Below are 111,507 nucleotides of genomic sequence, written 5' to 3' on the forward strand. Positions count from 1 at the left end.
GTGTGGAGTGGCATTACATCGCACCGGGAAGGCCAATGCAAAACGCTTACGTCGAGAGCTTTAATGGCCGCATGCGGGACGAACTGCTCAATGAGACTTTGTTCCTCAGCATGGCTCACGCCCGCGTCGAGATCGCTGCCTGGGTGGAGGACTACAACCGGGAGAGGCCGCATTCTTCCCTCGACTACGACACCCCGGCGGCGTTCGCCGCCAAACTGGATAAGCAATGGCCAGCTTCGCTACGCCCTACGGGCTCCGCTACGCAGCCCATTGCTTCAACCGCGCTCATGCGCAACAACGCGGTCCGGCTCTAATCCCAGCTGGGGGAAAGCTGGGGGTCACGTCACAACGTCCGGCCGCTTGTCGGTGAACCATGCCTGAGTCCTGCTTTGATCGCGAAGGTCGAGGGATCGGGGCGCCGTGAGGACGTCACACGGCTCAATCTCCAATCTGCGTAGCAACGCACCACCCACCATCCCATTGTGGCCGGCTACATAGACCCGCTTACCCTCAAGCGTGAAGCTTGCCGGGCTCATTGGCTGTTCGCGGCAAAATTCGTTTGTAGCAGGGCTAGATCGGCTGCGACCATTTCCCGCGCCAACTCCCGCGCATCGGTCCTGGCCGCCCAGCCGAACGCATCTCGCGCTTTGCTGGCATCACCCTTTAGAGCTTCAACCTCGGTCGGACGGAAATAGCGCTCGTCAATTTCGACCAGTACCCGGCCATCGGACTTGGCGATCGCTTTCTCGTCCAAGCCTTCCCCCACGAATTCGATAGGTATGCCGGCGTCCTCGAACGCCCAACGGACGAATTCGCGCACTTCGGTAGTCCTGCCGGTTGCCAGGACATAGTCGTCCGGTTCGTCCTGCTGCAGCATGAGCCACATCGCTTCGACGAATTCGCGGGCGTGGCCCCAGTCCCGGCGCGCATTCAGGTTTCCGAGAAACAGCTTTTCCTGTTTTCCCAAAGCTATGGCAGCCGCCGCGCGGGTGATTTTCCGGGTTACGAAAGTCTCGCCGCGCAAGGGGCTTTCGTGATTGAAGGCGATCGCGTTGGAGGCGTGGATTCCATAAGCTTCGCGATAGTTCACCGTTATCCAGTACGCGTAGAGTTTGGCTACAGCGTAGGGGCTACGAGGCCTGAATGGGGTATCTTCGTTTTGCGGGCAGTGAGGTGCGTCGCCATAGAGTTCGCTGGTCGAAGCCTGGAAGAACCGGCTTTTCTGTTCCAGCCCGAGGATCCGGATCGCCTCCAGCAGTCGCAGGGTGCCGGTCGCGTCCGCATTAGCGGTGTATTCCGGAGTTTCGAAACTGACACGAACGTGGCTCTGCGCTGCCAGATTATAGATCTCGTCCGGCTGGACTTCCTGCATCAACCGGATGAGGTTCGTCGCGTCCGTCATGTCTCCATAGTGGAGGAACAGGCTGGGATCGGGCGAGTGCGGGTCTTCGTAAATGTCCTCGATCCGCGCCGTGTTGAACGAGGATGATCTACGCTTCACTCCGTGGACTTAATATCCCTTCGAAAGAAGAAGCCGCGCCAGGTACGCGCCGTCCTGACCGGTAATGCCGGTTATGAGAGCCCGCTTGGTCAACACTCAATACCTCTGGTTTGCGACACCGATGGAAGTGTCCGGATTTTCTCCGGTACGCGCAACCCATGGGAAGCTATTGCCTTGAAGGCAACCTCCGTCGCCACAAGCGGGCGGGATTTCCAGATGTTTCTACAGGTCTGCGGGATGGACCGATCCGCAGGCGGCGTAAGCCCCGTTATCCTTGGAATGTGCGGGTCTCGGGAGGTTCGATGGTGGGCGTACCAAGGTTCGAACTTGGGACCCCTACGATGTCAACATAGTGCTCTACCACTGAGCTATACGCCCACGCTATCGAACGTGCCGGTTTAGTCGGCAGGCGCGCCCATTAGCGGGGCAGCACTTGCCGCGCAAGGGGCAAAACGGTCCCGCTTTACAAAAGTTGTGCGCTGACCTGGCTGCCCAGAACGCGTTCCACTTCAAGAACCAGATCGCGAAGGTGGAACGGTTTCGAAAGCACCTTGGCATTAGGTTGCTCGGCACTGGCCTTGAGCGTTACCGCGGCAAAGCCGGTGATGAACATGACTTTGGTGCCGGGGCTGATCTCATTGCACTTCTGGGCCAGCTCGATCCCGTCCATTTCAGGCATTACGATGTCCGAAAGGAGGAGGTCGTACTCCTTGCTTTCCAGCAGGGGCACTGCAGCCGTGCCCCGGTCCACCGAATCGACGACATACCCGGCGTTGTCGAGCGCACGCTCGAGATAGGTGCGCATGGCATCGTCATCTTCTGCAAGCAGGATTCGCTGGTGGTTCGGTTCACTCATGCTGATCTTCTTAACCGAAACCGCTTAACAAATCTTGATAGGATTTGATCGGTGTCCCTCTTTGGCGCAATCGATTTTGACTTGCCTAATCCGGTGCGCCATCACTGACGTCATGACTTCACCGAAAGACCAGGGAGGCGGGGGCGCTCCTCTCCAAGATATCGGCGATGGAACCCCTTTCGAGCTTATCCTCGAGGCGTCACAGTCGATACCGATCCTCATTGCCGCCCCCCATGGCGGAAGAAGTTACTCCGAAGCGGTCGAGCAGTCCTTTCGCGATCCGGCGTGCAAGACCCGTCTGGAGGACCGCTATGTCGATCTCCTTGCGGCGGAAGTGGCACGCGCAAGTGGTGCAGCACTCCTGGTCGCCAAGGCTCCCCGTGCGGAGATCGACCTGAACCGCGCGCCGGACGATGTGGACTGGGGCATGATCTCGGGCGAAGGCGAGGGCAGGACTTCACATTCGCTGGCAAATCGCCGCGCGCGCAGCGGTCTCGGGCTAGTTCCCCGCCGCCTTCCCGGGCTCGGCGAAATATGGCGGGGGCCGATAGAGAGAACGGAGCTGGATCGCCGCATCGAGACGATCCATCATCCCTATCATAGCGCGCTTGGCATGGCGCTGGAGACGCTGCGCGATCGCTGGGGGACGGTGTTGTTGGTGGACCTGCATTCCATGCCGCCGCTCAACCCTAAAACTTTCGGCGGCGCGCGGCCCGAATTCGTGATCGGGGATAGGTTCGGGACAAGTTGTAGCGGAACTCTTTCGGCCGGCGCACTGAGCTACCTTTCACTCAATGGACGGCTTGCGACGCATAACCGACCGTACTCGGGCGGCTATGTCCTCGACAGGCATGGAATGCCGAAACGAGGCCTCCATGCCATTCAGATCGAGGTGTGCCGTTCGCTCTACCTGGACCGCCATCTCGACCAGCCGAGCGCGCGATTGGGCGGCGTCGGCCGCCTCCTCGGTGGTCTGGTGAAGATGCTGGGAAGCGAAGTCGCGAATTTGAGATCGGGTGGTCAGTTTGCAGAGGCTGCCGAGTAGCGCGAGTAGCCTCAACCCTCTTCTTTAAGCATCGGGACGAAATGTATCTGCCAATCGGCCTTGCCGTCGGTGGCGACAGCTTCGATCCGAGGTAGTTCGGCCTCGATCAGGTCTACCCTTTCATCCCACCCGTCGTGCGTTCGTTTGCGAAGAATGCCGCCGCCATGTCTGGGGCCCCATTCGCGCATGAACTCGACGGCGGCCCGGGGGTCGTACCCCGCATTGTAGAGCAGCCAGGGCATTAGACGGTCGGCATCCCGTTCGCTCTTGCGCACCCGGCCACCACGACGACCGTATGTCTCGAAGTGATCGAGATGTCCGAGGAGGTTGTGCGCCATTTCATGGGCGAGGGCGGCAGCGAATTTCGGGGTCGAATAAGCGAATGCGGGAAAGGAGTCCCCGACCAGCACGCGCTCTCCGTCGGCAGCCGCCTTCGAGTTTCCGCTTTGCAGTTCGAACCGCGAGGCGCACAATTCGACCGGTTCTAGCTCGAATGATGTTGCGGGGCCTTGGTCGTCCGCGCGAGCAATGTGCACGAGACCTTCCGGGCCCGGTTCTTCCAGCATCCTATTGATGCGGGCTGCACGCTCCCAGGTCTTTTCGCCGGAGTTCGCAAGAGCTTCGACGTCGATCCCCATGACCGAGGCGAGTGTGTCGTTCTGCCGGATTCCGAGATTGTAGGCTGGCGACCCTGTTGCCACCGACTGTATCGCTACGTCACCGCGAAGCGAGAAATGGGCGCGGACCACGTCCGGTCGCCGGTAGGAAGCGGCATCGTGGATCAGGATCCCCACACCGTGGGTGCGGCGCTGGCAGAAAGGAGCATTCGCCAGGGCCAGACGGTAACCGGTCTGGAAGAGACGGTCTTCCTGTTGCTGGAAAACGTCCAGTGGGGACTGGGAAGGGGGCTGCTTCGTCTCTGCGAGGACCGAAACAGGAAAGCTCGCCGCCAAGGCGAGGGCAATGGCATGGCCGAGCGCGCCTAAGCGGCCCGGCCACGCCGGATGTCGATTAGACGTTTGCAGCACCGTTCTCTGCAATCGCTTCAGGTTTCCAGCCCTGCTGGACCTGCCGCGAGAATACGACACGCATGTTGTCGAGCGAGAACAGGTGAGCGTGGATCAGCATCATCAGACCGTTCTTGTTGAATTCCTCGACCTTGGCAGCCGGAAGTTCACGGACCTTGTCCTGATCGACCATCTTGAAGCCGCGATAGAGGAAAGGCTTGTCGTTGCCGTCAGCCTGGATCGAGACTTCACCGTCCATCAGCAGGTCGTTTTCGATAAGCTGGGCGATGAAAGCCTGCGTACGCTGGGCAGCGCCTTCGAAGTTCTGGCAGAAATCGAGGATCTGCTGGGTCGCTTCGGCCGCTTCACCATTTTCGAAGAGCGGACGGCCTTCGTCGAATTCGCCAACAGCATCGCTGGTCGGATCGAAGCAGAGCGAAAGCTGGTCGCTATCGCGCTGCAGCTTGGCGAGCATGAAGGGATAGCGGCGAATGTATGCCGGAATGTACACCGGGTCGGTGACCTTGCCGTTCTCGTCGACGAAGGTGTTCACGCCTTCGTTGAGGCCCATGAGCGCCAGCGGCAGCGGGGCTTCGCCGGTCGAGAAAACGATCGGGAAATTGCGCTGGGCCTGGACGAACTCTTCGACGGTCAGCGGGATCGCGTGGGCTTTCGACAGCCAGGGGGCCGAGTCCAGCGAACGCGACTTGTAGTTCGCGTGATCCTTGCTGTTCAGCGGCATGAGATCGTTAAAGAAAAGGGGCAGTTGAGGCTGCTGCGGCGCGCTCGCCATGAAATTTCTCCGAAGTCGTTATGATATGATTGGGATGAGACGCGGATCCATGGTGAACCCGCATGCGCCCTCGATTGGGGCTTTAGGCGTTCAAATCGCCTTTCGCAAGCGGGACCAACTTGCCCGGATTGAGCAATCCCCGGGGGTCTAATGCGTCCTTGATCGCCCTCATCACCGACAGCGAAACAGGATCGCCGAGCCGGCCCAATTCGTCCCGCTTCATCTGGCCGATCCCGTGCTCTGCACTGATCGAACCATCCCATTGGGTTACAAGGTCATGGACGAAGGCGCTTATCTCCTTGCCTTGTCCTTCTTCCCATTCTCCCTTGACCGCCTGCGGAGGGGCAAGAACGTGGAAGTGGACATTTCCGTCACCCAGGTGCCCGAAGGCGACGGCCCGTGTGCCCGGAAACCGCTCCTCGATGAGCGGGGACGCATGCTCCACGAATTGCGCCATCGTCGCCACGGGGACCGAGATGTCGTGCTGCATCGCCGGTCCGATCGCGCGCTCGGCTGGCGAGATCGAATCGCGGATTAGCCAGAATGCCTCCGCCTGCGTCTCATTCGCGGCAATGACCGCGTCTTCAAGGAGGCCCTGTTCCATGGCGGAGGAGAGCATGTCCTCGGCAAGCGGCTGGAGGGCGCCGACTTGTCCCGCTTCTGCGACGAGTTCGATCAATGCATGCCATGCGTGATACCCCGCCAGGGGATTGCGCGCATCGGGCAGGTGATCGAGGACAGCCTCCAGGCAATGCGATGGGATAACCTCGAACCCTTCGAGTTCTTCCGCCGCCATATCCTCGCAATGGAGCAACAGCTGGCGCGCTTGCGACAGGGATTCCAGCCCGGCCCAGATGACACATCGCCCCCCGATCTCAGGCAGCAACCGCAAGGTGGCGGCAGTCACGATCCCGAGCGTTCCCTCAGATCCGATCAGCAACTGTTTCAGATCGAAACCGCGATTGTCCTTTTTCAGCGGGGTAAGCGTGTCGAGGACCTGGCCGTTGGCCATTACGGCTTCGAGGCCAAGGACCTGGGCCCGCATCGTGCCGTGGCGGAGGACCTGCGTCCCGCCGGCATTGGTCGAGATGAGGCCGCCAATTGTTGCCGATCCCTTCCCGCCAAGGGTCAGAGGGAAACGTAGCCGGTGTCGTGCCGCCTCATCATGGACGGTTTGCAGGACTACGCCAGCTTCGCACGTAACCTGCTTTGCTTGCGCATCGATATGCCTGATTGCATTCATGCGCCTTAGCGAGAGGATAATCGAGTTCCCCGCTTTGTCCGGCGTAGCGCCCCCCGACATGCCGCTATTGCCGCCTTGTGGCACGATCGGCACTCCGTGCTCGGCGCACAGGGCCACCAGCCGGGCGACTTCGCGCGTATCGGCAGGCGATGCGAGGCCCAGTGCCTTGCCGGTGTAACGGCCGCGCCAATCGGTGAGCCAAGGTGTTACGAGATCGGAATCCTGAGTGAATCCGCGTGGACCAAGGATCTCTGCGGCCTGCTCAACGAATGATCGCGATGTCTCTGTCATTGATGCGCTCATGCCACACTGGATAGGCAAGTCACTACCTATTGCCATTGGTGACGATGTAATATTGCCATTGGTGACGATGTAATTAAGCCGTTATTCAAACGTCGAGGGGCAGGGCGTCCGGAACGCGCCGTAGCTCCCGCCGCGCGGACACGAGGATATTGATCGCCCCGATGCCCAGCTTGTTTTCCCTGACCGCGCCCCTGGCGTTGTTGCTCGCACCTGGTGCGGTGCAGGACGATGCGGGCGCGCGGGGAACGTGCGAAGCGCCTACTTGGCAGCAAGCGCGCGACGGGAATGGCCGGGCTTCACCGCTGCCGTTGTCTGCACGCACCGACGCGTGGAATTCCATTTTCGATGCACCCAAGCCACCCCAGGCCAACCAGGTCAGGATCGAGGGCAGGGTAATCCTGCGCATCTCGCCTGCCCGCGGCCCTGCTCGACAGAGCCTGATGGCCGAAAATGTCGAGCCGCAGCGCAGGCAACTCGTCGAGCGGCCATTCGGCAAATGCATCGATGCCAAGCGGATCGGCGGTGTGGCGGATCAGGGAAGCAGGCTGTTGCTGTTCCTTCGGGACCGCAGGACCCTGTCGGCGCAACTCGAGAAGGGCTGCAGTCCGCGCGAATTCTACCAGGGCTTCTACATGGAGCCATCCGATGACGGCCAGCTATGCGTAAACCGCGATCGCCTGATGAGTCGGTCCGGAGCCAAGTGCAAGGTTGCAAGCTTGCATCAGATGGTGCTGGAAACGGTCGAATAACCGCGCTTTTCCTTGACTGTTCAGGGTAAAACGTCAAAGGGCGCAATCGAAAGAAGCTGCATCTTGCGGCGCTTTCCTCTTTCCGCATCTCTGGGGCATCCGACACTCGCATGAATTTCGCCGATCTCGGCCTTTCACCTGACTTGCTCAAAGCCGTCTCCGACGCCGGCTATACCGAGCCGACGCCGATTCAGGCCCAGGCCATCCCGCCCGTCCTGATGATGAAGGACATCATCGGTATCGCGCAGACCGGAACCGGCAAGACGGCGAGCTTCGTCCTGCCCATGATCGATGTCATGGCCAGCGGTCGCCGCCGCGCCCTGATGCCGCGTTCGCTGATCCTCGCGCCGACACGCGAACTGGCCGCGCAGGTGGCCGAGAATTTCGAGAAGTACGGCAAGAACCATGACCTCAAGCTCGCGCTGCTGATCGGCGGCGTGCAGATGGGCGACCAGGTCAAGGCCTTGAACGAGGGCGTCGACGTGTTGATCGCCACGCCGGGACGCCTCATGGACCTGTTCGAGCGCGGAAAAATCCTGCTCAACGGCTGCGAACTGCTGGTCATCGACGAAGCGGACCGGATGCTCGACATGGGGTTCATCCCCGACATCGAATTCATCTGCGACAAGCTGCCCGAAAGCCGCCAGACGATGCTGTTCTCGGCGACGATGCCGCCGCCGATCGAAAAGCTTGCGAAGAAATTCCTCAAGAATCCCAAGCGTATCGAAGTCAGCCGTGCGGCGACGACGAACAAGGATATCACCGCTTTCAAGATCCCCGTGCAGCAGCGCCAGAAGCGCGAGACCCTGCGCTGGCTGCTCCGCCACGACCAGGTCGAAACGGCGATCATCTTCGCCAATCGCAAGACCACGGTGCGCGAGCTCAACAAGAGTTTGCAGAGCCATGGTTTCGCCAGCGGCGAAATTCACGGCGACATGGACCAGTCCAGCCGGATCAAGGAACTGGATCGCTTCAAGTCCGGCGACATCAACATCCTAGTGGCCAGTGACGTCGCGGCCCGCGGGCTCGACATCAAGGGCGTCAGCCACGTCTTCAACTTCGACACCCCCTGGCATCCGGACGATTACGTCCACCGTATCGGCCGCACCGGCCGCGCCGGAGCCAAGGGCCGCGCCTTTACTTTCGTGGCAGGCGATGATGCCGAGGCGATCGCCAATGTGGAGAAGTTGACCAAGTCGGAAATTCCGGTCTTCGGCAAGAAAGACGTCCGCGTGGAGCTGGTCGAACCGGCTGCGAAACCGGAAGCGAAGTCCAAGCGGGACGATTCCGGCGACAAGCCAGAGCCCAAGAAGCGCGCCGAGAAACCGAAAGCCAAGTCGGACAAGCAGGACAAGAAGGCCGATCGGTCTGAAAAACCTGCCAAATCCAAGGCGCCGAAGGCAAAGCCTGAAACTGCCGCAGAAGATGCCGGCGATTGGAACGGCCCGGTCCCGGGTTTCCTCGACGTTTCGACGAGTTGACTTAACGTCTCTCTAACTACAATCTTGTAGTGATGGGGACGTGATGGAAATCTTCGAAGAACACTTCCGGTATACGGTCAGCCTGCTCTTTTTGGCGGGCCTGTTCTTTGGCTCGCTCGCGCTGATCATGAAGCGTGGCGCTATCTTCGCCGCTATGAACCGTGGGCGCAAGGAATTCACCACCAACCTTGCGTTGACCTTCATAAATCTGGTCATCCTCGCGCCGTTTCTCGCTCTTCCCTCCGGGGCGGTGCGCGATTTCATCGGCATGTCGGAAAACTTCGCGGGCTTCTGGGACAGCATACCCGGCTGGCTGACTGTAGTGATCGCCTTTCTGGTGTTCGATTTCGTGATCTACTGGCGCCACAGGTTCGAACATTCGCCGCTCTTGTGGCGTATTCATGCCACCCACCATGCCGATACCGCCCTGTCGTGGCTGTCGGTGCAAAGGAAACATCCCTTCAGCAAGCTGCTGAGCGTGTGCGTCGACCTCAGCCTGTTGCTGCTTATGGGTATCCCTGAATGGGCGATCGGGACTGCCGGCCTTGCAATTACCTTCTGGGGCTTCCTGGTGCACTGCGACGTGAACTGGACATTCGGCCCGCTGCGCCACTGGCTTATCTCGCCCGCTGCGCACCGGCTGCATCATATCCGCGACGAACGCCTGATGGGCACGAACTTCGGCAATACGCTGACCGCCTGGGATCGGATGTTCGGCACGTTTTGCGATCCGACGCCCTATGTCGGGTGTGAAACCGGTATCGAGGAAGGGACACGCGGCATCGCAGGCGAACTCGCACGTCCGTTCGAGAAGCGGTACTGGCGTCGCAAGCCCGTGGCGGTCGAGGACGACAGCGAAGCTGTCGCCTAGTCGGAGACCGGCTTGACGAAGCTGTCGAGCACCCGCTTTTCGCCCGACGTTTCGAATTCGATGGTCAGCTTATTGCCTTCCTGATCCATCACATATCCATAGCCGAATTTGTCGTGGAACACGCGCGCTCCGACCGCGACATCGGTGCGCGGCTTGGCGGCGAAGCTCGCGGCACTCTTGCCGGGTTCGGCGAGCCGCTTGGGCGTGGTGTCGTAGCCCGAAGCAAGCGCGCGCTGCCAGCCGGGACCGCGCACTGAAGATCGCCCGGGGCGATTGCTGGATACATGGGCGAACGGATCCTCGTTCTCCGTCCAGTTCGCACGCCACAGCGAAGCACCGCCGCTCATCGTCGTTTCGCTCTCGACGTAGTCGTCGGGCAATTCCTCGATGAAGCGGCTCGGTATGGAACTCGTCCACTGCCCGTAAATGCGGCGGTTGGCCGCGTGGTAGATGGTGCAACGCCGTTTCGCGCGGGTGATCGCCACGTAGGCGAGACGCCGCTCTTCTTCGAGGCTGGCGAGGCCGCCTTCGTCGATTGCACGCTGGCTCGGGAAGACCCCTTCTTCCCAACCGGGCAGGAACACGTGGTCGAACTCGAGTCCCTTCGCGGCGTGCATCGTCATGATGGTGATCTTCTCGCCGTCATTGGCGCGGTCGTTGTCCATCACCAGCCCGACATGCTCCAGAAAATCGCCGAGCGTTTCGTAGTCTTCCATCGCGCGGGCAAGCTCGGTCAGGTTCTCCAACCGGCCGGCGCTTTCGGCACTACGGTCCTTCTGCAGCATTTCCTCATAGCCGCTTTCCGCCACGACAATGCGCAGGAGTTCGGATGGGGTGACCTTTTCGGATTGTTCGCGCCAGTGCACGAACTGCGAAAGCAATCCCACCAGCGTATTGCGCGCACGGGCGGGGAGCTCGTCCGTTTCGGCGAGGTCTAGCGATGCAGCGGCCAAGGGCGCCTGCGTCCGGCGCGCATGGCGCTGCATCACCTCCAGCGTCTTTGCGCCAAGTCCGCGCTTCGGCTGGTTGTAGATGCGTTCGAAAGCGAGATCGTCTGCAGGCTGCGAAATGACCCTGAGATATGCGAGCATATCGCGGATTTCGGCGCGTTCGTAGAAGCGGAAGCCGCCGACGATCCGGTAGTTCAACCCGATCTGGATGAAGCGATCTTCGAATTCGCGCGTCTGGTATTGGGCGCGCACGAGGATGGCGATTTCGTCGAGCGGGGCGCCTTCGGATTCGAGACGTTCGATCGCTTCGCCGACGCGGCGCGCTTCTTCCGGGCCATCCCATACGCCGACGACGCGGACTTTTTCTCCGGAAGGCAGTTCGGTCCACAGTGTCTTGCCGAGCCGTTCGCTATTGGCGTTGATGAGACCCGAAGCCGCAGCGAGGATTTGCGGCGTCGACCGGTAGTTCTGCTCCAGTTTCACAACCGCAGCGCCCGGGAAATCCTTTTCGAATTTCAGGATGTTGGCGACCTCTGCCCCGCGCCAGGAATAGATCGACTGGTCGTCATCCCCGACGACGCAGATGTTCTTGCGCTCCTGCGCCAGCAGGCGCAGCCACAGATACTGGACCTGGTTGGTGTCCTGGTACTCGTCCACGAGGATGTATTTGAAGCGCTTCTGGTACTGCGCGAGCACGTCGTGGTGCTGGCGAAATATGTTCAGCATATGCAGCAGAAGATCGCCGAAATCGCACGCGTTGAGCGCCTTCAGACGATCCTGGTACAATTTGTAGAACTGCGTTCCGCGCCCGTTGGCGTAGGCCTCGTTTTCGACCGCATCGAGATCGCCGGGATTGAGACCGCGGTTTTTCCAGCGATCGATAAGCGCGGCGAGCTGACGGGCAGGCCAGCGTTTCTCGTCCAGCTCCTGATCGCGGATCAATTGCTTGAGCAGGCGCAGCTGGTCGTCAGTGTCGAGAATGGTGTAGTTCGACTTCAATCCCACCAGCTCGGCATGGCGGCGCAGCATTTTCGCACCGATGGAATGGAAAGTGCCGAGCCATGGCATCCCTTCGACCGCGTCACCGATGTGACGGCCGACCCGTTCGCGCATTTCGCGGGCTGCCTTGTTGGTGAAGGTGACGCACAGGATTTCCGAAGGCCAGGCCCTGCGTGTGGCAATCAGGTGAGCCAGCCGGGCAGTGAGCGCGGCAGTCTTTCCCGTGCCCGCACCCGCAAGCATCAGCACTGGTCCTTCGGTGGTCAGGACGGCCTGGCGCTGCGGCTCGTTCAACATCGCGGCATAGGCCGGAACGTCGCGGTCTTCCGTCAAATCTTGCGGGGAAGGGGGCGTAGTCATCTGCCAGAACAGCTAGGGAACGCGGGGCTTCAGCACAAGGGGGCTGATGACTGTTTCGGAACCTTGCACACGGGCTTTGCGTAGTGTCGGCAATGATGACAAAAGGAGAAGCCCCTTGAAAAGGTTCATTTTTGCCAGCGCCGCAGCGCTCGCTTTTACCGCCACGCCCGCGATGGCCGACCATCACATGGAAGGCGAAGCCAAGGCCTATGTGCTGACTGCGGACCAGCAGTCGACCTATGACGGCTGGCCGGGCGACCGCCGCAGCATCTATGACGCATGGCCGGCAGGCGCTCAGGAATATTACTGGACCCTCGAACCGGAACAGGAAGCCGGTTGGTGGGTGCTGAATGACACGCAGCGCGTGCGCATCTATGAAATGAACACGGAACAGCGCGCACAGGCCTGGACTGCAATCGCAGCCCAGATGCAGAATGCGAACGCCACGTCGACTGCCGCCCGTACCGCCTCGAGCTCGGCAACGACGGGTCCCCGTTTCGTCCGCAGCGAAGTGGTACAGACCACGCCTGCCGATGCCGGTCCCCCGGACGGCGAACTGCCGATCTGCTCCAGCGATGCTCAGGACAACTGCATCAACGCCTGGGAAGCAGGCAAGCGCGGCCCGGGTGTAAACCGTCCGCTCGAATATTGGCCCGGACGTCCGGCCAGCGAGATCGATGAACCGCTTCCGGCCACGCGTGACGATTAGGTTACGGTGATTTCGTCCCTGCCGTTTTAACCGGCGGAGACGCTTGGAGGGGGCAAGGTTGCCATGGTGACCTTGCCCCTTTCCTATGCGCTCAATCAGCGAGACGCAGGATGGTAAGCTTGGCTTTGCCGACCACACGCTCGGCCTCGATCGCAAGCCCGCGCAGCTTTATCTCTTCGCGCTTGTGCGTTTCGAGAGCGATCCAAGTGGCAGGGCCTATCCAGCCCAGCCTCAGCATCCGGTCGAGCGCGACTTGTCCGGCACCTGTGTCGTACGGCGGATCGAGCAGGATGAGGTCATGGGTCGCCTTGGCGGGACCAAGGCTCATGACCGACCCGGCCTGCACGGTTGAACGCTTGCGGGCATCGAGAGCCGCGATGTTGGCCTTGATCGCCTTTACCGCGTCCGGGTCCTGTTCGACGAAAAGGCAGTGTTCCGCGCCGCGCGACAGGGCTTCTATGCCGAGCGCGCCGGATCCTGCGAAAAGATCAAGGACGGAGAGACCTTCGAAGCTTCCCAGCCGACTGGCCAGCATATTGAACAGCGTTTCGCGGGTCCGGTCGGCGGTCGGGCGCGTTCCTTCGCCCTTTGGTGCGACCAGTTTGCGGCCACGCCAGTCCCCGGCAATGATCCTCACTTGATGTCTCGCAGCAATTGCTTGCGGAATTGCTCGACCGCCTCGCGATTGATTTCGGCTGCTTGCCCGCGCGGGAGATCGGCCAGCTCGAACGGACCGTAGGAAATGCGCATCAGGCGGTTTACCTGCAGGCCGAGGTGTTCGAGCACGCGGCGGACTTCGCGGTTCTTGCCTTCGGTCAGCGTCATCTGGATCCAGCGGTTCATGCCGCTGCCTCGTTCGAGATCGGCCTCGATGCGCCCGTAGCGAATGCCGTCGATCTCGACGCCTTCTATCAGGTCATCGAGCATGGTCTGCGTGACATCCCCGAATGCACGCGCACGATAGCTGCGCGGCACGCCGGAAGACGGCAGTTCCATCGCCCGCTTCAGCTCGCCATCATTGGTTAGCAGCAACAGGCCTTCGGTGTTGAAGTCCAGCCTGCCCACCGGCATCACCCGTCCGGCCGACTTCGGCAGCGCATTGCGCAGCGCTGCATAGATTGTCGGCCTGCCTGCGGGATCGCGTTCCGCCGTGATCAGGCCAGAAGGCTTGTGGAAGGCGAACAGGCGGGTGGCTTCGGCCTTGCCGACCGGCTTGCCATCGACACTGACACCTTTCAGCGAGGTCAACTTGACTGCTGGCGTGTCGAGTACTTTCCCGTCGAGAGACACGCGGCCGTCCGCGATCATGCGTTCGACCTCGCGACGGCTGGCGACACCAGCCCGTGCGAGCAGCTTGGCGATACGGTCGCCTTCTTCCGGAAGTCGATTGTCGGACATAACCCGCGCGGTTAGGCGCTCAGTTGGCGGCGCGCAAGGCTTCCTCGACCGTCTCGTGATAGCGGCGTATCCCGCCCTCCATCGTGCCAAGCGTCAGTTCGGGGACCGCACCGGTCTCCAGCCCCTGCTGACCGAGCTCCGCAGCGCGGAAATCCTCGCTCGCGAAAACCCCTCCGTCGAGCAAGGCCCAGCTGCGCTCCCAGTGATCGCGCGCCTTGTCGGTGCTCGGATGTTCGGGGATCAGCATGAAGTCCTCGACGAGCGTGCGGTTATGCGCCTGCGGCATCATCACCATCACGTTGATATAGTCCGGACTGGGGATGACGAGGGCGCCCGGCAGCAACTGGTATGCGAAGGTGATCACGCGCCGCATCTGGTCCATGTCTTCCAGGTCAACGCCTTCCATCTCTTCCAGCCTGCCGACGGCGCTGCGGGCAAAGGGGCCGATCATGTCGCCGCTAGTGACTCCGTCCTTGAAGAAGGGGCCGATGGTCTGCGCATGTAGACGCGTGACGTGGTAGCTTTCGAGGAAAGCATCCATGATGAGCTTCCAATTGCCGGCCACATCGTGGGTCTTGCGGCGGAACAGCACGTGTTCACCCATGCCGAGCGCGTCGAAATCCTCGCCGATCTTATCGGCATAACCGAAATCAGCGGTCTCTTCCTGCGGGCTAAACCAGATGAGACCGCCGGTCTCTTTCGATGGAAGTTCGACCAGTCCCATCTCACCATTGTCGAGCTCGGGGAAAGAATCGGGTCGCGGCAGAGCAAGAAGGCGCCCATCCACCGAGTACGTCCATGCGTGATAGGGGCAGACGAGCTTTTTCGTGCACGCCACTTCATCGCCTTCGACCAGCCTGGTCCCACGATGGCGGCAGACGTTGAGGAAGACGTGGGCCTTGCCGTCGGCATCGCGGGTGATGAGCAAAGGGCGGCCGGTCGCGTCATGGGGGAGGGCCATCCCGGGGTCGGGCAGGACTGCGCTGGGGCACAGGATCTGCGGGAGCCGATCGTAAATCGCAGCCTTCTCGCGCTGCCAGTGTTCGGGATCTGTATAGACGCTCGCCGGCACGCTCGATTGGCAGAGGTTTTCCTGCTTGCGATTCTCGGCGATATCGCGCGCCAGTCGCAGCATTCCGTCGGTTGGTCGCCGACCTGTCGCCAGTGTGTTCGGAACACCCATCGGACCTGTTCCTTTCTCCTTCTCTCGCGGCTAGTGTCGCAAAAAACAGACCATAACAAAAGGACGCTAGGGAATGGCCGAAGCGGTTGCCGACGAAAAGAAAAAGAAAATATCGACCTGGCGCGCTCTAGGCCTGGCACTTTCGAACCGGAAAAGCGGCTTTATGGCGCTGTTCGGTTTCGCCCAGGGCCTGCCGCCGGCGCTGTTTCTCGGCACCCTCTATGCGTGGTTGAGCGAGGCGGAAGTCGACCTCGAAACGATGGGCGTCTTCTCGCTCGTCGGCCTCGCCTATGCCTTCCAGTTCCTGTGGTCCCCGCTGCTCGACAAGGTCGATATCCCGGGGCTGCGCAGGCTCGGCAAGCGCAAGCAATGGATCGCGCCGATGCAGTTGATCGTCGGCATTGCCTTGCTGATCATGAGCTTCCTCGATCCCAAGAGCGCGCTCGGCTGGTTCAGCCTGCTCGCTGCGATCGGTGCTTTTGCCAGCGCGACGCAGGATATCGCCATCAACGCGTGGCGCATCGACGTGGCCGATGAAACGGCAACGCTCGATATCCTCTCGACCATCACGCAAATGGGCTTCCGTCTCGCCGCGCTGATCGGCGGCGCGCTGGGCCTCATCATTGCAGAGCGGATCGGCTGGCCGCAGACCTATGTCATCATGGGCGCGATCATGCTCGGCATCGGCATCGCTGGGCTGTTTGCGCCCGACGCCAGCGTCGAGAAACGCTCCGCCGCAACGGTTGCTGCCAGCGAAGACGAAGTTGCCGAGCTCTACAATGCGGGCGAGGTGACCGAGAAGGTCCGCAACCACGCCCTTATCGGTGTTGGGCTTCTATGGGGTTGGGCCATCGTCACGGTCGTGGTCTTCATGGTCCGATCGATGACCGCCGCTCCTGAAAACCGTCCTGATGTGACGGAATTTACGACGACATTCGGCCCCCTGATCGTGATCGCCACCGTCGTGCTCCCGGCATTCATCGCGGCCTGGATCGCCAAGCAGAAGCAGGTCGGCAGAAACGTGATCGTCTCTGCCCCTGGTGTAGGCGCCGGGCATAGCGTGAAGTTCACCGATCACCTCTATCGCGCGCTTGTTCTGCCGCTCGTGGAGTTTGTGGGCCGCATGGGCTGGTCGCTGGTCCTGATCCTGGCGCTGGTACTGACCTATCGCATTTGCGATTCGATCTGGGGCGTGTTTGCCTACCCGTTCTACTTGGGCGAGCTGAACTACTCGGGCGACCAGGTGGCATTCGCCTCCAAGTTCTTCGGCGTCTTCGCGATCATCCTGGGGCTGGCGCTTGGCGGCTGGATCATCACCCAGTTCGGGCGGATGTTCACGCTGACGCTGGGCGCTGCGCTGGCTGCGGCGACGAACCTCCTCTACGCCGATCTCGCCATTGGCGGCCAGCTGATGCAGGCGGGAAGCGACGCCATCGGGTTTACCGCCCTCGTCAATTTCATCGCGGGCGTCTTCCAGATGTCCGAGATCGAAGGTTTGGCGCGCCTGACCTTCACGATCTTCTGGGAAAACCTCGCAATCGGTATCGCAGGCGCGGCCTACATTGCCTGGCTCTCCAGCATCGTCGCCAAGAAATATGCGGCGGTCCAATATGCCCTTCTCGCATCGCTGACGCTGTTGGTCGGCACGCTCGGTCGCGGCGCGCTTGGCCAGATGATCGAGGAGCGGGGATATTACTTCGTATTTATCTTCACCACGCTGATCGGTGTCATTGCGGTCATCCTGTGCCTCGCCGAATGGTACCGCGAAAGCCGGGGCAAGGCCGCAGCTGGCGTGGTCGCACCGGAGCTGGGAGAGCAGGCCGCCTGAGGGGGCGACTTCCTAAACGCTGATCACTGCACCTAGTCTGGTAGCTCGTCGTTGAGGCGCAAGACCTCTCCGGCAAGGTAGAGTGATCCGGCGATGAGAACCCGGCAGTCATCTTTGGGCAGGGCGCGCAGCGCTTCCTCGACCCCGGCAGCACTGCGCGCAGCGTCCCCGAAAGCTTCTACCGGATGCGCCTCGTGTCCCGGAACGGGCACGATGGTTAGAGTGCGAAGCCTGTCGGCAAGCGGCTCGGTCAACGCGCGCGGGTCTTTGTTGTCGAGCATACCGAGGATCAGGTGCATCGGGCCTGCGAAAGCGGTTGCGACGGCCTGCCCGGCATTGGGATTATGCCCACCGTCGAGCCAGACTTCGCGCTTTCCGGCCAGGGCGGTCAGCGGGCCATCCTTCAACAGCTGCATCCGGGCAGGCCAACTGGCGCATGCGATACCTTTCCTGATCGCCGATTCTTCGACCCGAAGATGGTTTTGGCTACGAAGCATTGCATGGGCGAGGGCGGCGTTGCGCTCTTGGTGCGGGCCGCGAATACCCGGCTCGGGATAATCCTGCGCCTCCGGGTCGATAGCCCCATTTCCATACGAGTTTGCCATAATCAGCTGCGCGCCCACTTTGCTGGTTACGCTTTCGATCATTGCCTCCGCTTCTGGCGGATTGCTCTCAGCTATGACTGCGAGCGGCACGCCCGCCTTCGCAATGCCTGCCTTTTCGAACGCGATCCGGGCAATCGGCTCCGATGGCACGCCCTCTTCTGGAGCGAGCAGGAAACGTTCGTGGTCGATGCCGAGCGCTGCGATACCGCAGGCTGCTAGCACTTCCGGTTCGAGCACATTCGTCGCATCGAACCGTCCCCCAAGTCCCACCTCGACGACGCAGGCATCGGCCGGAACGCGCGCAAACTCGGTGAAGGCGGCGGCAATCGTGACTTCGAAGAAGCTGGGTTTCAGATCCTTGCCCGCATCGAGCACTTCGGCCAGCAATTCCGCCAGTCTCTCATCGGCGATCAACTCGCCCGCTACCCGGATGCGTTCATTATAGCGAACCAGATGGGGGCTGGTCGTCATGTGGACCGAGTATCCTTGCGCTTCCAGCATCGCGCGCAGGAACGCGCAGGTCGAACCCTTCCCGTTGGTCCCTGCGACATGGAAAACGGGAGGCAGCTGGCGGTGCGGATTGCCCAACCGGTCGAGCAGTGCGCGGATTGTGTCCAGCCCAAGCCGTCCATCGGGCACGCTGAGGCGTGCCAAGCGATCCAGCTGGGCCTGCACGGCAGCGCTTTCGGAGCGGGCGAAATCCCGCATGGAAGGGGTCAGGCCGCCTCGGCGGGTGCCAGGTAATCCAGCAGCGTCGCGATCGTGTCCTTCAGGTCATGGCGGTGGACGACCATGTCGACCATGCCGTGCTTGTGCAGGTATTCGGCCCGCTGGAAGCCATCGGGAAGCTGTTCGCGGATCGTGTCCTGGATCACGCGCTGGCCTGCGAATCCGATCAATGCGCCCGGTTCCGCGATGTGGACGTCGCCAAGCATGGCGTAGCTGGCCGTAACGCCGCCCGTGGTCGGATCGGTGAGGACGACGATATAGGGCAGTCCGGCCTCTTTCAGGCGGCGCGTCATCACGGTCGCCTTGGGCATCTGCATGAGGCTGAGAATGCCTTCCTGCATGCGCGCGCCGCCGGCTGCGGTCACCACGATATAGGGCGCGCGGCGGGTGAGGGCGCGCTCTGCCCCCTGGCAGAACGCCGTGCCGACGGCCATGCCCATCGAGCCGCCCATGAAAGTGAAGTCCTGCACGCCGACGACGGCAGGCTTTCCTTCGATCGCACCCGATCCAACGATGAATGCATCGCGATGCGGGCTCTTAGCGCGGGCTTTCTTCAAGCGCTCCGTATACTTTTGCGAATCCTTGAATTTAAGCGGGTCTTCGCGAACTTCCGGCACGGGCAGGGTTTCGAAGCCTTCATCGAGCAACTGGCGCAGGCGTTCGTCTGCACCGATACGACCGTGATGTTCGCAGCGCGGACAGACGTAGGCGTTTTCCTGATATTCCTGCGCGAAAACCATCTGCTGGCAGCTGGGGCATTTTACCCAGAGATTTTCGTCGGTGCTGCGCTTGGGCAGCCAGGAGATCGAGTTACGGACGCGTGTGAACCAGTTCATGCAGCGCCCTTTGCCGCCGAATGGACCGCCTTGGCAAGCCCTGCGGTAAGCTCGCTCAGCTTGGCGGGTGCATCCGCGCCGTGCTTACCGACCAGTTCGACAAGCGCCGAACCCACGACGACGCCATCGGCGACCTCGGCAATCTCTGCCGCCTGTTCCGGCGTACGCACGCCGAAGCCGACGGCCACCGGGATATCGGTCGATCGCTTGATGCGGCTGACATTCGCTTCGATGGATTCGATGGCGGCTTGCTGCATCCCGGTGATCCCGGCGACTGCGACGTAGTAGAGAAAGCCCGACGATCCTTCGAGGACCTGCGGCAGGCGCTTCGCATCGGTTGTGGGCGTCGCGAGGCGGATCGGAGAAATGCCTGCGTCGCGCAATTGCGGACCGAGCGCATCATCTTCCTCGGGCGGAATATCGACGCAGATCACGCCGTCGACGCCCGCTTCCTTCGCCGCATTGGCGAACCAGTCCGGGCCGCGCCTGATCATCGGGTTGGCATATCCCATGAGGACCAGAGGAACCTCGGGGTGCCGTTCACGAAATTTGCGTGCGATGCGCAACACATCGGCGGTGGTGGTCCCTGCGTTGAGCGAGCGAATATTCGCCGCCTGGATCGCCGGACCATCGGCCATGGGATCGGTGAAGGGCATGCCCAATTCGATCACATCCGCGCCGCCCTCGACCAGCGCGTCGAGATTGGCCGCAGTGTCGCCATCGCCTGCAGTAACGAAGCAGACGAGCGCGGGATGGGGCTTGGAGAAGGCGTTGGAAAGGCGGGTCACGGTTCACTCCTCCGCGTGCCCGCCGCAAGGCCAAATATTGCTGCGATGACAAGCGCATATGGCGCAATCGCAGGTGCATCAATGTCTCTGCTCAAGATCACAAAGCCCAAGGCCGAGAGAATGAAACCGATGGGCAGGCCGATGAGGAATAAGACGCCTGCGCGAGCGGGAGAGAAAGTCACATCTCCACTCCCAACTTTTCTGCCACGGTGAAGATGTCCTTGTCTCCGCGACCGCACAGGTTTGCGAGGATCACGCTGTCCTTCGGCATCTCCTTCGCGCGCTTGGCGACTGCTGCGATGGCGTGGCTGGGCTCTAGCGCCGGGATGATGCCCTCGGTCCGGCAGAGGAGCTGGAAGGCCTCAAGCGCCTCTTCGTCGGTGACGGCGGTGTATTCGACGCGGCCCGTGTCCTTGAGCCAGGCGTGTTCGGGACCGATGCCCGGATAATCGAGACCGGCGCTGATCGAGTGGCCTTCGGTGATCTGGCCGTCCTCGTCCTGCAGCAGATAGGTCTTGTTGCCGTGGAGCACGCCCGGGAAGCCGCCGAGGAGGCTGGCTGCGTGTTCGTCACCATCGAGGCCGTGACCTGCGGCTTCGACACCCAGCAGCTTGACCTCGCGATCGTCGAGGAAGGGGTGGAACAGGCCCAGCGCGTTCGAACCGCCGCCGATGCAGGCCACGGCGAGATCGGGCAGGCGTCCGATACGGTCGAGCATCTGCGCGCGCGCTTCCTTGCCGATGATGCTCTGGAAGTCGCGGACCATTTCCGGATAGGGGTGGGGACCGGCTGCAGTGCCGATGATGTAGAAGGTGTCTTCCACGTTCGCGACCCAGTCGCGCAGGCCTTCGTTCATGGCGTCTTTCAGCGTGCCGCGCCCGCTGGTGACGGGTACGATCTCTGCACCGAGCAACTTCATCCGGAAGACGTTGGGCGACTGCCGGCGAACGTCTTCTGCGCCCATGTAAATCACGCAGGGCAGGCCGAAGCGCGCGCAGACGGTGGCTGTTGCGACGCCATGCTGGCCCGCGCCGGTTTCCGCGATGATGCGGGTCTTGCCCATGCGGATCGCGAGCAGGATCTGCCCGATGCAATTGTTGATCTTGTGCGCGCCGGTGTGATTGAGCTCGTCGCGCTTGAACCAGACCTGCGCTCCACCAAGCGCCTCTGTCAGGCGTTCCGCGTGATATAGCGGCGAGGGGCGCCCGACATAATGCTCCAGCAGGTCATCAAACTCGCGCCGGAATTCCGGATCGGCCTGCGCCTTGCGATATTCACGCTCGAGATCGAGGACCAGCGGCATGAGCGTTTCCGCCACGTAGCGGCCGCCGTAATCGCCGAAATGCCCGCGTTCGTCGGGCTGGTTGCGGAAGGTATTTGCCGTGCTTGCCATGGCGCCTCCATGACGGGGAGAATTGCCAATGTCGAGAGAGGGTTTGGTTTGCGCTCGACAAGTGCGTCTGGCTTCGCCATTCGGCGCGGCCATGGACACCTCAAAGCCTGCCGATTTCAAACTGCCCGAAGACTGCCAGGACATGCGCGAAGTGCGCATCGGCGTCGATACGACCGACCGCGAACTGATGGAATTGCTCGACCGCCGCTTCGGCTACATGCGTGCGGCAGCGCGCATCAAGACCGACCGCAATGTGGTCCGAGACGAGGCGCGCAAGACAGAAGTCATTGAAAACGCGCGCGCCGATGCAGAAAAGCGCGACCTTCCGGCCGGGAAGATCGCGCAAATCTGGGACGATCTGGTCGAAACCTCGATCGCTTACGAACTGGGTGAGTGGGACCGCCTCAAGGGCTAATCCCATTTCCGCGGATCAGTTGCCGCGATTGAATTCGATCCATTCCGCTTCGGTCATGCAGACCTTCTGCTTGCGGCGGCTGCTCATGTCGGCGCGAACATATTTGCAGATTTTCTCTGCGTCCTTCTTCGCCTCTGCCTTGGGAGCATCCGCACGGGTCTCGGCAGGCACTTCCTGCTGGCCCGCGAAAGCGGGAGCGGCGAGGATGGTGAGGCCGGCGGCGATCGCGGCTAAACGCATAGTAATTCCTTGAGTTGAATGGATTTCGCGCTGCGCCTAATCGCTTGCCGTTGCAGTGTCGACAGGCTTGCGATCAATCCCCGCGCGGTTTTCGCTGAAGCGATGACAGCACTCCACGAAGGGTGCGAACCTCCAGGTGGTTCCAGCCCGGTTTCGTGAGCACTCCGCGCAAGGTACGGCGCGTGGAATCGGCACGCGCTTCCGGCAGGAAATAGCCGTTCGGTTCAAGCATGCTTTCGAGGTGGCCTATTAGCCCTTCGAGCTCTTCTTGCGGAGCAGGCGGCAGGAGATCTTCCTGCGTCGGCTGGGCAAGCGTCTCGTGCTTGCTCCATTCGTAGGCGCAAAGGATCACGGCCTGGGCGAGGTTTAGCGATCCGAATTCCGGGTTGATCGGAACGGTCAGGATCGCGCGCGCCAGCGCAACGTCCTCGGTCTCCAGTCCCGAGCGTTCGGGCCCGAAGAGGATCGCGCTGCGACCCGAAGCAACCGCCATCTCAGAGGCAGCTTCCTCCGGGGTCACGACCGGCTTCGTCACTCCGCGCTTGCGCACGGTGGTGGCGTAGACATGGGCGCAGTCCGCAACGGCCTCTGCCGTGGTCGCATAGACCTGCGCATTTTCGAGAACGACATCCGCGCCCGATGCGGCGGGCCCTGCCGAAGGGTTGGGCCAACCGTCGCGCGGCTCGACGAGACGCAGCTCGCTGAGCCCGAAATTGAGCATGGCGCGCGCGGCCTTGCCGATATTCTCGCCAAGCTGGGGCCGGACGAGAACGATGACCGGTTTGCGCAGTTCAGCCTCGCTCATTGGCTGCGGCTTCCTGCACCGTGCTGGCGAATTCCTCGAAATCGCGGGCCTCGCTGAAGTCGCGATAGACCGAGGCGAAGCGGATATAGGCGACCGAATCCAGTTGGCGCAGACCGTCCATGACCATCTCGCCGATCCGCTGCGATGCGATTTCGGCTTCGCCGGCGGTTTCGACCTGGCGCTGGATGCCGGAGACGAGCTGGTCGATCCGTTCAGGAGCGACATCGCGCTTGCGACAGGCGAGCGAGATGGATTGTTCGAGCTTCGCGCGTTCGAACGCTTCGCGCCGGTCTCCGGATTTGACCACGGTGACTTCGCGCAGTTGCACCCGTTCGAAGGTAGTGAAACGGGCGCCGCAGCTGGAACACTGGCGGCGACGGCGGATCGAGGTCGAATCCTCGGTTGGACGACTGTCCTTTACCTGGGTGTCGTCGAATGCGCAGAAAGGGCAGCGCATCTTACGGTCTCAGGCGCTTGTAGAGCATCAGCCCGGCACCCGCGACGCCGCCGATGACCGGTCCGACCACAGGCAGGACCCATCCGGCAACCGCACCGATGGCCGCCCCGGTCAGGACGGGCGCAGTCGAAGGATGATCGACCCCTTCCTTCATCATCGCCTTGAGCTCGTCCCGTGCGTCGGGGAGCAGGTCATGGTCCTGGTGCTTGGGTTCCTTGTCGTCCATCGTCTGGTTCCTCAGCGGCCCGGGTAGACCGGGAATTGCGCACACAGTTCGGATACGCGGGCGCGCACACTTTCTTCGACCTGGCCGTCGCCTTCCGGGCCGTTGCGCGAAAGGCCGTCGACGACTTCGCAGATCAGCTTGCCGATGATTTCGAATTCCGCCGGTCCGAAGCCGCGCGTAGTGCCTGCCGGTGTGCCGAGGCGGATGCCGCTGGTCACGAAGGGGCTGCGCGTGTCGTAGGGAATGCCGTTCTTGTTGCAGGTGAGCCAGGCGCGGTCGAGACCGGCTTCGGCTGCCTTGCCGGTGACGTTCTTGGCGGTGAGGTCGACCAGCATGGAGTGGTTGTCCGTGCCGCCGGAAACCACTCGCAGGCCGTTTGCCTCGATGCCACGCGCAAGGGCACGGGCGTTTTCGACGACGCGGTGTGCATAGTCCTTGAAATCGGGGCGCAGGGCTTCGCCGAACGCGACCGCCTTGGCTGCGACCACGTGCATCAGCGGACCGCCCTGCATCCCCGGGAACACGGCCATGTTGAGCGGCTTGGTCAGCTCTTCGTTGTTCCACAGGATGACGCCGGAACGCGGGCCGCGCAGGCTCTTGTGGGTCGTCGTGGTGACGACATCGGCATGGGGGAAGGGCGAGGGGTGCGCGCCGCCAGCGACGAGGCCGGAAATGTGGCTCATGTCGACCATCAGGATCGCGCCGACTTCATCGGCGACCTTGCGGAACGCTTCCCAGTCCCAGACGCGCGAATATGCGGTACCGCCTGCGATGATGAGCTTGGGCTTATGCTCCTTCGCCGTGGCCATCACCTCGTCCATGTCGATCAGTTCGTCGTCCTTGCGAACGCCGTAGCTGACCGGATTGAACCATTTGCCGCTCATGTTGACCGGCGAGCCGTGGGTGAGGTGACCGCCCGAGTTCAGGTCGAGACCCATGAAGGTGTCGCCGGGTTGCAGCAGGGCCAGGAAAACGGCCTGGTTCATCTGGCTGCCGGAGTTGGGCTGAACATTGGCAAAGTTGCAGCCGAACAATTGTTTGGCCCGCTCTATTGCCAGCGTTTCCACGACATCGGCATAGTCGCACCCGCCGTAATAGCGCTTGCCCGGGTAGCCTTCCGCATACTTGTTTGTGAAGACACTGCCGGTAGCCTCGAGCACGGCCGTAGAAGCGATATTCTCGCTTGCGATCAGTTCGATCTTGTCCTGCTGGCGGGCCAGTTCGTTGCGGATCGCTGCGTGTACCTGAGAATCCGCCTGTTCCAGCGTGTCGTGCCAAAAACGGTCCATCGGGTCGCGTTGGGTGTGTGCTGCCTGGGTTGCCATGATCAGTTTTCCGGGTTGGAGAGCTTGTCGACGCGGCGCTGGTGGCGCCCGCCTGCGAATTCGGTTTCGAGGAATGCGGTCACGCAGGCCTTGGCCATATCGCTACCTGTGAGACGCGCGCCCATCGCGATGCAGTTCGCGTCATTATGTTCGCGGCACAGCGATGCTGAGAGAGGTTCCGACACGAGCGCGCAGCGCACGGCGGGATTGCGATTGACGGACATCGAAATCCCGATGCCCGACCCGCACAGGGCAATGCCGCGCTCTGCCGTGTCATCGGCTACGACACTCGCCAGCTTATAGCCGAAGTCGGGGTAATCGACGCTTTCGGTCGTGTCCGGGCCAAGGTCGGCGACCTCGTGTCCCTGTTCGATGAGCCAATCGCGCAGTTCGGCCTTCAGGTCGATCGCGGCGTGGTCGGAGGCAATAGCGATACGCATGGTGCGGCCATACGCATTTCGCGGTGAGCAATCTACCGCCTAATCCGGTCATCCACGGCGGAACGCCATCAAACGCGGCTCAATTGCTCCACTGCATCTTTGATCTGATGGATCGAGTAGGGCTTGGTCACCGTGGGCACATTTTCGAACCCGTCCGCGTGCGCGTTATCACCATAACCCGTGGCGAACATTACCGGGACCCCCTGATCCAGCAGTTTCCTAGCTACACCGTAGCTTTTCTCTCCGCGGACATTCACGTCGAGTATCCCGAAATCGAATGACGCGCTCCCCAGCAGCTCCTCCGCTTCATCGAGGGCGGTCGCGAGCGATACCTTGGCACCTTCGTCCAGCAAAAGATCCTCCAGCCCGAAGGCGATAATCGGTTCGTCTTCGAGAATGAAGAAATGCATGCCATCGATCGTCACAGCCTCGTCTCCAGGCGACAGTGCAGTCCATCGGTATCATAGTTCATATCGCAGGAATCTCCGCGATTACCGAATGCACGCGAGATCAGCCGCGATCCGAAACCCCGCCGGGTTGGCTCACTGATTTTCGGTCCACCGGTTTCCTGCCAGTCGAAGATCAGGTGTGCCCCGTCCTCTCGAGGTTCTCGTGCCCAGCTTATGCCCAGTCGGCCTTCGTCTGCGGACAGTGCGCCATACTTCAGAGCATTGGTCGCCAGCTCATGGACCACCATCGCCAATGCTACAGCGGATTGCGGGTCCAACGTAACCTTCGGACCGTCCAGCGAGTACCTACCGGATTGCAGCCCGGCGGTAGCCTCGAGGGAGGCTCTGATGATTTTCTCGACATCGGCCTTTTTCCAGGTGTTCTCGGTGAGAAGATCGTGCGCGCTGGCAAGGGCGGCGATGCGGGCGAAGAAAACTTCCAGACCGACATGTCCGGTGTCGGATTTGAATGACTGCTGGGCGAGGCCCTGTACGATGGCGAGCGTGTTCTTCACACGGTGGTTGAGCTCGTTGATCAGCAACTGTTGCCGCTCTTCGGCTTCGACTTCCTCGCTGACGTCGTACCCCTGGATCAGGATGCCACTGACTTCGCCGGTGTCCTCGGTGATCGGCTGGAAAATGAACTCCAGATGCGATTCCGTGGTGGCGCCGGTTTCAGGATCGATCAGGGCGACCCGCTCGCGATTGCCGAAATACGGCTCGGCGCTGGCCCTTACTTCGTCGAGGATCTTCCCGAAGCCTTGCTCGACCACCTCGGGCAAAGCCTCGGCGACAGTTAGCCCGATCAGCTTGCGCCCTCCCAGAAGGCGGCGGTAGGCGGCATTCGCCAGAACGAAAGTGTGTTCCGGACCGGAGATTACCGCGACGAAGCCCGGCGCCTGCTCCAGCAGCATCCGGATACGATCTAGTTCCGCGGAAGCCAGACGGTATCGCTCTTCGACTTTCTTCGCCCGCTCGACCACGCTTGCTTCATCGATGGCACGACGCAGGTTTTCCAGTTCGGTGATATTGACCGTATGCTGGAGGATATAGCGGACCTCACCGTCATCGCCCTTCAGGGGCGTGTGAGTGGCGCTCCAGTAATGCGTATCGAATGAGCCATCGGGATTGGAGATATCGTACCTGATGTGCGCGATCTCGTCGGTCTCGCCCGTCCTGAGCACGCGGTCGAAAGATTCCTTGAGCTGCCGGTAACTCTCGCCTTCGCTCGGGAATGCCTCGAACATCGGCCGCCCGAGAATGTCCTCTCGCTCGCGCATTGTGACGCGCAGGTAGGCATCGTTCATCCATGCAAGTTCAAGATTGCGATTCAAAAGGACATAGGGATTCGGCGAGTTGGCGAGCAACTCCTTGAAATCGATGTCTGAAACGTGTTGCGGTATAAGCCCCCCCTCGCGAGGGCGCGCCCGATCACGAGACCCGCTCGGACACCCTCTTACCGCACGCAATCACTGCCGTGCAGCAAGGTTCCCGAAACCACGGAATTTCGCCGGTAGGGTGCGAATTTTTCGACCGCCGGTCGATCCCTGGAAGGGAAAGCCGGCGGTGCCCGAACTTACTGGTCGAGGAAAGAGCGCATCTTGCGGCTGCGGCTCGGGTGCTTGAGCTTGCGCAGCGCCTTGGCCTCGATCTGGCGGATACGCTCGCGCGTCACCGAGAACTGCTGGCCTACTTCTTCCAGTGTGTGGTCGGTGTTCATGCCGATGCCGAAGCGCATGCGCAGCACGCGTTCTTCACGCGGGGTGAGCGAAGCAAGGACGCGGGTGACCGTTTCCTTGAGGTTCGCCTGAATCGCTGCATCGACAGGGATGATCGCGTTCTTGTCCTCGATGAAATCGCCGAGGTGCGAATCTTCCTCGTCGCCGATGGGCGTTTCGAGGCTGATCGGCTCCTTGGCGATCTTCATCACCTTGCGCACCTTTTCGAGCGGCATGGAGAGCTTCTCCGCCATCTCTTCGGGTGTCGGTTCGCGGCCCTGGTCATGCAGGAACTGGCGCGAGCAGCGGACCAGCTTGTTGATCGTCTCGATCATGTGGACCGGAATACGGATCGTGCGGGCCTGGTCGGCGATCGAGCGGGTGATTGCCTGCCTGATCCACCAGGTCGCGTAAGTGCTGAACTTGTAGCCGCGGCGGTATTCGAATTTGTCGACCGCCTTCATCAGGCCGATGTTGCCTTCCTGGATCAGGTCCAGGAACTGCAGGCCGCGGTTGGTGTACTTTTTCGCGATCGAGATCACGAGACGCAGGTTCGCCTCGACCATTTCCTTCTTGGCGATGCGCGCTTCGCGTTCGCCCTTCTGGACCATGTTAACGATGCGGCGGAATTCGGGCAGGGCCATGCCGGTTGCGCTGGCGATGTCGGCGATTTCCGCACGGATACGGTCGATCGCGTCGGCTTCCTTCTCGGCGAAGGCGGCCCACTTCTTGTCCTTCTTGACCTTGTCTTCCATCCACGTGTCGTCGAGCTCGTTCCCGATATAGGAATCGAGGAAGTCGACACGCTTGACCTTGTGGCGCTCTGCAAGGCGGAGCATCTGGCCGCCGAGAGCGGTCAGGCGGCGGTTGAAGGCATAGAGGTTGTCGACCAGGAATTCGATCTTGGTCGCGTGGAACTGGACGCTTTCCACCTCGGCAGTGAGCTGTTCCGAAAGCGCTTCGTACTTCTTTTCCTTGGCAGCCGGGAAGTCGTCGCCACGGCCGAGAACTTCGACGCGTTCGGCCTGGAGCTTTTCGAATTTGCCGAACAGGTCCGCGATACGGGCGAAGCGTTCGATGGCGTCCGGTTTGAGGGCGGCTTCCATCTGAGCAAGGGACATGGTGTTGTCCTCTTCCTCTTCGTCGTCCTTCTTCGAACCTTCTTCGCCGTCTTCGTCTTCCGATTCCTCGGAATCGTCGTCGTCTTCGTCACGAATGGTCGGGCCGGCGGTTTCTTCCGAGATTTCGCCGTCGTCGTCATCGTCTTCGGCGTCGTCGTTCAGCTTGTCCGCCGGCGGTTCCTTGGACAGCATGGCGTCGAGATCGAGGATCTCGCGCAGCTGCATTTCCTCGGCATTGAGCGCTTCGGACCACTGGATGATAGCGTGGAAGGTGATCGGGCTCTGGCACAGGCCCATGATCATCATGTCGCGACCGGACTCGATACGCTTCGCAATGGCGATTTCGCCTTCGCGGCTGAGCAGCTCGACCGCGCCCATTTCGCGCAGGTACATGCGGACTGGATCGTCCGTACGCTCACCAGCGGCCAGTTTCTTCGGCCCGGCCGGCTTCTTGGCAGGCTCTTTCTCGCCGGAAGAAGGCGCCGGAGCGATTTCCTCGACTTCGTCTTCCTGCTCTGCATCCTCGTCGTTTTCGACGATCTGCACGCCCATTTCGGACAGGGCAGACTGGATGTCTTCGATCTGGTCGGAACTCATCTCGCCCTGAGGCAAGGCGTCGTTGAGCTCGTCATAGGTGACGTAGCCCTTCTTCTTCGCCTTGGTGAGAAGCTTTTTGACCGACGCTTCGTTGAGATCGATCAGCGGTGCGTCGTCTTTGTCGCCCGACTTGGTCTTGGTGGCCATAAAGAGCAATCAGTCCGTACTTGCGCCGCTGCCAGGTCCCGTGTCCTGAGCGGCATCTGAATCTTTTGCGGTCGCCGAAGCGGCCTTGCGGCTTGCCATTTGCCCGAGTCGCGCCTCGAATTCCAGCTTCCGTTTCAGCAATTGCTGCTGTTCGACGAAAGCCCCTTCGGGGTCGCTCTCGAAACGCGCGGTCGCTGCTGCCAACGCGGCTTCGAGTGCCGGCCTTTCGACCAGCAGAGACACGGCTTCGGCCAGTTCCTCGCGCGCATCTACCGGGTCGGTGCCTTCATCAAGAAAGGCGAAGCGGATGTTTGCCGGTGGGGCGGGTAGGCCTTCGGGTAGCGATATGGGCGATTGCGCGTGCGAATCAAGCGTTTCCGCTGCGGCAAGAAGCGAATCTATCGCCGAACCGACATTTCGGTCACTCTGTGCCACGCGGGCAAGCGCGGCCTCGTGGCGGGCGATCTCGCCCGGATGGCGCAGCATTCCGTGGATTACAGCACTCGCCAGCGTATCGCGCGACCCGCCTTCGATCGCTCTTTTCAAGCGCCGCTCGGCATCGGCCGAAAGCTGGGGAGAAGGTGCTTTGAAGCTTCCCTTTTTCCATTCCCCACGCGGTTTGAATTCGCGCTGGGGGCGGGGCGGAAAGGCGAAGTCGGAAAAGCGCTGGGTCAGTTCGCGCTTGTAGAGCGCCCGGATGTCGGGATGCTCGATGGCCTCGACGTGGTGCATCAGGCGCGCTTTCAACCCGGCTTTCTCTTCCGGTGAGGTCAGGGGCGCGGCGGCCTTCTCGAACTCCCACAAGGTGTCGAGGAGGCTCGCCGGGCTGGAGAGCAGATCTTCGATGGCCGACACGCCCTTTTCGCGGATCAGGTCATCGGGGTCCATTCCGGCAGGCAGCCTGACGATGGAGAGCGAATGCCCGGGACGCAGCATGGGGAGGGCACGTTCGATGGCGCGCATTGCGGCGCGTTGCCCGGCATTGTCGCCGTCGAAACACAGGATCGGCCGCTCGACCTGCCGCCAGAGAAGTTCGATCTGGTTCTCGGTCAGGGCCGTGCCGAGCGGTGCGACGGCCTCTGCGATGCCGGCGTTCGCCAGTGCGATCGCGTCCATGTACCCTTCGACGACGATAATCCGCCCGGTCTGGCGAGACGCGGGCGCGGCGCGGTGCAAGTTATAAAGCGTGCGACCCTTGTCGAAGAGCGGCGTGTCGGGCGAGTTGAGATATTTCGGCGCATTGGGATTGCTGTCGCTATCGAGAATGCGTCCGCCGAAAGCGATGACCCGACCGCGCGCATCGTGGATCGGGAGCATCAGCCGCGCACGAAAGCGGTCGTAGGGATCCTTGCCCTCGACCTCGATCCGCATGCCGGCTTCGATCAGCATTTGCTCCTCAAAGCGCGACAACGCCGCTTTCGAGGCCTGCCTGTCCTGCGGAGCGTATCCGAAACCGAATTCGCGCACCGTCTTGTCGGAGAAGCCCCTGCGCGAGAGATAGGCGCGTGCTGCTACCCCGTCCGCACCCCTCAGATTGCTTTCGAACCAGTCCTGCGCCGCTGCCGTGACGTCGTGCAGGCTGGCGCGCTTTTCGGCGCGTTTGGCGGCCTGAGGATCGGGAGCAGGGACTTCCATGCCCGCTTCCGCCGCCAATTCCTTGACCGCATCCATGAAGGGCATGCCGCGCTGGTCGGTCAGCCAACGGATGGCATCGCCATGCGCCTCGCACCCGAAGCAGTGATAGAACCCCTTCTCGTCATTGACGTAGAAGCTGGGCGTCTTCTCGTTATGGAACGGGCAGCAGGCTTTGAACTCACGCCCCGCCTTGGTCAGGCGCACGCTGCGGCCAATCACAGCGGACAGGGTCGTCCGCATGCGCAATTCGTCCAGCCATTGGGGTGAGAGGGCCATCTCCTCTCCCTACTGCCTGACGGCCCCTGCCGCTAGTTGGCGGGCGTTTCCGTTGCCGGTTTTTCCTCCGCCGGGAAGGGACCCCGTGCAACGGCCTGATCGCCCAGGACTTCCAGCAAGAACGCATCGGAAGGACCGGCGGGAGGTTCAGTTGACTGCCACCATACGGTGACGGTGGCGTTTTCCTGCCAATTCTGCCCGTCGACGACTCTCCAGATGAGACGGCCATCGTCGATCGTCACGCCAATTGCATCCTCGCTACCGAAAGCGGCCTGCGCCTGGCTGCGCGAATAGCCTAGCGAGCCGTTGAAGCCGTGGGCGCGCTCGGTGGTCCTGAACAGGGTAGGCGGCGCTTCGACCACTTCGGGACCTGCTTCAGGCTGAGCAGTACTTACGCCGTCGAGGGTCACCTGGTGGACGTACGTATAGATCGTGTCTTCCGGCATCTGGCCCGGCTCGCAGGTCTCGACGCCTTCGGGGCACGCGACGAAGCTGACCATGGTGCCGATCTGTGCGCTGCCTGCGCTCAGGACCGTTTCGACCTCGGGCCCTTGCGGACCGACGATCTTCGCACCCAGCGTCGACAGGTCGAGATCGGCGGCGACCAGCGTGCGCGGCTGCGCAGGCGTTGGCGTAGGCGTCGGCGCGGGTTCGGGCTCGCTCGACCCGCAGGCGGCGAGGGCGAATGGCGCGGCAATCAGCAGGAGGCGCTTCACGACAGCGCCTCCTTCACGAGGCCGCTGGCTTTGCTCATATCGAGCGTTGCGCCGTGGCGGGCTTTCAATTCGCCCATGACCTTGCCCATGTCCTTCATGCCCTCGGCACCGGTATCGGCCTTGATCTGGGCGATGGCCGCGCGGGTTTCATCCTCGCTCATCTGCTTGGGGAGGAATTCCTCGATCACGACGAGTTCGGCCTTTTCCTTGTCGGCCAGTTCCTGCCGCCCGCCGTCTTCGTACATCGCAATCGATTCGCGGCGCTGCTTGGCCATCTTCATCAGTACGTCGGTGACGAGCTCGTCGTCTTCCGGCTTTTTGTCCGAGGTGCGCAGCTCGATATCGCGATCCTTGATCTTGGCACCGATCAGGCGCAGCGCGGCGGTCCGCTCCTTGTCCTTGGCCTTCATGGCAGTGACGGTTTCGGTCTGGATCTTTTCGCGGAGCATGGGGCCTCGTAACGCTAATCTGTGGATGGTTCGGGTCCCATGTAAGGCAAGCTGACGCAAAGCCAAGTGTTCCGCTTGACGGAGGCGCGCTGCACCTATAGCGGCCATGGCTTAGCGACATCGCCGGAAACCCCTGACTCGGAGAGCCCCCATGGCCCTGCCCGCATTCTCGCACGCGCAACCCAAAGGCGCGACGGGAGTCCTCGTCTTCGCGGACGGAACCTGCATCTGGGGCAAGGGCTTCGGCGCTTCCGGATCGGCCGTCGGCGAAGTGTGCTTCAACACGGCGATGACCGGATACCAGGAGGTGATGACAGATCCCTCCTACGACAGCCAGATCGTCACCTTCACTTTCCCGCACATAGGCAATGTCGGCGCGAACGAGGAAGACCACGAAAGCCGCGGGCTGGGTGCGGTCGGCTGCATCGTGCGTCAGGAAGTCACGCCGCAGTCCAACTTCCGCGCGCAGCAGGAATTCGTCGACTGGATGACCGCCCACGGCAAGATCGGCCTGTCGGGCGTAGACACGCGCGCGCTTACCCGCCGCATTCGCCTCAACGGCGCGCCGAACGCGGTCATCGCGCACAATCCGCGCGGCGAGTTCGACATGAAGGCGCTGAAGAAGCAGGCCGCGGAATGGAGCGGGCTGGAAGGCCTCGACCTCGTTCCCGGCGTGACCCGCGAGGGGCAGGAAGACTGGAAGGGCGGCCACTGGCAGCTCGGCTTCGGTTATACCGAAGGGACTGCGGCAAAGCCGCACGTCGTCGCCATAGATTACGGCGCGAAGGACAATATCTTCCGCAATCTCGTGAAGGCAGGGGCCAAGGTCACGGTCGTGCCTGCGCGCACCCCGCTTGACGAGGTGATGGCGCTGAAGCCCGATGGCGTGTTCCTGTCGAACGGCCCGGGCGATCCGGCGGCAACCGGCGAATATGCGGTGCCGGTCATCAAGGGCCTGCTGGATGCGGACGTGCCGCTGTTCGGCATCTGCCTCGGTCACCAGATGCTCGGCCTCGCGGCTGGCGCGAAGACCGCCAAGATGTTCCAGGGCCACCGCGGCGCCAACCATCCCGTCCAGCGTGTCGGCGGAGAGTGGGGCGCCAGCGAAGGCCTCGTCGAGATCACCAGCATGAACCACGGCTTCGCGGTCGATGTCGACACCCTGCCGGACGGCGTGGAGCAGACTCACGTTTCGCTGTTCGACGGCACCAATTGCGGTATCTCGATCAAGGGCAAGAAGGCGTTCGGCGTACAGTACCACCCCGAGGCGAGCCCCGGCCCGCAGGACAGCTTCTACCTGTTCGAGAAATTCGTGGGGATGCTTTGATGTTCTCACCGGATCGGAAAACCTTTGTGTTTCCAATTCTTTGCGCGGCCCTCTTGTCGGCCTGCGCGAGTGAAACCGATCTGGATCAGGATTGGTGCTTAGACGCGGGAATAGCTGAAACCGCCGAGGGCGAATGGAAAGTTGCCTTCATCGATCTTAGCGCTGCATCCGCTTCGACAATCGCCCTCTACCGGGATACCGAAGTGACTGACGGGTGGGGTGCTCCCAGTCAGTGGATACAGTCCGCAGATTTCGATGAGGGGCGCCAGCGCTTCATCGAAAGCGGAATCCATCCCGCAGGCACGGTCTACACCGACGAGGAAGGTATGGTTCTGTACCGTTCTCCGCCAACCCAGGATTCCCTTCAGGCATTGTGCGCCTCAATACCTGCTCAAGCCAAACTGATCCTCCTGAAACCGACTGCGGCACCGGACGAAAGCAACTAAATGCCCAAAAGAACCGACATCTCCTCGATCCTCGTCATTGGCGCCGGTCCGATCATCATCGGGCAAGCCTGCGAGTTCGATTATTCCGGCACGCAGGCGATCAAGGCGCTGAAGGAGGAGGGCTACCGGGTCATCCTGGTGAACTCCAACCCCGCCACGATCATGACCGATCCGGAAATGGCCGACGCGACTTATGTCGAGCCGATAACGCCGGAAATCGTCGCCAAGATCATCGAAAAGGAGCGGCCCGACGCGGTGCTGCCCACGATGGGCGGGCAGACAGCGTTGAACTGCGCGCTCAAGCTCGACGAGCTGGGTGTGCTGGAGAAGTACGGCGTCCAGATGATCGGCGCCAAGGCCGACGCCATCGACAAGGCGGAAAACCGCCAGCGCTTCCGCGAGGCGATGGACAAGATCGGCCTCGAAAGCGCACGCAGCGGCATTGCAAACACGGTGGATGAAGCCTTCGCGGTGCTCGAACGCACCGGTCTGCCTTCCATCATCCGCCCCAGCTTCACGCTCGGCGGGACCGGCGGGGGCATCGCTTATAACAAGGCCGAGTTCGAGCGCATCGTGCGCGAGGGCCTCGACGCATCGCCCACGACCGAAGTGCTGATCGAGGAATCGCTCCTCGGCTGGAAAGAATACGAGATGGAGGTGGTGCGCGACCGCAAGGACAATTGCATCATCATCTGTTCGATCGAGAACGTCGATCCGATGGGCGTGCACACTGGCGATTCCATCACCGTCGCCCCCGCGCTGACGCTGACCGACAAGGAATACCAGATCATGCGCACCGCCTCGATCGAGGTCTTGCGTGAAATCGGTGTGGAAACAGGCGGTTCGAACGTACAGTTCGCAGTCAATCCCAAGGATGGCCGCCTGATCGTGATCGAGATGAACCCGCGCGTCTCCCGCTCCTCGGCGCTGGCATCCAAGGCGACCGGTTTCCCGATCGCGCGCGTCGCGGCAAAGCTGGCGGTGGGCTACACGCTCGACGAGATCCAGAACGAGATCACCGGCGCAACGCCCGCATCGTTCGAGCCGACCATCGATTATGTCGTCACCAAGATCCCGCGCTTCGCCTTCGAGAAGTTCAAGGGCGCAAAGCCCGAACTCGCCACGGCGATGAAGTCGGTGGGCGAGGTCATGGCGATCGGTCGCTGCTTTGCAGAGAGCATGCAGAAGGCGCTGCGCGGCCTTGAAACCGGCCTCGACGGGTTTAACCGCGTGCCCGAACTGGAAGGCGTGAGCCGCGACAAGATCACCGCGGCGCTCTCGCAGCGCACGCCCGATCGTATCCTCAAGATCGCACAGGCCTTCCGCGAAGGCCTGACCGTCGACGAAATCCAGCCGATCACCGGTTTCGACCCGTGGTTCCTGCGCCAGATCGAAGCGATCATCTACGAAGAGCAGATGCTCGGCCACAACGGCCTGCCGCGCGATGCCGAAGAAATGCGCCGCCTCAAGGCCATGGGCTTCTCCGACAAGCGCCTCGCCACGCTGGCGGTCCGTTCGGTCGGCGTTGCCGGCGGCATGGCGGAAACGCAGGCCCGCCGCTCCGGCCTACTGCATGACGCTTTGCGCGCCATGGCCGGAGCCACCAGCGAACAGGAAGTTCGTAAGCTGCGCCAGAAGCTCGGCGTGAACCCCGTTTTCAAGCGGATCGACAGCTGCGCGGCCGAATTCGAGGCCGTCACGCCCTACATGTACTCTACCTACGAAGCGCCCAGCTTCGGTGAGCCCGAGGACGAGGCGGAGCCGAGCGATCGCAAGAAGATCGTCATTCTCGGCGGCGGCCCGAACCGGATCGGGCAGGGCATCGAGTTCGACTATTGCTGCGTCCACGCCTGCTTCGCTCTGGCCGAGGCAGGGTTCGAGACCATCATGGTCAATTGCAACCCCGAGACCGTTTCGACCGATTACGACACCTCCGACCGCCTCTATTTCGAGCCGCTGACGGAAGAGGACGTGCTGGAAATCCTGCGCGTCGAAATGTCTAAGGGTGAAGTCGTGGGCGTAATCGTCCAGTTCGGCGGCCAGACTCCGCTAAAGCTGGCCGCTGCGCTAGAACGCGAAGGCATCCCGATCCTCGGTACATCGCCCGATGCGATCGACCTCGCCGAAGACCGCGAACGTTTCGCCAAGCTGGTTTCGAAGCTCGATCTCATGCAGCCGGACAATGGCATCGCGAAGAGCCGTGACGAGGCGGCAGCCGTCGCTGCGCGGATCGGATATCCGGTCCTGCTCCGCCCGAGCTATGTCCTTGGCGGCCGCGCGATGGAGATCGTCGACAGCGAAGCTCAGCTGGATGACTACATCAACACGGCCGTTAACGTGTCGGGAGACAGCCCCGTGCTCGTCGACCAGTATCTGCGCGATGCGGTCGAATGCGACGTCGATGTAATTGCCGATGGCAATGAGGTGCGCATCGCCGGCGTCATGCAGCACATCGAGGAAGCCGGCGTGCACTCGGGCGACAGCGCCTGCACCCTGCCGCCTTACAGCCTGCCCGACGACATCGTCGAGGAGATGGAGCGCCAGGCGACCGCCCTGGCAGAAGCTCTCGACGTGCGCGGCCTGATGAACGTGCAGTTCGCCGTGAAGAACGGCGAGGTCTACCTGATCGAGGTCAATCCGCGCGCCAGCCGTACCGTGCCCTTCGTGGCGAAGGCCATCGGCCAGCCCGTCGCCAAGGTCGCCGCGCGCGTCATGGCGGGCGAACCGCTTTCCAATTTCGAACCGTTCAACCTGCGGCCCGACCATATGGCTGTGAAGGAAGCCGTCTTCCCCTTCAGCCGCTTCCCCGGCTCCGATCCGGTCCTGTCGCCTGAGATGAAGAGCACCGGCGAGGTGATGGGGATCGACCGCGATTTCCCGGCGGCGTTCCTGAAATCGCAGCTGGGGGCGGGCATGATCCTCCCCGAAGGCGGCACGCTCTTCGTGTCGGTCAAGGACAGCGACAAGGAAGTCATCCTTCCCGCAGTCGCTACCGTGCTGGAGCAGGGCTTCCGCGTCATCGCGACGGGCGGCACGCAGCGGTTTCTCGCAGAGCAGGGCCTGAACGTCGAACCGGTCAACAAGGTGGCCGAAGGTCGCCCGCACATCGTCGATGCAATCATCGACGGTGAAGTGGACTTGATCTTCAACACTACCGAGGGTTGGCAGTCGCTTCTGGACAGTCAGTCGATCCGTGTGGCGGCACTCGAAAAGAAGGTCCCGTACTACACGACCGCTGCGGCCAGCCTTGCTGCGGCGCGGGCGATTGCGGAGGTTTCGACCGAGCAGCTTGAAGTGCGTTCATTGCAAGACTATTATAGCTGACAAGAACACACGCCTACCTTCCTGACAGACGAACATTCCACGATCCGCTTTTCCTGCGGGTGGGTTCGAATTGTCCCGGGGGGCAGGGCAAGCAGGAAGGATTTGGGGTTCCATGGATAAAGTGCCGATGCTGGCCGAGGGCTACGAGAAGCTCACTGCCGATCTGAAGGTGCTGCGTGCCGAAAGGCCCAGGATCGTCGACGCGATCGAGGAAGCGCGCGCGCACGGCGACCTTTCGGAAAACGCCGAATACCACGCCGCGAAGGAGCGTCAGGGCCAGGTGGAAGCCATGATCGGCGACCTGGAAGACAAGATCAGCCGCGCCCAGATCATCGACCCGAGCACGCTTTCGGGCGACAAGGTCGTCTTCGGAGCGACCGTGACCCTGCTCGACGAAGACGACAAGCCGGTGAAATACCAGATCGTCGGCCAGACCGAAGCGGATGCCGCCAAGGGCCGGATTTCCTACACCTCGCCGATCGCTCGCGCGCTGATCGGCAAGCAGGTAGAGGAAGAGGTCGAGGTGACCGTTCCTTCGGGCGACAAGTTCTACCTGATCGACAAGATCGAATTCATCTGAGGCGACACGCCGTCAGTCGATGGCTTTTTCCATCGCCCAGTTGTGAATCGGCACCCCGTCGATTTCGAATTCGCGCTTTTCCGTAGCCACGTAACCCGCCTCCTCGAATGAGGGGCGGGCCAGGTCGCTCGCCTCTGTGTAGAGGCGGGTGATGCCGTGGTGCTTTGCGAAGAGCGATGCAGTCGCCAGCAAGTTCAGCGCCAGACCTTTCCGGGTGTGCGCCGGATCGTTGTAGAGATGATCCAGATGCCCGTCCGGCTCCAGCAGCGCATAGGCTACCGGGGCGTCGTCCTCGTCTGCGGCGACAAAAATCGTCGCGCCATTGCTCACGCGTTCGCGATAGAGCGCCGCACCCGGGTGCCGCGATAGCCAGACATCGACCTGCTCGTCCGAATAGGCTTCCGGCCCGATGCCCTTGATCGCGGCCCTGCAGACCGATGCGAGGGCCTCTGCATCCGAATCCTGGTAGGGCCGGATCGAGTAGGCCACGACCTTGTCAGGCTTCCGGATCGAGCAGCTTGTGCAGGTGCACGATGACGTATTTCATCTCGGCATCGTCGACCGTGCGCTGGGCATTGCCGCGCCATGCGCTTTCGGCGTCTTCGTAAGTGGAATAGACGCCCGCGACGTGGATGCTTTCGGGATCGTTGAACGTCACGCTGCGCGGATCGGTCACCCGGCCGCCCATGACGAGGTAGAGCGTCTGCTTGCTCTCTTTTTCTTCCATGATGTCTGTTTTCCGATCTTGGGGAGGAGATTTGCGACGCCCATAGCGAAAGCGGCGCGACAGGAAAACCCGTCGCGCCGCTTTGGCATCGAACTGCTACTTATGTCTTAGCGACCGACGCGCGCCTTCAGGTCGCGCACGGTACGCGAAGACTTGCGGCTCGCCTTGCGGCCGCTGGACCTCAGCGCATCGCCAAGCGAATCGGCGCGATACGCCGCATCACGCTTGAGCCTGCGGGCCTGGGTGCCGGCGGCATCGGTGTAATCTTCGAACTTGTCGCCGACTTCGTCGATGATCGAGAGGCCATAGGCGAGGGCTGCGTCTGCTGCATAGGATGCGAGCGAGCCGCCGCGGCGACCGAGTTCGCGCCCCCTGCGCGTCATTGCGCCGATGGCCAGCCCGACTACGACCGCACCGGCGACGGTTGCGACGGGGTGCTTCTTGGCGAAGTCGACCGCGCTATCTGCAACGTCCTTCGCCTGGTCGGCGAAGCTGCGTTCTTCATTGCGCTTTTCGCCGGCTTCGATCCGCTTGCGAAGACGTTCACGCTTCTGCTCGTCGCTGAGCTGGCTGTCGGCGCTGATCGGGGTGACGTTCGTGGTGGCGTTGTCTGCCATGTTCTTTCTCCGGAATTTGTGTTCGTGGAGTCAACGATCTGAGGGGGGCGGACGTTCCGCCTACTCGTCGTCCTGCGCAGTCTCTTCGTCGTCTTCTGGCTCTAGGCCGAAGATCGAAAGGATCGGATTGCGCGCAAACCAGACCACGATAGCTGCGAGAAGTGCCGCCAGCGCGCCCTTGTTGTTTTCCGCGACTTCCACCGCTTCTTCGTAAACGTCGACGGCGCCTTCACGAACCCGGTCGAATGCGCGCTCGCCCAGGGATTTGCCGCTGCAGGTCGCCTTCAGGTTTTCGATGTCGGCATCGACCAGTGCTCGTGCGGAGTTCCGCAAGTGGCGGTCGGCCAGCATCTGCGCCTTGCGGTCACTCATTGCCGTCCTCCGAGAACGCGTCCCGAATTTCGTCGATGCGCTTTTTCAGGAGATTGAGAAAAAGAATACCAAGAGCGATGAGGGCAAGGGTCACTATGGCCGTCGCGATCCACGGCCCCACCAGCGGAGCCAAAGCGATCACCAGGCCCACTGTCATCGCGATCAGGGCCAGGTGGAGCACACCAAAGGTGCCGAGCCCGTAAGCTACGACGCCTTTGATCCTGTTTGCTGCAAAGCCTGCACGGCTTTTCTGGTAGGCCATTTCGGCCTCGGCGTAGGTCTTTCCATCGTCTAGAAGGGCGAGGACATCGTCTACAAGGGAAGGGCCGGGTGAATCGGCGCCTTCTTCTTCGGGCTCATACTCGTCCGGCAAATCGACCGGACCTTCATACGGCGCGTTGCCGCGCTCTTCTTCTTCGAGCATTGAGCCCCCCTTGCTCACCTATCAGCGACGGAAAATGCGCGAGAGCACGAAGCCCGCGGCAGCCGCAATACCGATCGCGAGGCCGGGGCTCTTGCGGACGAATTCGCGGCCGTCTTCGACGAGATCGTCGACGTTCTTTTCGTCGAGCTTGCCGGCGTAATCTTCAAGCGCGGTCGAGGCCGAACGGGCATATTCGCCATACTTGGCGCCAAGTTTTTCATCGACCTGATAGGCGTTGTCGCTGATCGTGCGGCTGAGGGCGCGCAGACCTTCGCTGGTTTTCACCTTGCCTTCGGTGGCGAGTTCCTTGCCCTTCACGCGTGCTTCCGCGCCATAGGCCTTTGCTTCACCGACCCAGTCTTCACGCTTGCCAGCTGCCTGGCCGCGCACTGCCGTGGCGCGTTCCTTGCCTTCGGCACGAAGCGCGGCTGCACCGGCCTTTGCTTCTTCGAGCGCGGCGTTGAAGCGGCTCTTGGCTTCTGCGCGATGCGGATTGGTGGTTTCGGTGGTGTTGCTGGTTGCTGTGTTGGTCACTGGAGCTTTCTCCTTGGCTGCACCCTTTTTCGCCACGGTTTTCTTGGGCGCGTTGCGGGTGGTGGATTTCTTGGGGGCGGTAGTGGCTCGCTTCTTCGAGCCAGTAGATGTGTTTTCTTCGGCCATAGCCTCGTCCTTCCCGTCAATTCGTATTCATCCGGGACTACAGACGAGGCCCGGTATTCCTTTTTGCAACGTCGCTTGCGCCGACATGTTCCGGCGAATAGAGCGCTGCTCGTACACCGATCTAGTGGTGTCCTATACCATTACAACACCCCGCCGAGGAGTTTGTTCCGAAATGACCGCCATCATCGACATCCACGCCCGCGAGATTCTTGACAGCCGTGGCAACCCCACGGTCGAGGTGGATGTGCTGCTCGAAGACGGCAGTTTCGGCCGCGCGGCCGTGCCTTCGGGCGCATCGACCGGCGCCCACGAAGCGGTCGAACTGCGCGATGGCGACAAGGACCGTTACCTCGGCAAGGGTGTGCTCAAGGCCGTGGACGCCACCAATGGCGAGATCAGCGACCTGCTGATCGGCAATTTCGATGCCGAGGACCAGCGCGACATCGACCTCGCCATGATCGCGCTGGACGATACGCCCAACAAGGGGCGCCTCGGCGCGAATGCCATCCTCGGCACCAGCATGGCGGTGGCCAAGGCAGCCGCCAATGCGCGCGGCTTGCCGCTTTATTCCTACATCGGCGGTGTTTCGGCCCATGTGCTGCCCGTGCCGATGATGAACATCATCAATGGCGGTGAGCACGCCGACAACCCGATCGACATCCAGGAATTCATGGTCATGCCGGTCGGCGCCGACAGCCTTGCCGAAGCAGTGCGTTGGGGCGCGGAGATCTTCCATACGCTGAAGAAGAACCTGTCGCAGAAGGGTCTCGCGACGGCAGTTGGCGACGAGGGCGGCTTCGCGCCCGATCTCGCGAGCACGCGCGATGCGCTCGATTTTATCATGGGGTCGATCCAGCAGGCCGGCTTCACGCCCGGTGACGATGTGGTCCTGGCGCTCGACTGTGCTTCGACCGAATTCTTCAAGGACGGCAAATACATGATCTCGGGCGAGAACCTCGCGCTGTCGGGTGACGAAATGGCCGAGTATCTCGCTAAGCTGTGTGCCGACTATCCGATCCGCTCGATCGAGGACGGAATGGGCGAAGACGACTTTGCAGGCTGGAAGGCCCTGACCGACCTCGTCGGCAACAAGGTGCAGCTGGTCGGCGACGATCTTTTCGTGACCAACCCCCAGCGCCTGACCGATGGCATCGAGCAGGGCCTCGCCAATTCGCTGCTGGTCAAGGTCAACCAGATCGGCACGCTTTCCGAAACGCTCGATGCAGTCAGCATCGCCAATCGCGCGGGCTATACTGCGGTCATGTCGCACCGTTCGGGCGAGACGGAAGACGCGACCATCGCGGACCTGGCGGTCGCCACCAACTGCGGACAGATCAAGACCGGCTCGCTGGCCCGTTCGGACAGGCTTGCCAAGTACAACCAGCTCATCCGGATCGAGGAAGAGCTGGGCGACAGCGCAGTCTACGCCGGGCGCTCCTGCTTCGGCTGAGACCCAAGCCTGCGCTCCCTGGCGCTGCGCAGCTCTTCGATAGCGTGATCGAGTCGGAGAGCCGCGCCGCGCACCTCCAATGCGTCGAGCTGGATCAAGCAGTGTTCAAGCTGGTCTATGATCGCGGCGAGCCGGGCGTCGTGTGTCGTGTCGTGCATTTCGGTGGACGGGAATGCACGATGCAGATTGCCATGCGGTGATGGTCTGGCTAGCCTTTCCTACCTAGGGAGAGGGCAGTTTTCGCATGGACCATATTCCGGGTCACCCGGACGACATTACTGCGGCCTGGCTCAGTGAGTTGCTCGGGGCGGAAGTAACCGACCTTAACTGGACACCGATCGGCACCGGACAAGTCGGCGACAGCGTCCGGATTGAGCTGCAAGGGCCGGAAGTCGGCAAGCGCGTTCCTGCGACACTTGCCGCCAAGTTTCCTGCAGCGGACGACACCAGCCGCGCCACAGCTGCGTTGTTCGGGCTCTATCGTAAGGAAGTCCATTTCTATCGCGAAGCGGCACCCCAGCTGGATGTCAGGGTGCCCAAAGTCCATTTCGCAGATGTTTGTGACAACGGGCAAAAGTTTTGCCTTGTGTTCGAAGATCTTGGACCGGCCCGGCAGGGCGACCAGATCCGGGGATGCTCGCTTGACGATGCGAGGGCGGCGATCAGGCAGGCGGCTGCCATTCACGCGCCCAGCTGGGGCAACAAGGACCTGCTTTCCGCCGAATGGATCCAGCCCGCACCCGATCTGGGAGAAAAGATCGCGGCGATGTACCCGCAGGCGCAAGCGGTGTTTCGCGAACGATACGCCTCTCAGATCGAGCCGGAATACATGGCGGTCTGCGACGAACTGGCAGAGCTGACGTCGCAATATCACCAGAGGAATGGCGATCCCCACTGCCTGGTGCATGGGGATTTCCGGCTCGATAACATGCTGTTCGATATCCACGGCGGAGCGGAGCCGATTGCAATCCTTGACTGGCAGACCGTCACGATCGGCAAGGCTATGACGGACATCGGGTATTTCATGGGCTGCGGCATCGGCGACCTCGGCCTCGAGCACGAGGACGAGCTGCTCGATCTCTACCTCTACGACATGAAGACCCGTGGCGTCGATCTGAGCCGCGCCGACATTGCCACCGATTTTCGCACAGGGATCCTCCACGGAGTTTCCACCGCAGTCTTCAGCGCGGCATTCGTCGAGCGGACCGAACGGGGCGACGCCAATTTCCTGTCGATGGCGCGCGGCGCTTGCGCCATGGCCCTGCGGCATGACAGCATAGGCGCCCTGAAGGAGGAAAGCTGATGGTTTTATCGCGTGGTGACGACTATCCGATCCATCAGACCGCCGAACCGGTCGCCTATTCCGGCACCGACCGCAATTTCTACGACCGCTATTTCTTCAACGGCTATGCCCCCGATGGCAGCGGCTTCTTCGCGCTGGCATTCGGTGTCTATCCGCAACTCGATATCGTCGACGCGCATTTCAGTTTCGTCAGGGAAGACACCCAGCACTGCATCCACGCTTCGGCCGAAATGGGCATGGAGCGGATGGACTTGCGTTGCGGGCCAATATCCATCGAAATCGTAGAGCCGTTGCACGCGCTAAAAATCACCGTCGAAGAGACCGACGGCATCGCCGCCGAGTTCGTCTTTACCGGCCGGGCATTCCCCATTGAAGAGCCGCGCTTCACCCACCGGCTCGGCCCGCGTGCTTTCATGGACTACACGCGCATGACGCAGAACGGCCACCTGACGGGATGGATTTCGCTCGACGGAGAGCGTCATTCGCTTGCGCAGGGAACTGCGGGAACGCGTGACCGCAGTTGGGGTATCCGTCCGATCGGGGCCAAGGACCCCCAGCCGATCCCCGGACACCAGCTGCCCGGATTCTTCTGGCAATGGACGCCGATCAATTTCGAAGACGGCAGCCTGTTCTTCCACGTGAACAATGACGAACATGGCGAGGCGTGGAACACTCGCGCAGCGTGGGCACAGGACGGGGCCGATGCGCGCGATATTGGGGAGGGGGTGGGGAGCATGCGCACCCGCCTCGCGCCGGACACGCGCTGGCCCTCGGGAGGCACGCTATCGCTGGCTGTGAAGGGCGCGCCGGAGCAGGTTACGTTCGAACCGCTGGGGCGCTTCCAGATGCGCGGGATCGGCTATACGCACCCCGAATGGAGCCACGGCATGCACCATGGCCCCTTGCGCGTATCGCGCGAGGATATCGACCTAGCCGAGCTCGACCCGCTCAAGCCTGAAAACGTGCACGTCCAGATACCTGTCAGGGTCACGGGAAGCGACGGAAGGAGCGGGATCGGCGTGTTCGAGCAGCTGATAATGGGACCTTTTGCCCCGCTCGGATTGACCGGGATGCTCGACGGGGCTGCTTAACCGGCGAACCGGCCCTGCAATTCGAGCAGGGCGATCGCGGCCTTTGCCGCCTCGCCGCCCTTGTCCTTGCGGTTTGCATCGGCCCGCGCGAGCGCCTGTTCCTCATTCTCGACCGTGATGATGCCATTGCCGATGGCGATCCCGTCCATGGTGAGCGCCATGATGCCGCGCGCACTTTCGCCGGCAACGATCTCGAAGTGATAAGTCTCACCGCGAATGACCACGCCGATGGCTACGAAGCCGTCGTAGCGTCCGCTGTCGGCAGCCATGGAAATCGCGCCGGGAATTTCCAGAGCGCCGGGGACGGTCAGCACTTCGACCGAATGGCCCGCAGCTTCGAGCGCCGCAGTCGCGCCTGCAACCAGCATGTCATTCAGATGGTCGTAGAAACGCGCTTCGACGATAAGGAAATTGGCCATCTGTGCTTACTCCGGAATGGGACGGTGATCGACGATGTTGAGGCCATAGCCTTCGATCGCGACGACATTGGGTTGTGAATTGCTGAGCAGGATCATGTCCTCGACACCCAGGTCGGCGAGGATTTGCGACCCGATACCGACATTGCGCTGGGCTTCGTTTTCGCCGTAGCCGCTTGCGGGCCTGCCGGTAATGATGACGATGATGCCCGAACCGTGCTCGCCGACCGCCTGCATGGCCCGCTGCAAGGTTCGTTTACGCGGACCCGGCTTGCCCAGCACATCGTCGAAGATCGAGATGGGGTGGACGCGGGTGAGAGTGGCTTCGCCTTCCTTCACGTCGCCCTTTTGCAGGACATAGGATTCGCTGCCGTCGACCGTGTTGCGATAGGTCAGCATTTTCCAGTCGCCGCCATAGTCGGATTCGAAGGTGTCCTCGGCGATCCGCTCGACCAGATGGTCGTGACGCATGCGGTATTCGATCAAGTCGCGGATAGTGCCGATCTTCATGTCGTGCTTACGCGCGAAGGTCACCAGGTCGTCTAGCCGCGACATGGTGCCATCATCGTTCATGATCTCGCAGATCACGCCCGAGGGGTTGAGGCCGGCGAGGCGGGAGATGTCCACGGCCGCTTCCGTGTGACCGGCGCGAACCAGCACCCCGCCATCACGTGCAGTGAGCGGGAAGACGTGACCCGGGGTGACGATATCGTCCGGGCCCTTGGTGGCGTCGATGGCAACCGAAACCGTCCGCGAGCGGTCGGCCGCGCTGATGCCGGTGGTGACGCCGGTCTTGGCTTCGATCGAGGTGGTGAAGGCCGTCTGCATGCTCTCGCGGTTGTCGCGGCTCATGGGTTCGAGGCCGAGTTCCTCCACGCGCTTGCGATCCAGCGAAAGGCAGATGAGGCCACGACCGTGGGTGGCCATGAAGTTGATGGCATTGGGCGTCGCCATCTGGGCGGGAATGATGAGATCGCCTTCGTTCTCGCGATCTTCGTCATCGACCAGGATGAACATCCGGCCGTTGCGTGCTTCGTCGATGATCTCTTCCGCCCCGACGATGACAGGGGTCTCGTCGTTCGCCTCGAGGAATGCCTCCAGCTTCGCCAGGGTGTCGGCAGTGGGATTCCAGCTGTCTTCGGTACAATCACGCAAGGTATTGGCGTGCAAACCGGCGGCGCGGGCCAGACCGGCGCGGGTCATCAGGCCTTGGGATACGAGGGTGCGGACTTTCTCGATAGTGTTCATGTCGCCCGCCTAATCACATTCAAATGTGCTGTCAAATGTGCGGCGCACACGTGAATGGTCTGCGCGGGCAAGCGCGATGACTAATTCGCTATGTCGAAGGGGTGGGAAATGGTGGACGCACTAGGGCTCGAACCTAGGACCCGCTGATTAAGAGTCAGCTGCTCTACCAACTGAGCTATGCGTCCACTTTCACGGTCTGACCGCGCTCCGGCCCGGTGGTGCGGGCGGCCCCCGACTCGGGGGAGGCGCTCATATAGCGGCTGTCGTTCGGAATAAAAGACCTAAATCGCAATCAGGCCATCAACCCGCGTTTCGGCGCGTTCAGGTTCCACCGGTGAACCATCATGAGGATGCCGATACAGATCATGTTCGTCATCATGGAACTGCCGCCATGACTGACGAAGGGAAGGGGGATCCCGACGACCGGGGCAAGTCCCATGACCATCATCAGGTTGATCGCGACGTAGAAGAAAATCGTCGCAGTCATGCCCGCGGCCAGCAGCTTGCCAAAGCGGTCCGCACTGTTGCGCGCGACCTTGAAGCCCCAGCCCAGGATAATCGCAAAGGCGCCGATGACGAACAGGCCGCCAGCAAAGCCCCATTCCTCGGCCATCGTTGCGAAGACGAAGTCGGTGTGCGGTTCCGGCAGGTAGTTGAGGTGGCTTTGAGAGCCCTCGTTGAAACCCTTGCCGAACAGGCCGCCGGATCCGATCGCGATCTTCGACTGGGTAATCTGGTAGCCCTCGCCAAGAGGGTCGCTTTCGGGGTCGAGGAATGTCGTTACGCGATCCTGCTGGTAGGGCTTTAGCGCAAAGAAAAAGGCAAGGGGGATCGCTGCAAGCCCGGCCGCGCCAGCCATAATGAACCACCTGAGCGGCAAGCCGGCAAACAGCATCACGAGGCCCCCGCCAAAAGCAATGGCGAGCGATGTGCCGAGATCGGGCTGCAAGAGGACGAAAGCCATCGGCAAGGCGATGATGGCACCTGCCGGAATGAGCGCGCGCCAGGTCGGGATCATCCCGACAGGCAGGCTTTCGTAGAACCGGGCGAGGGCCACGACGACTGCCGGCTTCATCAGTTCGGAGGGCTGGATGCGTATGGGTCCGACTTCGAGCCAGCGTTGGCTACCTCCGCCCAGCGTACCCATGATCTCCACGGCCATGAGCAACAACAGGACGACGACATATCCCGGATAGGCAAAGAACTTCACCAGGTCCTTGGAAAACCGCGAGATGACAATAGCCGCTACGAAGAAAATCCCGAACCTGACGAGATGGGATTCGGCATAGCGCGAAAAATCGCCAGCCGCCGCCGAGGTTAGCACCAGGGCGCCGAAGGCGATCAGGCCGAACAGCGGGAAAAGCATCTGCCAGGGCTGGCGCGCTACCGGTGCTGGGACGATGCCGCTCATTCCGGTACAGCACCGCTGGCAGGGGTGGCGGTTGCAGAAGGAGTTGGCGCAGGCGCAGGAGCGGCCTGCGGAGGCGGCGAGGCGTCACGCACCTCTTGCGCAGTGCGCGTGTCCACGCGGGGCTGGATTGCCTCTTCGGCGAGCTGTTCGGGCTGGCGCGCAGCAACACGCGCTTCCGCTTCGACCTGGTCGAAAATGTCTTCGTCGCGTGCGGGGACGGGCGGCACGGCTTCCCCGTTGGCAGCTGCATAGGCGCGATATTTGCGATCGAGCCGCTCCTGCGCGGTGCCGCCCCATTGCTCCTCCAACGCGCGGAGCGCCTCCATTCCCTTCGCGGGATCGAACAGGAAGGTCATGACATCGCGCGCGATCGGGTAGGCGGCGCCCGAACCTCCGCCATGTTCAATCACGACCGCACCCGCATATTTCGGTTTGTCGAAGGGTGCGAAGAACACGAACAGGCCGTGGTCGCGGTATTTCCAGGGCCCGCTCTTCCCGTCGGACACGCTGAGGGAGACAACCTGCGCCGTACCGGTCTTGCCGGCCATCAGGATGTCGTCGAACGGCAAGCGCGCGCGGCCCGCCGTACCTGGGCCATTGACCGTATCGCTCATCGCCTGGCGAACGTAGTCGATTTCCGCCGGGGTGAAGGCGAAGTGTTCGAACTTCGGCTTGTCATCCGTCAGCCTGAGGCGCGGCAGGACACGGTCGCCGGTTGCAAGGCGCGCCGCCATCACCGCCAGCTGCAGCGGATTGGTGAGATAGTAGCCCTGTCCGATGGAGGAGTTCACCGTATCGAACGGCTGCCATTCGCGCTCGAACTTGCGCTCTTTCCAGGCGGGCGACGGGACGGTGCCGTAGAACTGGCTCGTCACCGGGAGGTCGAACTCCTCGCCGAGACCCATCTTTTTCGCCCATTCCGCGACTTTCGCGAAACCGACCTGCTGGGCGAAGTGGTAGAAATAGCTGTCGCAGCTCTGGTAGATCGCCTTGGCCATGTCGACCCGGCCGTGATTGCTCCAGCAGTTAAAGAAACGGTTGCCGATACGCCGTCCGCCATTGCACATGATGGCTTCTTCCGGCTTCACGCCCGCGTCGAGAAACGCCATGCAATGCATTGGTTTCACAGTGGAACCCGGCGGGTAAAGGCCCTTGAGAACCTTGTTGCGCAAGGGAACCCGTTCGTCATCGCGAAGCATGGAATACTCGACGCGGCCGATCCCTGCCGAAAAGCTGTTAGGATCGAAACTGGGCATGGATGCCATGCACAGGAGATCGCCGGTCTCACAGTCCATGACCACGCAGGAACCGCTTTCCAGCCCGATGCGACGGGCGGCGTAATCCTGCAAGGGACCGTCGATGGTCAGGCGGACCGGATCGCCCTGGATATCTTCGCGCGTTTCGAGGTCGCGCACGATTCTGCCAGAGGCGGTAACTTCGACACGGCGCGCCCCTGGTTCGCCTCTCAGATCCTGCTCGAACTGCTTTTCAAGCGCATCCTTGCCGATCTTGTAGCCGGGAGTGATCAGGATGGGATCGGGATTTTCTTCGTATTCCTCCGCAGAGGCAGGCCCCACGTAACCGATGAGATGCCCTACGCTGGGGCCGGTCGGGTAAAAGCGCGAGAAACCCCGCTGCGGAACGACGCCCGGCAAATCGGGAAGGCGCACGCTGATGGCCGCGAACTGATCGTAGTCGAGACCGGTCGCGACCTCGATCGGTTGGAAGCCGCGTGCATCGTCAATCCGCTTGGTGATATCGGCAATCGTGGTCGCCTCGAGATCGAGGATTTTAGCGAGTTCCTCGATGGTCTTTTCCGGATCGTTCATCCGGTCCGGGATCACATCGACGCGGAAATCCGCACGGTTAGATGCCAGCGGGGCGCCATTGCGATCGAGAATCCAGCCCCTGCGCGGCGGGATCAGCGACAGGTTTACGCGGTTGCTTTCGGATTCGAGGACCCAGCGCTCGTTCTCCGCGATGGCGATATAGGCCATGCGCGCCGCCAGGATCGTGCCGAGGCCACCCATTCCGGCAGCGATCACGAACGTGCGCCGGTCGAACGCGTTTTCGAGAGTGGTCTGGCTGACCAGATCCTTCGTGCGACGGCTGATACCGCTGCGGCGGGAGAAAATGCCCATCAGACCCGCTTCCAGCGCATCAGCCGCAGCCTGTCGAAACGGGCCACGATACGCGCGACAATAGGGAACATCAGGACGGACATCAGCAACTGCGGGATCAGGGCAACAAGAGCCGGCAAGGTCGGGGTTGCACCGCTCAGGAGCCAGCCGGCGAGGAGGTACACGACGACCAGTAAACCGGCCGTGAACCAGTCCTGCCAGAACGCTCTCCAGGGAAGGCGGAGCTCGACGAACTCGATCACGAGCATGGTCATCGACCACAGCAGGATTGCGAAGCCGAATGGCTGGCCGCTGAAGAGATCATCGAACAGGCCGAGAGGAAAGCCGGCCCACACCGGCAGGAGGCCCGGCCGGACAAGACGCCAAGCCAACAGGGTCAGGAATCCGAGCGGTGGGACCATCGGAAGGGCGGCCGCAAGCGCAAAGACAGGCAGCAGCGAACCCAGCAGGATCGAAAGCCACGGGATCACATTGGCGAGCAGGGGGGAATGCGAGCGATTTATGCGGCTGCCATAGGCATCGCTACGGGCGCGCGGCTCCATCCGCTCCATCAGTCGGTCAACTCCTCTTCGACCGGAGTCGTCGCGCCGCTGGCTGCGTCGGGTTCGAAGATCGGTTCGATGGCAACGAAATCCGTTGCCGCGGGATCGCTGACGATGCGGGCGACCCCGCCATCATCGGTCAGTTCGGTCACGATAGCGACAGCGATGCCGGGAGGATAATAGCCGCCAGCGCCGGAGGTGACGAACAGATCGCCCACTGCGAGAGGATTGATGCCGAGGTTGATGAGCTTGATCCGCAAAAGGCTGTCACCGCGACCTTCTGCAAAGGCGACGACCTCGTCCCCTGCGCGGCGCACAGGCAGTACGCTTTCGCTGTCTGTCAGCAGGAGCACGCGGGAGGAATCGCTGCCGGTCTCGAGGATGCGTCCGACCACACCGCGCGGGGAACGGACGGGCATGCCCACCGCAACGCCGTCATCCTCGCCAGCGCCCACATAGGCGAAGCGGCGAGTGCTCGAAGCAGTCGAGCCGATCAGGCGCGCGACTGCCACGGGCGTGCGTTCCTGGTCCTGCAGGTCGAGCAAGCCTTTCAGGCGTACGTTTTCCTGACGAACCGCTTCCGCTTCTTCCAGCCGGATGCGGGCCAGTTCCATCTCGCGCTTGAGCTCTGCGTTCTTGGACCCGGCACGGTAGTACCCGCTGATGGAATCCCACAGCGACTTGCTGCTCGTCCGGACGGTTGCCGCGGTTTCGGTGGCCGGGCTGACCGCATCCTGCGCCGCCGAGCGCGGTCCGCCGAAAAAGCTGGGCTGGAAGAACGACAGGCCAAGCAGGACGGCGCCGATGAGGGCGCCGATCCCGGCGATAATGTAGCCGGTGAAGAGATTGTACTGCGCCCGCCGCGAATAGCTCGAGCGCCGTGTGCCGCTCGGCGCCATATCCTAAGCCTTCCTCAAGCCGTCATCAGGACGCCGCGATAGATCGGGTCCTCCATTGCGCGGCCTGTGCCGATGGCTACGCAGGACAGCGGATCTTCGGCGATGGTTACGGGCAGGCCGGTTTCGTCGCGAAGGTATTCGTCGAGGCCCTGGATCAGCGCGCCGCCACCGGTCAGGACGATGCCCTGGTCGACGATGTCCGCCGCCAGTTCGGGCGCAGTATTCTCGAGCGCGATACGCACGCCTTCGACGATGGCTCCGATGGGTTCGTTGAGCGCTTCTGCAATGTGGCCCTGGTTGATCGTGATTTCCTTCGGCACGCCGTTCACGAGGTCGCGGCCCTTGATCGTGATCTGTTCGCCGATGCCGTCTTCGGGGGCGCGGGCGATGCCGTAATCCTTCTTGATACGCTCTGCTGTGGAGTCGCCGATCAGCAGGTTGTGGTGTCGTCGGACGTAGGACACGATGGCTTCGTCCATCTTGTCGCCGCCGGTGCGGACCGAGGTGGTGTAAGCAAGGCCGCGCAGCGAGAGGACCGCGACTTCCGTCGTACCGCCGCCGATATCGACGACCATGCTACCGACCGGTTCTGTGACCGGCATATCGGCACCGATGGCGGCCGCCATCGGTTCAAGGATGAGGTATACCTGCGATGCGCCGGCATTCGACGCCGCATCGCGGATCGCGCGGCGTTCGACGCTGGTCGAGCCCGAGGGAACGCAGATGGTGATTTCCGGATAGCGCATCAGGCTCTTACGGCCGTTCACCTTGCGGATGAAGTGCTTGATCATTTCCTCGGCAACGTCGAGGTCGGCGATCACGCCGTCGCGCAGCGGGCGGATGGCTTCGATGGAATCGGGCGTCTTGCCCATCATCATCTTCGCGTCGTCGCCAACGGCCTTCACGCGCTTCATGCCGTTGATGGTTTCCAGCGCGACCACGCTCGGCTCGTTCAGGACGATGCCCTGATCCTGGACGTAGACCAGCGTATTGGCGGTGCCGAGGTCGATCGCCATGTTCTGCACGCCGAATTTGAAGATGTTGTTCCAGAAGCCCATTTTGACGCGATTTTCCGTTAGAATTTGAAGAGGCGAGGGGCGGTCGGGGCCGCTCGCACCTGTTCCGGGGGGAAATGGTGCGGGGTCCTTAGCGATATTACGCTCCGAATGCCAAAAATTTCCGAGCCTTTGGCGTGGATTACCCACACGTGCCGTCTCGGATTTCCGGCGATTCGTCGCTAGGTTGGGATTTCCATGCCAACAATCCGCCGCCTGCCCGACAATCTGGTCAATCGCATCGCCGCTGGCGAGGTGGTCGAACGACCTTCTTCCGCCCTCAAGGAACTGGTCGAAAATGCCATCGACGCAGGGGCGACGCGGATCGCGGTCAAGCTGGTCGAGGGCGGTTTGACCAGCCTCGAAGTAACGGACGACGGTTGTGGCATGACGCCCGACGAAATGGCGCTCGCGCTGGAGCGTCACGCGACGTCCAAATTGCCCGACGAGGCGATCGAGCAGGTCGCCACTCTCGGCTTTCGCGGAGAGGCCTTGCCGAGTATCGCCAGCGTTGCGCGCTTCAGCCTCGAAAGCCGCCCATCGGGTGCGGAGCAGGGCTGGAAGCGCGTAGTGGACCATGGAGCAGTCGTTTCCGAAGGGCCAGCCGCGCTACCGCCCGGCACCCGCGTCAGGGTCGAGAACCTGTTTGCGAAAATTCCGGCACGGCGAAAATTCCTGCGCACCCCGCGCAGCGAATACGCGGCCTGTCTCGACGTCGTGCGCCGCCTTGCCATGGCGCGCCCCGACGTAGCGATTACGCTCGATCACGGCGACCGTCGTATCCTCGGATTGCAAGGGGGTGAGGGGCTGGCCAACCGCGTGGCGCAGGTGATCGCGCGCGAATTGAAAGACAATGGCGTCGCCATCGACCTCGACCGGGGGACGATGCGCCTCACCGGCATCGCGGGCCTGCCGACCTACAACCGTGGCATCGCGGACCACCAGTACCTCTTCGTGAACGGCAGGCCGGTGAAGGACCGATTGCTGACGGGCGCGGTACGCGGTGCCTATGCCGACATGCTTGCGCGCGATCGTCATGCCGTCCTCGCGCTGTTCCTCGATCTCCCGGCAGAGGATGTCGACGTGAACGTCCACCCGGCCAAGACAGAGGTGCGTTTCCGCGATGCCCAGGCAGTGCGCGGCTTCATCGTCTCCGGCCTGCGCCAGGCACTGGCCACGGGCGACAAACGCAGCGCGCAATCGCCCGATGCGGGCGCAATGTCGCGTTGGCAGCAGGAGCCGGTACGCGATGAGCCGTCGCCCGCGCTGCGCTCCATCTTCGAAGGACGCGACTGGTCGGCACCGCAATCGCGCGTTTCCGAAGCGAACGCTGCATGGCGCGGCGCCGAGGCGGATATCATGGCGGCACCGCGAGGCAGGGCCGAGGAAGCGGCACCGGTCAGCGCTCAGGAGCAGGATTTCCCGCTCGGCATCGCGCGCGGACAGGTGGCCAACACGTACATCGTGGCGGAGGCGAAGGACGGCCTCGTCCTCGTCGACCAGCACGCTGCGCATGAAAGGCTGGTGCTTGAACGGCTCAAGGCCGCCGGGGCTGAAGAGGCCGTCGCGCGCAGCCAGGCGCTGCTCATTCCCGAAGTGGTCGAACTGGACGAAGTGTCCTGTGACCGCCTTGAAAGCGCAGCCGATGCGCTGGCATCCCACGGCCTCACCATCGAACGGTTCGGGCCGTCTGCAATGCTGGTCCGCAGCCTGCCGCACGCCATCGCCCGCACCGATCCGGAAAAGCTCCTGCGCGATATCGACGACGATCTGGCGCTGAACGGTGAAGCGCTGCTGCTTGGCGAGAAACTCGACCTCGTGCTGGCGACGATGGCGTGTCACGGGTCTGTCAGGGCAGGGCGCACGCTGCGGGTGGACGAGATGAACTCGCTCCTGCGCGAAATGGAACGCACACCGCGTTCGGGACAATGCAACCATGGACGCCCCACGTGGGTTAAGCTTTCCATGGAAGACGTCGAGAAATTGTTCGGGAGGCATTGATGCGCTGGATTATCGCGATTGCGCCGCTGGCGCTTGCAGCCTGCGGCCCGACGCCGGAAGAAAAGGCGGCGGCTGATGCCCGCGCCGTTGCGGAGGTGGAGGCGAACCAGGCGCCCCCGCCTGAAGAGCTCGCGCCTGGCGTGATCACCTTCGCAGATGTCGAAAACGCCGACATGTTCGGTGCAGGGTGCAATGTCCTGCCGAATTCGGGCAGCGCGGGCGGGATTGCCATTGCCGTGGCCCAGTCCGACGCCGGTTACTTCAAACGGGAGAACGAAATCATCCGCATGGCCGCGGATGCCGGTAGCAGGGAGCTGCCTTATCTCGCCCGCGAGAAATACAGCGGGTTGGCCTATTCCATGCGGCTCGAAATCGACGAGGACGCTGGTAAGCAGTCGGGTGACGAGACGATCGACTACCCGTCCGTACTTACCATCAGGGATGCGCAGGACCGCGTGGTCTATCGCGAGAGCGGCACAACGCAGTGTGGGGCGTGATCTAGTCCGATCCGCCGGGTTCGCGGGTCGCGATCAGGGCGTTGGACACCATCTCCAGCACCATGTCGCCATCCTGGTTGAAGGTGCGAATGCGGCTTTTGAAGATGCCCATCTCGGGACGTGAGGCACTGCGGCGTTTCTCGATAATCTCGGTCTCGCAGCGCAAGGTGTCGCCCGGATAAACCGGCTTCTTCCAGCGCAGCTGGTCGACGCCCGGAGAGCCGAGACCGGCCGATTTCTCGGTCTTCATGTTCTCGACCATCATGGCCATCGTCATGCTGCAGGTGTGCCAGCCGCTGGCCGAAAGTCGCCCGAAATGCGTTGCCGCGGCCGCATCGTCATCGAGATGGAACGGCTGCGGATCGTACTTACGGGCAAAGTCCATGACCTCTTCGCGCGTGACTTCGTAGTGGCCGAATTCGCGGCGGTCGCCGACCTGGATGTCTTCGTAGAATTTCATGCCGCAATCTCTGGATCACAGGGCGGGGCGAAGCAACATCCAAATGCCCATGCCCATCATGGCGAGGTTTTCGGTGAGCGAAACGAAGCCGAGAGGTACGTTACCGCTGCCGCCGACGCAGGCGCATTTGATCTCGCGCTTCTGGATGTAAACCGCGTAAAATACGCTCACTGCACCGACCGTGCCGATGAACAGGGCGATCGGGACAGAAAGTGCCGGGAGAAGTCGCCCGGCCATGAGGATGGCGGTCAGCGCTTCCAGAAATGGATAGGCATAGGCGTAGGGCACCCAGCGCCGCCCGAGCAGGTCGTAACCGACGAACATGCTCGAAAACTGTTCGACATCCTGCAGCTTGAGCATGGCCAGCATCGCCATCGAGAATGCGACGAACCATTCGGCACCGCGCACGGTGATGGGCGATCCGTAGACAAACATGCTGAGCGCGAGGGCGAGGCCCGCAGCGACTGCGAAGACCGCAATCACGGGCTGGTAGCTCGTCTCGCCCTTGTCCTTGACCTTGCGATTGAAGAAGCGGCGCAGATCCTCGTGACCGCCTATCCGTTTTCCATCGATGAAGGTCTGCGGGGTAGTCTGGACCCCGTGCTCCGCCTTGAACGCGTCGGTCTCTTCGCGAGTGGTGAGGTGGTGGTCCTCCACCTCATACCCTTCGCTTTCGAGCAGGTATTTCGACTTGATGCCGTAGGGACAGACATGCTTGTCCATCACCATCCGATAAAGTTTTGCCGTCTTCGTCATGGCTGGCAAATATACCCCATAGGGGTATGTTTCAAGTCACGCCCGGAACTTCGGCACCCCTGCGCTGGAATCGAGTTCCGGGATGATGCGATAGCGGGCAAGGATCAGGCTGAAGAGCCCGAACAGCATCAGGCCGATCGCGGTGAGGGTGAAGACGAAACCTTCGCCGGCAAGGCTGGCCACCGCGTCGCCGAGCGTCTTGATCTGCTCTGCACCGCCCGACATGAAGCCGGCCTGGATCAGCGACCAGCCGATCACAAGATAGACGACCGCACGGGCAAGGAAGCCTGCTCCGCCGAGCCAGCGCGTGGCATCGGGGGCCTGCGCGCTGATACGGTTCATGAAGCTGCCGGTGAGACCCTTCTTCGCTTGGTGCACCGCTGCGATAAAGAGTGCGATGCCAAGTGCGCCGAGCACGAAACCGCCGAGTTCGAAGGACAGCACGCCCGAGGCGGCTTCCTGCGCTCCGCCACTGCCGGATCCACCGCCCGAGCCTTCGCTACTGGCGAACTTGTAGGCCGAGTACGCCAGCGCAAGGTGGGCCACGCCGCTGCCGGCATGACCGATACGCTTGCCCCAGCCCTTGGCGTCCGAGCCATTGTTCTCGATATCGAAGAACAGCGAGCAGAAGCGGAATAGGGCGTAGGCGATCAGGCCGATGACCATGATCCAGAGGATAACGGTCCCGGCGGGATATTCCTCGATCGCGCGGAAAATGCCGTTCGTGCCTTCCGCGATCTTGCTGGAGCTCGTGAGAGCGATCAGTCCCAGGACAAAATACAGGATTGCGCGGCTGAAATAGCCGACACGCACCAACCAGTTGAATTTCTCGGACTTGTCTACCACGCGCAAAGCTCCCTGTGTTTTGCATGCCTAACGGCAGGAGGGGGCGATGCGTTCCGTAGCTGCGCTTATTTAGCTTGCGGCAGAACCGGCAGGAACGGCTCCAGCGTACCATCCGCGCGATCGGCCTGCGGTAGTCCGACCAGATGGCGCAGCAGCGGCGCGATACCGGTGTTCTGGAAGCTGGCGAGTTCGCGGCCCGCGGGGAAGGAGGGGCCATTGGCGATAAACAGCGCAGCCATTTCCGGCGCGTACATGTCGAAACCGTGATTCCCGCCTGTCCAAGCATTGTTCGGGCGCGAGCGAGTGATGGTCCATCCCGTGTCCGGCAGGCAGAAGATCGGCGGAATGCGGCCGTGCGTTCCGTACTGGTACTTTGCCGGGATCGCGCTCTTCTCCCAGCATTCCATGTTGGCGTGATCGGTATCTACCAGCGCCTTCACCAGCGCTTTTTCATTGCCTTCGGTCGGTTCGAAAGTCGCGTATGCGCCTGCTTCGACGAGGCGATAGAGGCTTTCGTCGAGTACCTCGTCGAGCGCGATGACGCGCTCGGAACTGGTCGCCGCCATGCCGTGATCCGAAACGATGACGAGATCGGCCGGCTGTCCGAGCTTGCGCAATTCGGCCGTCAGCCGGGCGACGTGACTGTCCACGTCGCGCAGCGCCGCGTTCACTTCTTCGCTGTCGGGGCCGCCATCATGTCCGGCGGTGTCGACCGTATCGAAATAGAGTGTCACGAACTCGGGGCGGATATCGGCAGGACGCCTCGCCCAGTCAAGCACCGCGTTCACGCGCTGGGTGTTCGAGATCTGCATCGAGAATTGCTGCCAGTCGCTCGGCAGGACGCCGTCGGAGACCGGACCCCATCCTTGTGCCGTACCGCCCCATGGAACGGCAGAGCCGGGCCAGAACATGGCCGCGCTGCGAATGCCTGCTTCTTCCGCCTCGACCCAGACCGGCTTGGCTTCGTTCCACCAATAGGGATCGACCGTCGCCATGGTGAAGGGCTCTTCGGGTCGACCCTGGTCTTCCATCCGGTTGGCCGTGATCCCGTGATGGTCGGGAACGAGGCCGGTCACCAGCGTCCAGTGGTTCGGGAAAGTCTTGGTCGGGAAGGACGGACGCATCGAAGCGGTGACACCGCCCGCTGCGAGCGTGGACAGGGTGGGGGTCAGTCCTCGGTCCAGATAGTCGGGATGGAACCCGTCGATCGAGACGAGGATCGTCATGCGCTCGCGCTGCTCCGCAACAGCCGCCGGAGCGGACGCTATAGTTTCGACCTGCTGTGCGCAGCCTGCCGCGAGCGGGAGGATGGCAAGAGCGAGGGCGGTCGTGAGCGAGCGCTTCATTGCGGGTACTCCGGTATCAGACGTTGAACTTGAACAGCATGACATCGCCGTCCTGGACGAGGTATTCCTTGCCTTCCTGGCGCAGCTTGCCGGCCTCGCGGGCACCGCTTTCGCCATTGAGCGCGACGTAATCGTCATAGGCAATGGTTTCGGCGCGGATGAAGCCCTTCTCGAAATCGGTATGGATTTCGCCCGCAGCCTGCGGGGCCTTGGCTCCTTCGGGAAAGGTCCAGGCGCGTGCTTCCTTGGGGCCAGCGGTGAAGAAGGTGTTGAGACCGAGAAGGCGGTATCCGGCACGGATCACGCGGCTTAGCCCGCTTTCCTCAAGACCCAGTTCGGCGAGGTATTCTGCGCGATCTTCGGGGTCCATCGCCACCAGTTCGCTTTCGATGGCGGCGGAAACCACCACGGCCTGCGCGCCTTCCGCTTCGGCCTTGGCGAATACCAGCGCGGACAGATCGTTGCCCTTGGCGGCGTCCTCTTCACCGACATTGCAGACATAGAGGACGGGCTTTGCAGTCAGGAGCTGCGCCTGCTCGAAGACGCGGGCTTCTTCCTCGTCCTTGGGTTCGGTCAGGCGTGCAGGCTTGCCATCGCGCAGAAGGGCAAGGGCCTGGCCGAGGACGCTGGCGATCAGCTTGGCTTCCTTATCGCCTGCGGTCGCGCGCTTTTCCGCATTGGGGACGCGCTTTTCGAGGCTTTCGAGATCGGCCAGCATGAGCTCGGTTTCAACCACTTCGGCGTCGGCGATCGGATCGACCTTGTTGGCGACGTGCTGGATGTCGTCATCTTCGAAACAGCGCAGGACGTGCACGACCGCATCGACTTCGCGGATGTTGCCGAGGAACTGGTTGCCCAGACCTTCGCCCTTGCTGGCGCCCTTCACGAGACCGGCGATATCCACGAACGCCAACTGCGTCGGGATGATCTTGGCCGAACCGGCGATGGCGGCGATCTTGTCGAGCCGCTCGTCAGGGACTGCGACCTGGCCGACATTCGGTTCGATCGTGCAGAACGGATAGTTCGCAGCCTGTGCAGCCTGCGTTTCAGTCAGTGCATTGAAAAGGGTAGACTTGCCGACATTGGGCAGCCCGACGATCCCGCAACGGAAACCCATCGAAAACTCCGGAAATAGTGATATGCGGCTGCCCTTAGCCGTGAGGTCACTCGATTGCCAGCTTCACGATCGGTTTAACCTTGTTTGGTAAGCGCGAAGAATGACCACACCGAAGTCCGTACTGTCTCTTCTTGCCATTGCCGCCTCGCTGGCAGCCTGCTCGCCCGATCCGGAAAGCAGCTTTGCCCGCGGGCAGGAGGCCTTTGCCCAGCATGACTACCGCACAGCGCGTGTTGCGCTGATCGCCGGCTTGCGGGAACGCCCGGAGGATGGCGATATGCTCGCCATGCTGGCGCAGACCCAGATTGCCCTTGGTGATGGGGAGGGCGCTGTGGTCTCGCTGGATCGGCTGTCCGCGCTTGGGGATGATCGGCCGGAACACGCTATCCTGCGCGGCGAAGCGGAAATCCTGCGCGGTCGCTACGAAGAGGCCACGAACGCGGTCGAAGGACTCGATCTGGCGGGGGCAGACCGAATTAGGGCACTATCGCTGCTGGCCTCCGGAGAGATCGACGCCGCTGCCGAGGCATTCGCCACCGGTGAAAGCCGCAGTACGCCGGATGCGCGACTGCTTGCCTCCTACTCGCGATTCGAATTGGCACGCGGCGACAAGGAAAGGGCAGCCAACCTCGCCGCGCAGGCCTTGCGGGCTGACGATACATCGATCGATGCGTACCTGGCGAGCGCGCTTGTGTCGCGTTCCCGAAGCAAGCTGCCCGCAGCGCTGCGTTCGTATGAAAAGGCGCTCGGCCTGCACCCGGCAAACTTCGAGGCGCGGCTCGGCAAGGCACAGGTCCTTGTCGAGATGGAGGATTTCCAGTCTGCCAAGCCACTCGTCGGAGAATTGGCGAAAGAAGCCCCCGAAAACCGATCGATCGAATTGTTGCGCGCCAAGCTGGCCGCTCGTGAGGAGGATTGGGCCAAAGTGCGCGACATTCTGCAGCGGTACGAACCGGAAATGGATGAAAGCCCCGGGTTGAGACTGGCTTACGGTGAGGCGCAACTGGAGCTCGGATATCCGGTGCAGTCTCTCGCCTTGCTGCAGCCCATGCTCAATGCGAACCAGGCGCAGCGTGAACTACGGCTGCTGGTGGCGCGTGCGCACCTCGCATCCGGCAATGCGAGAGAGGCGCTCGATACGATCGAGCTGGTGGCCATCCGGCCCGATGCGCGCGCCGAGGAACTCACCCTCGCGTCGGAAGCGGCCAAGGCCCTCGGTAGTCCCAAGGCGGCCGAATATCGGACCCGCGCAGGAGAGATCACGCCTCAATGGGTCGGCGGTGAACTTGCAAAGGCAGACCAGGCCCTGCGCAACCGGCAGTGGGAAAGTGCGGAGGCGAGTTACGAAGCGATCCTCGATCGCGGGAGTGCGCGCAATGCCATGGTGCTGAACAACCTTGCCTATGCGAAGTCGCGACTGGGCAAGAAGGAGGAAGCGCTCAAACTGGCACTGGAAGCCGTCGAAGCTTCGCCAGAGAATGCGTCAATCCTCGATACGGCCGGAACCTTGCTGGTCGAAACAGGCTCGCGCGAGCGCGGGGTCTCGATGCTGGAGAAGGCCGCGGCGTTGGAACCAGACAACGCACGGATTGCAAGGCGGCTTGCGGCAGCGCGCAAACCCTGATCGGCACGCTTAAAAGCAAACGGCACACCAACCGGAGTTGGCGTGCCGCTTACCCTCAATGAACTGGTTTAGCTGTAAGTGACGCTCGCGAGCGCCGGCTTCACTTCGCGGCGGCGGCGCGTGCCTGCGAAAATCATCAGGGCAGCAAGGCCGAAGAGCAGCATCATGTTCGGTTCGGGCACTTCATTGCCAGAGCTGGTGCTGGTCGTGACCTGGCGGCCGCTGGCAGAAGTGATGTCGCCTGCGCCTGATACCGACTGATAGCGGACGAAGAAATCGTCGAGTGTGAGGCTGCTGAGCGCGCTGTCGAAGGAAAGTGCCAGCGTGCCGGTGCCGGTCTCGCCACCGAAGACGCCGCCCTTGTTACCTGCGCAAGCGCCGGTTTTTGCGGCCTGGAAGCAGACATCGACAGTGCCGATCTGGTTCGGATAATTGCTGTCGGTGTTGGTGAAGTTATAGGTGCCGGTGCTGGTCGCGCCGCTGATGTCCGGATCGGTGTTGAACGCGAAGCTGGAAACGCGGGCATCGACGCCGGAGCCGGTGTCGCTCGTATTGGTCATCGAATAGCCGAAATTGTAAACGTTTCCGACGATCGAAGTGAGCGTGAGGATCAGCTGCGAGCTCAGGCCGGGCACGGTGACATCACCGTTCACGAAACCGTCGAAATCGATAGAGAAGCTTTCGCCGACTTCGTTTGCGTCGAGCAGGATCGGCTCTGCCGCTGCGGGAGTCGAGGCGAGAAGGCCGAGACCTGCAACTGCCGAGAAAACAAGATTACGCGTATTCATCAAACCGTCCCCACCGAAAGGTAAACTCGCCTTTAGCCAAGTTCGCCCGCGCTGTCACTAAAATTGCATTTCGTGAAACGGTATAAAAACGCTGTTTCATTCGGAGACACGTTTCGTCCCGCAGACTGTCAGTCCGCCTGCTGACGAAGCGCGATTTCGCTCATGAATCGGGCGTCGTCGCCTTTCGCGAGCCAGTCTGCCTCGGCCGAAATAGCGCCCAGCATGTCGGTCAGGTCGTCCATTTCCGCTTTCGCATAATTGCCCAGCACGTGGCCGGTTACGCGGTCCTTGCTGCCGGGATGGCCGATGCCGATTCGCACTCTGCGGAAATCCGGACCGAGATGCTGGTTGATGGAGCGCAGGCCGTTGTGCCCGGCAAGACCGCCACCACGGCGGACCTTGATCTTGAACGGCGCGAGGTCGAGCTCGTCGTGGAAGACGGTCAGGTCTTCAACGCCAAGCTTGTAGAACCTCAGCGCCTCACCGACCGAGCGCCCGCTTTCGTTCATATAGGTCGCAGGTTTCAGCAGCAGGACCTTTTCGGTCCCGATGCGGCCTTCCTGCACCCAGCCGGAGAACTTCTTCTGCACCGGCCCGAAACCGTGCATTTCCGCGATCACATCGCACACCATGAACCCGATATTGTGCCGGTGAAGGGCGTATTTGGGTCCGGGATTTCCTAGGCCAGTCCAGATCTGCATGGGCGAGGGCCATAAAGCCTGCGCGCGTCAGGGCAAGTCGCAGCTTCAGTCGTGCACGGCCTTCACCAGCGGGCCGAGGAACGGCGAGCCGCCGAGCCAGTCGACCTGTGTCTTCGCGCTGACCTCGTTGATAGCGGTCTGCGGGATGCTTCCTCCGCTGACGGGCTGGCGGACGGGCCGTGTCCCCGGCGGCATCGCAAGGATTTTTGCCATCACGCGGGGAATGTCCATCGGATCGGCCGACCGGCCCGAACCGTCTTCCTCGCCCATCCGCGCAACGACCTGCGGATATCCATCCGTATGCCGCGCGTCCGCCCGGGCAGCGAGGTCGCCGGAATAGCGATTGCGATTGACCCAGACCTTCGTGGGATAGCCGCCCGGCTCAATCACGGTGACCTCGATATTGTGCGGCACCAGCTCGTAGGCGAGCTGTTCGCCCATCGCTTCGACGGCAAACTTCGTCGCCGAATAATGCCCGCCGAACGGGATGATAACCCGGCCAAGCTGGCTGGAGATGCTGAAGATATGGCCGCTCCTGCGAGACCGCATCCCGGGCAGGACCGCGCGGACCAGCCGGTGATAGCCGAAAACATTCGTATCGAAGGCGAGCTTCGTCGCTTCCATGTCCTGCACTTCGACCGGGCCGGTAATCCCGATGCCCGCATTGTTGACGAGCACATCCACGGGGCCGCCATTGATGCGCTCCGCTTCGGCGACCGCGGCAAGGACCATCGCATCATCGAGCACGTCGAGTTCGATGACATGGAGGTCGAGGCCCTTTTGCGAGGCGATCTGGCGCAATTCGTCGTCTTCGGTTCGCGGCAGGTTGCGCATGGTTGCGAAGACCTTCGCGCCGAGCTCTGCGAAATGGATGGCGCTGAGGCGGCCGAAGCCGCTCGAGCAGCCGGTTATGAGGATGGCTTGGCCGGACAGGTCGGGCGTCTCGCTCACGGTTTCACCCTGGGCGCGCGAGGCGGCAGCGGCGAGGGCGCCGGTGGCGGCGGCACCTGCGAGGAGAGTTCGGCGGTTGATCGATGGCATGGGCTTGGCTCCTTGTTCGCAAGCCAGCCTATCGCATCATCTGCATAAACGAAAACGCCGGACTTCGATGTGAAGTCCGGCGTTTCGATTTTTCCGGTTCGGAAGAAGAGGCGATTACTCGCTCTTGTCTTCCTGTTCCTCGGCAGCGTCGGCGTCCGGACCCTGCTCGGTAACGGCGGTTTCGCCAGCTTCCATGTCTTCGCCGGTCTGGTCTTCGTCTTCGCCTTCGGTTTCCGACTTCTTCAGAGCCGACGGAGCAACGAGGGTGGCGATGGTGAAGTCGCGGTCTGTGATCGCGCTTTCCGACCCTTCAGGCAGCGTGACTTCGCTGATGTGAATCGAATCGCCGACTTCCTTGCCGGTGACGTCGATTTCGATCTCGCTCGGGATCTTGTCGTTGTCGCAGACCAGTTCCAGCTCGTGACGGACGACGTTGAGAACGCCACCCTTCTTGAGGCCCGGCGATGCTTCTTCGTTGGCGAAGACGACGGGGACCGAAACCTCGATCTTGCCGCCCTTGGCAAGACGGAAGAAATCGACGTGCTCGGGGCGGTCGTTGACGGGGTGGAGCGACACGTCCTTGGGAAGGGTCTTGATCTTCTTGCCGCCGAGTTCGATTTCGACGATCGAGTTCATGAAGTGGCCGGTGTCGAGCTGCTTTACCAGCGCCTTGGCCTCAACGTGGATCAGTGTGGGTTCTTCCTTGCCGCCATAGATTACGGCGGGGACGCGGCCTTCACGACGCAGTGCACGGGAGGCTCCCTTGCCAGCCCGTTCGCGCGCCTCGGCCGGAAGTGTCAGAGCATCGCTCATGTCGCTTACCTTTCGAATGCATTTGAGTACTTCGGTCCGCCACGCCTCCAGGGATGACCATGACGCCGAAGGGCGCGCGTATAGCGGCATCGCGCGCAAAAGCAAGCGTGAAGCCTACTGGATGCGGCGTATTGTGAAGCCGCGCTGTTCGAGCAGAGACTGGACGCTGCCATCGCCCAGCAAATGACCTGCCCCCACCGCTATCAGCGGCCTGTCCGATGCACTGAGCAGGTTTTCGATTTGCGCCGCCCAGGCAGAGTTCCGGCGGACCAGCAGGGCCTCCTTGAGCTCCGGATCGGCCAATAGCCCCTGAAGCGTAGTACGCTCCAGCGCCGCGAGGTCGCCCCGGGACCAGATCGGCGCAAGATCGACGCGGTCGCCTGGTTCCTTTGCGACCTCTTCGATAATCGCCGCCAGGAGATCGCGTTGTTCTCGTTCGGGGAGCCGGTCGAATATCGAGAGCTGCAGCCTTGCACCTTCCAGCTCGACGATCTCGCGATTTGCGAATTCGGCCAGCAGGACCTTGTCCGCTCCGAATTCGCTCGAATGCGCGCGTCCGAATTCCGCCAGTGCAAGCGCGGCGCCCCATGTTTCCATCGCATCGAACGTACCGGATTCAATCTCCTGCTCACTCTCGATGGCGCGCAACCGGTCACGCGAGGGCGGGTCGAGGCGCGAATAGATCGGCGCGGAAGGCGGGGCGTCATAAGCGAGTGCGCGGAACAGTTCTTCCAGGCCACGGCGATCGTCGAGGCCCGATACTTCTACCACCAGCATATCAGCCGTTTCGACTACCTCTTCCAGCTCAGGCGATTGCCAATCCAGGTCGCGGGGCAGGGCGTGCACCGTACCGAAGAGCCAGCCTTCGGTACGGCCTTCGACCCCGGTGATTTCCCACAGGGCGGGAAAGCCACGGTTCTGGCCGTCCTCCTCCGCTTCGCCCCGGCACGACGCCAGCGCGATTGAGGCAAGCAGCAGCAGGACCCAGCGCGCCATCAGCGCAGTCGATTGACGGGAATGCCGCGCGTTTCGAGATAGGCCTGCACGCTCTTCTCGCCCGCAAGGTGTCCCGCGCCGACCGCCACGAAGACGGTGCCGGGCTGTTCCATCCGGTCATCGATCCACTCCGCCCAATTGGCGTTGCGATCGTATAGCAGCGCGCTTGCAAGCGCTTCATCGGCAAGGCCTGCATTCATGATCTCGGCGAGTTCGTCCACGTCGCCTTCCATCCACTGCGCAACCATCTCGTCCACCATTTCGATCATGGCGTTGGGATTGCGCGCAGAGGTCATCAGAAACTCGATCTGCGCATCCTGTGGGAGGTTGTCGAAAATGGCGATCTGGCCGGCAAGCGTCTCGAACGCCTCGCGCTTTCGATCCGTCCCGGCATTGGTGTCGATGATCTTCTCGACGCCGCTTTCCGGATCATATCCCTGCTTCAGCAAGGGCAGCACGGCCATGGTCATCCCGGCGAACCAGGGTTCGAAGCGGTCGAAGGCGCCGGGAGGCATGCCAAGGGTTCCGAGTGCGTTTTCGTAGGCCGTGCGGTCTTCCTCGTTCAGCAGGTCACGCAAGGACTGGTCGGCCGGAAGCATGGCGTTCCTGGCAATCGCCATCTGGCTGGCAGGGTCGTTCATTTCCTCCGGCAGGATTTCCATGACGACCGTGTCCGAAGCGGTAAGCGCGTTCGAAATCTCTTCATCGTACCATTCCACACCTTCGGGCAAGGCGTGCACGGTGCCGAACAGGTAGATCGTCGTATCGGCATCCGACACGCTCCAGATAGCCGGGCCTTGTGAAGTTTCCTCCACCGGCGCGGCCGCCGTGTCGACCGGCGCGCTGTAGGCGCAGGCCGAGAAGCTAAGGAGGCCAAGTACCGAGGCCGCAGTGGTGAATGTCTTGCGAAGTGTCATTTCGGTTTCGTCCAATTCTATTCGGGCAAATACTCAATCGCTCCGGCGGATCTGCCAGACCACGCATAGGGCAATCCTGACAAGCGGAAAAACGTCTCTTGGGGTCTAGCTGAGACACGAGGCCCGCTTAACGGCCCGCCTTTTGCAGCACCTGAACGCGTTGCATTGCGGCATTGACCGCATTTCGCCCTTGCGCCATTGCGCCGCGCATGGACCGCAATCCCCAAAAATCCTTCCAGGATATGATCCTTGCGCTGCACGATTTCTGGAGCGCGCATGGCTGCCTGATTCTCCAGCCCTATGACATGCGCATGGGCGCGGGGACCTTCCACACTGCCACTACGCTTCGTGCGCTCGGGCCCGAGCCGTGGAATGCGGCTTTCGTGCAGCCTTGCCGCCGTCCGACAGATGGCCGTTATGGCGAGAACCCGAACCGGCTGCAGCACTATTACCAGTACCAGGTAATCCTGAAGCCGAGCCCGCCGGATATCCAGGACCTTTACCTCGAAAGCCTTCGCGTGATCGGGATCGATCCGCTCAAGCACGATATCCGCTTCGTAGAAGACGACTGGGAAAGCCCGACGCTGGGCGCATGGGGCCTTGGCTGGGAAGTCTGGTGCGACGGGATGGAAGTCACCCAGTTCACCTATTTCCAGCAGATGGGCGGCTTCGACTGCAAGCCGGTCGCGGGCGAGCTGACCTACGGGCTCGAACGCCTGGCCATGTACATCCAGGGCGTCGACAACGTCTACGATCTCGACTTCAACGGGCAGGGCGTCACCTATGGCGATGTCTTCCTCGAGAACGAAAAGCAGATGTCGAAGTGGAACTTCGAGGTCGCCGAGACCGACGCGCTGTTCGACCTGTTCAACAAGGCAGAGGCCGAGTGCAAGAATGCGCTCAGCGCCAATGTCCCCATCGCCGCTTACGAGCAGGCGGTGGAAGCCAGCCACATCTTCAACCTGCTGCAGGCGCGCGGCGTGATCAGCGTGCAGGAACGCGCCAGCTATATGGGCCGCGTCCGCGACCTCGCGCGCGGCAGCTGTGAAGCGCATATGGAAAAGGAAGCGCCCGTGTGGGCCGAGAAATATCCGGAGTGGTCGAAATGAGCGACTTCCTCCTCGAATTGCGCAGCGAAGAAATCCCTGCCCGTATGCAGGCGGGTGCGCGCGCCGAACTCGAAAAGCTGTTCCGCCGCGAAATGGATGCCGCCGGTGTCGAAACCGGCGAAATCACCGTCTGGTCGACCCCGCGGCGCCTCGCGCTGATTGCGCGCGGACTTCCCGAGGCGACCGAGGCGGTTAGCGAGGAGCTGAAAGGGCCGCCGGTCGGAGCGCCCGACCAGGCGCTTGACGGTTTCTGCCGCAAGGCGGGCGTCGAGAAGGGCGATCTCGAAACGCGCGACGTGAAGGGCAGGGCGACCTATTTCGCGGTCAAGAATATCCCCGGACGTGCGACCAAGGACCTGCTGGCCGAGGCGATCCCTGCGATCATCCGCGATTTCAGCTGGCCCAAGTCGATGCGCTGGGGCGCTGCCTCGATCAGCACCGAGAGCCTTCGCTGGGTGCGCCCGCTGTCGGGCATTGTCGCGCTGCTGGGCGACGATGTGGTCGAATGCGAGGTGCATGGCGTCACCTCCGGGTCGGTCACGCTGGGCCACCGCTTCCACCATTCGGGCGACATCACTATTGGCAATTCCGACGACTATGCGATGAAGCTGCGCGCCGGCCATGTCATCGTAGACCACGAGGAACGGCAGGACCTGATCCGTTCGGGCGCGGCCAAGGTCGCCTCCGAAGCCGGTCTCAAGCTGGTCGAGGACGAGGGGCTGGTGATCGAGAACGCAGGGCTGACCGAATGGCCCGTCCCGCTGCTCGGCCGGTTCGAGGAAGACTTCCTCGAAGTCCCGCCCGAGACGATCCAGCTCACCGCGCGCGTGAACCAGAAGTATTTCGTCTGCGAAGATGAGGCTGGCGAACTCGCCAATGCCTTCATCTGTACCGCCAATATCGAGGCGGAAGACGGCGGCGCGCGCTTGGTCGACGGCAACCGCAAGGTCCTCGCCGCCCGCCTTTCCGACGCGCGCTTCTTCTGGGATGTCGACCGCAAGAAGACGCTCGCCGAACACGCCAAGGGTCTGGAGCGGATCACCTTCCACGAAAAGCTGGGCACTGTCGCCGACAAGGTCGAGCGCGTGGCAAAGTTGGCGCGCTGGCTGGTCGAGGAAGGCGTGGTCAAGGGCACCGATCCGGATATGGCCGAACAGGCCGCACGCCTCGCCAAGGCCGATCTCGTCACCGAAATGGTCGGTGAGTTCCCCGAATTGCAGGGATTGATGGGCGGCTACTATGCCCGTGCCGAGGGACTGCCCGATGCAGTCGCCGACGCGATCCGCGACCACTACAAGCCGGTCGGGCAGGGCGACGAGGTGCCGACTGCTCCGGTCACGGTGGCGGTGAGCTTGGCGGACAAGCTTGATACGCTGACTGGCTTTTTTCGCATGGGAGAGAAGCCTACCGGGTCAAAGGATCCATTCGCGCTACGGCGCGCGGCCATAGCTGTCCTGGCGCTCACGCAGCAAAATTCGTTACGCCTTTCGGTGGTTCGGCCATTTGAAGTCGTGAGAGAGACGCTGCATGCGCAACTTCCTGGTGCGCACCTTACTGCGAACAGGGATTTTGGCGGGGCGCAGGTAGATTATCGTGCTCTCGAGCTTCTTGATTTTCTAGCCGACCGCCTCAAGGTCCAGCAGCGTGAGGCGGGCGTCCGCCACGATCTCATCGACGCAGTCTTCGCGCTTGGGGGCGAGGACGATCTCGTCCGCCTGCTCGCCCGGGTGAAAGCGCTCCAGTCCTTCATGGACACAGAAGACGGCGCCAACCTGCTCGCAGGCTACAAGCGCGCCGCCAACATCCTCAAGAAGGAAGACTGGCACGGTGCCGAGGGCGAGATCGCGCGCACCGGCGAGGAAGACCCGCTGGCGCTGGTCGATGATCCCGACATGAAGGCGGTGATCGATGCCAAGATGAACGAGCGCCATGCCAAGGAGCTTTCCTACACACCCGAACCGGCCGAAAAGGCGCTGATGGATGCCCTGGCGACTTCGGAACCGGCGGCTTCGCAAGCCATTGAGGCGGAAGACTTCTCCGGCGCGATGGCGGCTCTTGCCTCCCTGCGCGCACCCATCGACCGTTTCTTCGATGAAGTGACGGTAAATGCGGATGAAGAAAACAAGCGGGCACATCGCCTGGACCTGCTTGCAGCCTTCCGTGCTGCAGTGCACAAAGTCGCCGACTTCTCTCGTATCGAGGGCTAATCCCCTCGATACGAGTGTCACCTTCGGCAAAAAATACAGGTGACACACTGTCGCCTTTGTAAACTTTGAGGGAAATTACGTGACGGATACAGTCTTCATCTTCGGCGGCGATGCTCCGCATACGAATGCCCGGCAGAAGGACAAGACAGTCACCGGAGGCAAGGGCGCGAACCTTGCCGAAATGGCCAGTATCGGCCTGCCGGTCCCTCCCGGTTTCACCATCGCGACCGAGGAATGCCTCAAGTATCTTGCCGAAGGGGGCGAATTCGCACCCGAATTGCGCAAGGCGATCGAAGACGCGCTGACGCATATCGAACGCACGGTCGGCAAGGGCTTCGGCGATGCAACGGACCCGCTGCTCGTCTCGGTCCGCTCTGGCGCGGCGATCTCCATGCCCGGCATGATGGACACCGTCCTCAACCTCGGCCTCAACGACGAGACGGTGGAAGGCCTTGCGAAGACGTCGGGCGATGAGCGCTTCGCCTGGGACAGCTACCGCCGCTTCATCCAGATGTATTCCGATGTGGTGCTCGGCCTCGATCACGGCCTGTTCGAAGAAGCGCTGGAGATCACCAAGGAAGACAACGGCTTCTACGCCGACACGGAAATGTCGGCCGAGGACTGGAAGGTGCTGGTTGCCGAATACAAGCGCATCGTCGCGGAAGAGCACGATGCGCCGTTCCCGCAGGACCCGACCGAGCAGCTCTGGGGCGCCATCCGCGCCGTGTTCGACAGCTGGGACAGCGAACGCGCCAAGGTCTACCGCCGCCTCAACGACATCCCGCACGACATGGGCACTGCCGTCAACGTGCAGGCCATGGTGTTCGGCAACATGGGCGATACCAGCGCCACGGGCGTCGCCTTCACCCGCGATCCTTCGACCGGCGAGAAGGCCTATTACGGCGAATGGCTGGTCAATGCGCAGGGCGAGGACGTGGTCGCCGGTATCCGCACGCCGCAATACCTGACCAAGGCGGCGCGCGAAGCGGCAGGGGCGAAACCGCTGAGCATGGAAGAGGCGATGCCGGAGGCCTATGCCGAATTGGCGCGCCTGTTCGACCTGCTGGAACGGCATTACACCGACATGCAGGACATCGAATTTACGGTGCAGCAGGGCAAGCTGTGGCTGCTGCAGACCCGCAATGGCAAACGCACGGCCAAGGCTGCATTGAAGCTGGCGGTGGACATGGTCGGCGAAGGCCTGATCGACGAGAAGACCGCGATCCTGCGGGTCGATCCTATGGCCTTGGACCAACTGCTTCACCCGACGCTCGACCCCGAGGCGCCGCGCGATGTGCTGACCACCGGCCTGCCTGCTTCACCGGGTGCGGCAAGCGGCAAGATCGTACTCGATGCCGATACCGCGGAACTGTGGGCCAATCGCGGCGAGAAGGTCATTCTCGTTCGCGTCGAAACCAGCCCGGAAGACATTCACGGAATGCACGCGGCGACGGGCATCCTGACTGCGCGCGGCGGTATGACGAGCCATGCGGCAGTCGTCGCGCGCGGCATGGGCCGTCCGTGCGTGTCCGGCGCCTCGCAGGTGGCCATTGCGCGGGAAGGGCGCACGCTCACCATCGGCAATCGCGAGCTGAAGGAAGGCGATACGATCACGATCGACGGCGCCAACGGCCAGGTCATGGACGGCGAAGTCGCGACGATCGAGCCCGAGCTTGCCGGTGACTTCGGCACGCTGATGGAGTGGGCCGACAAGCACCGCCGGATGCGCGTTCGCACCAATGCGGAGACGGAAACCGAATGCCGCATGGCGCGCCAGTTCGGCGCGGAAGGCATCGGCCTGTGCCGGACCGAGCACATGTTCTTCGATGCGGACCGCATCAGCCTGGTCCGCCAGATGATCCTGGCCGAAAACGAGGCCGGACGCCGCGCGGCGCTGGACCAGCTCCTGCCCGAACAGCGCAGCGATTTCGTCAAGATCTTCGAGGTCATGGCGGGGCTTCCCTGCACGATCCGCCTGCTCGACCCGCCGCTGCATGAATTCCTGCCGCACGGCGATGCGGAGTTCGAGGAATTGTCCAAGGCGACCGGCTTCAGCGTCGACAAGCTGCGCCGCCGCGCAGGCGAATTGCACGAATTCAACCCGATGCTGGGCCACCGCGGCTGCCGTCTCGGGATCACCTATCCCGAAATTTACGAGATGCAGGCGCGCGCCATTTTCGAGGCCGCGTGCGAAGTCGCCAAGGCTAGCGGCGAAGCTCCCGTGCCGGAAATCATGATCCCGCTGGTGGCCACCCGCCGCGAGCTGGAACTGCTCAAGGACGTGGTCGACAAGGCGGCCAAGTCGGTGTTCGAAACCTCCGGCTGCACGGTCGATTACCTCGTCGGGACAATGATCGAACTGCCGCGTGCGGCGCTGATGGCGGGCGAAATCGCGGAAGTGGGCGAGTTCTTCAGCTTCGGCACGAACGACCTCACCCAGACGACGCTCGGCGTGAGCCGCGACGATGCGGGCCGCTTCCTCACGACCTACGTCGACAAGGGCATTTTCGCGCGCGATCCGTTCGTCAGCCTCGATGTCGATGGAGTGGGCCAGTTGGTGGAACTGGCGGCAGAGCGGGGCAGGGCGACGCGCGGCGATATCAAGCTGGGCATCTGCGGCGAACACGGCGGCGATCCGGCCAGCATCGCGTTCTGCGAGGCTACCGGTCTGGATTACGTCAGCGCCTCGCCTTACCGCGTGCCGATCGCAAGGCTGGCGGCAGCGCAGGCGAACCTGCGCTAGTCTTTCCAGCCGGTTAGGGTCAGAATCTCGAAGGTTTCGATGACCCGGCCCTGATCGTTCGCACCGGCAAGGAACGCCTCTCGCGCTCTTTCGAGCGCTGCCTTGCCGAGCGGCGGGGGCGCCGAAGCAAGGCTCGATCCAAGGCCTTGGTCGCGAAGGTCCTGCACCAGGCGATCGAGCGAGGAGAAAGCCACCTCCACGCTCCGGCTGTCGACCACTTGGCGGCGAAACAGGGCTCTTTGCATGAGCCCCGATGCTGAAGCGTTGTCGACCAGCGGATGCATCCGTGCCGAGGGGCGATCCGGTTCGGCGGCGATCATGGCGCGGCGCAGGTTCGCCAGGCTCCCCGCGCCAATCATGCTGGCGAGCAGGATGCCGTCCTCGGCGAGCGCGGCGCGCAGGTGGAGCAAGGCGCCCGGCAGGTCGTTCACCCGGCCGAGCGAGGCGAGGCTGACAATCAGGTCGAACTGGCCGCTGGGCAAGGGCGCCTCTTCGTCGAGACTGCGCACATCTGTTTCTTCGACCGCCGCGCCGTTGCCCCTCAGCGAAAGGGCCAGCGTCCCGGTCCAGTCCCCGATGACCAGCACGCGCTTCGGCGCGAGGCGCATGAATTCGAGGCGCTCCAGCACGTCCTCGACCATGTCGTCCATAACGTAGCGCGCCGCATCGCGCTGAGACTGGCGTACCAGAAGGCGGCGCAGGCCGGCGATACGGCGTTGGCGCGAGAAAATGCGGGGGGGCGACCGTGTTTCCATGCTGGGCGCACTGCCGCTCTTGCCAGCGCGATGCAAGCGCGGCACGACAACGGCATGGGGAGATTAGCCATAATCGGGAAGCATCTGCGCGACGGCGCGGCACCGGTTGTCGATCTCGTCTATCCCCCGCGCTGCCCTGATTGCGGCGATGCGATCGGCGAGCATGGTGGACTGTGCCAGGAATGCTGGAGCGGGCTGGCCATACCGGGCGATCCGAGTTGCAGCCTGTGCCAGCGGCCATTCGGCGAAGGTGCGAGCGAGCAGGAGCGGATATGCGCACCATGCCTTGGCAAGAAGCCTATCCACGACGGTATCGCTGCCGGAACGCTGTACACAGACGTATCGCGAAAGCTCGTCCTCGGCTTCAAGCACGGTCGCAAGATCGGCCTCGCGCCTTTGCTGGCGCGGCTAATGGCGGCACGTGTCCCGCCGGGGTCGGAAGGACGGCTGATCGTCCCTGTTCCCCTGCATCGCTGGCGCCTGTGGACACGCGGCTTCAACCAGGCGGCATTGCTCGGGCGGGAATTGGAACGGGCAGGGCGCGGCACGCTGATGGTCGATGCGCTGGAGCGCACAAGGGCGACCCCAAGCCTGGGAGGAATGGGGGCTAAAGCTCGTGCGAAGGTTCTCGGCGGTGCGATAAAGGTTCGCGCGACCATGGTGGCTCAGCTCGAAGGTCGAGACATTCTCCTGGTCGACGATGTGCTGACCAGCGGCGCGACAAGCGAGGCCTGCGTCCGCGCCTTAAAGCGAGCCGGTGCGAAGTCGGTCGTGATCTGCTGTTTCTCGCGGGTCCTCGACGAGGCACTTGCGAGCGCCAAGCAACAGAAGCTTTCCCAATAAACGAAACGCCCGGGACCTTTCGGTCCCGGGCGCCACGTGACGAAATACACCGGACCCGTCTTGCGACAAGATGCAAACCCCCCAGTATGCATCGGGTCCTATCCCTCATCGTTACCGGGTGCGCCGCATTAGTACCCCCATGCGGCAGCGGACCCGGGACCTCCTGAACCTGAGCTATCTCGCGATACCCGTGATCCGGTTGGCAGACCTCACATTGCCTGCGAGAAGGAACATCACCCAAACCCGGCCTTCGTTGAATAGGCATTCGCGATTTGGGTCGATTTTGAAACACCCTTGTGGTTATCGTGCAACAAGCTGTCGTATTTTTACAAAACGGACCATTCCATGAGCATCTCCAAGACCGAACGTGAGCAGGGCAAGGTCTTTGCACCCAAGTTCGATGCCAACGGATTACTCACCGCAGTCATCGTGAACGCTGCGAATCGCGAGGTGTTGATGGTCGCATTCATGGACGCAGAAGCGCTGGACAAGACGCTCGAGACCGGGCTCGCGCACTTTCATTCCCGGTCTCGCGGCAAGCTTTGGCTGAAAGGCGAGACGTCGGGCAATGTCCTGCGGGTCGAAGAGATCTTGGTGGACTGTGACCAGGATGCTCTGGTCATCGCCTGCAGTCCGGCGGGACCGACCTGTCACACAGGCGCGACACGCTGTTTCTATCGCAAGCTCGAAGACGGCGTTCTCCAACCCGTCAACACTTGACGCTTACGTAAACGTTGCGTTAGAAGAGGGGCATGTCTCAGCCTCTCAGAAACCCTTCCGCGACCGAAGATTCCGATCGCCGTCATGCTGGCGCCCATCTTGAGCGTCCGGACAAGCTCGAGCGTGAGCAATATTCGATTTCCGATCTCACCAGCGAGTTCGAATGCACGGCCAGGGCGCTCCGGTTTTACGAGGACGAGGGGCTGATCGCTCCCTCGCGTGTCGGGCTGACCCGCATATATTCGAAGCGTGATCGCGCGCGCCTGGCGTGGATCATGCGCGCCAAAAACGTGGGCTTCTCGCTCACGGAAATCCGCGAGATGATCGATCTCTACGACCTCGACGACGGTCGTGCCGAACAGCGGCGTGTCACTCTCGAAAAGTGCCGCCGCCACGTCGCCAAGCTGAAAGCGCAGCGCGCGGACATCGACAGTTCGATCAAGGAACTGACCGAGTTTATCAGCTTGGTAGAAGACCAGCTCGACTAATTTCCCTCCCCGGCGAGACCTCGCCAAAAGCATAAAATTCTCTCCAAGGACCAACCATGCCAATCTATACCGCACCTACCCGTGACACCCGCTTCGTGGTCAACGAGCTGCTGGAGCTCGGAAGCTACGGAAACCTGCCCGGTTTCGAAATGGTCAGCGAAGACGTGACCGAAGCGGTCATCAACGAAGGCGGAAAGTTCTGCGCCGAGGTGCTGGCTCCGCTGAACCGGGTCGGCGACGAGCACGGCTGCGTGCGCAACGAAGACGGGTCGGTCACCACGCCTCCGGGCTTCAAGGAAGCATTCGACCAGTTCCGCGAGGCAGGCTGGGGCACGATCGCCGCACCGGAAGAATTCGGCGGGCAGGGTATGCCGCACGTACTCGGCTTCGTGATGGAAGAATACATTGCCAGCGCCAACCAGGCATTCGGCATGTATCCGGGCCTGACCAATGGCGCGATTTCGGCGCTGATCGCCAAGGGTTCGCAGGAGCAGAAGGAGAAGTATCTCCCGAAGATGATCTCCAACGAATGGACCGGCACCATGAACCTGACCGAGCCGCATTGCGGAACGGATCTGGGCATGATCCGCACCAAGGCCGTGCCGAACGGTGACGGTTCCTATGCGATCACCGGCACGAAGATTTTCATCTCCGCCGGCGAACACGACATGGCGGACAACATTATCCACCTCGTGCTGGCAAAGACGCCGGGCGCACCGGATTCGACCAAGGGCATTTCGCTTTTCGTCGTTCCCAAGTTCATCGTGAACGATGACGGCACTCCGGGCGAGCGCAATGGCGTCTCCTGTGGTTCCATCGAGGAGAAAATGGGCATCCATGGCAACTCGACCTGCGTTCTCAATTACGACGGCGCTACGGGCTGGATGGTCGGCGAAGAGAACAAGGGCCTCGCCGCCATGTTCATCATGATGAACGCAGCGCGCCTCGGCGTCGGCATCCAGGGCCTGAGCCAGGCGGAAGCGGCTTACCAGAACGCGGTCGCCTATGCGCTCGATCGCCGCCAGGGCCGCGCGCTCAGCGGACCGGCAGAGCCCGAAGCGCAGGCCGATCCGATCTTCGTTCACCCCGACGTTCGCCGCATGCTGATGGACGCAAAGGCCTTCACCGAAGGCATGCGTGCCCTGTGCCTGTGGGGCGCACTCCTGGTGGACCTCACGCACAAGGCACAGACCGAAGAAGAGCGCGAGCAGGCCGACCTGCTCATCGGGCTGATGACCCCGGTCATCAAGGGCTATGGCACCGACAAGGGCTATGAAGTCGCCACCAACATGCAGCAGGTCTTCGGCGGCCACGGCTACATCGAGGAATGGGGCATGAGCCAGTTCGTTCGCGATGCGCGTATCGCGCAGATCTACGAAGGCACGAATGGTGTTCAGGCGATGGACCTTTGCGGACGCAAGCTTGCCCAGAAGGGCGGCGCGGCCGTGCAGGCATTCTTCAAGGTCGTCGGCGAGGAAATCGCTGCGGCGAAGGAAGTCGAAGCGACCAAGGACATGGCAGAGCAGCTAGAAAAGGCGCTCGGCCAGCAGCAGGCTGCCACGATGTGGTTCATGAACAATGCGATGCAGAACCCCAATCACCTGGGTGCAGGCGCGCATCACTATATGCACATCATGGGCATCGTGACGCTGGGTCTGATGTGGCTCAAGATGGCCAAGATCGCAGCTGCCAAGGTCGACAGCGCAGGCGACGACAAGGCGTTCTACGAACAGAAGCTTGCTACCGCCCGCTACTACATGGACCGCTATCTTCCCGATGCCGGTGCCCTGCGCCGCAAGCTTGAAGCGGGTGCAGACAGCATGATGGCTCTGGGCGAAGAGGCTTTCCAGACCGCAGCCTGATCGGGCACGCCAATACACTCTGGGAGGGGCGGCCATCGAGCCGCCCCTTTTCGTTTGCGGCCTCTATGCAGCCAGTTGCGCTATTCCGGTGATATCCCGGGATGTGCACAGGACTGCCACTACGGGTCCTGCAGGCGCGACGAGAGGCTTGAGATGAACGCTCCACCGGCGCGGTGTCCCTGCCGCCGTGGGGCAGTCGGCGGTGAAATGGCGTTCATGGCCGGAGACAGCTCGATTGAAGCTTTCGCGCACCAGGTCGCGGTGTTCCTGAGGCCACAAGGACCACCATGGCTGGCCTTTGACCTCTCCGAAGTCGGAGATTTCCATCGCCCTCAACCCGCCGCAATTCATGTAGTCCAGCTCGCCCTGCAGGGTGAGCAGCTTGATGCAATCCTCGCTCTGTTCGAGCAGGGCCAGGGCGAGATTACCGCCGGTAAGCCCGGCGGCACACGCCATGCGCATGGCTTCGACTTCCGGTGAAAGAAGCGGTTCTGCCGATATGTTCGTTTCCTGTAGCACTCGTTTTTTCCCGTCATTGATCGTGGCTCAATGCGGGCAAGTGTCCGTCCTCCTGCGAAAAATTGTCTGGACCGTGCCCTAGGCAAAAACCCCTAGGGCACAGTCCAAGTGCCTATTCCGGCAGGAAGTCGGGCACCGAGAGATACCGTTCGCCGGTATCGTAGTTGAACCCCATGATCCGCGCACCGCTGTCCAGCTCGGGCAGCTTCTTGGCGATTGCGGCCAGCGTTGCGCCGCTGGAGATACCGACGAGGATGCCTTCCGTGGTCGCGCATTTGCGTGCCCATTCCTTGGCATCTTCTGGATCGACCTGGATCGCGCCGTCGATAGCCTGCGTGTGGAGGTTCTCCGGCACGAAGCCTGCGCCGATCCCCTGGATCGGGTGCGGGCCCGGCTGTCCGCCGCTAATTACCGGCGATGCCGCAGGCTCGACCGCGAATGCTTTCATCGCGGGCCATTTTTCCTTCAGCACCTCGGCACAGCCGGTCAGGTGGCCGCCGGTCCCGACGCCGGTAATCATCACGTCGATCGGTTCGTCGGCGAAGTCGGCGAGGATTTCCTGCGCGGTCGTGCGCTTGTGCACTTCGTAATTCGACGGGTTGTCGAACTGGCTCGGCATCCATGCGCCTTCGGTCTGTTCGACTAGCTCATGCGCGCGGGCGATGGCGCCCTTCATGCCGCCTTCCTTGGGCGTAAGATCGAATTTCGCGCCATAGGCGAGCATCAAACGACGCCGCTCGATGCTCATGCTTTCGGGCATGACCAGGACCAGCGTGTATCCTTTGACCGCTGCCGCCATGGCAAGTCCGATGCCGGTGTTGCCACTGGTCGGCTCGATGATCGTGCCGCCAGGCTTGAGCTTTCCGGCCTTCTCCGCGTCTTCGACCATGGCGAGGCCAATGCGGTCCTTGATCGAACCGCCGGGATTGGTGCGCTCGCTCTTCACCCAGACTTCGTGGTCGGGAAACAGGCGGGCGAGGCGGATATGCGGAGTTCCACCGATGGTTTCGAGGACGGACTGGGCTTTCATTGGGTCTGCTCCTGCAGCTTTTTATCGGGTGTCTCTTGGTTCAATTCATCAGGCGGGTCGAAGGTCCGCGTCGTGCGCAGGACCGGGAAGATTTTCGACCACAGGGCAACCGTCAGGATAGCGCCTCCACCGCCCCCGACAACCGCCGCGACCGGACCGACGGCATAGGCGAGGCTGCCGGAGAAAAAATCGCCGAATTCGTTGGATGCGCTGATCGTCAGCAGGCTCACTGACGATACGCGGCCGCGCTTGTCGTCGGGCGTGTGCAACTGGATCAGCGACTGGCGGATGTAGACGCTGAACATGTCCGCCGCCCCGACGATAAATAGCATGGCAAGGCTGAGCGGCATGGAGGTGGAGAGGCCGAAAACGATGGTCGCGGCGCCAAATATCGCGACAGCCCAAAGCATCTTCGGCCCGACATTGTTCTTGAGTGGGCGGAAGGAAAACCACAGAGCGGTGATTGCCGCGCCGACGGCAGGCGCCATGGCTAGTTGGGCGAGGCCAGTCTCCCCGACCTCCAGTATGTCGCGGGCGTAGACGGGGAACAGCGCAGTCGCGCCCGCAAGGAAGACCGCGAAAAGGTCGAGGGTGATAGCGCCGAGCACCATCTTGTTGCGAACGACATAGCGCAGGCCTTCCACCATGGAGTGGATCGGGCGCTGGTTCACGGCGCGCGGTGGCTGGGGCACTTTGCCGATCATGGACAGCGCGGTGATCGACACCAGGAATAGCCCGCCCGCCACGGCATAGGGCAGGAAGGGCTGGACGGCGTAGAAGTAACCTCCGACTGCCGGCCCCACGATCATGCCGACCTGCCAGGATATGCTCGACAGGGCGATCGCATTGGGCAGGATGGCCTTGGGCACGAGATTGGGCGCAAGGGCCGACAGGGCCGGCCCAGCAAATGCGCGGGCAATGCCGAGCAGGACGGCGACGCCGAAGATCCAGGCCAGCGATAGCGTTCCGCTCCACGTCAGCCACGCGAGCAGAGAAGCGCAAACCAGCTGGAGAAGTACCGTCAACCTGCCGAGATTGCGGCGATCGAAATGATCCGCAGCCCAGCCCGAAAAAGGCGTCAGCAGGAACAGCGGGACAAATTGCAGCAGGCCGATAAGCGCCAGCTGGCCCGATGCCTCGGCAACACCGTTCCCGCCGTCGCGCGCGATGTTATAGGTCTGCCACCCGATGATCAGCATCATCGCGTATTGCGCCAGTGTCATCGACAGGCGCGAAATCCAGTAATAGCGGAAGTTCGCGATCCGCAACGGGGACCGGTCGGGGGAGGGTGTTTCTTCCAGCGTCACCCCAGACGCATGACAGGCGCCCCTTCGCTTGTGAAGAGACGCCTGCTTGCGCGTTTAAAAATGATTGTTGCGGCTCAGCGCAGTTTGCGCAGGCGCGGGTTCGGTTGGACCGTGTCGATCAGCGACAGGAAGTCGTCCACGCGGATGATACGCTCGAACTGGAAACCGGCGCGATTGTCGCGGCACCAGATGCAATAGGCTTCGATACGGCCGATGACCGGAAGGCGTACCACGACGCGATCTCCGCGCGATACGTCTTCGGCGTCGTCAATCATGAAGCCATTGGCCGAGATATTGGCGATATGCATGCGCATGTCGCCCTTGCCGTGGTGTTCGGCAATGACCGGGTGGTCGACCGGGTGACGCGCCATGCGGCGCTGGTCGGTGACGCTGAGTTGTGCTCCGGCACTCATGCGATACGATCCCTTGTTGAATTAAGCTGGCGATAAAGATGGACCGGAAAGGCAAATATCCGGTTAACCGCTGCTCTTATTCAATTCGGGAGGCTTCAGCGCCGCAGGATTGCGTGCTTTTTCTTGCCCAGCGACAGCTTCGATTCCGCTCCTTCGGCGACCTCGACAAGGAATCCGGGATCGCTGACTGTCTCTCCGTCGATCTTCACCGCGCCTTCTGCCAGCTTGCGTTTCGCTTCGCCGTTGGATGCGGTGAACCCCAGAGCGGTGAGGGCCGCGCCGATGCGCATGCCCTCCGCGCCAACTTCAAGAGTCGGCAGGTCGGCACCGGCACCACCGCCGGCAAACGTTTCCGCAGCAGTCTTCTCGGCAAGCTTGGCTGCTTCTTCGCCGCGCACCAGCCTGGTAACCTCGTTGGCGAGGACCGTTTTTGCGTGGTTGATTTCGGCGCCTTCAAGCTGTTCGAGACGCGCAATCTCGTCGAGCGACAAGTCCGTGAACAGGCGCAGGAAACGGCCGACGTCGCGGTCGTCCGCATTGCGCCAATATTGCCAGAAGTCGTAATTCGGCAGCTGCTCCTCGTTGAGCCAGATCGCACCCGAAGCGGTCTTGCCCATCTTCGCGCCGTCGGCGGTGGTCAGCAGCGGTGTCGTTAGCCCGAAGAGGTCGGTGCCGTCCATACGGCGGGCGAGTTCCATGCCGTTGACGATGTTACCCCACTGGTCGCTGCCGCCCATCTGGAGGCGGCAATCGTACCGCTGTGCCAGCTCGCGGTAATCGTAGGCCTGCAGGATCATGTAGTTGAATTCCAGGAAGGTCAGCGGCTGTTCCCGGTCGAGGCGCAGCTTCACCGAATCGAAAGTCAGCATCCGGTTGATGGTGAAGTGCGGACCGACGTCGCGCAGCAACTCGATATAGCCGAGCTGGCTGAGCCATTCGTCATTGTTCACCATCACTGCATCGGTCGGACCATCGCCAAAGGTCAGCAGGCGTTCGAAGACCTTGCGGATGCCCGCGATGTTCGCATCGATATCCGCATCGGTCAGCATCTTGCGGCTTTCGTCCTTGCCGGACGGATCGCCAACCTTGGTGGTGCCGCCGCCCATGACCACGATGGGCTTGTGGCCCGATTGCTGGAGGCGGCGCAGCATCATGATCTGAACAAGGCTGCCGACATGCAGGCTTGGCGCGGTAGCATCGAAGCCGATATAGCCCGGCACGACGCCCTTGGTCGCGAGGCTGTCCAGCCCCTCGGCATCGGTGACCTGGTGGATATAGCCGCGCTCTTCGAGCACGCGCAGGAGATCGGATTGATAGCTACTCATGACACGTCGCCGCTAGCAGGAAGATGCTCGCATGCAAACGCATGAACTGATTGCGCATCCAGCATTTCCACCTTTGGCGGTGTCTTCGGTTGACGCGCGGGTCCTCCAGCGCGATTCGCAGTGGCTGCGGGTGAGGTGGCGGATCGAAAATACCGGTCGACTTGTCCTGCCACCATTCGTCGGACGCAAGCGCCGCGACGAACTCTGGAAAACGACCTGTTTCGAGATTTTCCTGAAAGAACCCGGTACGCAGTCTTACACCGAATGGAACCTGTCACCCTCGGAAGGGTGGAACGCCTACGATTTCGAGGATTATCGCGATGGCATTAGGGAGAGGCATGTGCCTCGTGCGCCCGACTGCACCATGCGGCCTGGAAAGGCCTTCGCCGTGTTCGATGCCGCGATCCCGGCTAATGTGATTTCCGAGGGTGCGCAGGAGATGGGGATCACTTGTGTTCTGGAAGAAGAGGGCGGCGTCAAAAGCTTCTGGGCGATGAAACATGCGAAAGATCAGCCGGATTTCCATGATCCGGCTTGCTTCGCGGCAAGGCTTGCGGCACCCAGCGCGCCATGAAATTCGGCATCGATCGTCTCCTTACGGAGTCCGACCTTCGCGCCCAGCTCGACGGCAAGCGCGTTTCTCTCGTGGCGCATCCTGCCTCGGTCACTGCGCAGCTCGAGCATTCGCTCGATGCGCTGATCGCCAAAGGGGTCAATGTCACCTCTGCCTTCGGGCCTCAGCATGGTCTGAAGGGCGACAAGCAGGACAATATGGTCGAAACCGCGGACGAGACCGATCCGCGTCACGGCATCCCGATCTTCAGCCTTTACGGCGAAGTGCGCCGCCCGACCGGCCAGATGATGAGCACGGCGGATGTGTTCCTGTTCGACCTGCAGGATCTTGGTTGCCGCATCTACACCTTCGTGACGACGCTGCTCTACCTGCTGGAAGAGGCTGCCAAGGCCGGCAAGGAAGTCTGGGTCCTCGATCGTCCGAACCCTGCGGGCGGTCCCGTCGAAGGAACATTGCTGGTTCCGGGGCAGGAGAGTTTCGTCGGTGCGGCCCCGATGCCGATGCGGCACGGCCTCACGATGGGTGAAATGGGGCGCTGGTTCGTCGATCACTTCAAGCTCGACGTCGAATATCGCGTCATCGAAATGGAAGGGTGGAAGCCGGGCAGGGGGCCTGGCTTCGGTTGGCCGGAAGACCGGATCTGGATCAATCCCAGTCCGAATGCAGCCAATGTGAACATGGCTCGCGCCTATGCGGGCACAGTCATGCTCGAAGGGACTACCTTGAGCGAGGGCAGGGGCACGACCCGCCCGCTCGAGGTGTTGTTCGGGGCACCCGATGTAGACGCCGCCGCGGTGCTATCGACCATGCAGGAAATGGCGCCGAGCTGGCTGAGGGGCTGCCACCTGCGCGAATGCTGGTTCGAGCCAACCTTTCACAAGCACGCAGGTTCGCTTTGTAACGCGCTGATGATTCACGCAGAAGGCCCGTTTTACGACCACCATGAGTTCAAGCCCTGGCGATTGCAGGCGCTGGCTTTCAAAGCCATCCGCAACCTCTATCCGGACTACGAATTGTGGCGTGATTTCCCGTATGAATACGAGTTCGACAGATTGGCGATCGACGTGATCAACGGCGGTCCGTCGCTGCGCGAGTGGGTCGACGACAGTGAGGCCGAGCCGGGCGATCTCGATGCTTTGGCAGACGCCGACGAGGCAGCGTGGCGCGAAACCATCGCGCCGCACCTCATCTACAGTTAGGTTCGTCGATTACCCCTGCTTGCGGCTCAACTCGCGCATGGCATCGTCCAGCCCGTCGAGGGTGAGGGGATACATGCGGTCGTTGACCAGCTGCTTCATGATCTTCGTCGACTGCGAATAGCCCCACTGCTTTTCGGGCACGGGATTGAGCCAGACGGTCGCCGGATAGGTGTTCACCACGCGCTGCATCCACGTGGCACCTGCTTCCTCGTTCATATGCTCTACGCTGCCGCCCGGATGGGTGATTTCGTAGGGGCTCATCGCCGCATCGCCCACGAAGACGATCTTGTAATCGTGCCCGTATTTGTGGAGCACGTCCCAGGTTTTGGTGCGCTCCTGCCAGCGGCGGCGATTGTCCTTCCAGACGCCTTCGTAAAGGCAGTTGTGGAAGTAGAAGAATTCCAAATTTTTGAACTCACTCGTCGCGGCGCTGAACAGTTCCTCCGTCACCTTGATGAACGGGTCCATCGATCCGCCCACGTCCAGGAACAGCAGCAGTTTGACCGCATTGTGCCGCTCCGGACGCATCCGGATGTCCAGCCAGCCCTGCTTTGCCGTGCCGTCGATGGTCGCGTCGAGATCCAGCTCGTCGGCCGCGCCCTCCCGCGCAAAGCGGCGCAAGCGGCGCAGGGCCATCTTGATGTTGCGCGTGCCCAGTTCCTTGGTGTTGTCGAGGTTCTTGAACTCGCGCTTGTCCCAGACCTTGATCGCGCGCTTGTGCTTGCTTTCGCCCCCGATGCGCACGCCTTCCGGGTTGTAACCCGAGTTCCCGAAAGGCGAAGTGCCGCCGGTGCCGATCCACTTGTTGCCGCCCTGATGGCGCTTTTCCTGCTCTTCGAGGCGCTTCTTCAGCGTCTCCATGATCTCGTCCCAGTCACCCAGAGACTTGATCTTCTCCATCTCTTCTTCGGACAGGAATTTCTCGGCCACCGCTTTCAGCCAGTCTTCCGGGACATCGACCGGGTTCTGGCCGTAGTCGGTAAGGATACCCTTGAAGACCTTGGCGAAGACCTGGTCGAAGCGGTCGATCAGGCCTTCGTCTTTCACGAAGGTCGCGCGGCTCAGGTAGTAGAACGCCTCGGGCGACTGCTCGATGACGTCCTTGTCCAGCGCCTCCAGCAGGGTGAGGTGTTCCTTGAAGCTCGCGGGAATGCCCGCAGCGCGAAGCTCGTCGACGAAATTGAAGAACATGGGAATGTCCTACCCATCCTGCCGCGCCGCGCAAACGGGAAAGTGGGGTTTTGCCTTAACCCGCTGATAACCACTTCCGTTTAGACCCCTCCCGCAGAACGGGGACAAAGGGATCGTATCTAATGGAACTTAGCGTTGTTGATGCTTCGAAAGCGGCGAGCATCGAGTCGATTCCGGAGGCGTGCGGCAAGGTCACGGTCGGATGTTCCGATGTGGCCGGCATCGTGCAGGCTGTTATCGACAGCTCGGGCATCCTTCGCGCCGAGCACGCCGAACTCCAAGGCACGGTCGCCGAACTCGAAAAGGATCAGCGCAAGGTTGCAGAGGCATCCGACGAAGCGCGTCTCCTGTCCGCTCGCGCGATCGAGCGGTTGGGGCAGGGCACCACGCAGATCCAGTCGTCCCTGAGCCAGATCACCAACCTTCTCGACCTGGTCGAAACGCTGGCGACCCACGTCACCGGTTTCGCAGCGGCAATGGACCAGGTGAAGCGTTGCTCGCAGGACATCGAGCAGATCGCCGAGACCACCAATATCCTCGCCCTCAACGCGACCATCGAGGCGATGCGCGCTGGCGAAGCTGGCCGCACCTTCGCAGTGGTTGCCAATGAGGTGAAATCCCTCGCCGGCGAAACGCGCAAGGCTACGGACGAGATCTCTGACGTGATCGAAACACTCGGCACCGAGGCTGCTACCGTGATCGAACGTATCGAAGCGGGCGCCAAGGCATCGAACGAAGCCAAGAGCTCCGTCGCGAGCATCGATGCCACGATCTCGGGCGTGTCCCAGCTGGTAGAGGAAGTCGACCAGCAGAACGACCAGATCGCGCGTGCAACCGGCATGATGACCGAGCACGTAGACCGTGTTTCGGCCGTCATCGAAAGCTTCGACCGTGCAGCAAGCGAGAACGAGAACAAGCTGGCGACAGCGCACGATCGCATGGAAGAGCTCGAACTGACCGCGAGCGACATGTTCGACAAGCTGGTGAAGGCGGGCCTCTCGCCACAGGACAGCCAGCTGGTCGAGCGTGCCATCGATCACGCGAAGAACCTCGCCCGCATCGCCGAAGAGGCGATCGAGAAGGGCGAGCTTACGATGGAGCAGTTCTTCGACACGGATTACAAGGAAGTGCCGGGCACGAACCCGCAGCTCTTCCGCAACAAGCTCAGCGACTGGGCCGACCGCAACTGGCGCCCCATCATCGATTCGGTGGTGGCGGAAGGCGGCCCGATCATGATGTGCTCGCCTGCAGACATGAACGGCTTCCTGCCCACCCATGTCTCGGACCGGTCACGCAAGCCTACCGGCGACCTGACGCACGACACCAAATACTGCCGCAATGGTCGCATCATGCTCGAAGGCGTAGATGTCGCCGCGAAGAAGAGCACCGACCCCTACATGATGGCGGTCTATCGCCAGGAAGGTGACGGGAAGAACTACGTGGTCGTTCGCAACGTTTATGTGCCGCTGATCATCAACGGTCGCCGCTGGGGCGACAGTGAACTGGCTTACTCGCTCGACTAAACGACATACCCCAAGAGAAAAGGGCGCGCTCCGATTGCGGAACGCGCCCTTTTCGGTGTTCGGCGTAGCCTGAAATTTACGGTTGGCGGCGCGCCATGAATGCGAGCCGTTCGAACATCATCACGTCCTGCTCGTTCTTCAGCAGCGCTCCGTGAAGCGGCGGGATCGCGCTGTTCGGATTGCTGTCCTGTAGCACGTCGAGCGGCATGTCCTCGTTGAGAAGCAGCTTCAGCCAGTCCAGCAGTTCGCTGGTGCTGGGCTTCTTCTTCAGGCCGGGCACTTCACGCAGTTCGTAGAAGATCTCCATCGCCTTGGAGACGAGGTTCTTCTGGATGCCCGGATAGTGCACCTCGATAATTTCGCGCATCGTGTCGCGATCGGGAAACTTGATGTAGTGGAAGAAGCAGCGGCGCAGGAACGCGTCGGGCAGTTCCTTCTCGTTGTTCGAGGTGATGACGACGATCGGGCGTTCCTTGGCCTCGATGCGCTCGTGCGTTTCGTAGACATCGAAGCTCATGCGATCGAGTTCCTGCAGGAGATCGTTCGGAAACTCGATGTCGGCCTTGTCGATCTCGTCGATCAGCAGGACGGGAAGCTCGGGCGAGGTGAACGCTTCCCACAGCTTGCCCTTCTTGATGTAGTTAGAGATGTCGTGGACGCGCTCGTCGCCGAGCTGGCCGTCGCGCAGGCGAGCGACTGCGTCATACTCGTAAAGGCCCTGCTGCGCCTTGGTCGTCGATTTGACGTTCCATTCGATCATCGGAGCGCCGAGCGCTTTGGAGATTTCATGCGCCAGCACGGTCTTGCCGGTGCCGGGCTCGCCCTTGACGAGCAGCGGACGGCGCAGCGTTACCGCAGCATTCACCGCAACCTTGAGGTCTTCGGTGGCGATATAGGAGCTGGTACCTTCGAAACGGGTCTGGTCGGTCGAATTATCGGACATGGGTTTTCCCTTGCAACTTGTGCGATGCGTTAGGGCTAGGGCACGCTTAGGGCAAGGGGGCGTTGTAACACTTGCATCCCCACGGACGAAGGAGGGTTCATGCCGACCGAAAACCTGACGATTGCCACCGACGCCGGCCATGACCTGACCGGCTCGCTAGAAATGCCGACCGGGCTCGTGCGCGGTGCGGCGTTGTTTGCTCATTGCTTCACCTGCACGAAGCAGAGCCGGGCTGCGGTGGCGGTTGCGCGTGCTTTGGCCCGCGAGGGCATCGCGACGCTGCGGTTCGATTTTACCGGCCTCGGCGGAAGCGGAGGAGAATTCGGCAGGGCCGGCTTCGCAGCGGATGTGTCCGATCTTGTTGCAGCCGGGAGCTATATGGTCGAGCGCTTCCAGCAACCGATTCTGCTCGTCGGGCATAGCCTGGGTGGCGCGGCCGTGCTTGCCGCGGCAGACGAAATCGGCGCCGAGCATATTGCGGCCATTGCCACCATCGGGGCTCCTTCGGATGTGCCACACGTGCTGCGCAACATCGACGGCGACATCGAGGCTATCCGGAGCAAGGGCGAAGGCGAGGTAAGGATCGGCGGCCAGGAGTTCTGCCTCGGCAGGGAATTCCTGGAGCGGGTCGAGAATATCGACCTGCTCGACGAGGTGAAGCGTCTCAGGAAGCCGCTCCTTTTCCTGCATTCGCCGACCGATGCCATCGTCGGGGTGGAACACGCGAGCGCGCTTTTCCAGGCCGCCAAGCATCCCAAGAGCTTCGTCAGCCTCGAGGGCGCCGATCATCTCCTGTTGCAGGAACAGGACGCCGATTTCGCGGCGCGGGTTATCGCTGGCTGGGCCCACCGCTACCTGCCGCTGCGGGAGGACTGGCCGATGCCCGAAGAGGGCATCGTCGCCTGTACCGGCCATGGAAAATTTGGCACCGAGGTGCACACGGTCTCGCACCAATTCATCGCCGACGAGCCCAAAAGCTATGGCGGAGATGACAGCGGGCCGACGCCCTATGATCTACTCAACGCTGCGCTCGGCACCTGCACGGCGATGACGATGAAGATGTATGCCGATCGCAAGAAGTGGCCGCTCGAAGGCGTCAGCGTCCATGTCACGCATGAGCGCAAGCACGAGGAGGAATGCGATCATGTCGAAGCGATGGAGGAGGGCAAGCAGATGCAGGCCCTCAACCGCGTCATTTCCATCCGCGGGGACGCGCTGGACGATGACCAAAGGGCGCGCCTGATCGAAATTGCCGACAAGTGTCCCGTGCATCGCACGCTCGAAGGCGAATTGCATGTGCACACACGCATGGGCGAAGTGGCCGATTAGCCGAGCATCGAAAGAGCGGTAATCCCGAAGAAGAATGCTAGCATCAGACCGGTCGCCCATTGCCAAGGCCTGGGCGCGCCGAGCATTCCGCGATCCCAGGTGAACTGCCAGATCATCCCGCTGGCCAGTAGGGCGACTGCTACGACGACCAGTTGCGGAAGTCCGATCCAGCCCCACAACAGCATGACGATAGCAGGCTGGGTTACGACCTGCAGTACGAGCGCCCCTGCAAACCAGGCGATGGGGATCGGCCGGTAAGCGGTGTCCGATGCGTACCAGTCCGGAAGTGCCGTATCGGTCCGGGCGATGCGGCGGTCACCCGCCATCACATCACCTTCGTTCGCGTCTTCCGGCTCGTCCTTCTCGTCAGGCATCGATCATTTCGCGGTCGAATTCCCCGGCATTGTTCTGGATGAAGTTGAAGCGATGCTCGGGATTGCGGCCCATGAGCTGGTCCACCAGTTCCTTGACCTTCGCGCGGTCCTCGAATTCCGGGGGCAGCGTGATCCGGATCAGCGAACGTGTCTCCGGATTCATCGTCGTTTCGCGCAGCTGCTGGGGGTTCATTTCGCCGAGACCCTTGAAGCGGCCGACTTCGACCTTCTTTCCCTTGAAGACCGTCTCTTCCAGCTCCTTGCGGTGTTCGTCATCACGCGCATAGCGGCTCTCCTTGCCCGCCGTCAGGCGATAGAGCGGTGGCTGAGCGAGGTAGAGGTGGCCGTTACGAACCACGTCCGTCATTTCCTGGAAGAAGAACGTCATCAGGAGAGTGGCGATATGCGCGCCGTCGACATCGGCGTCGGTCATGATGATGATGCGGTCGTAACGCAGGTTCTCCGCGTCGCAATCCTTGCGGGTGCCGCAGCCCATGGCCAGGCTCAGGTCGGCGATCTCGCTGTTGGCGCGGATCTTGTCGGCAGTCGCGCTGGCGACGTTCAGGATCTTGCCGCGAATGGGAAGGATCGCCTGCGTCTTGCGGTTACGGGCCTGCTTGGCGCTGCCGCCTGCCGAATCCCCTTCGACGATAAACAGTTCCGTCTCGCCGTCGCCTTCGCCGCTGCAATCGGTCAGCTTGCCGGGCAGGCGCAGCTTCTTAGCATTGGTCGCGGTCTTGCGCTTTATCTCGCGTTCCTGCTTGCGGCGCAGGCGCTCGTCCATCCGCTCCATGACCTGGCCGAGCAGTGCCTTGCCGCGGTCCATGTTATCGGACAGGAAGTGGTCGAAATGATCGCGGACAGCGTTCTCGACCAAGCGCACCGCCTCGGGTGAAGTCAGGCGATCCTTCGTCTGGCTCTGGAACTGCGGGTCGCGGATGAAGACCGACAGCATGACTTCGGCACCGTTCATCACGTCGTCGGCGGTGATGTCCTTGGCCTTCTTCGTCCCGGTCAGTTCACCGAAGGCCCTAAGCCCCTTGGTCAGGGCTGCGCGCAGGCCCTGCTCGTGCGTGCCGCCGTCGGGAGTGGGGACGGTGTTGCAGTACCAGCTGGTCGACCCATCGGAGAATAGCGGCCACGCGATGGCCCATTCCACGCGGCCCTGCTCATCGGGGAAATCCTGGTTGCCTGCAAAGGGCTGCGCGGTGACGCATTCGCGGCCGCCCAGTTGTTCTGCAAGATGATCTGCAAGTCCCCCCGGAAACTTGAAGACGGCCTCTGCCGGAACGTCGTCGCTCACAAGAGTCTCGGCACATTTCCAGCGGATTTCCACGCCGGCGAAGAGATACGCCTTTGAGCGTGCGAGCTTGAACAGCCGTTTCGGCTTGAAGGCGCGGTCGCCGAAGATTTCGGCATCCGGGGTGAAGGTTACAGTGGTGCCGCGCCGATTTGGCGTCGCGCCAAGCTCCTGCAGCTTGCCGGTGGGATGCCCCTTGGAGAATTCCTGTGCGAAAAGCTGCTTGTCGCGGGCTACCTCGACGCGGGTGTAATCCGATAGTGCGTTGACCACCGACACACCGACACCGTGCAGGCCGCCACTGGTCGCATAGGCCTTGCCCGAGAACTTGCCGCCCGAATGCAAGGTCGTGAGGATGACTTCCAGCGTGGATTTGCCGGGGTATTTCGGATGCTCTGCAACCGGGATGCCGCGACCGTTGTCGCTGATGGTGACCTTGTTGCCTTCTTCAAGCCGGATTTCGATCCTGCTGGCATGGCCCGCAACCGCTTCGTCCATCGCGTTGTCGAGCACTTCGGCCACGAGGTGGTGCAGGGCGCGATCGTCGGTCCCGCCGATATACATGCCCGGGCGACGGCGAACCGGTTCAAGGCCTTCGAGAACCTCGATAGAAGATGCGTCGTAGTCGCCGCTCGATGTGGGCGTATTCTCGAAAAGATCGTCGGACATGGTCACTGCTATATCGCGCGCGAATCCGCGCACACAAGCGCCACCTGAATGTTATCCGCCTGTCAAAAGCCGGACGGTGCCCTGGAGACGGTGATTATCCCGCCATCGCTGACCGAGCGCACCTCAAGGGCTCGCTCGACAATACCGTTGCGCTGGAAGCGAAATGGACCGTCCATCCCGTCGAACCCGCCCGACTGGAACAGCACATTGGTCGGGAAATCACGTCCGACTTGCCAATCGCGGGCAGCACGCAGCGTCAGCAGGACTGCGTCATAGCCGAGGGTGGCCACCCGGTAGGGCTGACTGCCGAAGCGCGCCTCATAGCTGGTGACGAAACCGCCATAACGACCGTCCGTCACAGCAGAGAACAGCGCACCTTCCAGCGCCTCTACCCGCAAAAGCGCGCTTTCGCCGGCCCACCGCTCCGTCCCGAGGATACGCAGGGACGGGGACGCAATGGCTTGTGCCCCGCGGATTGAGGGCGTTCCCCCATCGGCGATAAGAACGGTGTCGAACCCGCCCATTGTCTTGAGCCTTCCGGCTGCGCTTACCACCGATGTATTCGTGCGGGTGTAGCGTTCGGTGCCAATCAGTCGTCCGCCGTATGAAGAGAGGGCGGATTGCAGGGCCGCTTCCGCGCGCCTGCCGTACTCGGACTCCGGGGACAGGACGGCGAATGTGTTTGCGCCCTGTTCGCGCGCATATTCGACGCTGCGGGCGATGGACTGCTCGGGGATGTGCCCCATGATGAAGACGCCCGGCCCGGCAATTGTGGTGTCGTTCGAAAAACTGATGATGGGCACATTTGCCGCTGCTGCGGTCGAGCGCACGGCTGCCACATTGCTTCCGAGCAGGGGGCCGAGGATAAGGCGGTTACCGTCGGCAAGCGCTTCGTTTGTCGCCGACTGTGCGCCGCGCGCTGTGTCGTAGGTCGCGATCCGGATGTTGTCCGCGTTCGTGTCGAGGAGAGCCATGGTGGTCGCATTCGCGATGGACTGTCCGACTGCACCATTGTCTCCGGACATGGGGACGAGCAGCGCTACACGATGCCGCTCCCCGTCTTGCGGCAGGCTCGTCGCACTCGGTTCGGGCGTCGGCGTTGGCGGAGCCGGTTCGGTCGTCTTGGGAATGATCGCGCATCCAGAGAGCGCCATCGCTCCGAAAGCCGCGATTGCACCGCGCCGGTTCATAAATGCCTGCTTCATCCTTGCCGCGTCCCTTTTTGCTGGTCATGGAAGGCATGTGAGCGAACCCGCATCCCCTGCACCTGACGAAAGTCTTACACCCGGTCTCTATCTCGTTGCCACCCCAATCGGCAATCTGGGCGACATAACGATGCGCGCTGTCGATATCCTGCGCCGCTGCGACGGGGTCGCCTGCGAGGATACGCGCGTGACGGGCAAGCTGCTCAAGCATCTCGGCATCTCGAAGCCGATGTGGCGCTATGACGACCATAGCGAGCATCGGGATCGCTCGAGACTGGTCGACTCCATGCAGACGAGAGCAGTCGCCCTGGTGAGCGACGCAGGGACACCCATGGTGAGCGATCCCGGCTATCGGCTGGTCAACGATTGCAGGGAGCAAGGCATAGCTGTCACCAGCCTTCCGGGTCCCTGCGCGGCCGTGGTCGGGCTGACCCTTTCCGGCCTGCCGAACGACCGCTTCCTGTTCGCAGGCTTCCTACCGTCGAAGGAGAAGGGACGCAGGGAAACCCTGGAAGAGCTCGCCGCCATCGACGCCACGCTGGTGTTCTACGAGACCGCACCGCGCCTGCTGAAAACGCTGGCCACCATCGAGGAAGTCCTGCCAAAACGCGAGATCGCCGTCGCGCGCGAATTGACCAAGCTGCACGAAGAATGCCGCCGCGGTTTCGCCTCCGGTCTCATGGCCTATTACGACGCCAATCCTCCGCGCGGCGAGATCGTGCTGCTCATCGGCCCGCCCGAGGCGGTGCAGGCGAATGAGGCGGATGCCGAGGATATGCTGCGCGAGGCTCTGATGACGATGAAGCCTTCGCAGGCTGCCGGCCACGTGGCGAAAGCGACAGGTCTAGACCGCAAGGCGCTCTACACCCGTGCCATGGATCTCAAGGCCGGATGAAACGGCAAGTTGCCGAACGAAACGGCAGGGACGGCGAGGCGAGGGCAGCCTTCTGGCTGCGCGCGAAGGGCTGGCACATCCTCGACCAGCGGGTGAAGACCAAGGCTGGCGAAATCGACCTTGTCGCGAAACGCGGCAATATCGTCGCCTTCATCGAGGTGAAGTGGCGCAGCAAGCGCGCGGAACTCGATAATGCAATCGACGAGCGGCGGCTGGCGCGTGTCGCGGCGGCTACGGAATCCGTCGCTCATCGCTATGCGACCGATGGAGAGGACATCCGCGTGGACGTGATCCTGCTTGCACCCGGCGCATTCCCTCGCCACATCGCCAACGCCTGGCAACCTTAGGAGATCGCAATGGGCCTGCGTGTCGCCGTCCAGATGGACCCGCTCGAAAGCATCAATATCGCCGGCGACAGCAGCTTCGCGCTGATGCTGGCCGCACAGGCGAGGGGGCACGAGGTCTGGCATTACGACGTCACCTCGCTCGCGTATGAAAGCGACGGCACGCCCGCAGGGCGGATCACTGCCCATGCCGCACCAGTCACCGTCCAGCGCGTGGAAGGCGATCATTTTTCGGCTGGCGAAAGGCGCAGGATCGACCTCGCTCAGGATATCGATGTCGTCCTGATGCGGCAGGATCCGCCGTTCCACCTCGGCTACATCAGCTCTGCGCTCCTGCTGGATCGCCTCAAGGGCACGACGCTCGTGATCAACGATCCCCGCGAAGTGGTAAATGCGCCGGAGAAGATGTTCGTCCTCGATTACGCGCGCTTCATGCCGCCGACGATGATTGCGCGGCACCTCGACGATTTACGGGCCTTCCAGCAAAAGCATGGATCGGTCGTTATCAAGCCACTCCACGGCAATGGCGGTAAGGCGATCTTCCGCCTGGACGAGACGGGTACGAACCTGTCCGCGCTGAGCGAGGTGTTCGACCTTACCTGGCCCGAGCCGCACATGATCCAGCCATTTCTCCCCGAAGTGAGCGAAGGCGACAAGCGGATCGTCCTGGTTGATGGAGAATTTGCGGGTGCAATCAATCGTTTCCCGGGCGAAGGTGAGTTTCGTTCGAACCTTGCCCAGGGTGGCCATGCCGAAGCCACCGGCCTCTCCGAAAGGGAAGAGGAAATCTGCGCGGCGATGGGCCCCGAGCTCAAGAAGAGGGGGCTGGTGTTCGTCGGCATCGATGTGATCGGCGGAAAGTACCTGACCGAGATCAACGTCACATCGCCAACGGGCATCGTCGCGATCGACAAGTTCAATGGGACCGATACACCCGCGCTGATCTGGGACGCGATCGAGCGACGTCACGCCGCTATGTGATCAATCGCGGTCGCGTGGATGTGCGTTGCGATAGGTGTCGAGCAGGCTGGCGGCATCGACCTTCGTATAGATTTGCGTCGAGCCGAGGCTGGCATGCCCTAACAGTTCCTGCAGGCTGCGCAGATCGGCACCCGCTCCGAGCAGGTGGGTCGCAAAGCTGTGCCTCAGCGCGTGCGGTGTCGCGGTGTCCGGCAGGCCTAGCGCCTTGCGGGCGCGTGCTGTCGCTTTCTGGACAACGCCTTGCGAAAGCGCGCCCCCTTTTACCCCGCGGAACAGAGGATCGCGCGGTCCAAGCGGCCAGGGATTGAGTGTGCAATATTCGGCGATTGCATCCCGGACCAGCGGCAGGATGGGTACGGTCCTTTGCTTGCCGCCCTTGCCCGTAACGGTGAGTGTTTCGCCAAGGGGGACGTCCGAACCCGTCAGCGACAAGGCTTCGGCAATTCGCAGACCCGCCCCGTAGAGCAAAAGCAGGACCGCCCGATCGCGCGCGCCGACCCAATCCTCCAGTGCCATCGCGTCGACCGTTTCAGCCAAACCTATTGCATCGTCGGGCGACACGGGGCGCGGGAGGCCCTTCTTGATACGCGGCCCCCTCAGGCGCGGAGCCTGCGTGACGTCGTGGCCCGCCTGCGCCTTGGCGAAAGACACGAAGCTCTTGAGCGCGGAAAGCTCCCTTGCCGTCGAAGCATTGGACAGGCCATCGCTGCGGCGTGACGCCAGATGGCTACGCAACTCGGCTGCGGTCAGAGCCGCAACCTGTTCGAATGTCTCGAACTCGCCGCGCGTCATGAGCCGCTCCGCAGCCTTCGAATAGGCGCGCACGGTGTGATCGGAGCGCCGCTGCGCCAGCGAGAGGTGGTCGTGCCAGACTTGAAGGCAATCCGCCTTGGTCATCCCGCGACCAGGTCCTCTGACACAAGTTCACCAAGCAGGGCGTCCAGCAAGGGCATGCCTGCCTCGGTGACGCCAATCCTGTCCGCCTTCTTCCAGACCAGGCCGAGGTCGCGATAGAGGCGCAGCTTGGCGTCATCGAGCATGGTGGTGGAGGTGACGTCGAAACGGCGGGAGAGGGAAGTCATGTCGATCCCTTCCGCAAGGCGCAGTCCCATCAGCAGCGCTTCCGAAGCCTGTTCGTGCTTTGTGAGCGTGCGGTTCTCAGAGATGCCCGAGCCCTGACGTTCAACCGCGGTAAGGTAGTTTTCGGGTTTCTTGTGTCGCAAGGTCGCTATGCCGTCACGGCGCCCGTGTGCGCCCGGGCCGATCCCGAGATAATCCTCGTAGCGCCAGTAGGTCAGGTTATGCCGGCTTTCCTGTCCGGGCCGCGCATGATTGCTGATCTCATAGGCTGGCAGCCCGGCAGCGGCGGTCATTTCCCGCGTCATCGTGAAAAGATCGGCTGCTGGGTCATTGTCGAGCGGCGTGAATACACCGCGCCGGACATCGGTTGCAAAACGCGTCGTCGGCTCGATCGTCAGCAGGTAAAGCGACAGGTGATCGGTGCCGAGTGCCAAGGCCTCGCCCAATTCCTGCCGCCAGTCGGCCTCTGTCTGGTCGGGGCGGGCGTAGATCAGATCGATCGACACGCGGCCGAAATGGCTCTGTGCGGTCTCGAGAGCGTGGATAGCTTCTTCGGCGCCATGCAACCTGCCCAAAAACCGGAGCGTTTCGTCCCGTAAGGACTGAACGCCAAGCGAGACACGGTTCACCCCGGCACTCGCCAGCGCTGCGAAATTGGCGGCTTCGACCGAGGATGGATTGCCCTCCAACGTGATCTCGATGCCATCCTCGAAACCCCAGATTTTCTCTGCTTCCTGCAGGAGTTTTTCCACGAGGGTCGGTGGCATCAATGACGGAGTTCCCCCGCCAAAAAAGATACTTGCGAGCTTTTCCTGAGATTTGTTCTGGGTTGCTTCGGCACGCATGTCGCTCAGCAAGGCGCGTTCCCAGACGTCCATATTCGTTCGCTCGCGGACGTGGCTGTTGAAGTCGCAATAGGGACATTTTGCGAGGCAGAAGGGCCAGTGAATGTAGAGGGCTTTGGCCAAGGGGCGCTTTCATTGAAAATTAAACCAGCTCCGTTTTAAGCGGAGGCATGGAAGGCATGAAACTTTACGCGACCGCTGTCGCTGCACTGGGACTGCTATGTGCCACGGGTGTCGGTGTCGCTGCAAGCGCTGGCGGCGCTGCTGCCTCGTCTGCCACGGTGCGTGAGCATCGGGCACACGATAATGCAGCCGCCGATCGCCATGCCGGGCGCATTCTGCACCTGCATAACCGGGAGCGCGCGCAACTTGGGCTTCCGATGCTTGAATGGAGCCCCCAGCTGGCGCGTGAAGCCAGGGATTGGGGCCACCAGCTTGCCCGCAAGGGACGCCTCGAGCACGCCGATGCATCAACGCGCAGCGGGACTGGTGAGAACCTATGGATGGGGACCGCCAATGCTTGGCCCGTCGATACCATGGTCGGCATGTTCATCGACGAAAAGCGGCATTACCGTCATGGGCGCTTCCCGGAAATTTCCCGAACCGGCCAATGGGCGGATGTGGCGCATTACACGCAGGTAATCTGGCGGGATACGCAGGAAGTCGGCTGCGCGGTGGTCACGGACCGGGGCTGGGACGTCCTAGTCTGTCGATATTACCCGGCGGGCAATGTCTGGGGCCGCATGGCCTATTAGGCGAACTGCTCCGCCACCAGTTTCGCAAATGCATCGGCACGGTGACTAATGGCGTGCTTTTCTTCCGGTGCTATTTCTGCAAACGTCAGGTCGCGGCCCTGGGGGACGAACACCGGATCGTAGCCGAAACCCATCTCTCCTCTCGGAGGCCATGTCAGCGTGCCGGGAGCCGTACCTTCATAGACCGCCTGCTCTCCGTCGGGCCAGGCAAGTGCCAGAACGCAGTGGAAGGCGCAGGAGCGGTCGACGTCCGCCCCCTTTTCCTGGAGCATGCCCTCGACCTTGCCCATCGCCATGTACCAGTCACGGCCGGGTTCGCCTTCGAAATGCTGCCGCTCGGCCCAGTCCGCCGTGTAGACGCCGGGGCGACCATCGAGCGCATCGACCGAAAGTCCGCTGTCGTCGGCGAGAGCGGGCAGGCCCGATGCCTCTGCCGCCGCGCGGGCCTTTAGCAGCGCGTTCTGTACGAAGGTCGTGCCTGTCTCGGGCGGTTCGGGCAGGCCAAGCGATCCAGCGGAAATGCACTTCACGCCGTAAGGTGCGAGCAGCGCCGAGATTTCCTTGAGCTTGCCGGCATTATGCGTCGCGATAACGAGGCTGCCCGAACCGAGCCGACGGGTCATTTGCGGGTTGCCTCGTCCTGTGCCTTGAACACTTGTGCACAGCCCATCTGTGCAAGTCGGAGCAAGCGAAGAAAGGCTTCCTCGTCATAGGGGGCGCCTTCCGCCGTGGCCTGTGCCTCGGCGATCTTGCCGCCTTCGATCAGGACGAAGTTGGCATCGGCATCCGCATTGCTGTCCTCGGGGTAATCGAGGTCGAGCACCGGAGTGCCCTTGTAGACACCGCAGGAAATGGCAGCGACCTTGGCGGTGATCGGATCTTCCACAATGTCGCCCGATTTCATCAGGCCATCGACGGCCAGCCGCAGTGCGACCCAGGCGCCCGAGATCGAAGCGGTACGCGTCCCGCCATCCGCCTGGATGACATCGCAATCGAGCGTGATCTGGCGCTCGCCAAGCTTCTTCATATCTACGACTGCACGCAAGCTACGCCCGATAAGCCGCTGGATTTCCTGCGTTCGTCCGCTCTGCTTGCCCTTGGCCGCTTCGCGCTGACCGCGCGTGTGTGTGGCGCGCGGCAGCATGGAGTATTCGCCGGTGACCCAGCCTTCTCCCTTGCCGCGAAGCCACGGCGGAATCCGTTCTTCGACCGATGCGGTGCACAGAACTCGCGTTTCGCCGAAGCTGATGAGGCAGCTGCCTTCTGCGTGCTTGGTGTAACCGGTCTCGATAGTGATGGCGCGCATTTCGTCGGGCGCGCGTCCTGAAGGTCGCATTCCATTCTCCAATTCAGTCGAATCTCGGTGGAGGCTTTGGCCGATGGGCCTTGAGGCCGCAAGTGGAGTGGTTAGATAGAAGGCATGAACGGCCCTCCGCTTTCCGATTTGTCCGAACGCGCGCGGGAGATATTCCGCCTTGTGGTGGAAGGGTATCTCGACACCGGCACTCCCGTCGGCTCGAAGGCGCTGGCGGGCGAGGGCGGTGTCGGCCTGTCGCCAGCATCCATCCGTTCTGTCCTTGCAGAACTGGAACAACGCGGCCTGCTCGCGGCCCCTCACACCAGCGCGGGCAGGATGCCGACGGAAAGCGGCCTGCGCCTCTTCGTCGATGCGATGATGCAGGTTGCCGAACCGACTGCTCAGGAGCGGGCGGCGATCGAGAAACGCCTCGCAGAACCCGGCCCGATCGAGCGCGCGCTGGAAGAGACAAGCGCGCTGCTGTCAGATCTTTCGGGAGCCGCGGGCATGGTGATGGTGCCCCGAAGGGAGCCGCGCCTATCGCAAGTGTCGCTCACCGCGCTCGACGCGAACCGCGTTCTGGCAGTGCTGGTGGGAGAGGACGGCCATGTCGAAAATCGCATACTCTCCGTTCCTGCTGCCGTGCTTGGCGTGTCGCTGGAACAGGCGAGCAATTACCTCACGGCGCGCTCGTCCGGGCGGACACTCGCCGAGGCGGCCGCTGTGGTCAAACAGGAGATTTCCGGCGGACGCAGCGCGCTGGACGAGGCCAGTCGCGATCTGGTTTCGCGCGGCATCGCGACCTGGACCACCGACACGGCCGAGCGCCCGGTCCTTATCGTGCGCGGCCAGGCCAATCTGCTGGACGAGAGCGCGCTGAGCGATATCGAACGTGTGCGCTCCTTGCTGGACGATCTCGAAAACAAGCAGACCGTGGCAACACTTCTCGAAAATGCGCGCGATGCCGACGCCATGCGAATTTTCATCGGTAGCGAGAACCGGCTGTTCTCGCTGTCCGGATCATCGGTCATCGCCTCACCCTACCGCGATCGCGAGGGAAAGGTGGTCGGGGTGCTGGGGGTCATCGGGCCAACTCGGTTGAATTACGCCCGTGTCGTCCCCATGGTTGATTTCACGGCCCGTTCCTTGGGCAAAAGATTAGGCTGACAGGGTTTACAAGTGAGCAACGAGAACACGAACGAACCGCAGGACAAGGCGGTCGACGAAGAAGTAGCGCGCGAGATGGAAGGCGTGCCGGAACACCTGCGTGACAAGGGTGGCGAAGAAGACGCTGCCGAAGAAGCGCTCGACGAAGCGCTGGCGAGCCTGCGCGGCGATCTGGAAGCGGCCAAGCAGGACGCTCTTTATGCCCGTGCGGAAACGCAGAACGTGCGCCGCCGGATGGAAAAGGATGTCCAGGACGCCCGCAATTACGCGGCGACCGGGTTCGCCCGCGATATCCTGAGCGTGGCCGACAACCTCGCCCGTGCACTCGATGCGATTCCTGCGGAGCAGCGCGAGGACGAGAAGCTCAAGGGCTTCATCGCCGGTATCGAAGCTACCCAGCGTGAGCTTGAAAAGGTGTTCAACCAAAACGGCATCACCCGCATCGCAGCCAAGGGCATGCCGCTCGATCCCAACCAGCACCAGGCCATGATGGAAATCCCGACCGACGAGGTCGATGCCGGAACCATCGTGCAGGAAATGCAGGCTGGCTACATGATCAAGGATCGCTTGCTGCGTCCGGCAATGGTCGGCGTCGCGAAGAAACCCGACTGATTTTTGGAAGTGGATCTGTGATGAGAACTGCAATGCTTGGAGCGGCGGTTCTCATCGCTGCCATTTCGCCGGCCTTGGCCCAGGATAGCGCGGACGAGCGTCTGGCGGCGTTGACTGACGCATTTTACGATTACCAGCTCGACACGTACGAACTCGTCGAAACCGATAGCGGGCAGACCAGGCAGGTGGACCGCTTGCCGGCAGTTACACCTATCGCACAACGTGATCGCGCCACTCGATATGCCGAATTGCTACAGCAGCTGCAGGCACTTGAAAGCCAGCGTCTAGGGAAGGAAGCGCGGACCAACGCGCTGGTCCTTAGGACCCTGCTCGAAGCGGAAATCGGGGATGCCCGGTTTGCCGAGTGGGAAATGCCCCTCAACAGCGATTCCAACTTCTGGTCCTATCTCGCAGGGAGCACTCCTTACACCTCGGTGGAGGAATACCAGAATTACATCGGCCGGATGAGGGACCTGCCGCGATATCTCGCGGAGCACACCGCCAATGCGCGCGCCGGACTGGATCGCGGTTTCAGCGTTCCCGCTGTCACTCTGGAGGGTCGCGACGCGTCTATCGAGGCATTCGTGGTGGAGGAGCCGGAAACAAGTCCGTTCTGGAAGCCCTTCAAGGCGATGCCTGCCTCGATCCCAGAAGCCCAAAAGGAGCGGCTACGCGAGGAGGCGCGAGAGGCAATCGGCGATCATGTAACCCCGGCTTATGCGGCGCTGTTGCAGTTCTTCCGTGATGAATACCTGACGCGCGCCAGATCGACGATCGGAGCCAGCGAATTCCCTGAGGGACGTGCCTACTACGCGCAGCAAATCCGGCAGTACACGACGCTAGATCTGACCGCTGAGCAAATTCACGCCATTGGTCTTGAAGAGGTGGCCCGGATCAAGTCGGAAATGGAGCAGGTCAAGGACGAGGCCGGCTTCGATGGCACCCTTGAACAATTCATCACCTTCCTGAGGACCGACCCGCAATTCGTCGCTGATACCCCCGACGAGCTGATGGGGGTGGCCGCCTACACCGCAAAGCGCGTCGATGACCGGCTGAGCGATTACTTCGGATTCCTGCCGCGGTATCGTCATGGCATTCGGCCGGTCGATCCAGCCATTGCCCCTTTCTACACAGCCGGACGAGGCGGGCTGGAATACTGCCAGATCAACACGCACGACCTGCCTTCGCGGCCCGTCTACAACATCCCCGCACTCACGATGCACGAATGCGCTCCAGGCCATAGTTTCCAGGCGGCAATTGCGCTGGAGCGCGACGATGCGCCGCGCTTCCGGCGCCAGACATATTTCTCGGGCTTCGGCGAGGGGTGGGGCCTCTACACCGAGTATCTCGGCGAAGAGATGGGCATCTATCGCACCCCTTACGAGCGGTTCGGCAAGCTCAGCTACGAGATGTGGCGCGCTGCGCGGCTAGTTATCGATACTGGCATCCACCACTACGGTTGGACCCGCGATCAAGCGATCGACTATCTCGCCAGTCACACCGCGCTATCCGATCGTGAGGTCGAAACCGAGATCGATCGCTACATCAGCTGGCCGGGTCAGGCGCTGGCGTACAAGCTTGGTGAGATGACGATACGCAGGGTCCGGGCAAAGGCCGAGGAAGCGCTTGGAGACCGCTTCGATATTCGCAAGTTTCACGATGTTGTGCTGTCGCTGGGTTCCGTCCCGCTTCCGGCCCTTGAAGCCCGGATCGATGCGTTCATTGCCGACGGGGGTCAGGGGCTGGAAGGCATCACTTACGATTGAGGTGCATCAGCGGCACAGCGAAACGTCGTTGAGATAGGACTGCAGCGTTTGTCGCCGGTCATCCGCCCATAGGCCCACCATCCGGTCATCCGGGCGCGGGCTAGTGGAAAATTCCACTGCCCTTGCAAGGAACGTGCGTCCATCGGCAGGACAGAAGTCCTGCGCTCTCGAGAGCATCAGGAAATCGGTGACGGATTGGTACCGGGCCTGCACTTCGCGTTCCTCGCGCCGGCGTTCTTGCAGTCTTTCCTGCATCCGCTCGTCGGTCGCCTCGCTGCGGCGTGCCCGGTCACGAAGATCGTCGACCCGCGACACTTCCGCGCGGAAAGTGTCCGAGTTGCGCGGGTAAAAGCGAGCGAGGGGAGGGTTTGGCTCGCTCGGGGTCTCGCTGTAATAGCGATCCACTCGCTTGGCCTCGGTATCGCCGTCTAGGCCAGCCCCGATTGCCGCTGCCCCGATAGCAGCTGCACTCTCGGCCAGGGAGGGATCGCCTTTCGGGCGATCCACCGCTTCGGTGACAGGCTCCACGAGCAGCAGGTTGACGAGCATCGCCGCGTCGAAACGGTCCTGGACCAGCTCGTTCATCATGCATGGATAATAGAGGCGATCCGCTTCGATCCAGGCAATCATGCGCTGGTCGGAAGTGCATCCGAAAGAGGTGATCTCAATCTCTGGGGAGGCTTCCCTTGCTTCGCCCAGCGCCTGTGCAACCAGTTCAGCACCTCCTGAACCTTCGTCGGCAAGAGCCGGCCCGGCTGTAAGTGAAAGCAGGGCTCCAGCCGCCACCAGAACCGAGCCGGACCAATTCATTTCCATCTCCCACCTTGCGTGCGGCACACCATGAGGGTGCGACCTTGCATCATGCTGAACGGCCCAGCGAGGAATTGCCATCCCCGCCGGGCCGCAAAGCAGCTTCAGCCGACCAGTTGGGCCCGGTTCTCGTCGCGGTGCTTCTTGAGGTACTTCATGAAGGGCGTTCCTCCCGTACCGACATCGGGATCGTTACCGGCAATGCTGCCGGCCTGCTTGTTGATGTAGCTCGCCGCATACTCGAGGTGGCGGGTGCGGAAGCGGGCGGATTGTTCGAGGCAGGCGTTGAAGGCCGCCTTGAGTTCGGCATTCTCGCTTGCGGACACGAAGTCCCGCAGCGTGGACTGCGCTGCCAGATCCTCGATGAAGCGGCGGTGCTCGACCGGGCGGTAATGATGCAACTCGTCGAGGAAGCTCTTGAGCGGGTCATCGCTGTGGCCGACCTGGAAGAGCGCATCCATCGCCGGAACGATAGAGGACTGCGATCCGGTCTGGCCGCGCAGGGCCTGCGGTTTACCCTCGAAACGCTCGATCCCTTCATAGACCAAGCCGCCGTCCTTCAAGGCAGGATTGTTCGCCCAGCCGTGGATATAGGGCCGCACGCGGTGGAAGTAGATATAGGGATCGCATTGCTCTGGCATGCGCGCGAAATGGCCGTAAATCCGCTCCCACGCCTCGTCCATCTCCCTGAGCAGGCGGGTGGCTTCTTCCTCGTCGCCTTCCTTGGCGACGGTCACCAGCTTCGCCGCATTGTCGAGCAGGACGCCTGCTTCCGCTTCGATCGCCACATGGACGAGGACGAACCAGTTCTCGTCGGCGCCACACAGGAAATTCTGGTGCATGGCGATGTTGTCGAGCGTGATCGGCCCCGACTTGTCGAGCCGGTACCAATTGTCGAGCACGTATCCGGAATAGGGGAGGAGCGGCGCCTGGCCGAGTCGTTCGGACAAAGCGCACATCGGGCGGGCGAGATTGGCGGGAAGATGCTTGGGTGGCTCCGCTTCGCCCCAGACATAGGCCTGAACCAGGAAGGAAAAATGCACCATGGCGGTGCGGACCTCTTCCTCCGGAGCGCTCTTCACCCATTCCGAAACATCGGGATCGGGCAGGGCGTCGAGGAAATGACGGACGCGGCCCGAGGTGAGCAATGCCGACAATAAGCCGGCCGCTTTCACAATAGGGTCGAATTGTGGGGGAAGCGTGATCTCGTCGATCTCGTAATGCGAAAGGTAGCCGCGCTCGCGGCTCATACCGTAGTCTTTAAGCTCCATTGTGATGACTCATCGCCGAGCGCGGGTTGGGCCGCTCGGTCAATGCGTGCATTCGTATCCATTGAAACCGGTTTGCTCAAGCAGGGGTGTGGATAGTCCCGACGCGGTCAGAGATCGCGAACCATCTGCAGATTGCAACGCGCGTACGGGGTTTGACGTAGTTCGTGCGCTTCGAGGGCGCGAAAGCCTTTGCGGCGGTAAAGGTGGGTGGCCGCGTCGAGGCGGGAATTTGTCTCCAGCCAAAGCGCGTTCGCGCCGCGCTCTCGCGCAATTTCGATGAGGCGATCGAGGATGGCGGATCCGAGGCCGGATCCCTGCGCCGAGGGGTCAGTCGCCATTTTGACGATCTCCAGCCACTTTCGCGCGTCGGATGCTGGTTCATGCGGCACGGCAAGCGCCCCGCAACCGACCACGCGGCCGTCCACTTCGGCAAGAACGATGGCTCCGCCGGGGTCGAGTAGCGAGGCGACCGGATTTTCGAGCTGGCGCCGGTCGCTCTCTTCGACGCCGAAATATTCTTCGATCCAGCGCAGATTGAGCGCCGCGAAGGCGGCTTCGTCGCCTGCCCTGAAGTCGCGGATCAGAAAAGTCATGCCGCAGCACCGGGGAAGTTTACCAGCAGGTCATAGGCTGATTTGTCGCCGATACCGGCAATTTTCATGCCGTTACGCAGCCAGAAGGCGTGTTTGACGATCTCTGCCTGCTGTTCGATCCCGTAGCGTTCAAGAGCCCAGCCCGGCTTCAGCGAATAGTCGTATCGCGCCCACGGCATGCGCCTGGTCACCAGATACCATTCGCCGCGGGACTGGGTCTGCCAGACGTGGACCATCTCGTGAATGAAGAGGCCCTGCCGCCTGAGGCTGGCGGTCGAAAAGTCGTCGCAATAATTTTCCGAAGCCGGGTGGAAATGAACATGGCCCCTGGGCGCCATTGTCACGCGGCGGGGCTGGAAGGGAAACCACTTGCGCCGCCGGATCGTGACACGCGCATAGTCGATGGCCGTCCCGAAAACGCTTTTGGCAAGCGCTATTTCCCCGTTGGTAAGGGGCCGCTGGCCGCCGATCTCGCAGGTCGCGGGAACGGCGGCATCATGGCTTTCGATTTCAAGCGTATCGCGAGGGTCGCTCAGCGATCTTCCCCAGCTGCCTGGATCGGAACCGTGAAGGTGGCGGACTTGCCGCCTGCAACGGTGAGGGTCATTGCGGTCTCGCTACCGGCCACAAGATCGGGCGAAAGGTCGAAGACCATGACGTGTAGGCCGCCCGGCTCGAATTTCAGGGTGTCACCAGCCTGAACCGCCTGCGGACCGGTCTCGCTCATCTCCATCTTGCCATCCATCTCAATCGTGCCGTGGACTTCGGTCTTGCCGGCACCGTCGACCTCGGCCTTGCGGACGGCAACGCCGCGATCGCCATTGTTGACGAGATCGAAATAGATTGCCGCGGGATTTCCGGCGACCGCCGGCAGGACCATGCGCGCGTTCTCGACGGTCAGGCCTGCAGCGTCGCTCGTGGCCGAGGACTGCGCTTCTTCTTCCGCGCCTCCGCAAGCGGCGAGGGCAAGGCTGGAGCCCGCGAGAAGTGCGGCGGCGAAAACGGGTTTGATCATCGTGGAAATTCCCTCCTGTTGATGGCGCAAAAAACTAGCGGGGGACCTCCCTTGTGCCAAGAAAAACCGCACCTATATCGCTCGGGTAACACACCACTCGAATGAGCCGCCGACCGGTTCTGCCTCTCGTGGGGGACCAGACGCGCGGTGTCCAACAATGTGAAACTTATGGGGAAACCATGGCTAAAGTAATCGGTATCGACCTCGGCACCACCAACAGCTGCGTCGCCGTGATGGACGGCGGCAAGCCGAAGGTCATCGAAAATTCCGAAGGCGCGCGTACCACGCCTTCCATCGTCGCCTTCACCAAGGACGGTGAACGCCTTATCGGTCAGCCGGCCAAGCGCCAGGCAGTGACCAATCCGGACAACACGGTTTTCGCGGTGAAGCGCCTTATCGGCCGCCGTTTCGATGACCCGGTGACCAAGAAGGACACCGAGCTGGTCCCCTATGACATCGTCAAGGGCAAGAACGGTGACGCGTGGGTCAAGGCCGGCGGCGAAGAATATTCGCCCAGCCAGATTTCCGCTTTCATCCTCCAGAAGATGAAGGAAACCGCCGAGAGCTATCTTGGCGAAACGGTCGAGCAGGCCGTCATCACCGTTCCCGCGTACTTCAACGACGCGCAGCGGCAGGCAACCAAGGATGCCGGCCAGATCGCGGGTCTTGAAGTGCTGCGCATCATTAACGAGCCGACTGCGGCCGCGCTCGCCTACGGTCTCGACAAGGACGATGGCAAGACCATCGCAGTCTACGACCTTGGTGGCGGTACCTTCGACGTTTCCATTCTGGAAATCGGCGATGGCGTCTTCGAAGTGAAGTCGACCAACGGCGACACCTTCCTGGGCGGTGAAGACTTCGACAGCGCAATTGTCGAATGGCTGGCCGACCAGTTTAAGAAGAAGGAAAACATGGACCTGCGGACCGACAAGCTCGCTCTGCAGCGCCTCAAGGAAGCGGCGGAAAAGGCCAAGATCGAGCTGAGCTCGGCCCAGACCACCGAAGTGAACCTGCCGTTCATTACGGCGCGCATGGAAGGTGGTTCGTCCACCCCGCTGCACCTTGTCGAAACGATCAGCCGTTCGGACCTCGAAAAGATGGTCGGCGACCTCATCCAGCGCACGCTCGAGCCGTGCAAGAAAGCATTGGCCGATGCCGGTGTCTCCAAGGACGAGATCGACGAAGTCATCATGGTCGGCGGTATGACCCGCATGCCCAAGGTGCGCGAAGTGGTCGAAGGCTTCTTCGGTTCCAAGCCGCACACCGGCGTGAACCCCGATGAAGTCGTGGCCATGGGTGCTGCCATCCAGGCGGGCGTCCTCCAGGGCGACGTGAAGGACGTGCTGCTGCTCGACGTGACCCCGCTTTCGCTGGGTATCGAGACGCTCGGCGGCGTGTTCACGCGCATGATCGACCGCAACACCACGATCCCGACCAAGAAAACGCAGACCTACTCGACCGCTGAAGACAACCAGCAGGCCGTGACGATCCGCGTGTTCCAGGGCGAACGCGAGATGGCTGCCGACAACAAGCTGCTCGGCCAGTTCGACCTCGTTGGCATTCCCGCCGCACCGCGCGGCGTGCCGCAGATCGAGGTGACCTTCGACATCGACGCCAACGGCATCGTGAACGTCAGTGCAAAGGACAAGGGCACCGGCAAGGAACAGCAGATCCGCATCCAGGCATCCGGCGGTCTGACCGACGCCGATATCGAGCAGATGGTCCAGGACGCGGAAAAGTTCGCGGACGAAGACAAGAAGCGCAAGGAAGGTGCCGAGGCCCGCAACCAGGCCGACAGCCTCGTCCACGCCACCGAGAAGCAGCTCGAAGAGCATGGCGACAAGATCGACGCTTCGCTGAAGAGCGAAGTCGAAGAGAAGGTTGCGGCGCTCAAGACCGCTCTCGAAGGTGACGATGCAGCAGACATCAACGCCAAGGCCCAGGACCTGTCGCAGAGCGCGATGAAGATGGGTCAGTCGATCTACGAGCAGGAGCAGGCCAAGGCTTCGGCCGATGCTCCGAGCGAAGACGGCGGCGATGCCGGCAATGACGAAGAAGTCGTCGATGCCGAATTCTCCGAAGTCGACGAAGACGCGAAGAACTAAGGCTCCTGATGAAAACCCCGACCGCCATCGGTGCGAAATGCGCCGGTGGCGGTTGGATTTTCAGCAGGCGGGATCATCATGTCAGCTACTGAAATCGACTTTTACGAATTGCTCGGCGTCAGCCGGGACGCGGATGGCGCGACGATCAAGTCCGCCTATCGCAAGCTCGCGATGAAGCATCATCCGGATCGCAATCCCGGGTGCACGGAGAGCGAAAACACATTCAAGGCGGTCAGCGCCGCCTATGAATGCCTCAAGGACCCTCAGAAGCGCGCGGCCTACGATCGCTTCGGCCACGAGGCCTTCACGCAGGGAATGCAGGGCGGGGGCGGCCACGGCCACCCGGGTGCCGACTTCGGCGATATCGGCGATATTTTCGAGACAATCTTCGGCAGCGCCTTCGGTGGCGGCGGCCGTGCACAGCCGCGTCGCGGGGCGGACCTGCGCTACGACATGGAAGTCACTCTGGAAGAGGCTTTCGAAGGCAAATCGACCGAGATCGAAATCGAAGTCAGCCGCTCGTGCGAAACCTGTCACGGCAGCGGCGCGACGCCGGGCACCCAGAAGCGGACCTGCAACTTGTGCTCCGGCCAGGGCAAGGTGCGTGCGAAGCAGGGCTTCTTCGTCGTTGAGCGACCCTGTCCCAATTGCCACGGCGATGGCGAGATTATCACCAGCCCCTGCAGGGACTGCCGCGGCGAAGGCCAGGTCGACGTTCCGCAGAAGATCGAAATCGACATCCCGCCGGGCGTCGATACCGGCACGCGCATCCGCTTGTCGGGCAAGGGCGAAGCCGGACCGCGCGGTGCGGCACCGGGCGATCTCTACATCTTCGTCCATGTAAAACAGCATCCGATCTTCGTGCGCGAAGGAACGACGCTGGCGACACGTGTGCCGATCAGCTTCACCAAGGCTGCTCTTGGCGGTTCGATCGATATCCCCGGCCTTGATGGCGAGGAAATCACCCTCGAGATCCCCGCTGGTATCCAGTCCGGCAGGCAGCTGCGTCAGCGCGGCGCGGGGATGCCCATTCTCCAGGGTCGCGGTCGCGGAGACATGGTAGTGGAAATCGCCGTCGAAACCCCGACCAAGTTGAGCAAGCAACAGCGCGAAATCCTAGAGCAATTCCGCGATACGGAGACTGGTGACGAATGCCCCGAAAGCCGGGGTTTCTTCAACAAGATCAAGGATGTGTTCGGCGGTTAGACCAACCGCTCGAGGACTTCGGACTTTATCTGATCGAGGAGGCCGCGGGCACATCGCCCTGCGGCCTCTTCTTCGTCCAAGATGGCAAGAAACGCCTTCTTCTTGAAACTCCTGACGACCAATTCGCCCGGAGCATGGTCTACAGTGGAACAGACCAGATCGATCATCCGCTCCGCCCCATGCAGGCGCCCCCACAGGTAATCGTTCTCGCGATAGGACCTGCTGAAGAACGCACCGAAATTATAGAACTCGATGCCTCGAAGGGTTGCACGGGTCCCTCCTTCGCGGATGCTGCGCGCGTCGTCGGGACTGATGCGGTCTACCTTGACCGGATCGAATTCTGTGAAGCCTTCATTTCGCAGCAGCGGCAAGGTGGCGACGTCGTAAAACGGGAAACCGAGGTAGGCGAACAGCATCCGCCGTTTCAGATTGGCCGGCATCGCCTGTAGCGCCTCCGCCAACATCTCCTCCGCCTTGTCGTCGGTATCGATCAGCAAGCGCTTGCTTTCGATCATATCGAGCACGGTGCCTGGATCGCCGAGCACACTCTGTGCGACATCGTGAAACTCCTCTCCCAGCGAGGCGAGGCCTTCTTTCTCGAAATAGAGTGAGAGGATGGAATAGATCGCATCCCGGCCGTGTTCGAGAGCATCGTCGGAAATCTCCGGATCGGCTTCCCAATCGCGCGCCAGCCTGCGGGCGAGCAGCCGCAAACGCCTGATGCGAAAACCGATATCGTGTTCGCGGAAGAAGCCGATCGCTTCGCTGGTCGCCCCGCCATTTCCGCTCGACAGCGTCGTGAGCCCGCGGCGCCGCAATTCCTCGCGCAAGACTTCTTCGACCGCGAGATGGTCGGGCAGGTGAAGCGAGGGCGCCGCGTCATACGCAAGCTTCGCCAATCGAGAGACGATACCGCTGAGCTTGGCCTGCGCGTAGGAATGGAAGGCGTATCCCGCCTGCTCCGCCGCAGCCTGCTGCGCTTTCTGGCGCCAGGCCTTCAGGCGCTTGGGCGTCGGCCTGTCGAGGAACAGCGTTCGCCCGAACAGCCGTTCAACGGTGGCGTCGACTTCGGGCCGCAGCGCAGCGACGATCCGCTGCAATCGCTCCGCCTCGCGGCTCTGTTCGTCCAATTGTTCGAGGTTGTCCCGGATGGGCTGTTCGCGCGGGATAGTCGAAAGCGAACCGAATATGGCCGAAAAGAACCCCACGTCGCGCGAAGCACGCTCGTCGCGCGAACCGAACCTGTCGGGCCGTGGGTCGACGTACACGAACCGGCGGTCGACCTCGCGCTGGGCGGGCCTGCCGCGCAGGGCGGCCATGGCTCCGCCGAAAGGCTTGTTCACCAGCACCGAACCGTCGATCAGCGAAACCGTATCGGTATCGCCGCGCATCACGTGGATGGGCATGATGGTGTCGAGAAATTCCTCGCGGCTAGCCCAATCGCGGCCACTGTCCTTTGCCAGCCGGTCGATCTCTTCAACCTTGAGGGGCGGGAAGGCGCCCGGAAAGCTCGCCGTAGCCCGCGCGGCAAAGACCAGCTCCAGCGGATTGGCGAGATCGCTTCCTCCCGTCCCCGGCACCCTGCTGCGCATCGAGATGGGCAGGCGGTGTTCGGTGTCCTCGACGACAGGCGGACTGTTGAGGCGAAGGAGCTCCAGATAGCCGTGAAAATCGGTCGTCGTGACAAACAGGTCGAGCGGATGACCGGGAGGCAGCAAGGGAGCCTCGACCGGCGCATCTGCCATGGCGCTGAAGGCGCGCTCGAGCAGTTTCGAGAAGCCGAGTCCGGAGAAGGGGGGCTCGAACCACCTCCCGCGGATCAGGTGCGATACCTTGCGCCTTACTTCCGCCCGCGTTTCCGGAGCGACTTCTTCCGCAATTTCGGTGCCCGGACGGCTCAGGATGAAAGTCGCCAGCGGCTGCGCCCAGAACTTGCCTCCGCGCCATCGCAGGCGGGCGTCGGGATCGGTCAGTTCATCGACATCGGCCACCTCCAGCCAGAGGTCGGTCAGGGGTTCCAGGCTTTGCCCGGAATGGATCGCCTGTGCGAGGAAGACGGCGTTGATCCCGCCCGCGCTCGCGCCGCTCATGATGTCGGGAATGATTCGCAGGCGGAGTTCGTGATCCTCCTCGATCGCGGCCAGCATCTCGCGATAGACCGCATCCACACCGGAGGAAGAGGGAGCACCCGAATGGTAATCGCGACTGGCCCGCGCAAGGTGCCACAATTCGCGTGTGACCCCGTGCATATAGACCGCTAGGCTGACCCCGCCGTAGCAGACAAGCGCGATCCGTAGTTCTTTTTGCCGCATCGCCTAGGCTTGTGCACACTCCACGGCGCATTGGCAATTGCGTTCCGCAAATGTTCCGTCTAGCCAACGCCTATGGCCAAACCGAAGAAACGCTATGTCTGTCAGGCTTGTGGCGGTGTTTCGCACCGCTGGCAGGGGCAGTGCGCTGACTGCGCGGAATGGAACACGCTGGTGGAAGATGCGCCGGCTACGGTGTTCTCGCTGAAGCACGACCTCTCCAGCGGGGGCAGGGCCGTCGAATTCGTG

111 protein-coding genes, 2 tRNA genes and 1 pseudogene (1 of these 114 only partly in view) are annotated in these 111,507 nt (G+C 62.1%); 41 read left to right on the forward strand and 73 right to left on the reverse strand.

Features of this window, described 5'->3' with window-relative positions; all coding sequences use genetic code 11:
• Positions 1 to 314: integrase core domain-containing protein (locus BM173_RS13290; protein WP_143089652.1), on the forward strand; the 314-nt coding region annotated here is incomplete at its 5' end.
• 24 nt (positions 315 to 338) lie between these two features.
• Here the strand turns inward: BM173_RS13290 and BM173_RS13295 are convergent.
• The 4 genes and pseudogenes from BM173_RS13295 to cpdR all read right to left on the reverse strand — a co-directional run bounded on the left by BM173_RS13295 (position 339) and on the right by cpdR (position 2,357).
• A complete protein-coding gene (locus tag BM173_RS13295) occupies positions 339 to 536 on the reverse strand; it encodes an NAD-dependent epimerase/dehydratase family protein (protein ID WP_090482860.1) in 198 nt (65 codons plus the stop codon).
• Positions 533 to 1,594: pseudogene (gene gmd, locus BM173_RS13300) on the reverse strand (GDP-mannose 4,6-dehydratase). Before gmd ends, BM173_RS13295 begins: the two are co-directional and overlap by 4 nt.
• A gap of 210 nt (positions 1,595 to 1,804) precedes the next feature.
• A tRNA-Val gene (locus BM173_RS13305) sits at positions 1,805 to 1,879 on the reverse strand.
• Between the two features lie 85 nt (positions 1,880 to 1,964).
• Entirely contained in the window at positions 1,965 to 2,357 is a 393-nt protein-coding gene (gene cpdR / locus BM173_RS13310) for a cell cycle two-component system response regulator CpdR (RefSeq protein WP_090482863.1), read from the reverse strand.
• 112 nt (positions 2,358 to 2,469) lie between these two features.
• Here cpdR and BM173_RS13315 point away from each other — a divergent pair, with 112 nt between their 5' ends.
• On the forward strand, positions 2,470 to 3,402 hold the full coding sequence (locus BM173_RS13315; protein ID WP_090482865.1) for an N-formylglutamate amidohydrolase: 933 nt from the start codon (positions 2,470 to 2,472) through the stop codon (positions 3,400 to 3,402).
• A gap of 11 nt (positions 3,403 to 3,413) precedes the next feature.
• Here BM173_RS13315 and BM173_RS13320 read toward each other — a convergent pair whose 3' ends face one another.
• Positions 3,414 to 4,196, reverse strand: coding sequence for a M48 family metalloprotease (locus BM173_RS13320; protein ID WP_143089653.1), 783 nt, complete (start codon positions 4,194 to 4,196; stop codon positions 3,414 to 3,416).
• Here BM173_RS13320 and BM173_RS13325 point away from each other — a divergent pair.
• Positions 4,179 to 4,388, forward strand: a complete 210-nt coding sequence (locus BM173_RS13325; RefSeq protein WP_143089654.1) for a hypothetical protein — start codon at positions 4,179 to 4,181, stop codon at positions 4,386 to 4,388. The two genes, BM173_RS13320 and BM173_RS13325, sit on opposite strands and share 18 nt — an antisense overlap.
• A 25-nt stretch (positions 4,389 to 4,413) precedes the next feature.
• Here the strand turns inward: BM173_RS13325 and BM173_RS13330 are convergent, their stop codons facing one another.
• Together BM173_RS13330 and BM173_RS13335 are read right to left on the reverse strand one after the other, a co-directional pair.
• Positions 4,414 to 5,202: a SapC family protein gene (locus BM173_RS13330; protein WP_090482874.1), complete on the reverse strand. Its 789-nt coding sequence runs from the start codon at positions 5,200 to 5,202 to the stop codon at positions 4,414 to 4,416.
• Between the two features lie 82 nt (positions 5,203 to 5,284).
• Positions 5,285 to 6,748, reverse strand: coding sequence for an FAD-binding oxidoreductase (locus BM173_RS13335; protein WP_090482877.1), 1,464 nt, complete (start codon positions 6,746 to 6,748; stop codon positions 5,285 to 5,287).
• A 161-nt stretch (positions 6,749 to 6,909) separates the two neighbouring features.
• Between BM173_RS13335 and BM173_RS13340 the strand changes: the two genes are divergently transcribed.
• From BM173_RS13340 to BM173_RS13350, 3 genes are all read left to right on the forward strand, one after another.
• Entirely contained in the window at positions 6,910 to 7,497 is a 588-nt protein-coding gene (locus BM173_RS13340; protein WP_090482879.1) for a hypothetical protein, read from the forward strand.
• A gap of 110 nt (positions 7,498 to 7,607) precedes the next feature.
• Positions 7,608 to 8,978 (forward strand): DEAD/DEAH box helicase, encoded by a 1,371-nt coding sequence (locus BM173_RS13345; protein WP_090482882.1) that lies wholly within the window; start codon positions 7,608 to 7,610, stop codon positions 8,976 to 8,978.
• 43 nt (positions 8,979 to 9,021) lie between these two features.
• Complete coding sequence (locus BM173_RS13350; RefSeq protein ID WP_090482885.1) at positions 9,022 to 9,849, forward strand: sterol desaturase family protein; 828 nt, start codon at positions 9,022 to 9,024, stop codon at positions 9,847 to 9,849.
• Here the strand turns inward: BM173_RS13350 and BM173_RS13355 are convergent.
• A complete protein-coding gene (locus tag BM173_RS13355; RefSeq protein WP_090482888.1) occupies positions 9,846 to 12,158 on the reverse strand; it encodes an ATP-dependent helicase in 2,313 nt (770 codons plus the stop codon). The two genes, BM173_RS13350 and BM173_RS13355, sit on opposite strands and share 4 nt — an antisense overlap.
• 115 nt (positions 12,159 to 12,273) lie before the next feature.
• On the opposite strand from BM173_RS13355, the gene BM173_RS14815 reads away from it, so the two are divergent.
• Positions 12,274 to 12,867 (forward strand): hypothetical protein, encoded by a 594-nt coding sequence (locus BM173_RS14815; protein ID WP_245755902.1) that lies wholly within the window; start codon positions 12,274 to 12,276, stop codon positions 12,865 to 12,867.
• Positions 12,868 to 12,958: 91 nt separating this feature from the next.
• Here BM173_RS14815 and rsmD read toward each other — a convergent pair whose 3' ends face one another.
• The 3 genes from rsmD to BM173_RS13375 are packed head-to-tail and all read right to left on the reverse strand — an operon-like array spanning position 12,959 to position 15,448.
• Positions 12,959 to 13,504, reverse strand: a complete 546-nt coding sequence (gene rsmD / locus BM173_RS13365; protein ID WP_090482891.1) for a 16S rRNA (guanine(966)-N(2))-methyltransferase RsmD — start codon at positions 13,502 to 13,504, stop codon at positions 12,959 to 12,961.
• The gene (locus BM173_RS13370; RefSeq protein WP_090482894.1) at positions 13,501 to 14,265 is read right to left on the reverse strand and encodes a pseudouridine synthase; all 765 of its coding nucleotides are present in this window, start codon (positions 14,263 to 14,265) and stop codon (positions 13,501 to 13,503) included. Before BM173_RS13370 ends, rsmD begins: the two co-directional genes overlap by 4 nt.
• A gap of 19 nt (positions 14,266 to 14,284) precedes the next feature.
• The gene (locus BM173_RS13375; protein WP_090482897.1) at positions 14,285 to 15,448 is read right to left on the reverse strand and encodes an aromatic ring-hydroxylating oxygenase subunit alpha; all 1,164 of its coding nucleotides are present in this window, start codon (positions 15,446 to 15,448) and stop codon (positions 14,285 to 14,287) included.
• A 73-nt stretch (positions 15,449 to 15,521) separates the two neighbouring features.
• Between BM173_RS13375 and BM173_RS13380 the strand changes: the two genes are divergently transcribed.
• Positions 15,522 to 17,276: an AmpG family muropeptide MFS transporter gene (locus tag BM173_RS13380; protein ID WP_090482900.1), complete on the forward strand. Its 1,755-nt coding sequence runs from the start codon at positions 15,522 to 15,524 to the stop codon at positions 17,274 to 17,276.
• A 32-nt stretch (positions 17,277 to 17,308) separates the two neighbouring features.
• Here the strand turns inward: BM173_RS13380 and BM173_RS13385 are convergent, their stop codons facing one another.
• The 4 genes from BM173_RS13385 to trpB all read right to left on the reverse strand — a co-directional run bounded on the left by BM173_RS13385 (position 17,309) and on the right by trpB (position 21,627).
• Positions 17,309 to 18,589 (reverse strand): bifunctional folylpolyglutamate synthase/dihydrofolate synthase, encoded by a 1,281-nt coding sequence (locus tag BM173_RS13385; protein WP_090482903.1) that lies wholly within the window; start codon positions 18,587 to 18,589, stop codon positions 17,309 to 17,311.
• A gap of 8 nt (positions 18,590 to 18,597) precedes the next feature.
• A complete protein-coding gene (gene accD / locus BM173_RS13390) occupies positions 18,598 to 19,446 on the reverse strand; it encodes an acetyl-CoA carboxylase, carboxyltransferase subunit beta (protein WP_090482906.1) in 849 nt (282 codons plus the stop codon).
• A complete protein-coding gene (trpA, locus tag BM173_RS13395; protein WP_090482909.1) occupies positions 19,443 to 20,234 on the reverse strand; it encodes a tryptophan synthase subunit alpha in 792 nt (263 codons plus the stop codon). Before trpA ends, accD begins: the two co-directional genes overlap by 4 nt.
• A gap of 178 nt (positions 20,235 to 20,412) precedes the next feature.
• Complete coding sequence (gene trpB / locus BM173_RS13405) at positions 20,413 to 21,627, reverse strand: tryptophan synthase subunit beta (protein ID WP_090482916.1); 1,215 nt, start codon at positions 21,625 to 21,627, stop codon at positions 20,413 to 20,415.
• 91 nt (positions 21,628 to 21,718) lie between these two features.
• On the opposite strand from trpB, the gene BM173_RS13410 reads away from it, so the two are divergent.
• On the forward strand, positions 21,719 to 22,042 hold the full coding sequence (locus BM173_RS13410; protein WP_090482919.1) for a chorismate mutase: 324 nt from the start codon (positions 21,719 to 21,721) through the stop codon (positions 22,040 to 22,042).
• Between the two features lie 15 nt (positions 22,043 to 22,057).
• On the opposite strand, the gene BM173_RS13415 is transcribed toward BM173_RS13410, so the two are convergent.
• The 12 genes from BM173_RS13415 to BM173_RS13470 form a co-directional block, all read right to left on the reverse strand.
• Positions 22,058 to 22,282: a hypothetical protein gene (locus BM173_RS13415; protein ID WP_090482922.1), complete on the reverse strand. Its 225-nt coding sequence runs from the start codon at positions 22,280 to 22,282 to the stop codon at positions 22,058 to 22,060.
• 73 nt (positions 22,283 to 22,355) lie between these two features.
• A complete protein-coding gene (locus BM173_RS13420; RefSeq protein ID WP_090482924.1) occupies positions 22,356 to 23,087 on the reverse strand; it encodes an RNA methyltransferase in 732 nt (243 codons plus the stop codon).
• Positions 23,074 to 23,544, reverse strand: a complete 471-nt coding sequence (gene nrdR / locus BM173_RS13425; protein ID WP_090482927.1) for a transcriptional regulator NrdR — start codon at positions 23,542 to 23,544, stop codon at positions 23,074 to 23,076. Before nrdR ends, BM173_RS13420 begins: the two co-directional genes overlap by 14 nt.
• 1 nt (position 23,545) lies before the next feature.
• Positions 23,546 to 23,770: a hypothetical protein gene (locus BM173_RS13430; RefSeq protein WP_090482930.1), complete on the reverse strand. Its 225-nt coding sequence runs from the start codon at positions 23,768 to 23,770 to the stop codon at positions 23,546 to 23,548.
• Positions 23,771 to 23,781: 11 nt separating this feature from the next.
• Positions 23,782 to 25,095 carry a serine hydroxymethyltransferase gene (glyA, locus tag BM173_RS13435; RefSeq protein ID WP_090482933.1) on the reverse strand — a complete coding sequence of 438 codons (1,314 nt, stop codon included), beginning with the start codon at positions 25,093 to 25,095 and terminating at the stop codon, positions 23,782 to 23,784.
• A gap of 2 nt (positions 25,096 to 25,097) precedes the next feature.
• On the reverse strand, positions 25,098 to 25,535 hold the full coding sequence (gene rpiB / locus BM173_RS13440; RefSeq protein ID WP_090482936.1) for a ribose 5-phosphate isomerase B: 438 nt from the start codon (positions 25,533 to 25,535) through the stop codon (positions 25,098 to 25,100).
• Positions 25,536 to 25,603: 68 nt separating this feature from the next.
• Positions 25,604 to 25,960 (reverse strand): response regulator, encoded by a 357-nt coding sequence (locus BM173_RS13445; protein WP_090482938.1) that lies wholly within the window; start codon positions 25,958 to 25,960, stop codon positions 25,604 to 25,606.
• Positions 25,957 to 27,351: a sensor histidine kinase gene (locus tag BM173_RS13450; protein ID WP_245755903.1), complete on the reverse strand. Its 1,395-nt coding sequence runs from the start codon at positions 27,349 to 27,351 to the stop codon at positions 25,957 to 25,959. Before BM173_RS13450 ends, BM173_RS13445 begins: the two co-directional genes overlap by 4 nt.
• A gap of 209 nt (positions 27,352 to 27,560) precedes the next feature.
• Positions 27,561 to 29,567: an RNA polymerase sigma factor RpoD gene (rpoD, locus tag BM173_RS13455; RefSeq protein WP_090482941.1), complete on the reverse strand. Its 2,007-nt coding sequence runs from the start codon at positions 29,565 to 29,567 to the stop codon at positions 27,561 to 27,563.
• A 9-nt stretch (positions 29,568 to 29,576) separates the two neighbouring features.
• A complete protein-coding gene (dnaG, locus tag BM173_RS13460; RefSeq protein ID WP_090482943.1) occupies positions 29,577 to 31,478 on the reverse strand; it encodes a DNA primase in 1,902 nt (633 codons plus the stop codon).
• 32 nt (positions 31,479 to 31,510) lie between these two features.
• A complete protein-coding gene (locus tag BM173_RS13465; RefSeq protein WP_090482946.1) occupies positions 31,511 to 32,194 on the reverse strand; it encodes a hypothetical protein in 684 nt (227 codons plus the stop codon).
• Positions 32,191 to 32,643, reverse strand: a complete 453-nt coding sequence (locus BM173_RS13470) for a GatB/YqeY domain-containing protein (protein WP_090482949.1) — start codon at positions 32,641 to 32,643, stop codon at positions 32,191 to 32,193. Before BM173_RS13470 ends, BM173_RS13465 begins: the two co-directional genes overlap by 4 nt.
• A gap of 151 nt (positions 32,644 to 32,794) precedes the next feature.
• Here BM173_RS13470 and carA point away from each other — a divergent pair, with 151 nt between their 5' ends.
• From carA to greA, 4 genes are all read left to right on the forward strand, one after another.
• Entirely contained in the window at positions 32,795 to 33,970 is a 1,176-nt protein-coding gene (gene carA, locus BM173_RS13475; RefSeq protein WP_090482953.1) for a glutamine-hydrolyzing carbamoyl-phosphate synthase small subunit, read from the forward strand.
• Positions 33,970 to 34,416, forward strand: a complete 447-nt coding sequence (locus tag BM173_RS13480) for a hypothetical protein (RefSeq protein WP_090482956.1) — start codon at positions 33,970 to 33,972, stop codon at positions 34,414 to 34,416. Before carA ends, BM173_RS13480 begins: the two co-directional genes overlap by 1 nt.
• Positions 34,417 to 37,740 carry a carbamoyl-phosphate synthase large subunit gene (gene carB, locus BM173_RS13485; protein WP_090482959.1) on the forward strand — a complete coding sequence of 1,108 codons (3,324 nt, stop codon included), beginning with the start codon at positions 34,417 to 34,419 and terminating at the stop codon, positions 37,738 to 37,740.
• Positions 37,741 to 37,852: 112 nt separating this feature from the next.
• A complete protein-coding gene (gene greA, locus BM173_RS13490; protein ID WP_090482962.1) occupies positions 37,853 to 38,320 on the forward strand; it encodes a transcription elongation factor GreA in 468 nt (155 codons plus the stop codon).
• Positions 38,321 to 38,332: 12 nt separating this feature from the next.
• Here the strand turns inward: greA and BM173_RS13495 are convergent, their stop codons facing one another.
• From BM173_RS13495 to BM173_RS13520, 6 genes are all read right to left on the reverse strand, one after another.
• Entirely contained in the window at positions 38,333 to 38,809 is a 477-nt protein-coding gene (locus tag BM173_RS13495; protein WP_090482965.1) for a GNAT family N-acetyltransferase, read from the reverse strand.
• 7 nt (positions 38,810 to 38,816) lie between these two features.
• Positions 38,817 to 39,047, reverse strand: coding sequence for a DUF4170 domain-containing protein (locus BM173_RS13500; RefSeq protein WP_090482968.1), 231 nt, complete (start codon positions 39,045 to 39,047; stop codon positions 38,817 to 38,819).
• A gap of 107 nt (positions 39,048 to 39,154) precedes the next feature.
• Positions 39,155 to 39,664 (reverse strand): hypothetical protein, encoded by a 510-nt coding sequence (locus BM173_RS13505; protein ID WP_090482971.1) that lies wholly within the window; start codon positions 39,662 to 39,664, stop codon positions 39,155 to 39,157.
• 60 nt (positions 39,665 to 39,724) lie between these two features.
• Positions 39,725 to 40,036: a hypothetical protein gene (locus BM173_RS13510; RefSeq protein ID WP_090482974.1), complete on the reverse strand. Its 312-nt coding sequence runs from the start codon at positions 40,034 to 40,036 to the stop codon at positions 39,725 to 39,727.
• Positions 40,029 to 40,460 (reverse strand): phage holin family protein, encoded by a 432-nt coding sequence (locus BM173_RS13515; protein ID WP_090482977.1) that lies wholly within the window; start codon positions 40,458 to 40,460, stop codon positions 40,029 to 40,031. The genes BM173_RS13510 and BM173_RS13515 overlap by 8 nt, the downstream gene beginning before the upstream one ends.
• Before the next feature lie 21 nt (positions 40,461 to 40,481).
• Entirely contained in the window at positions 40,482 to 41,120 is a 639-nt protein-coding gene (locus tag BM173_RS13520; protein WP_143089655.1) for a hypothetical protein, read from the reverse strand.
• A gap of 172 nt (positions 41,121 to 41,292) precedes the next feature.
• Between BM173_RS13520 and eno the strand changes: the two genes are divergently transcribed.
• From eno to BM173_RS13540, 4 genes are read left to right on the forward strand one after another with little or no spacing between them, the layout of a single operon-like run.
• Positions 41,293 to 42,570: a phosphopyruvate hydratase gene (gene eno / locus BM173_RS13525; protein WP_090482980.1), complete on the forward strand. Its 1,278-nt coding sequence runs from the start codon at positions 41,293 to 41,295 to the stop codon at positions 42,568 to 42,570.
• 44 nt (positions 42,571 to 42,614) lie between these two features.
• Positions 42,615 to 42,770, forward strand: coding sequence for a hypothetical protein (locus tag BM173_RS14635; RefSeq protein WP_177201917.1), 156 nt, complete (start codon positions 42,615 to 42,617; stop codon positions 42,768 to 42,770).
• A 44-nt stretch (positions 42,771 to 42,814) separates the two neighbouring features.
• Positions 42,815 to 43,873 (forward strand): phosphotransferase family protein, encoded by a 1,059-nt coding sequence (locus BM173_RS13535; protein ID WP_090482984.1) that lies wholly within the window; start codon positions 42,815 to 42,817, stop codon positions 43,871 to 43,873.
• A complete protein-coding gene (locus tag BM173_RS13540; RefSeq protein ID WP_090482986.1) occupies positions 43,873 to 44,964 on the forward strand; it encodes an Rv3169 family protein in 1,092 nt (363 codons plus the stop codon). The genes BM173_RS13535 and BM173_RS13540 overlap by 1 nt, the downstream gene beginning before the upstream one ends.
• Here BM173_RS13540 and ribH read toward each other — a convergent pair.
• The 8 genes from ribH to BM173_RS13580 form a co-directional block, all read right to left on the reverse strand.
• Positions 44,961 to 45,383 carry a 6,7-dimethyl-8-ribityllumazine synthase gene (ribH, locus tag BM173_RS13545; RefSeq protein WP_090482988.1) on the reverse strand — a complete coding sequence of 141 codons (423 nt, stop codon included), beginning with the start codon at positions 45,381 to 45,383 and terminating at the stop codon, positions 44,961 to 44,963. The genes BM173_RS13540 and ribH overlap by 4 nt on opposite strands.
• A gap of 6 nt (positions 45,384 to 45,389) precedes the next feature.
• A complete protein-coding gene (gene ribB, locus BM173_RS13550) occupies positions 45,390 to 46,628 on the reverse strand; it encodes a 3,4-dihydroxy-2-butanone-4-phosphate synthase (RefSeq protein WP_090482990.1) in 1,239 nt (412 codons plus the stop codon).
• Between the two features lie 109 nt (positions 46,629 to 46,737).
• Positions 46,738 to 46,813: transfer RNA gene (locus BM173_RS13555), tRNA-Lys, on the reverse strand.
• A gap of 107 nt (positions 46,814 to 46,920) precedes the next feature.
• Positions 46,921 to 48,039, reverse strand: coding sequence for a rod shape-determining protein RodA (gene rodA, locus BM173_RS13560; protein WP_090482992.1), 1,119 nt, complete (start codon positions 48,037 to 48,039; stop codon positions 46,921 to 46,923).
• Complete coding sequence (gene mrdA / locus BM173_RS13565; protein ID WP_090482994.1) at positions 48,036 to 50,180, reverse strand: penicillin-binding protein 2; 2,145 nt, start codon at positions 50,178 to 50,180, stop codon at positions 48,036 to 48,038. The genes rodA and mrdA overlap by 4 nt, the downstream gene beginning before the upstream one ends.
• Positions 50,180 to 50,731 (reverse strand): rod shape-determining protein MreD, encoded by a 552-nt coding sequence (locus BM173_RS13570; protein WP_090482996.1) that lies wholly within the window; start codon positions 50,729 to 50,731, stop codon positions 50,180 to 50,182. Before BM173_RS13570 ends, mrdA begins: the two co-directional genes overlap by 1 nt.
• Positions 50,731 to 51,621 (reverse strand): rod shape-determining protein MreC, encoded by an 891-nt coding sequence (mreC, locus tag BM173_RS13575; protein ID WP_090482998.1) that lies wholly within the window; start codon positions 51,619 to 51,621, stop codon positions 50,731 to 50,733. The genes BM173_RS13570 and mreC overlap by 1 nt, the downstream gene beginning before the upstream one ends.
• 14 nt (positions 51,622 to 51,635) lie before the next feature.
• The gene (locus BM173_RS13580) at positions 51,636 to 52,679 is read right to left on the reverse strand and encodes a rod shape-determining protein (RefSeq protein WP_090483000.1); all 1,044 of its coding nucleotides are present in this window, start codon (positions 52,677 to 52,679) and stop codon (positions 51,636 to 51,638) included.
• 195 nt (positions 52,680 to 52,874) lie between these two features.
• Between BM173_RS13580 and mutL the strand changes: the two genes are divergently transcribed.
• Both mutL and BM173_RS13590 read left to right on the forward strand, forming a co-directional pair.
• A complete protein-coding gene (gene mutL / locus BM173_RS13585) occupies positions 52,875 to 54,677 on the forward strand; it encodes a DNA mismatch repair endonuclease MutL (protein ID WP_090483002.1) in 1,803 nt (600 codons plus the stop codon).
• Positions 54,677 to 55,174, forward strand: coding sequence for a hypothetical protein (locus BM173_RS13590; RefSeq protein WP_090483003.1), 498 nt, complete (start codon positions 54,677 to 54,679; stop codon positions 55,172 to 55,174). The genes mutL and BM173_RS13590 overlap by 1 nt, the downstream gene beginning before the upstream one ends.
• Before the next feature lies 1 nt (position 55,175).
• Here the strand turns inward: BM173_RS13590 and BM173_RS13595 are convergent, their stop codons facing one another.
• From BM173_RS13595 to ychF, 5 genes are all read right to left on the reverse strand, one after another.
• Entirely contained in the window at positions 55,176 to 55,634 is a 459-nt protein-coding gene (locus BM173_RS13595) for a MaoC family dehydratase (RefSeq protein WP_090483005.1), read from the reverse strand.
• Positions 55,635 to 55,649: 15 nt separating this feature from the next.
• On the reverse strand, positions 55,650 to 56,390 hold the full coding sequence (locus tag BM173_RS13600; protein ID WP_090483007.1) for a MauE/DoxX family redox-associated membrane protein: 741 nt from the start codon (positions 56,388 to 56,390) through the stop codon (positions 55,650 to 55,652).
• A 36-nt stretch (positions 56,391 to 56,426) separates the two neighbouring features.
• Positions 56,427 to 57,236 carry a DUF1206 domain-containing protein gene (locus tag BM173_RS13605; RefSeq protein ID WP_090483009.1) on the reverse strand — a complete coding sequence of 270 codons (810 nt, stop codon included), beginning with the start codon at positions 57,234 to 57,236 and terminating at the stop codon, positions 56,427 to 56,429.
• Positions 57,237 to 57,301: 65 nt separating this feature from the next.
• Positions 57,302 to 58,582 (reverse strand): alkaline phosphatase family protein, encoded by a 1,281-nt coding sequence (locus BM173_RS13610; protein WP_090483011.1) that lies wholly within the window; start codon positions 58,580 to 58,582, stop codon positions 57,302 to 57,304.
• Positions 58,583 to 58,598: 16 nt separating this feature from the next.
• The gene (ychF, locus tag BM173_RS13615; protein WP_090483013.1) at positions 58,599 to 59,699 is read right to left on the reverse strand and encodes a redox-regulated ATPase YchF; all 1,101 of its coding nucleotides are present in this window, start codon (positions 59,697 to 59,699) and stop codon (positions 58,599 to 58,601) included.
• 100 nt (positions 59,700 to 59,799) lie between these two features.
• On the opposite strand from ychF, the gene BM173_RS13620 reads away from it, so the two are divergent.
• A complete protein-coding gene (locus tag BM173_RS13620; protein ID WP_090483015.1) occupies positions 59,800 to 61,323 on the forward strand; it encodes a tetratricopeptide repeat protein in 1,524 nt (507 codons plus the stop codon).
• A gap of 68 nt (positions 61,324 to 61,391) precedes the next feature.
• Here the strand turns inward: BM173_RS13620 and BM173_RS13625 are convergent, their stop codons facing one another.
• The 6 genes from BM173_RS13625 to BM173_RS13650 all read right to left on the reverse strand — a co-directional run bounded on the left by BM173_RS13625 (position 61,392) and on the right by BM173_RS13650 (position 66,579).
• Entirely contained in the window at positions 61,392 to 62,111 is a 720-nt protein-coding gene (locus tag BM173_RS13625; RefSeq protein WP_090483017.1) for a cistern family PEP-CTERM protein, read from the reverse strand.
• Positions 62,112 to 62,239: 128 nt separating this feature from the next.
• Positions 62,240 to 62,812: an aminoacyl-tRNA hydrolase gene (pth, locus tag BM173_RS13630; protein WP_090483019.1), complete on the reverse strand. Its 573-nt coding sequence runs from the start codon at positions 62,810 to 62,812 to the stop codon at positions 62,240 to 62,242.
• A gap of 45 nt (positions 62,813 to 62,857) precedes the next feature.
• Entirely contained in the window at positions 62,858 to 63,853 is a 996-nt protein-coding gene (locus tag BM173_RS13635) for an SDR family oxidoreductase (protein ID WP_090483021.1), read from the reverse strand.
• 114 nt (positions 63,854 to 63,967) lie between these two features.
• Entirely contained in the window at positions 63,968 to 64,666 is a 699-nt protein-coding gene (locus BM173_RS13640; RefSeq protein ID WP_090483023.1) for a 50S ribosomal protein L25/general stress protein Ctc, read from the reverse strand.
• A gap of 114 nt (positions 64,667 to 64,780) precedes the next feature.
• On the reverse strand, positions 64,781 to 65,662 hold the full coding sequence (locus BM173_RS13645) for a TraB/GumN family protein (RefSeq protein ID WP_090483024.1): 882 nt from the start codon (positions 65,660 to 65,662) through the stop codon (positions 64,781 to 64,783).
• Entirely contained in the window at positions 65,662 to 66,579 is a 918-nt protein-coding gene (locus tag BM173_RS13650) for a TraB/GumN family protein (protein ID WP_143089656.1), read from the reverse strand. The genes BM173_RS13645 and BM173_RS13650 overlap by 1 nt, the downstream gene beginning before the upstream one ends.
• Before the next feature lie 209 nt (positions 66,580 to 66,788).
• On the opposite strand from BM173_RS13650, the gene BM173_RS13655 reads away from it, so the two are divergent.
• From BM173_RS13655 to ppdK, 3 genes are all read left to right on the forward strand, one after another.
• Positions 66,789 to 67,688 carry a glycine--tRNA ligase subunit alpha gene (locus BM173_RS13655; protein ID WP_090483026.1) on the forward strand — a complete coding sequence of 300 codons (900 nt, stop codon included), beginning with the start codon at positions 66,789 to 66,791 and terminating at the stop codon, positions 67,686 to 67,688.
• Positions 67,685 to 69,895 carry a glycine--tRNA ligase subunit beta gene (gene glyS, locus BM173_RS13660; RefSeq protein ID WP_090483027.1) on the forward strand — a complete coding sequence of 737 codons (2,211 nt, stop codon included), beginning with the start codon at positions 67,685 to 67,687 and terminating at the stop codon, positions 69,893 to 69,895. The genes BM173_RS13655 and glyS overlap by 4 nt, the downstream gene beginning before the upstream one ends.
• 79 nt (positions 69,896 to 69,974) lie before the next feature.
• Positions 69,975 to 72,638 (forward strand): pyruvate, phosphate dikinase, encoded by a 2,664-nt coding sequence (gene ppdK / locus BM173_RS13665; protein ID WP_090483028.1) that lies wholly within the window; start codon positions 69,975 to 69,977, stop codon positions 72,636 to 72,638.
• Here the strand turns inward: ppdK and BM173_RS13670 are convergent.
• A complete protein-coding gene (locus BM173_RS13670) occupies positions 72,635 to 73,393 on the reverse strand; it encodes a methyltransferase domain-containing protein (RefSeq protein WP_090483029.1) in 759 nt (252 codons plus the stop codon). The two genes, ppdK and BM173_RS13670, sit on opposite strands and share 4 nt — an antisense overlap.
• A 54-nt stretch (positions 73,394 to 73,447) precedes the next feature.
• On the opposite strand from BM173_RS13670, the gene BM173_RS13675 reads away from it, so the two are divergent.
• From BM173_RS13675 to BM173_RS13690, 4 genes are all read left to right on the forward strand, one after another.
• Entirely contained in the window at positions 73,448 to 74,236 is a 789-nt protein-coding gene (locus BM173_RS13675) for a ComF family protein (RefSeq protein WP_090483084.1), read from the forward strand.
• 345 nt (positions 74,237 to 74,581) lie between these two features.
• Entirely contained in the window at positions 74,582 to 74,956 is a 375-nt protein-coding gene (gene hisI / locus BM173_RS13680) for a phosphoribosyl-AMP cyclohydrolase (protein ID WP_090483030.1), read from the forward strand.
• Between the two features lie 32 nt (positions 74,957 to 74,988).
• On the forward strand, positions 74,989 to 75,444 hold the full coding sequence (locus BM173_RS13685) for a MerR family transcriptional regulator (RefSeq protein ID WP_090483031.1): 456 nt from the start codon (positions 74,989 to 74,991) through the stop codon (positions 75,442 to 75,444).
• Between the two features lie 56 nt (positions 75,445 to 75,500).
• Positions 75,501 to 77,306 (forward strand): acyl-CoA dehydrogenase C-terminal domain-containing protein, encoded by a 1,806-nt coding sequence (locus tag BM173_RS13690; protein ID WP_090483032.1) that lies wholly within the window; start codon positions 75,501 to 75,503, stop codon positions 77,304 to 77,306.
• 63 nt (positions 77,307 to 77,369) lie between these two features.
• On the opposite strand, the gene BM173_RS13695 is transcribed toward BM173_RS13690, so the two are convergent.
• The 5 genes from BM173_RS13695 to tyrS form a co-directional block, all read right to left on the reverse strand.
• A complete protein-coding gene (locus tag BM173_RS13695) occupies positions 77,370 to 77,825 on the reverse strand; it encodes a PAS domain-containing protein (protein ID WP_224802261.1) in 456 nt (151 codons plus the stop codon).
• A 112-nt stretch (positions 77,826 to 77,937) separates the two neighbouring features.
• Complete coding sequence (gene cysK, locus BM173_RS13700) at positions 77,938 to 78,855, reverse strand: cysteine synthase A (protein ID WP_090483033.1); 918 nt, start codon at positions 78,853 to 78,855, stop codon at positions 77,938 to 77,940.
• Positions 78,852 to 80,078, reverse strand: a complete 1,227-nt coding sequence (locus BM173_RS13705) for an MFS transporter (RefSeq protein ID WP_425438817.1) — start codon at positions 80,076 to 80,078, stop codon at positions 78,852 to 78,854. The genes cysK and BM173_RS13705 overlap by 4 nt, the downstream gene beginning before the upstream one ends.
• Before the next feature lie 158 nt (positions 80,079 to 80,236).
• A complete protein-coding gene (locus BM173_RS13710) occupies positions 80,237 to 80,575 on the reverse strand; it encodes a PilZ domain-containing protein (protein WP_090483034.1) in 339 nt (112 codons plus the stop codon).
• Between the two features lie 95 nt (positions 80,576 to 80,670).
• Positions 80,671 to 81,900, reverse strand: a complete 1,230-nt coding sequence (tyrS, locus tag BM173_RS13715; protein ID WP_090483035.1) for a tyrosine--tRNA ligase — start codon at positions 81,898 to 81,900, stop codon at positions 80,671 to 80,673.
• A 31-nt stretch (positions 81,901 to 81,931) separates the two neighbouring features.
• Here tyrS and BM173_RS13720 point away from each other — a divergent pair, with 31 nt between their 5' ends.
• Together BM173_RS13720 and BM173_RS13725 are read left to right on the forward strand one after the other, a co-directional pair.
• On the forward strand, positions 81,932 to 82,474 hold the full coding sequence (locus tag BM173_RS13720) for a DOMON-like domain-containing protein (RefSeq protein ID WP_090483036.1): 543 nt from the start codon (positions 81,932 to 81,934) through the stop codon (positions 82,472 to 82,474).
• A complete protein-coding gene (locus tag BM173_RS13725; RefSeq protein WP_090483087.1) occupies positions 82,471 to 83,673 on the forward strand; it encodes an exo-beta-N-acetylmuramidase NamZ family protein in 1,203 nt (400 codons plus the stop codon). Before BM173_RS13720 ends, BM173_RS13725 begins: the two co-directional genes overlap by 4 nt.
• A gap of 9 nt (positions 83,674 to 83,682) precedes the next feature.
• On the opposite strand, the gene BM173_RS13730 is transcribed toward BM173_RS13725, so the two are convergent.
• Positions 83,683 to 84,864, reverse strand: coding sequence for a vWA domain-containing protein (locus tag BM173_RS13730; protein ID WP_090483037.1), 1,182 nt, complete (start codon positions 84,862 to 84,864; stop codon positions 83,683 to 83,685).
• A 122-nt stretch (positions 84,865 to 84,986) separates the two neighbouring features.
• Between BM173_RS13730 and BM173_RS13735 the strand changes: the two genes are divergently transcribed.
• A complete protein-coding gene (locus tag BM173_RS13735; RefSeq protein ID WP_090483038.1) occupies positions 84,987 to 86,387 on the forward strand; it encodes a methyl-accepting chemotaxis protein in 1,401 nt (466 codons plus the stop codon).
• Positions 86,388 to 86,463: 76 nt separating this feature from the next.
• Here the strand turns inward: BM173_RS13735 and BM173_RS13740 are convergent, their stop codons facing one another.
• Entirely contained in the window at positions 86,464 to 87,330 is an 867-nt protein-coding gene (locus BM173_RS13740; protein WP_090483039.1) for an AAA family ATPase, read from the reverse strand.
• A gap of 99 nt (positions 87,331 to 87,429) precedes the next feature.
• On the opposite strand from BM173_RS13740, the gene BM173_RS13745 reads away from it, so the two are divergent.
• Complete coding sequence (locus BM173_RS13745; protein WP_090483040.1) at positions 87,430 to 88,659, forward strand: bifunctional alpha/beta hydrolase/OsmC family protein; 1,230 nt, start codon at positions 87,430 to 87,432, stop codon at positions 88,657 to 88,659.
• Here BM173_RS13745 and BM173_RS13750 read toward each other — a convergent pair.
• The 3 genes from BM173_RS13750 to BM173_RS13760 form a co-directional block, all read right to left on the reverse strand.
• Positions 88,656 to 89,033 carry a hypothetical protein gene (locus BM173_RS13750; protein ID WP_090483041.1) on the reverse strand — a complete coding sequence of 126 codons (378 nt, stop codon included), beginning with the start codon at positions 89,031 to 89,033 and terminating at the stop codon, positions 88,656 to 88,658. The genes BM173_RS13745 and BM173_RS13750 overlap by 4 nt on opposite strands.
• Entirely contained in the window at positions 89,026 to 91,002 is a 1,977-nt protein-coding gene (parE, locus tag BM173_RS13755; protein WP_090483088.1) for a DNA topoisomerase IV subunit B, read from the reverse strand. Before parE ends, BM173_RS13750 begins: the two co-directional genes overlap by 8 nt.
• Positions 91,003 to 91,064: 62 nt before the next feature.
• A complete protein-coding gene (locus BM173_RS13760; protein WP_245755904.1) occupies positions 91,065 to 92,207 on the reverse strand; it encodes a penicillin-binding protein activator in 1,143 nt (380 codons plus the stop codon).
• 37 nt (positions 92,208 to 92,244) lie between these two features.
• Between BM173_RS13760 and rsmI the strand changes: the two genes are divergently transcribed.
• The 3 genes from rsmI to gshB are packed head-to-tail and all read left to right on the forward strand — an operon-like array spanning position 92,245 to position 94,427.
• Positions 92,245 to 93,102, forward strand: coding sequence for a 16S rRNA (cytidine(1402)-2'-O)-methyltransferase (gene rsmI, locus BM173_RS13765; protein ID WP_245755905.1), 858 nt, complete (start codon positions 92,245 to 92,247; stop codon positions 93,100 to 93,102).
• The gene (locus tag BM173_RS13770) at positions 93,099 to 93,449 is read left to right on the forward strand and encodes a YraN family protein (RefSeq protein ID WP_090483043.1); all 351 of its coding nucleotides are present in this window, start codon (positions 93,099 to 93,101) and stop codon (positions 93,447 to 93,449) included. Before rsmI ends, BM173_RS13770 begins: the two co-directional genes overlap by 4 nt.
• A 9-nt stretch (positions 93,450 to 93,458) precedes the next feature.
• On the forward strand, positions 93,459 to 94,427 hold the full coding sequence (gene gshB, locus BM173_RS13775; RefSeq protein WP_090483044.1) for a glutathione synthase: 969 nt from the start codon (positions 93,459 to 93,461) through the stop codon (positions 94,425 to 94,427).
• Here the strand turns inward: gshB and BM173_RS13780 are convergent, their stop codons facing one another.
• Entirely contained in the window at positions 94,428 to 95,324 is an 897-nt protein-coding gene (locus tag BM173_RS13780) for a tyrosine recombinase XerC (RefSeq protein ID WP_090483045.1), read from the reverse strand. It abuts the gene before it with no gap.
• Positions 95,321 to 96,475: a radical SAM family heme chaperone HemW gene (gene hemW / locus BM173_RS13785; RefSeq protein ID WP_090483046.1), complete on the reverse strand. Its 1,155-nt coding sequence runs from the start codon at positions 96,473 to 96,475 to the stop codon at positions 95,321 to 95,323. The genes BM173_RS13780 and hemW overlap by 4 nt, the downstream gene beginning before the upstream one ends.
• 47 nt (positions 96,476 to 96,522) lie before the next feature.
• Here hemW and BM173_RS13790 point away from each other — a divergent pair, with 47 nt between their 5' ends.
• Positions 96,523 to 97,107, forward strand: coding sequence for a CAP domain-containing protein (locus BM173_RS13790; protein ID WP_090483047.1), 585 nt, complete (start codon positions 96,523 to 96,525; stop codon positions 97,105 to 97,107).
• Here the strand turns inward: BM173_RS13790 and rdgB are convergent.
• Together rdgB and rph are read right to left on the reverse strand one after the other, a co-directional pair.
• On the reverse strand, positions 97,104 to 97,730 hold the full coding sequence (gene rdgB, locus BM173_RS13795) for an RdgB/HAM1 family non-canonical purine NTP pyrophosphatase (protein WP_090483048.1): 627 nt from the start codon (positions 97,728 to 97,730) through the stop codon (positions 97,104 to 97,106). The two genes, BM173_RS13790 and rdgB, sit on opposite strands and share 4 nt — an antisense overlap.
• The gene (rph, locus tag BM173_RS13800; protein WP_090483049.1) at positions 97,727 to 98,443 is read right to left on the reverse strand and encodes a ribonuclease PH; all 717 of its coding nucleotides are present in this window, start codon (positions 98,441 to 98,443) and stop codon (positions 97,727 to 97,729) included. Before rph ends, rdgB begins: the two co-directional genes overlap by 4 nt.
• Before the next feature lie 84 nt (positions 98,444 to 98,527).
• Between rph and hrcA the strand changes: the two genes are divergently transcribed.
• From hrcA to BM173_RS13815, 3 genes are read left to right on the forward strand one after another with little or no spacing between them, the layout of a single operon-like run.
• The gene (hrcA, locus tag BM173_RS13805; protein WP_090483050.1) at positions 98,528 to 99,571 is read left to right on the forward strand and encodes a heat-inducible transcriptional repressor HrcA; all 1,044 of its coding nucleotides are present in this window, start codon (positions 98,528 to 98,530) and stop codon (positions 99,569 to 99,571) included.
• Positions 99,572 to 99,583: 12 nt separating this feature from the next.
• Complete coding sequence (gene grpE / locus BM173_RS13810) at positions 99,584 to 100,183, forward strand: nucleotide exchange factor GrpE (protein WP_090483051.1); 600 nt, start codon at positions 99,584 to 99,586, stop codon at positions 100,181 to 100,183.
• Positions 100,184 to 100,203: 20 nt separating this feature from the next.
• Positions 100,204 to 101,949, forward strand: coding sequence for a DUF885 domain-containing protein (locus tag BM173_RS13815; RefSeq protein WP_090483052.1), 1,746 nt, complete (start codon positions 100,204 to 100,206; stop codon positions 101,947 to 101,949).
• A gap of 6 nt (positions 101,950 to 101,955) precedes the next feature.
• Here the strand turns inward: BM173_RS13815 and BM173_RS13820 are convergent, their stop codons facing one another.
• From BM173_RS13820 to BM173_RS13840, 5 genes are all read right to left on the reverse strand, one after another.
• Positions 101,956 to 102,759, reverse strand: coding sequence for a hypothetical protein (locus tag BM173_RS13820; protein WP_143089657.1), 804 nt, complete (start codon positions 102,757 to 102,759; stop codon positions 101,956 to 101,958).
• A 104-nt stretch (positions 102,760 to 102,863) separates the two neighbouring features.
• On the reverse strand, positions 102,864 to 104,030 hold the full coding sequence (locus tag BM173_RS13825) for a PrnB family protein (protein WP_090483054.1): 1,167 nt from the start codon (positions 104,028 to 104,030) through the stop codon (positions 102,864 to 102,866).
• A 107-nt stretch (positions 104,031 to 104,137) separates the two neighbouring features.
• Positions 104,138 to 104,623, reverse strand: a complete 486-nt coding sequence (locus tag BM173_RS13830) for a GNAT family N-acetyltransferase (RefSeq protein WP_090483055.1) — start codon at positions 104,621 to 104,623, stop codon at positions 104,138 to 104,140.
• Positions 104,620 to 105,093 carry a vgr related protein gene (locus BM173_RS13835; RefSeq protein WP_090483056.1) on the reverse strand — a complete coding sequence of 158 codons (474 nt, stop codon included), beginning with the start codon at positions 105,091 to 105,093 and terminating at the stop codon, positions 104,620 to 104,622. The genes BM173_RS13830 and BM173_RS13835 overlap by 4 nt, the downstream gene beginning before the upstream one ends.
• A 62-nt stretch (positions 105,094 to 105,155) precedes the next feature.
• A complete protein-coding gene (locus BM173_RS13840; protein WP_090483057.1) occupies positions 105,156 to 105,638 on the reverse strand; it encodes a copper chaperone PCu(A)C in 483 nt (160 codons plus the stop codon).
• A 179-nt stretch (positions 105,639 to 105,817) separates the two neighbouring features.
• On the opposite strand from BM173_RS13840, the gene dnaK reads away from it, so the two are divergent.
• Together dnaK and dnaJ are read left to right on the forward strand one after the other, a co-directional pair.
• Complete coding sequence (gene dnaK / locus BM173_RS13845; RefSeq protein ID WP_090483058.1) at positions 105,818 to 107,743, forward strand: molecular chaperone DnaK; 1,926 nt, start codon at positions 105,818 to 105,820, stop codon at positions 107,741 to 107,743.
• A gap of 78 nt (positions 107,744 to 107,821) precedes the next feature.
• Positions 107,822 to 108,949 carry a molecular chaperone DnaJ gene (gene dnaJ, locus BM173_RS13850; protein ID WP_090483059.1) on the forward strand — a complete coding sequence of 376 codons (1,128 nt, stop codon included), beginning with the start codon at positions 107,822 to 107,824 and terminating at the stop codon, positions 108,947 to 108,949.
• On the opposite strand, the gene BM173_RS13855 is transcribed toward dnaJ, so the two are convergent.
• A complete protein-coding gene (locus BM173_RS13855; protein WP_090483060.1) occupies positions 108,946 to 111,261 on the reverse strand; it encodes a patatin-like protein in 2,316 nt (771 codons plus the stop codon). The two genes, dnaJ and BM173_RS13855, sit on opposite strands and share 4 nt — an antisense overlap.
• A gap of 72 nt (positions 111,262 to 111,333) precedes the next feature.
• Here BM173_RS13855 and radA point away from each other — a divergent pair, with 72 nt between their 5' ends.
• On the forward strand, positions 111,334 to 111,507 hold the 5' portion of the coding sequence (gene radA, locus BM173_RS13860; RefSeq protein WP_090483061.1) for a DNA repair protein RadA. 1,194 nt of this gene lie beyond the right edge of the window; only the first 174 of its 1,368 coding nucleotides appear in the window; it begins with the start codon at positions 111,334 to 111,336; its stop codon lies off the right edge, out of view.

The organism is Qipengyuania nanhaisediminis (assembly GCF_900115585.1).
In the GTDB taxonomy this organism is placed as follows: domain Bacteria; phylum Pseudomonadota; class Alphaproteobacteria; order Sphingomonadales; family Sphingomonadaceae; genus Qipengyuania; species Qipengyuania nanhaisediminis.

What these genes read in the sequence shown, in the direction of transcription:
- BM173_RS13540 (WP_090482986.1), top strand. Translation starts at nt 43,873, where the DNA reads ATGGTTTTATCGCGTGGTGACGACTATCCGATCCATCAGACCGCCGAA.
- BM173_RS13515 (WP_090482977.1), bottom strand. Translation starts at nt 40,460, where the DNA reads ATGCTCGAAGAAGAAGAGCGCGGCAACGCGCCGTATGAAGGTCCGGTC.
- hrcA (WP_090483050.1), top strand. Translation starts at nt 98,528, where the DNA reads ATGAACGGCCCTCCGCTTTCCGATTTGTCCGAACGCGCGCGGGAGATA.
- BM173_RS13380 (WP_090482900.1), top strand. Translation starts at nt 15,522, where the DNA reads ATGGCCGAAGCGGTTGCCGACGAAAAGAAAAAGAAAATATCGACCTGG.
- BM173_RS13780 (WP_090483045.1), bottom strand. Translation starts at nt 95,324, where the DNA reads ATGACCAAGGCGGATTGCCTTCAAGTCTGGCACGACCACCTCTCGCTG.
- rph (WP_090483049.1), bottom strand. Translation starts at nt 98,443, where the DNA reads ATGCGACCTTCAGGACGCGCGCCCGACGAAATGCGCGCCATCACTATC.
- BM173_RS13505 (WP_090482971.1), bottom strand. Translation starts at nt 39,664, where the DNA reads ATGGCAGACAACGCCACCACGAACGTCACCCCGATCAGCGCCGACAGC.
- cysK (WP_090483033.1), bottom strand. Translation starts at nt 78,855, where the DNA reads ATGAAAGCCCAGTCCGTCCTCGAAACCATCGGTGGAACTCCGCATATC.
- BM173_RS13760 (WP_245755904.1), bottom strand. Translation starts at nt 92,207, where the DNA reads ATGAAGCAGGCATTTATGAACCGGCGCGGTGCAATCGCGGCTTTCGGA.
- BM173_RS13580 (WP_090483000.1), bottom strand. Translation starts at nt 52,679, where the DNA reads ATGGGCTTCTGGAACAACATCTTCAAATTCGGCGTGCAGAACATGGCG.
- greA (WP_090482962.1), top strand. Translation starts at nt 37,853, where the DNA reads ATGGATAAAGTGCCGATGCTGGCCGAGGGCTACGAGAAGCTCACTGCC.
- dnaK (WP_090483058.1), top strand. Translation starts at nt 105,818, where the DNA reads ATGGCTAAAGTAATCGGTATCGACCTCGGCACCACCAACAGCTGCGTC.
- BM173_RS13840 (WP_090483057.1), bottom strand. Translation starts at nt 105,638, where the DNA reads ATGATCAAACCCGTTTTCGCCGCCGCACTTCTCGCGGGCTCCAGCCTT.
- dnaJ (WP_090483059.1), top strand. Translation starts at nt 107,822, where the DNA reads ATGTCAGCTACTGAAATCGACTTTTACGAATTGCTCGGCGTCAGCCGG.
- carA (WP_090482953.1), top strand. Translation starts at nt 32,795, where the DNA reads ATGGCCCTGCCCGCATTCTCGCACGCGCAACCCAAAGGCGCGACGGGA.
- BM173_RS13590 (WP_090483003.1), top strand. Translation starts at nt 54,677, where the DNA reads ATGCGCTGGATTATCGCGATTGCGCCGCTGGCGCTTGCAGCCTGCGGC.
- BM173_RS13735 (WP_090483038.1), top strand. Translation starts at nt 84,987, where the DNA reads ATGGAACTTAGCGTTGTTGATGCTTCGAAAGCGGCGAGCATCGAGTCG.
- BM173_RS13625 (WP_090483017.1), bottom strand. Translation starts at nt 62,111, where the DNA reads ATGAATACGCGTAATCTTGTTTTCTCGGCAGTTGCAGGTCTCGGCCTT.
- BM173_RS13480 (WP_090482956.1), top strand. Translation starts at nt 33,970, where the DNA reads ATGTTCTCACCGGATCGGAAAACCTTTGTGTTTCCAATTCTTTGCGCG.
- hisI (WP_090483030.1), top strand. Translation starts at nt 74,582, where the DNA reads ATGAGCATCTCCAAGACCGAACGTGAGCAGGGCAAGGTCTTTGCACCC.
- ychF (WP_090483013.1), bottom strand. Translation starts at nt 59,699, where the DNA reads ATGGGTTTCCGTTGCGGGATCGTCGGGCTGCCCAATGTCGGCAAGTCT.
- BM173_RS13330 (WP_090482874.1), bottom strand. Translation starts at nt 5,202, where the DNA reads ATGGCGAGCGCGCCGCAGCAGCCTCAACTGCCCCTTTTCTTTAACGAT.
- BM173_RS13855 (WP_090483060.1), bottom strand. Translation starts at nt 111,261, where the DNA reads ATGCGGCAAAAAGAACTACGGATCGCGCTTGTCTGCTACGGCGGGGTC.
- BM173_RS13350 (WP_090482885.1), top strand. Translation starts at nt 9,022, where the DNA reads ATGGAAATCTTCGAAGAACACTTCCGGTATACGGTCAGCCTGCTCTTT.
- cpdR (WP_090482863.1), bottom strand. Translation starts at nt 2,357, where the DNA reads ATGAGTGAACCGAACCACCAGCGAATCCTGCTTGCAGAAGATGACGAT.
- BM173_RS13645 (WP_090483024.1), bottom strand. Translation starts at nt 65,662, where the DNA reads ATGGCGCGCTGGGTCCTGCTGCTGCTTGCCTCAATCGCGCTGGCGTCG.
- BM173_RS13415 (WP_090482922.1), bottom strand. Translation starts at nt 22,282, where the DNA reads ATGCGTTTAGCCGCGATCGCCGCCGGCCTCACCATCCTCGCCGCTCCC.
- BM173_RS13650 (WP_143089656.1), bottom strand. Translation starts at nt 66,579, where the DNA reads ATGACACTTCGCAAGACATTCACCACTGCGGCCTCGGTACTTGGCCTC.
- BM173_RS13820 (WP_143089657.1), bottom strand. Translation starts at nt 102,759, where the DNA reads ATGAATTGGTCCGGCTCGGTTCTGGTGGCGGCTGGAGCCCTGCTTTCA.
- BM173_RS13595 (WP_090483005.1), bottom strand. Translation starts at nt 55,634, where the DNA reads ATGAAATTCTACGAAGACATCCAGGTCGGCGACCGCCGCGAATTCGGC.
- BM173_RS13710 (WP_090483034.1), bottom strand. Translation starts at nt 80,575, where the DNA reads ATGAGTGCCGGAGCACAACTCAGCGTCACCGACCAGCGCCGCATGGCG.
- BM173_RS13730 (WP_090483037.1), bottom strand. Translation starts at nt 84,864, where the DNA reads ATGTTCTTCAATTTCGTCGACGAGCTTCGCGCTGCGGGCATTCCCGCG.
- BM173_RS13740 (WP_090483039.1), bottom strand. Translation starts at nt 87,330, where the DNA reads ATGTCCGATAATTCGACCGACCAGACCCGTTTCGAAGGTACCAGCTCC.
- BM173_RS13340 (WP_090482879.1), top strand. Translation starts at nt 6,910, where the DNA reads ATGCCCAGCTTGTTTTCCCTGACCGCGCCCCTGGCGTTGTTGCTCGCA.
- BM173_RS13500 (WP_090482968.1), bottom strand. Translation starts at nt 39,047, where the DNA reads ATGGAAGAAAAAGAGAGCAAGCAGACGCTCTACCTCGTCATGGGCGGC.
- glyS (WP_090483027.1), top strand. Translation starts at nt 67,685, where the DNA reads ATGAGCGACTTCCTCCTCGAATTGCGCAGCGAAGAAATCCCTGCCCGT.
- BM173_RS13640 (WP_090483023.1), bottom strand. Translation starts at nt 64,666, where the DNA reads ATGAGCGATGCTCTGACACTTCCGGCCGAGGCGCGCGAACGGGCTGGC.
- BM173_RS13750 (WP_090483041.1), bottom strand. Translation starts at nt 89,033, where the DNA reads ATGCCTGACGAGAAGGACGAGCCGGAAGACGCGAACGAAGGTGATGTG.
- BM173_RS13570 (WP_090482996.1), bottom strand. Translation starts at nt 50,731, where the DNA reads ATGGAGCGGATGGAGCCGCGCGCCCGTAGCGATGCCTATGGCAGCCGC.
- dnaG (WP_090482943.1), bottom strand. Translation starts at nt 31,478, where the DNA reads ATGGCCCTCTCACCCCAATGGCTGGACGAATTGCGCATGCGGACGACC.
- rpoD (WP_090482941.1), bottom strand. Translation starts at nt 29,567, where the DNA reads ATGGCCACCAAGACCAAGTCGGGCGACAAAGACGACGCACCGCTGATC.
- tyrS (WP_090483035.1), bottom strand. Translation starts at nt 81,900, where the DNA reads ATGAGTAGCTATCAATCCGATCTCCTGCGCGTGCTCGAAGAGCGCGGC.
- BM173_RS13705 (WP_425438817.1), bottom strand. Translation starts at nt 80,078, where the DNA reads ATGACACTGGCGCAATACGCGATGATGCTGATCATCGGGTGGCAGACC.
- mutL (WP_090483002.1), top strand. Translation starts at nt 52,875, where the DNA reads ATGCCAACAATCCGCCGCCTGCCCGACAATCTGGTCAATCGCATCGCC.
- BM173_RS13655 (WP_090483026.1), top strand. Translation starts at nt 66,789, where the DNA reads ATGGACCGCAATCCCCAAAAATCCTTCCAGGATATGATCCTTGCGCTG.
- BM173_RS13670 (WP_090483029.1), bottom strand. Translation starts at nt 73,393, where the DNA reads ATGGAAACACGGTCGCCCCCCCGCATTTTCTCGCGCCAACGCCGTATC.
- BM173_RS13370 (WP_090482894.1), bottom strand. Translation starts at nt 14,265, where the DNA reads ATGTCCGACAATCGACTTCCGGAAGAAGGCGACCGTATCGCCAAGCTG.
- mrdA (WP_090482994.1), bottom strand. Translation starts at nt 50,180, where the DNA reads ATGGGCATTTTCTCCCGCCGCAGCGGTATCAGCCGTCGCACGAAGGAT.
- BM173_RS13815 (WP_090483052.1), top strand. Translation starts at nt 100,204, where the DNA reads ATGAGAACTGCAATGCTTGGAGCGGCGGTTCTCATCGCTGCCATTTCG.
- BM173_RS13355 (WP_090482888.1), bottom strand. Translation starts at nt 12,158, where the DNA reads ATGACTACGCCCCCTTCCCCGCAAGATTTGACGGAAGACCGCGACGTT.
- rdgB (WP_090483048.1), bottom strand. Translation starts at nt 97,730, where the DNA reads ATGACCCGTCGGCTCGGTTCGGGCAGCCTCGTTATCGCGACGCATAAT.
- BM173_RS13620 (WP_090483015.1), top strand. Translation starts at nt 59,800, where the DNA reads ATGACCACACCGAAGTCCGTACTGTCTCTTCTTGCCATTGCCGCCTCG.
- parE (WP_090483088.1), bottom strand. Translation starts at nt 91,002, where the DNA reads ATGTCCGACGATCTTTTCGAGAATACGCCCACATCGAGCGGCGACTAC.
- BM173_RS13720 (WP_090483036.1), top strand. Translation starts at nt 81,932, where the DNA reads ATGCAAACGCATGAACTGATTGCGCATCCAGCATTTCCACCTTTGGCG.
- eno (WP_090482980.1), top strand. Translation starts at nt 41,293, where the DNA reads ATGACCGCCATCATCGACATCCACGCCCGCGAGATTCTTGACAGCCGT.
- mreC (WP_090482998.1), bottom strand. Translation starts at nt 51,621, where the DNA reads ATGGCGCCGAGCGGCACACGGCGCTCGAGCTATTCGCGGCGGGCGCAG.
- BM173_RS13690 (WP_090483032.1), top strand. Translation starts at nt 75,501, where the DNA reads ATGCCAATCTATACCGCACCTACCCGTGACACCCGCTTCGTGGTCAAC.
- rodA (WP_090482992.1), bottom strand. Translation starts at nt 48,039, where the DNA reads ATGAGCGGCATCGTCCCAGCACCGGTAGCGCGCCAGCCCTGGCAGATG.
- BM173_RS13830 (WP_090483055.1), bottom strand. Translation starts at nt 104,623, where the DNA reads ATGACTTTTCTGATCCGCGACTTCAGGGCAGGCGACGAAGCCGCCTTC.
- BM173_RS13430 (WP_090482930.1), bottom strand. Translation starts at nt 23,770, where the DNA reads ATGGACGACAAGGAACCCAAGCACCAGGACCATGACCTGCTCCCCGAC.
- BM173_RS13600 (WP_090483007.1), bottom strand. Translation starts at nt 56,390, where the DNA reads ATGACGAAGACGGCAAAACTTTATCGGATGGTGATGGACAAGCATGTC.
- BM173_RS13470 (WP_090482949.1), bottom strand. Translation starts at nt 32,643, where the DNA reads ATGCTCCGCGAAAAGATCCAGACCGAAACCGTCACTGCCATGAAGGCC.
- glyA (WP_090482933.1), bottom strand. Translation starts at nt 25,095, where the DNA reads ATGGCAACCCAGGCAGCACACACCCAACGCGACCCGATGGACCGTTTT.
- BM173_RS13675 (WP_090483084.1), top strand. Translation starts at nt 73,448, where the DNA reads ATGGGGAGATTAGCCATAATCGGGAAGCATCTGCGCGACGGCGCGGCA.
- accD (WP_090482906.1), bottom strand. Translation starts at nt 19,446, where the DNA reads ATGAACTGGTTCACACGCGTCCGTAACTCGATCTCCTGGCTGCCCAAG.
- gshB (WP_090483044.1), top strand. Translation starts at nt 93,459, where the DNA reads ATGGGCCTGCGTGTCGCCGTCCAGATGGACCCGCTCGAAAGCATCAAT.
- BM173_RS13375 (WP_090482897.1), bottom strand. Translation starts at nt 15,448, where the DNA reads ATGGGTGTTCCGAACACACTGGCGACAGGTCGGCGACCAACCGACGGA.
- BM173_RS13535 (WP_090482984.1), top strand. Translation starts at nt 42,815, where the DNA reads ATGGACCATATTCCGGGTCACCCGGACGACATTACTGCGGCCTGGCTC.
- BM173_RS13520 (WP_143089655.1), bottom strand. Translation starts at nt 41,120, where the DNA reads ATGGCCGAAGAAAACACATCTACTGGCTCGAAGAAGCGAGCCACTACC.
- BM173_RS13825 (WP_090483054.1), bottom strand. Translation starts at nt 104,030, where the DNA reads ATGGAGCTTAAAGACTACGGTATGAGCCGCGAGCGCGGCTACCTTTCG.
- BM173_RS13410 (WP_090482919.1), top strand. Translation starts at nt 21,719, where the DNA reads ATGGACACCTCAAAGCCTGCCGATTTCAAACTGCCCGAAGACTGCCAG.
- BM173_RS13685 (WP_090483031.1), top strand. Translation starts at nt 74,989, where the DNA reads ATGTCTCAGCCTCTCAGAAACCCTTCCGCGACCGAAGATTCCGATCGC.
- BM173_RS13385 (WP_090482903.1), bottom strand. Translation starts at nt 18,589, where the DNA reads ATGCGGGATTTCGCCCGCTCCGAAAGCGCTGCCGTGCAGGCCCAGCTG.
- BM173_RS13790 (WP_090483047.1), top strand. Translation starts at nt 96,523, where the DNA reads ATGGAAGGCATGAAACTTTACGCGACCGCTGTCGCTGCACTGGGACTG.
- BM173_RS13335 (WP_090482877.1), bottom strand. Translation starts at nt 6,748, where the DNA reads ATGAGCGCATCAATGACAGAGACATCGCGATCATTCGTTGAGCAGGCC.
- BM173_RS13345 (WP_090482882.1), top strand. Translation starts at nt 7,608, where the DNA reads ATGAATTTCGCCGATCTCGGCCTTTCACCTGACTTGCTCAAAGCCGTC.
- carB (WP_090482959.1), top strand. Translation starts at nt 34,417, where the DNA reads ATGCCCAAAAGAACCGACATCTCCTCGATCCTCGTCATTGGCGCCGGT.
- nrdR (WP_090482927.1), bottom strand. Translation starts at nt 23,544, where the DNA reads ATGCGCTGCCCTTTCTGCGCATTCGACGACACCCAGGTAAAGGACAGT.
- BM173_RS13510 (WP_090482974.1), bottom strand. Translation starts at nt 40,036, where the DNA reads ATGAGTGACCGCAAGGCGCAGATGCTGGCCGACCGCCACTTGCGGAAC.
- BM173_RS13745 (WP_090483040.1), top strand. Translation starts at nt 87,430, where the DNA reads ATGCCGACCGAAAACCTGACGATTGCCACCGACGCCGGCCATGACCTG.
- BM173_RS13420 (WP_090482924.1), bottom strand. Translation starts at nt 23,087, where the DNA reads ATGAGCGAGGCTGAACTGCGCAAACCGGTCATCGTTCTCGTCCGGCCC.
- BM173_RS13725 (WP_090483087.1), top strand. Translation starts at nt 82,471, where the DNA reads ATGAAATTCGGCATCGATCGTCTCCTTACGGAGTCCGACCTTCGCGCC.
- BM173_RS13610 (WP_090483011.1), bottom strand. Translation starts at nt 58,582, where the DNA reads ATGAAGCGCTCGCTCACGACCGCCCTCGCTCTTGCCATCCTCCCGCTC.
- trpB (WP_090482916.1), bottom strand. Translation starts at nt 21,627, where the DNA reads ATGGCAAGCACGGCAAATACCTTCCGCAACCAGCCCGACGAACGCGGG.
- BM173_RS13770 (WP_090483043.1), top strand. Translation starts at nt 93,099, where the DNA reads ATGAAACGGCAAGTTGCCGAACGAAACGGCAGGGACGGCGAGGCGAGG.
- BM173_RS13635 (WP_090483021.1), bottom strand. Translation starts at nt 63,853, where the DNA reads ATGCCATCGATCAACCGCCGAACTCTCCTCGCAGGTGCCGCCGCCACC.
- ribH (WP_090482988.1), bottom strand. Translation starts at nt 45,383, where the DNA reads ATGGCCAATTTCCTTATCGTCGAAGCGCGTTTCTACGACCATCTGAAT.
- rpiB (WP_090482936.1), bottom strand. Translation starts at nt 25,535, where the DNA reads ATGCGTATCGCTATTGCCTCCGACCACGCCGCGATCGACCTGAAGGCC.
- BM173_RS13315 (WP_090482865.1), top strand. Translation starts at nt 2,470, where the DNA reads ATGACTTCACCGAAAGACCAGGGAGGCGGGGGCGCTCCTCTCCAAGAT.
- pth (WP_090483019.1), bottom strand. Translation starts at nt 62,812, where the DNA reads ATGCAGATCTGGACTGGCCTAGGAAATCCCGGACCCAAATACGCCCTT.
- ribB (WP_090482990.1), bottom strand. Translation starts at nt 46,628, where the DNA reads ATGAACACTATCGAGAAAGTCCGCACCCTCGTATCCCAAGGCCTGATG.
- BM173_RS13295 (WP_090482860.1), bottom strand. Translation starts at nt 536, where the DNA reads ATGAGCCCGGCAAGCTTCACGCTTGAGGGTAAGCGGGTCTATGTAGCC.